Source organism: Candidatus Chlorobium masyuteum, from assembly GCF_011601315.1.
GTDB classification, from domain to species: Bacteria; Bacteroidota; Chlorobiia; order Chlorobiales; family Chlorobiaceae; genus Chlorobium; species Chlorobium masyuteum.
In genome coordinates this window covers 1-115,343 of record NZ_JAAORA010000002.1, presented here as the reverse complement: position 1 = coordinate 115,343, position 115,343 = coordinate 1, and the positions used below count along the sequence as shown (strand labels likewise).

At 50.2% G+C, this 115,343-nt stretch carries 108 protein-coding genes (1 of these 108 running past the window's edge); 36 read left to right on the top strand and 72 right to left on the bottom strand.

Going from position 1 to position 115,343, the window contains the following annotated elements; translation table 11 throughout:
• From G9409_RS04115 to G9409_RS04100, 4 genes are all read right to left on the bottom strand, one after another.
• Positions 1 to 406, bottom strand: the 5' portion of a protein-coding gene (locus G9409_RS04115; protein WP_166807567.1) for a CBS domain-containing protein. The gene continues 41 nt to the left of window position 1, outside the view; the window shows 406 of its 447 coding nt (coding positions 1-406); it begins with the start codon at positions 404 to 406; its stop codon lies beyond the left edge, outside the window.
• A 203-nt stretch (positions 407 to 609) separates the two neighbouring features.
• A complete protein-coding gene (locus tag G9409_RS04110) occupies positions 610 to 1,251 on the bottom strand; it encodes a hydroxyacylglutathione hydrolase family protein (RefSeq protein WP_166807566.1) in 642 nt (213 codons plus the stop codon).
• A 209-nt stretch (positions 1,252 to 1,460) separates the two neighbouring features.
• On the bottom strand, positions 1,461 to 2,084 hold the full coding sequence (locus G9409_RS04105; RefSeq protein WP_166807565.1) for a DUF1997 domain-containing protein: 624 nt from the start codon (positions 2,082 to 2,084) through the stop codon (positions 1,461 to 1,463).
• Between the two features lie 243 nt (positions 2,085 to 2,327).
• Positions 2,328 to 2,672 carry a hypothetical protein gene (locus G9409_RS04100; protein WP_166807564.1) on the bottom strand — a complete coding sequence of 115 codons (345 nt, stop codon included), beginning with the start codon at positions 2,670 to 2,672 and terminating at the stop codon, positions 2,328 to 2,330.
• A 412-nt stretch (positions 2,673 to 3,084) separates the two neighbouring features.
• Between G9409_RS04100 and G9409_RS12090 the strand changes: the two genes are divergently transcribed.
• Entirely contained in the window at positions 3,085 to 3,210 is a 126-nt protein-coding gene (locus G9409_RS12090; protein ID WP_006365786.1) for a hypothetical protein, read from the top strand.
• 30 nt (positions 3,211 to 3,240) lie between these two features.
• On the opposite strand, the gene G9409_RS04095 is transcribed toward G9409_RS12090, so the two are convergent.
• Complete coding sequence (locus tag G9409_RS04095) at positions 3,241 to 3,870, bottom strand: flavodoxin domain-containing protein (protein ID WP_166807563.1); 630 nt, start codon at positions 3,868 to 3,870, stop codon at positions 3,241 to 3,243.
• 428 nt (positions 3,871 to 4,298) lie between these two features.
• Here G9409_RS04095 and G9409_RS04090 point away from each other — a divergent pair, with 428 nt between their 5' ends.
• From G9409_RS04090 to G9409_RS04060, 7 genes are all read left to right on the top strand, one after another.
• Positions 4,299 to 4,523, top strand: a complete 225-nt coding sequence (locus G9409_RS04090) for a hypothetical protein (protein ID WP_006365671.1) — start codon at positions 4,299 to 4,301, stop codon at positions 4,521 to 4,523.
• A gap of 111 nt (positions 4,524 to 4,634) precedes the next feature.
• Positions 4,635 to 5,639, top strand: coding sequence for an aminoglycoside phosphotransferase family protein (locus G9409_RS04085; protein WP_166807562.1), 1,005 nt, complete (start codon positions 4,635 to 4,637; stop codon positions 5,637 to 5,639).
• Positions 5,636 to 6,577, top strand: a complete 942-nt coding sequence (locus tag G9409_RS04080) for a sugar phosphate nucleotidyltransferase (protein ID WP_166807561.1) — start codon at positions 5,636 to 5,638, stop codon at positions 6,575 to 6,577. The genes G9409_RS04085 and G9409_RS04080 overlap by 4 nt, the downstream gene beginning before the upstream one ends.
• Positions 6,578 to 6,590: 13 nt before the next feature.
• Positions 6,591 to 7,754 (top strand): exo-beta-N-acetylmuramidase NamZ family protein, encoded by a 1,164-nt coding sequence (locus tag G9409_RS04075; protein ID WP_166807560.1) that lies wholly within the window; start codon positions 6,591 to 6,593, stop codon positions 7,752 to 7,754.
• Positions 7,755 to 7,832: 78 nt separating this feature from the next.
• Positions 7,833 to 9,242, top strand: a complete 1,410-nt coding sequence (locus G9409_RS04070; protein WP_166807559.1) for a sodium:solute symporter — start codon at positions 7,833 to 7,835, stop codon at positions 9,240 to 9,242.
• A gap of 249 nt (positions 9,243 to 9,491) precedes the next feature.
• A complete protein-coding gene (locus G9409_RS04065) occupies positions 9,492 to 13,319 on the top strand; it encodes a PAS domain S-box protein (RefSeq protein WP_166807558.1) in 3,828 nt (1,275 codons plus the stop codon).
• A 5-nt stretch (positions 13,320 to 13,324) separates the two neighbouring features.
• Positions 13,325 to 13,684 carry a response regulator gene (locus G9409_RS04060; RefSeq protein WP_166807557.1) on the top strand — a complete coding sequence of 120 codons (360 nt, stop codon included), beginning with the start codon at positions 13,325 to 13,327 and terminating at the stop codon, positions 13,682 to 13,684.
• Between the two features lie 88 nt (positions 13,685 to 13,772).
• Here the strand turns inward: G9409_RS04060 and G9409_RS04055 are convergent, their stop codons facing one another.
• Complete coding sequence (locus G9409_RS04055; RefSeq protein ID WP_166807556.1) at positions 13,773 to 14,474, bottom strand: SDR family oxidoreductase; 702 nt, start codon at positions 14,472 to 14,474, stop codon at positions 13,773 to 13,775.
• Between the two features lie 193 nt (positions 14,475 to 14,667).
• Here G9409_RS04055 and G9409_RS04050 point away from each other — a divergent pair, with 193 nt between their 5' ends.
• On the top strand, positions 14,668 to 16,011 hold the full coding sequence (locus G9409_RS04050) for a pentapeptide repeat-containing protein (protein WP_166807555.1): 1,344 nt from the start codon (positions 14,668 to 14,670) through the stop codon (positions 16,009 to 16,011).
• Between the two features lie 81 nt (positions 16,012 to 16,092).
• A complete protein-coding gene (locus G9409_RS04045; RefSeq protein ID WP_040432977.1) occupies positions 16,093 to 16,323 on the top strand; it encodes a hypothetical protein in 231 nt (76 codons plus the stop codon).
• Positions 16,324 to 16,366: 43 nt separating this feature from the next.
• On the opposite strand, the gene G9409_RS04040 is transcribed toward G9409_RS04045, so the two are convergent.
• From G9409_RS04040 to G9409_RS04025, 4 genes are all read right to left on the bottom strand, one after another.
• A complete protein-coding gene (locus tag G9409_RS04040; RefSeq protein WP_166807554.1) occupies positions 16,367 to 16,660 on the bottom strand; it encodes a hypothetical protein in 294 nt (97 codons plus the stop codon).
• A 244-nt stretch (positions 16,661 to 16,904) separates the two neighbouring features.
• Complete coding sequence (locus G9409_RS04035) at positions 16,905 to 17,420, bottom strand: PAS domain-containing protein (RefSeq protein ID WP_235923230.1); 516 nt, start codon at positions 17,418 to 17,420, stop codon at positions 16,905 to 16,907.
• A gap of 370 nt (positions 17,421 to 17,790) precedes the next feature.
• Positions 17,791 to 18,555: a TerC family protein gene (locus G9409_RS04030; RefSeq protein ID WP_166807552.1), complete on the bottom strand. Its 765-nt coding sequence runs from the start codon at positions 18,553 to 18,555 to the stop codon at positions 17,791 to 17,793.
• A gap of 240 nt (positions 18,556 to 18,795) precedes the next feature.
• A complete protein-coding gene (locus G9409_RS04025; protein ID WP_166807551.1) occupies positions 18,796 to 20,709 on the bottom strand; it encodes a potassium transporter Kup in 1,914 nt (637 codons plus the stop codon).
• 615 nt (positions 20,710 to 21,324) lie between these two features.
• Here G9409_RS04025 and G9409_RS04020 point away from each other — a divergent pair.
• A complete protein-coding gene (locus tag G9409_RS04020) occupies positions 21,325 to 21,828 on the top strand; it encodes a septal ring lytic transglycosylase RlpA family protein (protein WP_166807550.1) in 504 nt (167 codons plus the stop codon).
• Positions 21,829 to 22,006: 178 nt separating this feature from the next.
• Positions 22,007 to 22,480: a septal ring lytic transglycosylase RlpA family protein gene (locus G9409_RS04015; protein ID WP_166807549.1), complete on the top strand. Its 474-nt coding sequence runs from the start codon at positions 22,007 to 22,009 to the stop codon at positions 22,478 to 22,480.
• A gap of 28 nt (positions 22,481 to 22,508) precedes the next feature.
• Here the strand turns inward: G9409_RS04015 and G9409_RS04010 are convergent, their stop codons facing one another.
• From G9409_RS04010 to G9409_RS03995, 4 genes are all read right to left on the bottom strand, one after another.
• The gene (locus G9409_RS04010; protein WP_166807548.1) at positions 22,509 to 23,219 is read right to left on the bottom strand and encodes a class I SAM-dependent methyltransferase; all 711 of its coding nucleotides are present in this window, start codon (positions 23,217 to 23,219) and stop codon (positions 22,509 to 22,511) included.
• Between the two features lie 223 nt (positions 23,220 to 23,442).
• The gene (gene dsbD, locus G9409_RS04005; protein WP_166807547.1) at positions 23,443 to 25,305 is read right to left on the bottom strand and encodes a protein-disulfide reductase DsbD; all 1,863 of its coding nucleotides are present in this window, start codon (positions 25,303 to 25,305) and stop codon (positions 23,443 to 23,445) included.
• Positions 25,306 to 25,353: 48 nt separating this feature from the next.
• A complete protein-coding gene (locus G9409_RS04000) occupies positions 25,354 to 26,241 on the bottom strand; it encodes an FAD:protein FMN transferase (protein ID WP_166807546.1) in 888 nt (295 codons plus the stop codon).
• Between the two features lie 101 nt (positions 26,242 to 26,342).
• Positions 26,343 to 27,551: a DUF3570 domain-containing protein gene (locus G9409_RS03995; RefSeq protein ID WP_166808022.1), complete on the bottom strand. Its 1,209-nt coding sequence runs from the start codon at positions 27,549 to 27,551 to the stop codon at positions 26,343 to 26,345.
• A 73-nt stretch (positions 27,552 to 27,624) separates the two neighbouring features.
• Between G9409_RS03995 and G9409_RS03990 the strand changes: the two genes are divergently transcribed.
• On the top strand, positions 27,625 to 27,894 hold the full coding sequence (locus tag G9409_RS03990) for a hypothetical protein (RefSeq protein WP_166807545.1): 270 nt from the start codon (positions 27,625 to 27,627) through the stop codon (positions 27,892 to 27,894).
• A gap of 104 nt (positions 27,895 to 27,998) precedes the next feature.
• On the opposite strand, the gene mazG is transcribed toward G9409_RS03990, so the two are convergent.
• On the bottom strand, positions 27,999 to 28,808 hold the full coding sequence (gene mazG / locus G9409_RS03985) for a nucleoside triphosphate pyrophosphohydrolase (protein ID WP_166807544.1): 810 nt from the start codon (positions 28,806 to 28,808) through the stop codon (positions 27,999 to 28,001).
• Positions 28,809 to 28,963: 155 nt separating this feature from the next.
• Here mazG and mnmE point away from each other — a divergent pair, with 155 nt between their 5' ends.
• Positions 28,964 to 30,388, top strand: coding sequence for a tRNA uridine-5-carboxymethylaminomethyl(34) synthesis GTPase MnmE (gene mnmE, locus G9409_RS03980; RefSeq protein WP_166807543.1), 1,425 nt, complete (start codon positions 28,964 to 28,966; stop codon positions 30,386 to 30,388).
• A 39-nt stretch (positions 30,389 to 30,427) separates the two neighbouring features.
• On the opposite strand, the gene G9409_RS03975 is transcribed toward mnmE, so the two are convergent.
• The 13 genes from G9409_RS03975 to G9409_RS03915 all read right to left on the bottom strand — a co-directional run bounded on the left by G9409_RS03975 (position 30,428) and on the right by G9409_RS03915 (position 46,159).
• The gene (locus G9409_RS03975) at positions 30,428 to 30,727 is read right to left on the bottom strand and encodes a type II toxin-antitoxin system RelE/ParE family toxin (RefSeq protein WP_166807542.1); all 300 of its coding nucleotides are present in this window, start codon (positions 30,725 to 30,727) and stop codon (positions 30,428 to 30,430) included.
• Positions 30,724 to 30,945 (bottom strand): addiction module protein, encoded by a 222-nt coding sequence (locus G9409_RS03970; RefSeq protein WP_166807541.1) that lies wholly within the window; start codon positions 30,943 to 30,945, stop codon positions 30,724 to 30,726. Before G9409_RS03970 ends, G9409_RS03975 begins: the two co-directional genes overlap by 4 nt.
• A gap of 222 nt (positions 30,946 to 31,167) precedes the next feature.
• A complete protein-coding gene (locus tag G9409_RS03965; protein ID WP_166807540.1) occupies positions 31,168 to 31,644 on the bottom strand; it encodes a DUF1566 domain-containing protein in 477 nt (158 codons plus the stop codon).
• 185 nt (positions 31,645 to 31,829) lie between these two features.
• A complete protein-coding gene (locus tag G9409_RS03960; RefSeq protein ID WP_166807539.1) occupies positions 31,830 to 34,511 on the bottom strand; it encodes a carboxypeptidase-like regulatory domain-containing protein in 2,682 nt (893 codons plus the stop codon).
• A 54-nt stretch (positions 34,512 to 34,565) separates the two neighbouring features.
• Entirely contained in the window at positions 34,566 to 35,390 is an 825-nt protein-coding gene (locus G9409_RS03955; RefSeq protein ID WP_166807538.1) for a fimbrial biogenesis chaperone, read from the bottom strand.
• On the bottom strand, positions 35,387 to 36,037 hold the full coding sequence (locus G9409_RS03950; protein WP_166807537.1) for a hypothetical protein: 651 nt from the start codon (positions 36,035 to 36,037) through the stop codon (positions 35,387 to 35,389). Before G9409_RS03950 ends, G9409_RS03955 begins: the two co-directional genes overlap by 4 nt.
• A gap of 27 nt (positions 36,038 to 36,064) precedes the next feature.
• Positions 36,065 to 36,694, bottom strand: a complete 630-nt coding sequence (locus G9409_RS03945) for a hypothetical protein (RefSeq protein WP_166807536.1) — start codon at positions 36,692 to 36,694, stop codon at positions 36,065 to 36,067.
• A gap of 540 nt (positions 36,695 to 37,234) precedes the next feature.
• Positions 37,235 to 37,489 (bottom strand): hypothetical protein, encoded by a 255-nt coding sequence (locus G9409_RS03940; protein WP_166807535.1) that lies wholly within the window; start codon positions 37,487 to 37,489, stop codon positions 37,235 to 37,237.
• 235 nt (positions 37,490 to 37,724) lie between these two features.
• A complete protein-coding gene (locus G9409_RS03935; RefSeq protein ID WP_166807534.1) occupies positions 37,725 to 38,522 on the bottom strand; it encodes a cytochrome c biogenesis protein in 798 nt (265 codons plus the stop codon).
• A complete protein-coding gene (locus G9409_RS03930) occupies positions 38,522 to 39,757 on the bottom strand; it encodes a cytochrome c biogenesis protein ResB (protein WP_166807533.1) in 1,236 nt (411 codons plus the stop codon). Before G9409_RS03930 ends, G9409_RS03935 begins: the two co-directional genes overlap by 1 nt.
• Positions 39,758 to 40,066: 309 nt before the next feature.
• Positions 40,067 to 40,705: an alpha/beta hydrolase gene (locus G9409_RS03925; RefSeq protein ID WP_166807532.1), complete on the bottom strand. Its 639-nt coding sequence runs from the start codon at positions 40,703 to 40,705 to the stop codon at positions 40,067 to 40,069.
• Positions 40,706 to 40,780: 75 nt separating this feature from the next.
• Positions 40,781 to 44,083: a maltose alpha-D-glucosyltransferase gene (gene treS / locus G9409_RS03920; protein WP_166807531.1), complete on the bottom strand. Its 3,303-nt coding sequence runs from the start codon at positions 44,081 to 44,083 to the stop codon at positions 40,781 to 40,783.
• 63 nt (positions 44,084 to 44,146) lie between these two features.
• Positions 44,147 to 46,159: an alpha-1,4-glucan--maltose-1-phosphate maltosyltransferase gene (locus tag G9409_RS03915; protein ID WP_166807530.1), complete on the bottom strand. Its 2,013-nt coding sequence runs from the start codon at positions 46,157 to 46,159 to the stop codon at positions 44,147 to 44,149.
• A gap of 386 nt (positions 46,160 to 46,545) precedes the next feature.
• On the opposite strand from G9409_RS03915, the gene prfB reads away from it, so the two are divergent.
• From prfB to G9409_RS03900, 3 genes are all read left to right on the top strand, one after another.
• Positions 46,546 to 47,641 (top strand): peptide chain release factor 2 gene (gene prfB, locus G9409_RS03910; protein ID WP_208019662.1). Its coding sequence is split into 2 segments (ribosomal slippage): positions 46,546 to 46,614 and positions 46,616 to 47,641, totalling 1,095 coding nucleotides; the frame shifts between segments, so codons are not numbered across the junction.
• The gene (locus G9409_RS03905; RefSeq protein WP_166807528.1) at positions 47,641 to 48,483 is read left to right on the top strand and encodes a metallophosphoesterase; all 843 of its coding nucleotides are present in this window, start codon (positions 47,641 to 47,643) and stop codon (positions 48,481 to 48,483) included. The genes prfB and G9409_RS03905 overlap by 1 nt, the downstream gene beginning before the upstream one ends.
• A gap of 23 nt (positions 48,484 to 48,506) precedes the next feature.
• Positions 48,507 to 49,352, top strand: a complete 846-nt coding sequence (locus G9409_RS03900; protein ID WP_166807527.1) for a M23 family metallopeptidase — start codon at positions 48,507 to 48,509, stop codon at positions 49,350 to 49,352.
• A gap of 32 nt (positions 49,353 to 49,384) precedes the next feature.
• Here the strand turns inward: G9409_RS03900 and G9409_RS03895 are convergent, their stop codons facing one another.
• Positions 49,385 to 50,209, bottom strand: a complete 825-nt coding sequence (locus G9409_RS03895) for an FkbM family methyltransferase (protein ID WP_166807526.1) — start codon at positions 50,207 to 50,209, stop codon at positions 49,385 to 49,387.
• Positions 50,210 to 50,866: 657 nt separating this feature from the next.
• On the opposite strand from G9409_RS03895, the gene G9409_RS03890 reads away from it, so the two are divergent.
• The 3 genes from G9409_RS03890 to G9409_RS03880 all read left to right on the top strand — a co-directional run bounded on the left by G9409_RS03890 (position 50,867) and on the right by G9409_RS03880 (position 53,319).
• A complete protein-coding gene (locus G9409_RS03890) occupies positions 50,867 to 51,163 on the top strand; it encodes a hypothetical protein (protein ID WP_166807525.1) in 297 nt (98 codons plus the stop codon).
• 203 nt (positions 51,164 to 51,366) lie between these two features.
• Positions 51,367 to 52,410 carry a radical SAM/SPASM domain-containing protein gene (locus G9409_RS03885; protein WP_166807524.1) on the top strand — a complete coding sequence of 348 codons (1,044 nt, stop codon included), beginning with the start codon at positions 51,367 to 51,369 and terminating at the stop codon, positions 52,408 to 52,410.
• 60 nt (positions 52,411 to 52,470) lie between these two features.
• Positions 52,471 to 53,319, top strand: coding sequence for a nucleoside deaminase (locus G9409_RS03880; protein ID WP_166807523.1), 849 nt, complete (start codon positions 52,471 to 52,473; stop codon positions 53,317 to 53,319).
• Positions 53,320 to 53,777: 458 nt separating this feature from the next.
• Here the strand turns inward: G9409_RS03880 and G9409_RS03875 are convergent, their stop codons facing one another.
• The 5 genes from G9409_RS03875 to G9409_RS03855 form a co-directional block, all read right to left on the bottom strand.
• The gene (locus G9409_RS03875; RefSeq protein WP_166807522.1) at positions 53,778 to 54,707 is read right to left on the bottom strand and encodes a hypothetical protein; all 930 of its coding nucleotides are present in this window, start codon (positions 54,705 to 54,707) and stop codon (positions 53,778 to 53,780) included.
• Between the two features lie 334 nt (positions 54,708 to 55,041).
• Entirely contained in the window at positions 55,042 to 57,651 is a 2,610-nt protein-coding gene (locus tag G9409_RS03870; RefSeq protein ID WP_166807521.1) for a DEAD/DEAH box helicase, read from the bottom strand.
• Complete coding sequence (locus G9409_RS03865) at positions 57,648 to 59,363, bottom strand: site-specific DNA-methyltransferase (RefSeq protein ID WP_166807520.1); 1,716 nt, start codon at positions 59,361 to 59,363, stop codon at positions 57,648 to 57,650. The genes G9409_RS03870 and G9409_RS03865 overlap by 4 nt, the downstream gene beginning before the upstream one ends.
• A gap of 187 nt (positions 59,364 to 59,550) precedes the next feature.
• The gene (locus G9409_RS03860) at positions 59,551 to 60,645 is read right to left on the bottom strand and encodes a DUF3800 domain-containing protein (RefSeq protein WP_166807519.1); all 1,095 of its coding nucleotides are present in this window, start codon (positions 60,643 to 60,645) and stop codon (positions 59,551 to 59,553) included.
• 356 nt (positions 60,646 to 61,001) lie between these two features.
• Positions 61,002 to 62,111 carry a UDP-N-acetyl glucosamine 2-epimerase gene (locus G9409_RS03855; RefSeq protein ID WP_166807518.1) on the bottom strand — a complete coding sequence of 370 codons (1,110 nt, stop codon included), beginning with the start codon at positions 62,109 to 62,111 and terminating at the stop codon, positions 61,002 to 61,004.
• A gap of 59 nt (positions 62,112 to 62,170) precedes the next feature.
• On the opposite strand from G9409_RS03855, the gene G9409_RS03850 reads away from it, so the two are divergent.
• A complete protein-coding gene (locus tag G9409_RS03850) occupies positions 62,171 to 63,124 on the top strand; it encodes an OstA-like protein (protein ID WP_166807517.1) in 954 nt (317 codons plus the stop codon).
• 33 nt (positions 63,125 to 63,157) lie between these two features.
• Here G9409_RS03850 and G9409_RS03845 read toward each other — a convergent pair whose 3' ends face one another.
• The gene (locus G9409_RS03845) at positions 63,158 to 63,415 is read right to left on the bottom strand and encodes an FmdB family zinc ribbon protein (protein WP_006365709.1); all 258 of its coding nucleotides are present in this window, start codon (positions 63,413 to 63,415) and stop codon (positions 63,158 to 63,160) included.
• Between the two features lie 158 nt (positions 63,416 to 63,573).
• On the opposite strand from G9409_RS03845, the gene recO reads away from it, so the two are divergent.
• Together recO and hemL are read left to right on the top strand one after the other, a co-directional pair.
• Entirely contained in the window at positions 63,574 to 64,359 is a 786-nt protein-coding gene (recO, locus tag G9409_RS03840) for a DNA repair protein RecO (RefSeq protein ID WP_166807516.1), read from the top strand.
• 119 nt (positions 64,360 to 64,478) lie between these two features.
• A complete protein-coding gene (gene hemL, locus G9409_RS03835; protein WP_166807515.1) occupies positions 64,479 to 65,774 on the top strand; it encodes a glutamate-1-semialdehyde 2,1-aminomutase in 1,296 nt (431 codons plus the stop codon).
• 98 nt (positions 65,775 to 65,872) lie between these two features.
• Here hemL and G9409_RS03830 read toward each other — a convergent pair whose 3' ends face one another.
• From G9409_RS03830 to G9409_RS03815, 4 genes are all read right to left on the bottom strand, one after another.
• Positions 65,873 to 66,208 (bottom strand): DUF190 domain-containing protein, encoded by a 336-nt coding sequence (locus tag G9409_RS03830; RefSeq protein WP_006365712.1) that lies wholly within the window; start codon positions 66,206 to 66,208, stop codon positions 65,873 to 65,875.
• 11 nt (positions 66,209 to 66,219) lie between these two features.
• Positions 66,220 to 66,603, bottom strand: a complete 384-nt coding sequence (gene crcB, locus G9409_RS03825; protein WP_166807514.1) for a fluoride efflux transporter CrcB — start codon at positions 66,601 to 66,603, stop codon at positions 66,220 to 66,222.
• Between the two features lie 12 nt (positions 66,604 to 66,615).
• The gene (locus tag G9409_RS03820) at positions 66,616 to 66,843 is read right to left on the bottom strand and encodes a hypothetical protein (RefSeq protein WP_006365714.1); all 228 of its coding nucleotides are present in this window, start codon (positions 66,841 to 66,843) and stop codon (positions 66,616 to 66,618) included.
• A gap of 83 nt (positions 66,844 to 66,926) precedes the next feature.
• Positions 66,927 to 67,547 carry an SOUL family heme-binding protein gene (locus G9409_RS03815; protein WP_166807513.1) on the bottom strand — a complete coding sequence of 207 codons (621 nt, stop codon included), beginning with the start codon at positions 67,545 to 67,547 and terminating at the stop codon, positions 66,927 to 66,929.
• A 189-nt stretch (positions 67,548 to 67,736) separates the two neighbouring features.
• Between G9409_RS03815 and ruvX the strand changes: the two genes are divergently transcribed.
• The 5 genes from ruvX (at position 67,737) to G9409_RS03790 (ending at position 72,249) form a co-directional block, all read left to right on the top strand.
• Positions 67,737 to 68,168: a Holliday junction resolvase RuvX gene (gene ruvX / locus G9409_RS03810; protein WP_166807512.1), complete on the top strand. Its 432-nt coding sequence runs from the start codon at positions 67,737 to 67,739 to the stop codon at positions 68,166 to 68,168.
• Between the two features lie 123 nt (positions 68,169 to 68,291).
• Positions 68,292 to 68,873: an orotate phosphoribosyltransferase gene (gene pyrE / locus G9409_RS03805; RefSeq protein WP_166807511.1), complete on the top strand. Its 582-nt coding sequence runs from the start codon at positions 68,292 to 68,294 to the stop codon at positions 68,871 to 68,873.
• Between the two features lie 4 nt (positions 68,874 to 68,877).
• A complete protein-coding gene (locus G9409_RS03800; RefSeq protein ID WP_166807510.1) occupies positions 68,878 to 69,747 on the top strand; it encodes a prephenate dehydrogenase in 870 nt (289 codons plus the stop codon).
• A complete protein-coding gene (locus G9409_RS03795; RefSeq protein WP_166807509.1) occupies positions 69,744 to 70,601 on the top strand; it encodes an NAD(+)/NADH kinase in 858 nt (285 codons plus the stop codon). Before G9409_RS03800 ends, G9409_RS03795 begins: the two co-directional genes overlap by 4 nt.
• A gap of 190 nt (positions 70,602 to 70,791) precedes the next feature.
• A complete protein-coding gene (locus G9409_RS03790; RefSeq protein ID WP_166807508.1) occupies positions 70,792 to 72,249 on the top strand; it encodes a hypothetical protein in 1,458 nt (485 codons plus the stop codon).
• A 207-nt stretch (positions 72,250 to 72,456) separates the two neighbouring features.
• On the opposite strand, the gene G9409_RS03785 is transcribed toward G9409_RS03790, so the two are convergent.
• Positions 72,457 to 73,020, bottom strand: a complete 564-nt coding sequence (locus G9409_RS03785) for a KdsC family phosphatase (RefSeq protein WP_166808021.1) — start codon at positions 73,018 to 73,020, stop codon at positions 72,457 to 72,459.
• A 36-nt stretch (positions 73,021 to 73,056) separates the two neighbouring features.
• Complete coding sequence (gene kdsA, locus G9409_RS03780) at positions 73,057 to 73,887, bottom strand: 3-deoxy-8-phosphooctulonate synthase (RefSeq protein WP_166807507.1); 831 nt, start codon at positions 73,885 to 73,887, stop codon at positions 73,057 to 73,059.
• A 121-nt stretch (positions 73,888 to 74,008) separates the two neighbouring features.
• On the opposite strand from kdsA, the gene G9409_RS03775 reads away from it, so the two are divergent.
• The 3 genes from G9409_RS03775 (at position 74,009) to G9409_RS03765 (ending at position 77,052) form a co-directional block, all read left to right on the top strand.
• Positions 74,009 to 75,334, top strand: a complete 1,326-nt coding sequence (locus G9409_RS03775) for an AAA family ATPase (protein ID WP_166807506.1) — start codon at positions 74,009 to 74,011, stop codon at positions 75,332 to 75,334.
• Positions 75,335 to 75,433: 99 nt separating this feature from the next.
• A complete protein-coding gene (locus tag G9409_RS03770; RefSeq protein ID WP_166807505.1) occupies positions 75,434 to 76,558 on the top strand; it encodes a glycoside hydrolase family 3 N-terminal domain-containing protein in 1,125 nt (374 codons plus the stop codon).
• Positions 76,555 to 77,052, top strand: coding sequence for a SixA phosphatase family protein (locus G9409_RS03765; protein WP_166807504.1), 498 nt, complete (start codon positions 76,555 to 76,557; stop codon positions 77,050 to 77,052). The genes G9409_RS03770 and G9409_RS03765 overlap by 4 nt, the downstream gene beginning before the upstream one ends.
• On the opposite strand, the gene G9409_RS03760 is transcribed toward G9409_RS03765, so the two are convergent.
• The 4 genes from G9409_RS03760 to lysC are packed head-to-tail and all read right to left on the bottom strand — an operon-like array spanning position 77,049 to position 81,272.
• Positions 77,049 to 78,050 carry an NAD(P)H-dependent glycerol-3-phosphate dehydrogenase gene (locus G9409_RS03760; protein WP_166807503.1) on the bottom strand — a complete coding sequence of 334 codons (1,002 nt, stop codon included), beginning with the start codon at positions 78,048 to 78,050 and terminating at the stop codon, positions 77,049 to 77,051. The genes G9409_RS03765 and G9409_RS03760 overlap by 4 nt on opposite strands.
• 15 nt (positions 78,051 to 78,065) lie before the next feature.
• The gene (plsY, locus tag G9409_RS03755; protein WP_006365731.1) at positions 78,066 to 78,773 is read right to left on the bottom strand and encodes a glycerol-3-phosphate 1-O-acyltransferase PlsY; all 708 of its coding nucleotides are present in this window, start codon (positions 78,771 to 78,773) and stop codon (positions 78,066 to 78,068) included.
• 50 nt (positions 78,774 to 78,823) lie between these two features.
• A complete protein-coding gene (gene purM / locus G9409_RS03750) occupies positions 78,824 to 79,813 on the bottom strand; it encodes a phosphoribosylformylglycinamidine cyclo-ligase (protein WP_166807502.1) in 990 nt (329 codons plus the stop codon).
• Positions 79,814 to 79,856: 43 nt separating this feature from the next.
• Positions 79,857 to 81,272, bottom strand: coding sequence for a lysine-sensitive aspartokinase 3 (lysC, locus tag G9409_RS03745; protein ID WP_166807501.1), 1,416 nt, complete (start codon positions 81,270 to 81,272; stop codon positions 79,857 to 79,859).
• 285 nt (positions 81,273 to 81,557) lie between these two features.
• Between lysC and G9409_RS03740 the strand changes: the two genes are divergently transcribed.
• From G9409_RS03740 to G9409_RS03730, 3 genes are all read left to right on the top strand, one after another.
• Positions 81,558 to 81,989 (top strand): C40 family peptidase, encoded by a 432-nt coding sequence (locus G9409_RS03740; protein WP_235923229.1) that lies wholly within the window; start codon positions 81,558 to 81,560, stop codon positions 81,987 to 81,989.
• A gap of 99 nt (positions 81,990 to 82,088) precedes the next feature.
• Entirely contained in the window at positions 82,089 to 82,970 is an 882-nt protein-coding gene (gene prmA, locus G9409_RS03735; protein ID WP_166807499.1) for a 50S ribosomal protein L11 methyltransferase, read from the top strand.
• A gap of 15 nt (positions 82,971 to 82,985) precedes the next feature.
• Positions 82,986 to 83,921: a Ppx/GppA phosphatase family protein gene (locus tag G9409_RS03730; protein WP_166807498.1), complete on the top strand. Its 936-nt coding sequence runs from the start codon at positions 82,986 to 82,988 to the stop codon at positions 83,919 to 83,921.
• Here G9409_RS03730 and G9409_RS03725 read toward each other — a convergent pair.
• The 12 genes from G9409_RS03725 to G9409_RS03670 all read right to left on the bottom strand — a co-directional run bounded on the left by G9409_RS03725 (position 83,854) and on the right by G9409_RS03670 (position 97,652).
• Positions 83,854 to 85,110 carry a class I SAM-dependent methyltransferase gene (locus tag G9409_RS03725; protein WP_166807497.1) on the bottom strand — a complete coding sequence of 419 codons (1,257 nt, stop codon included), beginning with the start codon at positions 85,108 to 85,110 and terminating at the stop codon, positions 83,854 to 83,856. The two genes, G9409_RS03730 and G9409_RS03725, sit on opposite strands and share 68 nt — an antisense overlap.
• A gap of 68 nt (positions 85,111 to 85,178) precedes the next feature.
• The gene (locus G9409_RS03720; protein ID WP_166807496.1) at positions 85,179 to 86,072 is read right to left on the bottom strand and encodes a DUF2971 domain-containing protein; all 894 of its coding nucleotides are present in this window, start codon (positions 86,070 to 86,072) and stop codon (positions 85,179 to 85,181) included.
• Between the two features lie 19 nt (positions 86,073 to 86,091).
• Positions 86,092 to 87,237 (bottom strand): Fic family protein, encoded by a 1,146-nt coding sequence (locus tag G9409_RS03715; protein WP_166807495.1) that lies wholly within the window; start codon positions 87,235 to 87,237, stop codon positions 86,092 to 86,094.
• A 111-nt stretch (positions 87,238 to 87,348) separates the two neighbouring features.
• Positions 87,349 to 89,034 (bottom strand): AMP-binding protein, encoded by a 1,686-nt coding sequence (locus G9409_RS03710; protein WP_166807494.1) that lies wholly within the window; start codon positions 89,032 to 89,034, stop codon positions 87,349 to 87,351.
• A gap of 77 nt (positions 89,035 to 89,111) precedes the next feature.
• Positions 89,112 to 90,404, bottom strand: coding sequence for an adenosylmethionine--8-amino-7-oxononanoate transaminase (bioA, locus tag G9409_RS03705; protein ID WP_166807493.1), 1,293 nt, complete (start codon positions 90,402 to 90,404; stop codon positions 89,112 to 89,114).
• Positions 90,405 to 90,445: 41 nt separating this feature from the next.
• Complete coding sequence (bioD, locus tag G9409_RS03700; RefSeq protein ID WP_166807492.1) at positions 90,446 to 91,120, bottom strand: dethiobiotin synthase; 675 nt, start codon at positions 91,118 to 91,120, stop codon at positions 90,446 to 90,448.
• On the bottom strand, positions 91,117 to 91,899 hold the full coding sequence (gene bioC, locus G9409_RS03695) for a malonyl-ACP O-methyltransferase BioC (protein ID WP_166807491.1): 783 nt from the start codon (positions 91,897 to 91,899) through the stop codon (positions 91,117 to 91,119). The genes bioD and bioC overlap by 4 nt, the downstream gene beginning before the upstream one ends.
• Positions 91,884 to 92,588 (bottom strand): DUF452 family protein, encoded by a 705-nt coding sequence (locus tag G9409_RS03690; RefSeq protein ID WP_166807490.1) that lies wholly within the window; start codon positions 92,586 to 92,588, stop codon positions 91,884 to 91,886. The genes bioC and G9409_RS03690 overlap by 16 nt, the downstream gene beginning before the upstream one ends.
• Positions 92,578 to 93,750, bottom strand: a complete 1,173-nt coding sequence (locus tag G9409_RS03685; RefSeq protein WP_166807489.1) for an aminotransferase class I/II-fold pyridoxal phosphate-dependent enzyme — start codon at positions 93,748 to 93,750, stop codon at positions 92,578 to 92,580. Before G9409_RS03685 ends, G9409_RS03690 begins: the two co-directional genes overlap by 11 nt.
• An 11-nt stretch (positions 93,751 to 93,761) precedes the next feature.
• Positions 93,762 to 94,766 carry a biotin synthase BioB gene (bioB, locus tag G9409_RS03680; protein ID WP_166807488.1) on the bottom strand — a complete coding sequence of 335 codons (1,005 nt, stop codon included), beginning with the start codon at positions 94,764 to 94,766 and terminating at the stop codon, positions 93,762 to 93,764.
• A gap of 21 nt (positions 94,767 to 94,787) precedes the next feature.
• Positions 94,788 to 95,771 carry a biotin--[acetyl-CoA-carboxylase] ligase gene (locus G9409_RS03675; protein WP_166807487.1) on the bottom strand — a complete coding sequence of 328 codons (984 nt, stop codon included), beginning with the start codon at positions 95,769 to 95,771 and terminating at the stop codon, positions 94,788 to 94,790.
• Between the two features lie 150 nt (positions 95,772 to 95,921).
• Positions 95,922 to 97,652: an N-acetylmuramoyl-L-alanine amidase family protein gene (locus G9409_RS03670; protein WP_166807486.1), complete on the bottom strand. Its 1,731-nt coding sequence runs from the start codon at positions 97,650 to 97,652 to the stop codon at positions 95,922 to 95,924.
• 228 nt (positions 97,653 to 97,880) lie between these two features.
• Here G9409_RS03670 and topA point away from each other — a divergent pair, with 228 nt between their 5' ends.
• Positions 97,881 to 100,277, top strand: a complete 2,397-nt coding sequence (topA, locus tag G9409_RS03665) for a type I DNA topoisomerase (RefSeq protein ID WP_166807485.1) — start codon at positions 97,881 to 97,883, stop codon at positions 100,275 to 100,277.
• Here the strand turns inward: topA and feoB are convergent.
• The 11 genes from feoB to G9409_RS03610 form a co-directional block, all read right to left on the bottom strand.
• Complete coding sequence (gene feoB / locus G9409_RS03660; protein WP_166807484.1) at positions 100,267 to 102,405, bottom strand: ferrous iron transport protein B; 2,139 nt, start codon at positions 102,403 to 102,405, stop codon at positions 100,267 to 100,269. The two genes, topA and feoB, sit on opposite strands and share 11 nt — an antisense overlap.
• The gene (locus tag G9409_RS03655) at positions 102,402 to 102,695 is read right to left on the bottom strand and encodes a FeoA family protein (RefSeq protein WP_166807483.1); all 294 of its coding nucleotides are present in this window, start codon (positions 102,693 to 102,695) and stop codon (positions 102,402 to 102,404) included. Before G9409_RS03655 ends, feoB begins: the two co-directional genes overlap by 4 nt.
• Before the next feature lie 112 nt (positions 102,696 to 102,807).
• On the bottom strand, positions 102,808 to 103,188 hold the full coding sequence (locus tag G9409_RS03650) for a histidine triad nucleotide-binding protein (RefSeq protein WP_166807482.1): 381 nt from the start codon (positions 103,186 to 103,188) through the stop codon (positions 102,808 to 102,810).
• Between the two features lie 5 nt (positions 103,189 to 103,193).
• Positions 103,194 to 104,549: a hemolysin family protein gene (locus G9409_RS03645; RefSeq protein ID WP_166807481.1), complete on the bottom strand. Its 1,356-nt coding sequence runs from the start codon at positions 104,547 to 104,549 to the stop codon at positions 103,194 to 103,196.
• A gap of 447 nt (positions 104,550 to 104,996) precedes the next feature.
• The gene (locus G9409_RS03640; RefSeq protein ID WP_166807480.1) at positions 104,997 to 105,404 is read right to left on the bottom strand and encodes a hypothetical protein; all 408 of its coding nucleotides are present in this window, start codon (positions 105,402 to 105,404) and stop codon (positions 104,997 to 104,999) included.
• Positions 105,405 to 105,510: 106 nt separating this feature from the next.
• Complete coding sequence (locus G9409_RS03635; RefSeq protein ID WP_166807479.1) at positions 105,511 to 106,284, bottom strand: succinate dehydrogenase/fumarate reductase iron-sulfur subunit; 774 nt, start codon at positions 106,282 to 106,284, stop codon at positions 105,511 to 105,513.
• An 8-nt stretch (positions 106,285 to 106,292) separates the two neighbouring features.
• Positions 106,293 to 108,227 (bottom strand): fumarate reductase/succinate dehydrogenase flavoprotein subunit, encoded by a 1,935-nt coding sequence (locus G9409_RS03630; RefSeq protein ID WP_166807478.1) that lies wholly within the window; start codon positions 108,225 to 108,227, stop codon positions 106,293 to 106,295.
• 54 nt (positions 108,228 to 108,281) lie between these two features.
• Positions 108,282 to 108,935: a succinate dehydrogenase cytochrome b subunit gene (locus tag G9409_RS03625; RefSeq protein ID WP_166807477.1), complete on the bottom strand. Its 654-nt coding sequence runs from the start codon at positions 108,933 to 108,935 to the stop codon at positions 108,282 to 108,284.
• Between the two features lie 124 nt (positions 108,936 to 109,059).
• A complete protein-coding gene (locus tag G9409_RS03620) occupies positions 109,060 to 109,698 on the bottom strand; it encodes a cyclase family protein (RefSeq protein WP_166807476.1) in 639 nt (212 codons plus the stop codon).
• A gap of 53 nt (positions 109,699 to 109,751) precedes the next feature.
• Positions 109,752 to 110,375: an acyloxyacyl hydrolase gene (locus G9409_RS03615; RefSeq protein ID WP_166807475.1), complete on the bottom strand. Its 624-nt coding sequence runs from the start codon at positions 110,373 to 110,375 to the stop codon at positions 109,752 to 109,754.
• Between the two features lie 113 nt (positions 110,376 to 110,488).
• Positions 110,489 to 111,256, bottom strand: a complete 768-nt coding sequence (locus tag G9409_RS03610) for an alpha/beta hydrolase (protein WP_166807474.1) — start codon at positions 111,254 to 111,256, stop codon at positions 110,489 to 110,491.
• 143 nt (positions 111,257 to 111,399) lie between these two features.
• Between G9409_RS03610 and G9409_RS03605 the strand changes: the two genes are divergently transcribed.
• Positions 111,400 to 111,906: a septal ring lytic transglycosylase RlpA family protein gene (locus tag G9409_RS03605; RefSeq protein ID WP_166807473.1), complete on the top strand. Its 507-nt coding sequence runs from the start codon at positions 111,400 to 111,402 to the stop codon at positions 111,904 to 111,906.
• A gap of 43 nt (positions 111,907 to 111,949) precedes the next feature.
• On the opposite strand, the gene G9409_RS03600 is transcribed toward G9409_RS03605, so the two are convergent.
• The 4 genes from G9409_RS03600 to G9409_RS03585 form a co-directional block, all read right to left on the bottom strand.
• A complete protein-coding gene (locus G9409_RS03600) occupies positions 111,950 to 113,257 on the bottom strand; it encodes a type II toxin-antitoxin system HipA family toxin (RefSeq protein WP_166807472.1) in 1,308 nt (435 codons plus the stop codon).
• A complete protein-coding gene (locus G9409_RS03595; RefSeq protein WP_166808020.1) occupies positions 113,254 to 113,601 on the bottom strand; it encodes a helix-turn-helix transcriptional regulator in 348 nt (115 codons plus the stop codon). The genes G9409_RS03600 and G9409_RS03595 overlap by 4 nt, the downstream gene beginning before the upstream one ends.
• A 198-nt stretch (positions 113,602 to 113,799) precedes the next feature.
• On the bottom strand, positions 113,800 to 114,171 hold the full coding sequence (locus tag G9409_RS03590) for a pyridoxamine 5'-phosphate oxidase family protein (RefSeq protein WP_166807471.1): 372 nt from the start codon (positions 114,169 to 114,171) through the stop codon (positions 113,800 to 113,802).
• 111 nt (positions 114,172 to 114,282) lie between these two features.
• The gene (locus G9409_RS03585; protein ID WP_166807470.1) at positions 114,283 to 115,056 is read right to left on the bottom strand and encodes a sulfite exporter TauE/SafE family protein; all 774 of its coding nucleotides are present in this window, start codon (positions 115,054 to 115,056) and stop codon (positions 114,283 to 114,285) included.
• Positions 115,057 to 115,343: the final 287 nt, after the last annotated feature.

The following is a 115,343-nucleotide window of genomic DNA, read 5'->3' as shown; positions in this document are numbered from 1 at the left end:
CTGCGTGAAGCACATCGGCCATATTGAGCACACCGACAACCTTGTTGCCTTCCATGACGGTAAGACGTCTGATATTGGTTCTTTTCATCAGACGGAGGGCATACTTTATTCTGAGGCCGGGATTAACACTGATCAGAGGCTTGCTCATGATCTGAAATACAGGGGTGTTCCAGGGGTCGCGATGGACATCTTCACCCGGATCGATCACTTTTTCAAGGATATCCTTTTCGGTAACGATACCATAACAGTCATCTTCGTTACGGGGCTCGACAAGCAGGCCGCTCTCGGAGCTTTTTTTCATAATCTGAAGCGCCTCGGCAACCGTACAGCTTCCTTTGATTTTATGAAATTCTTTCTGCATAAGGGCGGATACCGGCAGCGTACGCAAGGTTATAAGCTGATCCATAGTTATCAGGTTACTTATGATTAATAAAACACCTCAATACCCTCTTATTATCTATCAGACAGCATAACAGGGCACCAATTTCATGACCGAAAGCTAAAAAAGGCGGGAACGCCACAATATCACCCGTAAGGTTGGCGCAAGAACTTTCAATTTATAAAAAAAATCCACACAATTGCAAAAACAGCCCCGGGCAAAAGAGGGAATTATGCAATACCGTGCATTTTTTTATACTCCGCCCAGTTATGTTTCAGGGCAAGAAATGCATTGAAATCGGGCTGAAGAAGAAAGGGATTGGAGCGGCGTTCAATGCCGATGGAAGAGTGCGGTGCGTTCCCGTAATCGTGACCGGGCCAGACTTTTGTGGTATCCGGCAGGCACAGGAGCTTCTCATGCAGGGAGTTGTACTCTTCAAGAGCCTGGGCACGGGTGACCGTGCCTCCGACCTTTCCGGTGAAGAGCGTGTCACCGGTAAAAAGGGCATCACCGACAAGAATGCAGATGGAATCCGGAGTATGACCGGGAGTATAAAGAATTCGGGCTTCAAGGGTGCCGAGAGAAAAACAGGCCGCATCCTCAACCCTGACTCCTGTCCGGGGGCAGGTATCGCCGTAAAGCAGCGGAACAATACCGGTAAGGCGCCTGATCGCCCCGTTGCCATTGGTATGATCGTCATGGCCATGGGTTGAAAATACATACCGGATGACAAAACCATGCTCTTCGGCAAACCGGACAATCGAGGAGGTATCAAATGATGCATCAATCACCAGCGCTTCACCCGAAACTTCATCGGCAACAAGATAACCGAAGTTCCTGTCACCGCCCGTACGGAACTGTTCTGCAATCATAGGCTCTCTGGCAATCAGACCATTTTTTCACTCTGCATAAGAAAATCCCCGGTAACGACGACCGGGTTCAGTTCGGGCTCACGGCACCCCTCTCAATCCATTCAGCCGGTCGCAACCCTTTTTCAGGTCTGAAGAGAGTGCCGGAGTGATCGTCACCCGTCAGAAAAAACGAGGCGCACGTCGACACAGGAGAGAGGAGAAGCCGGAAGTTATTTTCCGGCCCCCGCCACTACTGACTCCGCAGAGGTGCAGCAGATATCCGACTGCACCTGACAGAGCATGCTTTCGGTCGCCTGCTGCATGATTTGTGACATGATCGCATCACTCATGAACTTGAGTATTCCTTCCGGCATAAGGTTCAAGGGAAAGGAGATCTCAAAATCAAGTGCTATATCGGTATCAAAAAAAACTGATGTCCGGTTATCCTTGTGATGCAGCAGACAAATCTCGGAACTTGCCTTGCCGATAAAGGTATTAGGGCCCACCGCATCAAATTCGGGATAGTCATGAACCGCCTCCCAGCGGATTCTTTTGCCTTTTCCGTCGAGATGTATTCCGGGTTTCAGTCTCGATACAAATTTCTGCCCATAGCTGTCGTCAACCGTGATGCTCTCTTCATGCTGACGGACAAAAAAGACCGCTGTAATCGGATTGTTCCGGGGATCATTAACCTGAAAAACCCACTGAAAAATATCGAGATCAACGTGATATTTCACATTACTGCAATACGGATTACACTTGAGCAGTTTTTCGTGATCCGAAAAATATATGGTTGATTCATGCAGGCATGAATCAAGGACGATATGCACAGTACTTTTACCTACTACTTCCATGATAAAACCAAAATAATTGAGAAACTCATCAGACAACACTTGTGGAATTTTTTAACGCCCTTACCCCATAGAGAGTTCCTGAATGCATGCGTGCGATTTCAGAAAAAACAGCTCTGCAGGCAGATCCGTTCTCTTCAATTGATTGCGCATTTTTAAAGAGAGAAAAGGCTCATCTCCCTGCCATACAGAAGTCACATTGACCACTGACCGTGACCGCTATGGAGCTGCAATCCAAAACTGAATTCATGATTTAGGCTTCAGCGCATCCGCAATAGTGTTGATTGAGCCTGCAAGTGTCGTCAGAGCCAGATCAACCATTTTGAGCTGTGAACGGTTGATATCAACCAGCGCCTGGCAAAGAAGTGTAAATGAGGCAATGGTGTCAACACCCCCCTCTTCTGATTGCACATTTGCCGCAGCAGGCTTCGGGACCACCGCCGGTTTCGGCTGTTCCGTACGCACTGACGGGACGGAACTTTGTGTCCGGGTTGTTTGCGCCTCTGCCGCTGCAGGAGCTGCTGCAGGCTCAGGGGTGAGTGCGCGTTTTTTAAAAAAGGAAAAAAATCCGCCTTTTTTTTCTTGTGCCATAGGAGTAATACCGTTTAGGGTTGAGAATAGCGTTCTTGATGAAGGTGGCCGGATAATCGTCATACACCCGGATAACTTCAATATCGATCAATACGAGCTCCGAACCTCAGCCAGGAGTCTCTCTCCTCAAAAATACGCAGAAGCTGACAGCTGTAGAATCAGATAACGAATCAACCGCTTTTTCGGGCATGACCGGCAAGGGAGATATCGTCACCTGATGCTGCCCGCCAGTGAGCGGGAAAACATCATGAACTGAAAAATATCGCCTTGAGCGTAACTGAAAATTCCGATAAATTCCTTAATGTTGCAAACAGGCCGTTTGTATCACAAGAGAGTCTGCGAAAAAATCTCCCTGCGAACGCAATAAAAGCAAAAGAACATCACTACGACATAAACAAACGCTCAAACAACCATGGAAGAAACAGTCAAGTACACAACACTGTATGCACCGGTACTCTTTTTTGTTTCGGGTGTGTTTATTGTCATGCTTCTCAACAAGTTTATCGGGAAGCAGCAATCGGATAAAAAAACAAAATAATCCGGCCTCCAGGGGATGAAAATTGTTGCGTCATCCCTGCATCTCATCTTTGGCCGCCATCAGGACGGCAACAGTAATTTCCCGACACCCCGTCTCCGCTGCATACTCCTCTGCTACCGCCTTGATCTTGCCCTGCATGAATGATGGAATGGAGTGCAGCAACCCAAGGGCATCATCACTCCATTCAACAGGGTGCGATGCGCGCCCCTCTTTCAGCGTTTTCTCATACTCGTAAAGAAGGTCATCAACAAACTCTTCAATAGTCTCACTCTCTGAAAGTGCTCCCGGCGGAATGATTTTTTCCGCAAGTATCCGGTTCCGCACCAGATGAATTTTCAATTGCGGTAAATAGAGTACTGCAGCCAGGGTGTCAGGGCTGCCGCAGGTGAGAAAGAGTGCGATTTTTTTTCGCCTCAGATTCTTTTTAAGATTTCCCTGTATCAGTGCCGCAAGAAGCTGGGAAGAGACAAGAAAATAGTAGACCGGTGCGCCGAGTATGACAATATCAAACTCCCTGACGAAACTGTAATCGGCCATCGCCTTGCATTTCGCTTTTTCAACATAGGCACCGGACTCTGCAAGCTGCTGACCGATTGAGTCGATAATTGCCTCTGTAGAACCTCCGGCAGTTTTGCTATCATATAAAATAACAGCTCTCATCAACAAAAAGGATAAATGTTGCTCTATGAAACAGCGAAAACACTCCGCATCCGCTTAACGCTGTTTATGTTTTTTTGTGTGGTGTGGTAATATATCACATAAAACAGTTCAACAAGCAGTGCAGCACCCAAAAATAGCCGAAGCAAACCGGCACAAACCCGGAATGTGCAACTAATAAAGCATCTCAAGCATTGATTCTTTTTATACGGTTAAACACTATTGAAGGACGACAGAGCAAAAAGAGGATCCCCGAACAACCCGTAAGGCGGAGGGTTGATGTTCGGCAGGAAAAGGGCAAGAAGCTGTTCTGACCTTTTTTCTATTTGCTCTACAAAGTAAAATGTTTTAACTTGATTAAAATCCGTAAGTAAATAGCGGAATCAGTTTTTAAACCATACCTCTTTCAATAAACCTAAACAATAACAGCCATGTCAAACGGATCAAACGATGTATCAGGCGCAATCAGCAACCTGCTCGATACCGTCGGTAAACTTGGACAGCAGCAGATTGAAATCCTGAACAACGGCATCAAAACTGCAACCCAGCTGATCGAGCCTCTTGGTAAAACAGCTACCGACCTTGTTGGAAACCTCCTGAACACCTTCAACCAGGTTTTGCAGAACATTTCAGCAGCTATTGCTCCTAAAAAGTAAGCGCTTGAATTTCCTGAAAAAGCACCTTATGCATACCGCATAGGGTGCTTTTTTTTTGCATTCCTCAATTGATTTCTGACTGTTATAACGACACCCCGAGACCGTTGCCGCATGACCATAACGGATAATATCGCTTCACTCTTCGCATCCGGATCCCGCAAGAGCCTCTCAATCACAAAAATTCAGGGCGATGCATCAAGTCGTCAATATTTCAGAGTTACAGAACCGGGCAATACCGTAATTGCCTGCTACGATCCTGCATTTGAACAGACGGCAAAAGAGGAGTATGCTTTTCTTGTAATGCACGCACTGTTCAGCAGAAACGCTATTCCTGTTCCGGAAGTCATTGCTGTTGATGAAAAAAAAGGGCTGCTCCTTCTTGAAGACTGCGGAGACCAGCTGCTTCAGAATCTTTTCGGTTCACCGGCTGCAGAAACAATTCCCGGCCGGTACCGGGAGATTATCAGGACGCTCATCCGGCTCCAGTCAATCCGTGGTGATCAGAAGAAGATTCCGTTCAACATCAGTTTTGACCGCGAAAAACTCATGTTTGAATTTGATTTCTTTATCACCCACTGCCTGCTTGACTATTTTGCTCCACAAATGGACTCGAATCTGATTGGCAGCTTGCGCAGTGAATTTGAAACCATTGCAGCGATACTCGTCAAACCAGAGCACTTTGTGCTGAACCATCGGGATTTTCACAGCCGAAACATACTGATTCACCAGGGCAAACCGGTGATTATTGATTTTCAGGATGCCCGTATGGGGCTTCCGCAATATGATGCCGTCTCGCTGCTGCGAGACTCCTACGTCACACTTCAGCCGGATCTCACCGAAGAGCTGAAAGCCCTCCACTATAATGAACTCCGGCTTGGCGGCGTGACATCAATGAGCTTTGACGAATACCTTTATTATTTTGATATCATGGCTTTTCAGCGCAATATCAAGGCAATAGGCACCTTCTGCTACCAGACCAGGGTCAAAAAAAACAGTACGTTTGAGCACTCCATAGCACCAACACTGCGTTACCTCCCTGATTATATCGACGCAAGAGCCGAGCTGAAAAAGGCGGGAAAACTCCTGCATGCAATTATTGAAGAAAACAGGCAATGAAAGCATTTGTCCTTGCTGCGGGTTTCGGGACCAGGCTGAAACCACTGACCGATCATATCCCGAAACCTCTGATTCCGGTTCTCAACATTCCATGCCTGTTCTATACCTTTTATCTGTTGAAGCAGGCGGGGATCAGGGAGATTATCTGCAACACACACCACCATGCCGATACGATCAGGCGTTTTATCGATTCAAGCAAGCTGAGTGATCTTGAGATATCTTTTTCAGAAGAACCGGTAATTCTGGGAACCGGAGGTGGGCTGAAAAAGTGCGAAAAGCTGCTTGGCGACAGTGAATTTATTCTCGTCAACAGTGATATTATCACCGATATAGATTTCACCGCTCTTATAGCACATCACCGGCAATCAAAACGAGCCGGAACCCTTACCCTTTTTGAAACACCCGAAGCCGCATCCATAGGGTATATAGGCATTGAAGATGGGCTGGTAAAGGATTTTCGGAACCTTCGCAATTCCGGCCTCGTCTCCTCTTTTATCTATACCGGAACAGCGGTACTGACTCCGGAAATATTCAGCTATCTGCAAAACGGCTTCTCGGGAATTGTCGATACCGGATTTACCGGGCTTGTCGATAACGGTGGGCTGAGCTACTATCAGCATGAAGGGGTATGGATGGATATCGGTACCATGGCGAACTACTGGAAAGCCAATCTTGACCGGGAGTCGATTATTTCCCGGATGGCCGCCCCCATGAAACGAGCGATCGGCATGGAGCCGCACAGGATTTCACCCTCAGCTGAAATCAGCCCGGATGCCCTGATTTCAGGCTCGGTCATTGGACGAGGATGCAAAATCGGTCCGGGGTGTACCATAACCGATTCGGTGCTGCTGCCTGAAACCGAAGTCAGGACGGGAACAACCATCATCAACTCCGTGGTCGACCCCTTTCATACCACTATAATGGGCAATCCCAACTAAAACAGGACAGAACATGGTAGCAACAGGACTGGATATGCTGCTCAGAGAGATTGCAAGGTTTCGAAACCGGAGAGTCGGCCTGATTGTCAATCAGAGCTCCGTTACACCTGATCTGCAATACTCATGGAACCGCCTGAAGGAAAACGGGATCAGGATAGAGCGAATTTTTTCGCCGGAACACGGGCTCTTTGCTACCGAACAGGACCAGATTGCTGTCGATTACCAGCCGGAGCTTGGCTGTGAAGTGGTCAGCCTCTATGGCGACTCGACCGAAACGCTGCTTCCCGACCGCTCACTCCTCGACGATCTCGACCTGATACTCTTCGATATTCAGGATGTCGGCTCCCGGTACTACACCTACGTCAACACCCTTGCACTCTTCATGGAGGTTCTTTCCGGAAAAGAGACCGAGATCATGGTGCTTGACCGCCCGAACCCCCTCGGGGGCACGATTGTAGAAGGCCCGATGCTCGATATGGAATTTAAATCATTTGTGGGCATTTTCCCCGTTCCGGTCCGGCACGCCATGACCGCCGGAGAGCTGGCGCTGCTCTACCGGGATTTCAAAAAGCTTGATCTGAACCTCACCGTCATGAAAATGGAGGGGTGGCAGCGCTCCATGCTTTTTCCTGAAACCGGCCTGCCCTGGATTCCGCCATCCCCGAACATGCCGACATTTGCAACTGCCGAGGTCTACCCCGGTATGTGCCTCTTTGAGGGGCTGAACATCTCGGAAGGCAGAGGAACCACCACTCCGTTTCAGCTTTCCGGCGCGCCATTCATCAACCCTGAAGAGCTTGCCCGGCAGTGCCGGAAATACGGGCTCGAAGGAGTTCTTTTCCGCCCGACATGGTACAAGCCGACATTTCACAAGTTCTCGGGTGAAGTGTGCGGCGGAATCTGGCTGCAGGTAACCGATCATGCCCGGTTCAGGTCATTCGCAACCGCGGTGGCCATGACCGCAGCCCTTCAGACGCACTATGGCGAGCAGCTCCGGTTTTTAAGAGGCGTATACGAGTTCAACGACACCATTCCGGCATTTGATCTTCTGGCAGGAAACAGCACCATTCGCACCTCCATACAGAGCGGAGTGGAACCTGTCAGCTTGCCTGCATCATGGCAGGATGATGAAAAGAGCTTTCAACAGGATAAGCAGCAGTTCCATCTTTATGATTAATATGCGGGAAGATGCCCTGATTTGTTAACCTTCCATCAACGAACCCTTTTTTACTAACCTCCCCGGAATATTCAGACCATGCAGCCAATCGATCTTGCAATCATCGTCCTCTTTCTGGCAGGCAATACACTCTTCGGTCTCTGGCATGGAAAAAGCAATAAAAGCAGTAAAGACTATTTTCTCGGCAACCATAATCTGCCCTGGATAGTCTCAATGCTCTCCATTGTAGCATCCGAGACCTCGGTTCTGACCTTTGTCAGTGTTCCCGGCCTTGCCTACCGGGGTGACTGGACCTTCCTTCAGCTTGCCATGGGCTACATTGTCGGCAGAGTCCTTGTCAGCCTTATTCTTCTGCCCATGTACTTCAAGCATGGGGTCAGCTCCATTTATGAGATTATCGGCTTACGCTACGGCCCGGGCATGCAGAAAGTGGCCGCCATCGTTTTTCTTGTTACCAGGACTCTCGGCGATGCCATCAGGTTTCTTGCGGCAGGTGTTGTCGTACAGGTTGTCACCGGATGGTCACTTCCGCTTGCGGTCATGATTATCGGTGTTGTCACGCTTGTCTATACCCTTTCCGGCGGAATCAAGGCCGTTGTCTGGCTTGAAAGCTTCCAGTTCAGCCTCTATCTCCTCGGCGGCATTCTTTCAATTGTATTCCTTCTCCAAAGCATAGACCAGGGACTCCCGTCAATAATAAGCTCACTCCTGGCAGCCGGAAAACTGAACATCATCAACACCGATCCCCATATTTTAACCAATCCGCTCACCTTTATCAGTGCCTTTATCGGCGGCATTCTCCTCTCACTTTCGTCTCACGGAGTTGATTACATGATGGTACAGCGTGTGCTCGGCTGCAAGGATCTGCGATCGGCAAGAAAAGCGATGATCGGCAGCGGGTTTTTCGTTTTTTTCCAGTTCTCTGTTTTTCTGTTTGCAGGCTCCCTCATCTCGGTTTTCATGCACGACGCGCCAATGGAAAAAGACCGGGAATTCGCCTTTTTTATTGTTCACCATCTTCCGGCCGGACTGAAAGGGCTGCTGATCGCCGGAGTATTATCTGCCGCAATGTCAACGCACAGCTCGGCAATCAACTCTCTGGCCTCTTCAACAGTCAACGATATCCTCGGAGGAAAGGGTTCGCTTGGCTTTTCAAGGGTAATCTCACTCTTCTGGGCGGTGCTGCTGATCATCATAGCGTTACTGTTTGATACCGGCAGCAATGCTATTGTTATGGTCGGGCTGGAAATAGCATCGTTTACCTATGGCGGTCTGCTGGGACTCTTTCTCCTGTCAAAAAGCAAACGCAACTTTCATGCAGCAAGTCTGGGCGCCGGATTGATTGCGAGCATGGGCATCGTCTTTGTACTCAAATTTATGGGACTTGCATGGACATGGTATATCTCTGTTTCAGTTCTGGTAAATTTGCTGGTAACAATAGGCGTGGATCTGATCTTCTTCAGCAAAAAAGATCAGGCATCTCAATAATACCTTATATTCAAAGAAACAACTATCTTTGACAAGATGCGCCACATAACGGTTTCATGAAGTGAACCGGCGCAAACAGAAAAGCCATCAAGCACAGAATTGTGACCTCAAGCGCCTCCATCCCTGCATGCCAGAATTTCCGGTATGTACGACATACTTTCACTCTTTTCCATTTTGGACCGGGCAACTGAACCGTTCAGAACTGGATTGCCGGGAGTTGCCATTGCACAGTTGAAACCGTTACTGCTCATGAATAAAGAAAAAGCGGAGTTGTTCAGCGAACAGGAACGGCTTCATAGGGAGAATGAGGCGCTCAGAAAAAATCTGACCGAGCTTGAAAAGAGAGCCTCAACTCTTGAAAAATCAGAAAGAAACCTCAAGAGGGTGCTGGACGCAACTCATGCGGGCTCCTGGGACTGGGAGATCAAAACCGGAAAACTGGCCGTGAATGAAGAGTGGGCCGCCATGATCGGTTTCACCCTTGGGGAGCTTGAACCGATAACGATCAATACCTGGGTGGATCGATGTCATCCGGAAGACCTTTCGATCTCCAACCAGCTCCTTGAAGATCATTTCAGCGGTAAAACCGAATATTATGAAATGAAAGCCCGGATGCGTCACAAACTCGGCAACTGGGTCTGGGTGCTTGACCGGGGAAAGGTGTTCGAGCGTGATGCGAAAGGCAATCCGGTACGGATGATCGGCTCCCATCAGAACATCACACAAAAAAAGGAGTCCGAGAGGGCTGTTGAAGAGAGCCGGCATTTCGAGCAGCTTGTATCAGAACTCTCAAATCAGTTCATCACGTTGCACTATGAGAAAATTGATGAACTGATCAACAGCACACTCCGACTCATCGGTGAATTTGTTCTGGCTGACCGAAGCTACATTTTCCAGTTCCGGAACGAGCTGACGCTGATGGACAACTCCTACGAATGGTGCGCTGAAGGCATTGAACCGCAGATCGATCAGTTGCAGGAGATTCCGACCGATATGGCTCCCTGGTGGATGGATCATATCAAAACCAACAGGGTCATCCATATTCCGCGTATCTCGGAGATGCCGCCGGAGGCATCGGCAGAAAAAGAGATTCTGGAGGCACAGGATATCAAATCGCTGATCGTCATTCCCCTCATCGCAGGATCATCACCATTCGGTTATATCGGTTTTGATGCCGTATCACAGGAGCGGGAGTGGCTGCCCGAAATCATTTCGGTGCTGAAACTTGCCGGAGGCATCATTGCCAGTGCACTCCAGCGCAAGCAGATAGAGCAGTTTATCCAGAAAGAGCTTGACCTTGCCATCAGGCTGAACCAAAGCTCATCCTTCCTGGAAACCCTGCAGATCTGCCTTCAGGCGGCCATTTCAGCTTCCGGGATGGATTGCGGCGGCATTTATCTGGTCAACAAACAGGAAGGGACACTATCCCTCGCCTTTCATCAGGGATTGCAGCAATCATTTATAGAACAGGCCTCATCCTATCCCCTTGATTCAGCAAATGTTCAACTGATACTGAAAGGGGATCCAATCTATCAGCCTTTCTGCACCCTCATCTATAATAAGCATGCGGCCATTTGCGAAGAAAAGCTTCAGGCTATTGCTGTCGTCCCGATCTCTTTCAAGGCTGAGGTCATTGCCTGCCTTAATATTGCCTCCCACACGCATACCGAAATTCCTGAATTTTCCCGGATAGCGCTTGAAACCCTTGCCTCCCATATCGGATCGGCCATCATGCAGGCCCATCATGAAAAAGAGATTGAGGCAGCAAAAATAAATCTTGAATCGCTCTTCAACACGGTTGAAGATTTCCTCTTCATTGTAAACATGGAGGGCAAAGTCATCCACACCAATGACTATGTGCGCAATCGGCTTGGCTACACCGCCGAAGAGCTGCACAACCTGCATGTTCTCTCTTTTCACCCCCAGGATCAACAGGCTGAAGCAAAAGCGAACATTGAAGGGATGCTTGCCGGAACTGAGGTTTCATGCCTGGTTCCGCTGATAACCAAGAGTGGCACTCGCATTCCTGTCGAGACCAAAGTCACACCGGGGATCTGGAACAGTCAGCCGGTACTGTTCGGTATGAGCCGCGATGTTTCCGAGCGAATGCGATCCGAGCTGGCATTGAAGGAGAGTGAAAAACGGTTCAGGGAGCTGACCGAGCTCCTTCCACTTCCTCTGTTTGAAACTGACAAAAGCGGGCGTATCACCTATTCAAACCAGAAAGGATTTGAAATTTTCGGATCCAGCGAAAACGAGCTTGATCTCGGGCTCTCCTTCTTTCAATTCTGTCCTCCGGGAGATCATGAGAAATGGCTGATTGATTTTGAATCAGTCATAAACGGGACTACACACACGATAACCAAAGAGTACAATGCAATCAAAAAGGATGGAAACACGTTTCCCGTCCTGCTTTATGCTTCATCAATCATGCAAAACGGCATAGTAACCGGCGCCCGGGGGATCGGCGTCGACCTCACAGAGCTGAAAGCGGCTGAAGAAGCGGTAAGAACCAGTTTACTGCGGCAACGTATCGTCAATGAGTTCCAGAGCCTGATCGACAATATTCCGGGAACCGTCTATCGAACCAATGAGCAGGGGAAAACGACACTGCTCTCAATGAGCGGTGATTTTGAAGCTCACTATACCATTGCTGATCTTGAAAAGGATCTGTTTGAAACCGGCACAATGATCCATCCCGAGGATCACAATGCGGTATCACTTTCCAACATGGCTCTTAGATCAACCAAAACATCACAGGCCCTGATCTACCGCATCGTCATGAAAAACGGTGAATTGAGATGGATAGAGGAGCGCAAAACCTCCGTTTTCTCCTCCGACGGTCAGTACAGCGGCGTTGACGGGATTCTGTTTGACATCACCGACCGCATTACGGCGCAGGAGGAGAAGCTTCAGCTGGAATCCAGGCTCCGCAAAACCCAGCGGCTTGAAACCATCGGTACGCTTGCCGGAGGAATTGCTCATGATTTCAATAATATTCTCACCCCTATCCTCGGTTATGCCGAAATGGGGGAGCTCTGCAGCGGCCGAGAGGATTCGATGCATGAGTATTTCACGGAGATCACAAAGGCTGCAGAAAGAGCAAAAAATCTTGTCGCACAAATCCTTACCTTCAGCAGAACAAGTGAATCCTCTCCCGATATTGTATCGGTACAATCCGTCATCGAAGAAGCACTGAAACTGCTCCGGCCATCGATTCCATCGACAATCAGCATCGAGCAGGATATAGATCAATCCTGCCGGAATATTTTTGCCGATTCATCGCAAATTCATCAGATCATTGTCAATCTGTGCACCAATTCCTTCCATGCAATGGAAGAGAGAGGCGGGGTGCTTACCATTGAACTCAGGGAGATCAAACCTGATTCCGATATGCATAAAATGCTCCCGAATCTTCAGGCTGAAAGCTATATGCAGCTGCGGATATCCGATACCGGCACAGGAATGGATGAGGCAACAATGGAGCGAATCTTTGAACCATTCTTTACCACAAAATCCGTCGGAAAGGGCACCGGACTGGGACTCTCGGTTGTCCACGGTATTATCAAAAGCTTTCATGGGGAGATCACCGTCGAAAGCCAGCCCGGTGTCGGCTCGACATTTATCATCTATCTCCCGGTGGTCAATGAAAAAACCGAAAACACCATAAGCCACAAACTTCCTCCTGAAGGGAAAGGGAACATCCTCTTTGTTGACGATGAACCGGCAACGCTAAGGATGATGACGCTTATGATGACCAGGCTTGGATTCCGCATCGAAGCAAGAAACTCACCGCTTGAGGCGCTTGAACTGTTCCGGAAAAAATGGCAGCAGTTCAATCTTGTCATTACCGACCTGACCATGCCCGAAATGACCGGTATTGATTTTGCTGATCAGCTCCATAAAATCAACAGCGAGACACCGGTAATCCTGATGACCGGCTACGGAAAAGATATCGAACCCACAAATGCACTGAGTAACTACGGTATCAGGCGGATACTGAAAAAACCGATCAATCTGACTCAAATTGCATCAATCATCAACGAAGTACTGTCAAACACACCACACATTAACTAATCATTATGAAAATTCTGGTTATTGACGATGACGGCGACGTCAGAAAGTTTATTGTCACCACACTCACAAGGGAAAACCATACCGTTTTTGAAGCCGGAGACGGCAACCAGGGTCTTCAGCTGCTTCAGGAACACAAGGATATCTCTGTGGTGATAACCGACCTCATCATGCCTGAAAAAGAGGGTCTGGAAACGATCATTGAAATCCGCTCGCTTTTGCCGGCAATAAAAATCATGGCCATCTCGGGCGGAGGAAAAGTCGGCCCGGATAACTATCTGGTTCTGGCCGATACGCTCGGAGCAGACTCCACCCTGAAAAAACCATTCACAGGCAAGGAGCTGCTTGATGCCCTGAGTAACCTGTAACGACCGTCATCGGGAGTGTTGCCGGCAAAGAGAGCAGTCAAGGCTCGAAATATCAGCATGCCGCACCGGCAAAAGTTTCTGAACCACTTTATTCTGGAATCATGGAATAAAAGGGCTCCAGACTCTGCTGATTTTCTTCACTCTCGTTGATCACCTCAAAGGTTTTGTTTTTAGCCTTTTCAACCCAGAGCGAGAGAACCAGAAGCTCCGCAACATCAGAGCGGTTGATCCAGCCGCTCCACAACCGGTCACCGGTATCAACATGGAGCCGGTGTAGCAGGGGCTCACCATCTTTCAGACCTCCCGGCCGTACTATGGTGAAGGAGCGGTCAGCGCCGGAGAATACCTTTCTCACATGCTCTTCGGCATCCCATTTTTTAAGCAGAACACCGGCAAACAGATTGAGCGGATGATACCACCTGGTCACAGCCAGAGAGCTGACAAGGGCAAAATGCTTTACCCCTGCTTTGGAGGCCTCATCGACAAGCCTCATTACACCATCACGATCCACCTCTGCGGGGGAGGACTCCCCTGAATAGGAGCCGGAACCAAGAGCTGAAATAACCGCACTGCACCCCTTTACCGCAAGAGCAATATCAGCGGCACTCTGGATCACCCCGCTGACAGACTCTACGCTCTCGCCAAAAAGGCTCACGGCTTTATCCCGGTCACGGCAAAAGACTCTGACTGGAACACCATAATGCAACAGCCGCTTCACCACCCATTGACCGGTTCGTCCCGTTGCCCCGGCCACAAGAACTTTCCCGCTGTATCTATTTTCAGCATTCATAATATCCCCTTAAAGAGTTAAAATCAAATTATTATGGCATAACGTATTAATAGAGAGAACCCTTTCTCCGGCATTTAAGTTTCTCTACTCTCTTGTAATTTCATTACTTTTTACATTCGCTACTGCCCAACGCTCATGATAGAGAGGTTGAGAGCTGTAGTACGAGCCTACCCAATCAACTAATCAGGCAGCTATGAATCGCAAAGGCACTCTGATCGCAACGATCTGCTTTGGTCTGGTCGTTTCAGCAGGCAATAGTGCTGCGGCATACGATACGGTGACGCTGAACGCACTGAAAAAAAGCGTTGTCGAATGGAACAGCTGGCGCCTTGCCTCACCGGCAGCAAACATCGACCTCTACAAGGCTGTACTTGAAGATGCCAATCTGAGTGAAGCAAATCTGGGTGGAGCCCTCCTTGTTCGCTCTGACCTCAGCGGTTCAAAACTCAACAGGGCAAACCTGAAGGGCGCAAACCTCATGATGGCCTTTATTAAAAAAGCTGACATGAAAGGCACCGATCTTTCCGGCGCATGCCTGATAAAGGCAAATATGAAGGGTTCATTCATGAAAGAAGCCATATTCAGAGGGGCAAATCTTCAGGGTGCAAACCTGAGATGGGTCATGCTTGAAGAGGCCGATATGGGGGATGCGAACCTGGCAAACACGGTTCTCTTTGAAGCCAATCTCGAAAACGCGAACCTCAAGGGGGCAAACCTGAAAGATGCGGTATTCCTTGAACAGGCCCGTCTTGAGCGTGCCGTCCTGTCAAACAATACCATCCTCCCTTCGGGAGATAGAGCCACATTACGCTGGAGTCTGCTCCATAATGCTAAATTTGTCCGTGAACCGGAGCGCTCCCCCTTAGCCTATACGACACCGGTGTTCACCCCTTCTGAAAAAAAGGAGAGTCACGGTTCACTCACAGCACCCTCTTCGCTCATATCGGGTTCGAAAAGTAATGAACAGCCTGCACTTGTCATCGAGGATGTTGAGTCATGGAATCGTATGCGCAGGACAAAAAAAGATCTCGAGGTAACCATGAAAGAGGAAAAGCTCGACGAGTCAAGCCTGAAAGGAGTGAATCTGCAAGGGGCCACTCTTTCCGGATCAAGCTTCAAGAGCGCATCGCTGGATGAGGCTAACCTGGCCGGTGCAAATCTCAGCAATGTCAACTTCCATAAAGCCGATATGAAAGGGGCTCATCTGCAGGGTGCAAATCTGCAGGGTGCAAATCTTGACCGCGCATTTCTCAAAGAGGCAGACCTGAGCAATACCAACCTCTCAAACGCAGTTCTTTTCGGAACAATACTCACCGGAGCGAATCTGCAGAATGCAAATCTTGAACATGCATCACTTTTTGAAGCCGATCTCGAAGGCGCAAATCTTGAAGGCGCAAATCTGAAAGGTGCAAACATTACCGATGCCAATTTCAAAAATGCATCACTATCTCCTCTCACAACACTTCCGTCAGGAAAACCCGCAACAGCGGAGTGGGCAACGCTGAACGGTGCAAAATTTATACTAAACAGGAAATAAGCGAACACCCGGAATAGCAGTGAATCCGGCTGACAGTTATATGTTGAGGTTTACAATCCTGTAAAAGAGGGGGACAAAACCATGGCAAACATTCTTGTAGCAAGTTACTACAGCAGATGGGACCTGCATAAACATACCGGCAGAATTGCGATCTATGACTCAAGTAGTCAATTGATTGAAAACCACTCATTCTCCGACCCGGCTGAATTTCATGCGGTAGTGAGTATGCTCCGCAATGAAAAGCCCCTTTGGTATGAAACAGAGGCCCACTATCTGCGAACGGGCAATGAACCTGCAGGGGAAAACGAATAACACAATCACCCGCTGGTTTTATTGTATGAAAAGAAAAGTGGAATCAGAGCTGTTCGCTGATCTGGGGAAAACGCTTCCGATAAAGAAGATGCTGGAGAATCCTGGCTTTACTGATATTGGGGTCACCGGCATTCAGCCTGTGCTGTTTTCCTGTTCGGGTAACAACATCAAGGGTTCCATCATTATTGACGCTGACAACCTTCCAGAACTTGTCAACGACATAATGATATTCCTCCCCGTGTTCCAGCGGATAAATCTGCTTGGCACGAGGTCCCGGTGAAAATGAGCATTTCGGTTTATGGTAAACTATATAATCGCCAACCTTGAACTGAATCATCCGGACCTCCTTTCCTGCTTAATAAGCGAACATTACTTTATATATAAAACATATAATTTATAGAAATAAAATCGGGAGAAAAAACCGTATCACTGTAATAGCTTCATAGACTTGAAACAATACGATTTATTTCAGAATAAAAGAGCCGATTGATCACCATAACACAAAAGCGGGTTCTTCATGGAAAACAACGGCTTGAAGCGTAACTGCAGAAAAGAACTGGAAAGCAGCCAATAATGAGCGGCTAACTCTCTCGACGCTTTAAAATCATAGCATATTCAGCCTGTTCTGACATTGGTATCTTTTTTATATACAGGCATAGCTCAACTGGAATAAAACTGCCATCACTTGTTTTGAATCTCGAAGCAAACGAGACAATATCATCATCAAGCCTCTGCTGCTGCAAAACACTCTGCACCGTGACATAATCATCAGGATGGATCAATCGGGATAATTCAGCTCCGGACAAAGCCCCTTTTTCATATCCCAAAAACTTTTCAATCGATCCTGTCAAATCAACGATACGTTCATCCTGATCAACAATTGCATAGGCATCTATCTCCGGCTTGCTTACATCAGCACTTCCGGCAATCTGCAGCCGGACCTTCCTGAAAAGATTTTCAATATCCATACGGTACCGGGACAACGCCAGCGTATTACTCAGCGAAGAGGGGGCTGTGCTGTGAACATGGCCGGAGAGTAACCACTCTATATCTGCACCATCTTTTTCAAGCCGCGCAATCATTTTTTTCCCGGGCATACATTTGCCCGAAAGATAGGGAGTCATCTGAGCCGGATATTTAATGCCGGCAGCTCGGCAGAACGCATTGACTGAACCGTGTTTTTTCAGAACGTACTCTCTGAGTCTTTGATTGAACCCCGTAGATGAAACCATAACATCAAAAAAAGGAGTGCATTGAAAAGTGCTTGCTCTACATGAACATCTCTATACAGCATCGAGTATAGAGAAACCAATGGTAACAGGCAAATAAAGCATCCGGAAGGCGGAAAATATCGCCACTTTTCAGGAGTAAACGACTGCGTATACCTTCCGATGTCAAATATACATCTTATCAAAAAAGATATACTAAAGAAAACCGTGATCGCACTCTTCAGCAGGCGCTTATACCTTAACGATCTTTTGCCGGATAATTGAACAACTGACTGGTCAGCAGGGGAACAACAAAGACAGCAACGGTGACCCCGGAAGTGATCATATCACCGGCATGGCCTTCAAGAAATCGAACAAAAACCGTTTCCGGATAAAAATGCTCCACGGCAGAGAGGGTAAGCTTGAGACCAAGCAGGCCAATAACGACAAAAGCTGAGGTCTCAAGAAAGGGATACCTCTCCATCAACCGGACAAAACCCTGTGCAACAAACCGCATGGCGAGAATACCGATAAACACGCCGGTCCAGATAAGAACGATGTTGTCAGTAAAGGCAACAGCGGCAAAAATATTATCGATGGAAAACGCCAGATCCATCATCTCGATAAGCAGCACCGTAGACCAGAATGTCCCAAGCGATCCGGATGTCCATTTATACAGCCAGTTATCCTCTTTCTGAAAATAGTCATCGCTTTTTTGCGGAGTTGATCGCCCTTTCATCCAATCCCAGAAAAGATAGAGCAGGTAGATTCCTCCCAATGGCTTCAGCCACCATATCTGAACCAGAACCGCTGCAAAAAAAAGGCAGAGCCCTCTGAAGGCATAAGCTCCGAGGATGCCGTATCGAAGAGCAATCGCACGTTTTTTTTCCGGAAGGTCCATAACCATTGTCGCAAGTACTGCTGCATTATCGACCGAGAGCAGACTTTCAATGATGATCAGATTGCCGATAACAAGCAGTGATGACAGTGGATTATCAAAAATATTCCGGACAACATCCATCATAATTCAATCAGTATGTACGATTCCCTCATAATAACGCTCATGCCACTCTCTTCCATAATAAAAACACCGTCACAACTACCGTTCAACGATCTTCTCTTGTGTCTGTACTCCCCGGTCTATTGTGTTGTGAGGAGTTTGATGGGGCAAGACGGATGGAGCACAAAACCGGAGTCACGACAGAGAGGGATCAGGATGTCGGGTAACACCCGATCCCGGTCTGCCGGAAGACAACAACAATATTCAGATCTGCACCAGAAGACCTATCTCAATAACCTGACCGGATGGCAGATCATAGTAGGCTGTAGCACTGAGTGCATTTCGCGCCATCAGGGCAAAAAGCTTTTTCCGCCATAAAATCATCTTCGTCTTCAGTCCGGCAACAATTTTCTCACGACTGAGAAAAAAGCTGATGGCTGCCGGTTTGAAATGCAGCCCCTGATGATTGGCCAGAGCTATAACCTGGCGAATATTGGGATACTCAAGAAAACCGAAGCGGGCAACAACCTTGAAAAAACCATCGCCCAGCTTGACAACCTCAACCTTGCGGCTGTTCGGCACCCTCGGTACCCGCTCTGTACTGAAATGAAAAAGTGCCACCTCCGAATGCAGTACCTTGTTATGACGAAGATTGTGGAGCATGGCGATTGGTATGACATCCGGATTGGCCGTAAGATAGACCGCCTGACCGGTTACCCGCTGAGGCTGCTGCAGCGAAAGACTCTGCATGAACTCTTCAACCGTCAGGGTGCGATCCTGCAACTGCTGTAAAAGCAGAGTGCGACCCTGTTTCCATGTCAGCATAATGGTAAAGACAACCAGGCCGATCACAAGGGGAAACCAGGCTCCATGGAAAAGCTTGGTCATACTTGCCCCGAAAAAGGAGATATCGATCACAGCAAAACAGCTGATCATAATCGTGAGCGCCACATTGTTCCACTTCCAGAGATCACGGGCAACATAGTAAAAGAGGATGGTGGAGATCAGCATGGTTGCAGTAACGGCAACGCCATATGCCGCAGCAAGCTTGCTGGATGATCCGAAACCGGCAACCAGACTGATGGTTGCAATCATAAGCGACCAGTTTGCCGCCGGAACATAAATTTGTCCCATATGCTTGGCAGAGGTATGCGTCACCGTCAGGCGGGGAAGATAACCAAGCTGGATCGCCTGCTGGGTCAAGGAGAAGACTCCGGTGATCAGGGCCTGCGAGGCAATAATCGTTGCGGATGTTGCAAGAATCACCATAGGAATCATTGCCCACTCCGGTACAAGCCCGTAAAAGGGATGATGAGACTCCTGCGGAAATTCCAGGAGCAGCGCTCCCTGGCCGAAATAGTTAAGCAGTAAAGCCGGAAGCACAAGCACTACCCAGGTCATCCGGATGGGGCGCCGTCCAAAATGACCCATATCAGCATAGAGTGCCTCGGCACCCGTAACCGAGAGGAAAACCGCACCGAGCACCATAAAACCCTGGAGCTGATTGCCTAAAATGAAAGAGATACCATACCAGGGCAGAATTGCCTGCAGAATCTGCGGATAACGAATAATTTCCACAAGTCCGAGCACTCCGATAACCGCAAACCAGACAAAGATAATCGGACCGAAAAGGGCTCCGACCCTTGCTGTGCCGTGATGCTGGAAGAAAAAAAGGAGAGCAAGCACCGCTATGGTGACAGGAATAACCAGATCCTTGAATGCCGGTGCAATAATCTGAACACCTTCAACGGCACTGAGAACCGATATGGCCGGCGTAATCATACCGTCACCATAGAGCAGCGCCGCACCGAAAAGACCAATCGCCACCAGAAACCAGCGTTCACGACCGATTTTCTTGCTCTGGGTAATGATCAGTGCTGTAAGGGCCAGAATACCGCCCTCACCGTCATTATCCGCCTTCATAATAAATGTCAGGTATTTCAGACTGACAATCAGCAAGAGCGACCAGACAAGCAGGGAGAGCACTCCGAGAACATTGCCTTCTGTAACAGGGATACCATAATCGCCATGGAAACACTCACGAACAGCATAGAGGGGACTGGTTCCGATATCACCGAATACCACACCGAGAGCAGCAAGAGAGAGGCCGGCAAGCCGTTTAAAGCCGGAAGGTTCTGAATGGGAACCCGAACCTGGCTCTTCAGACATTATTGACATGATTATCTTCTCAAAAAAAAATAATATAACTCAGGCCTCATGCCTGATAAAAACAACAATAAAGCCAATTAATCCTAAAATACAAAGGATTGCAACTGCCACCACACCCATGAAAGAGGAGAACAGACCGTTCTATTGCACACCGTTACCATACCGTTACAGAACAAAATATCGAGTGCTCAATATAGACAATAGTTGCGCAATCGAACAATACGGCTGACCGGACAGCGATCTGCAGCAGAGCATTGATCACCATCCTTTCAGAATCCAGAAACAACCCCCGGAGAGTGTGCGTAAAAAAACATAACAGCAGCCGACTCACCCGGGATGAATATTATCCACAATAAAGAATAAAATGAGGATTTACTGCCGGGTATCGCGAAAACAGCAAGAGCTCATTCGAAGGATGAATTATAGCCATTAACATGCGAATTATCCCTCAAAATGGCTCGAAACCCCTGTATTTAAAAGGCTTTGCGTAATAATTGCTTATTATGATTTTATTTCTGTATATTAAGAGGTGCCGGGGAACTGAATGGATTATCGATTTTTATTCATTTCGAATCATCACTCCCTGGATTCCGTCACGATGACGGGCAACCAAACCCCGAGTTTATGAAGCATGAAAAACAAGTTATCAACCTATCATTTGTAATAGCTCTGATGTTGGCCACTCTTTCGGTCAATACGAGCGGTTCGATTTTCTCCGGAATAACCGAACGATATAATCCTTTCTACAGCTCTGCAGAAGCAGCGCAGCAGAGCATCTCACCACTGAATAAAGAATCACGCGCAAACACTCTCGTCGGTGAAGGGAAAGCCTCCTTCTACGCCAATCAGTTTCATGGCCGTACAACGGCAAATGGCGAGACCTTCAATATGAACAAACTGACCGCAGCCCATCCTTCACTGCCTTTCGGCACATGGGTAAGAGTAACCAATATGCGAACAGGCAAAGATGTTGTCGTTCGGATCAATGATCGTGGACCATTTGTAAAAGGCAGGATTATCGACCTCTCTATCGGTGCAGCAAAGGAGCTTGGCATACTGAAAACAGGAACCGCCCAGGTTAAACTGGAAACTATTGGTTCCGCCAACCGCAGATCATCAGCTTCCTGACAGACGCCTCCTCATCCCTGTTTAAACAGGATGCACTCGGACGTTAGTGAAGGGTTTTGTATATTAAACATGAAAAGGCCGTCCGGCCTTTTCATGTTTACAAGCGGAAGAAGCCTGCGCTGAATGAATTGAGGCGAAAGAGAAAACGTTTAAACGAACGCTCAAACCTTTTGGCATTATGACGAAAACCAGACGATCTATGCGCCGGCTCCCTTTTCTCCTGATTATTACCTTTATCTGCTGCCCTGCATTGAATACCGCACCACTCTATGCAGCAGAAGTATCTGAACTTCCCCTTGAAAACAGCTCTTCGTTCCCGCAGGATAACCGAGGTGTAACCACCCTTATTCCTGAGCGCGCTTTGGCTGCCGAAGGGACCGCCTCCTACTACAGCCGAAAGTTTCAGGGAAGAAAAACAGCAAGCGGTGAATCCTTTAACTGTAACCACTTCACGGCTGCTCACCGCTCACTTCCTTTTGGAACCAGCGTCAGGGTGATCAATCTTGATAACGGAAAACAGGTTGTTGTCCGCATCAACGACCGGGGACCTCATTTAAAGGGGCGAATTATTGATGTTTCTCCTGCCGCCGCCAGAGAGATCGGGCTTTTCGGCAATGGAACCGCCAATGTGCGCATTGAAGCCTGGAACTGAGGAGTCTCCTCCCGGCATCCGTGTGCCATTACTTTCTGCAAACCATGACAAGAGCTGAGCTCCGGCTCTTTATAAACGGCTGACGATCATAACCGCCATACACCCCCTCAACCGAAAACCCCGCTGCAGTAAGCCGGCTTAAAAAGGCCTCCTCGCAAAGCGGATAGAGCGGGGACTCTTCATGAAAAATCGTTTTCCCCCCGGAGATCATCTTCACCTCAAAAGTTACCTGTTCCGGCGAGATGTGGCTATATCGGCGATGAAACTCCATCGAGCCGGTTGCGATGCTTTTTACCGGAAAGGTATACTCCTGCAACGTCAGAAAATAGTCCCAGTTCACGACCTGAAAAACCCAGAAGCCTCCCGCCGCAAGTTTCTCATACAAAGCAGCAAAAAAAAGCGAGAGCTGCCCTCCGGAGAGATGAGCCAGCACATTACCGATTGAGTAGATCATCTGAAAGGATGAGGGAAAGCGCTCTATGGCGGTCATATCCATGCAGTGGAATGCAGCAAGCGGAAAACGCTCCTTTGCTGCAGCAATCATCCCTGCATCAAGATCAACCCCCGCAACATGGTAACCATCAAGAGCAAACCTGCCGCAATAGAAACCGGGACCGCAACCGGCATCAAGCAGTTTGCTTCCGGTTGCGCCTGCATACTCCTGAAGGAAGCGATAAACCTCCTCTCTGAAAGGGAAAATTTGAGGGTAAAACGGTGCAAATTCCGTATAAAAAGACATGCCGCTGCATTTAGATTGCCTGTCACCGCAGGAAGTAACGGACCCATGACCAGAAAAGATAAGCAGAACTGTTCAAACAACCAGCCAGATGAATGGGTTGTGTGACTGAAAACAGCTCGCCCTGTTTCCGTCTTGGGGCGGAAGCAGGGCGAAAAGAGGATAGAGCAGAGCGGAGCATGACCGTTTGGCGCTGGAATCCAGTAATCTGTTCAGCCGGAAGCGATCAGCTGCCTGTCACAAACTTGCTGAGATGAGTGGAAAAAGCAGGTGCTTCAAGAAAACCGATAACTCTGCTGTCCGGAATCTCCTTGCCTGATGCATCAAAAAAGATCATGCCGGGAGGGCCGAACAACCCGAAGCGTTTCATCAATTCACGGTCATCAGCACTGTTGGCGGTAACATCAACCTGAAGCAGTGTCATATTGTTGAACTGCGAAATGACGTCAGGGTTATGAAAGGTGAACTTATCCATCTCCTTGCAGGCAACACACCAGTCAGCATAAAAATCGAGCATGACCGGCTTTTTTGCCGACTGGAGGGCCTGATCAAGCTCTGCTGCAGAGCGGATCTGTGTGAAAGTAACCCGCTTCTCATCACCTGAAGCAGAAACCGCAGAGGCGTGAAAACCTGAGAGCGGTTTCAGGACATCGGTTCCGCCTGAAGTCGCACCAACAAGCTCCAGTACGCCAATAATAAAGAGTACAAGACCAAAGGCTTTGCCGAACTTCTGGGCAATTGTAGATTTTTCGGCATGTTTATCGAAAACTCCAAGAAAGACCGCACAAAGAATAGTAAACGCACCCCATGCAATCATGACCGCCTGAGCCGGAATCACCGGAGAGACCATCCAGATGGCAACAGCAATCAGCAGAAGACCGAAAACATATTTCACGCCGATCATCCATGCTCCGGCGCGGGGAAGAAGACTGCCTGCTGACAATCCGACCAGCAGAAGCGGAACACTCATACCCATGGCCATTGAAAAAAGAGCCAGTCCGCCAATAACAACATCTTTCGTCTGGCTGATATAGACAAGCGTTCCTGCAAGCGGCGCAGCAACGCACGGCCCGACAATCAGTGCCGAAAGGGAGCCCATCAAAAACACACCGACAAATCGACCGCCCTTGAGGTTTCCTGAAGTTTTGTTGAGCTTGTTCTGTATGGAAGCAGGCATCTGAAGCTGATAGACATCAAACATCGAGAGCGAGAGCGTCACAAGCAGAAGCGCAAAAACCATCAGTACCCATGGCTTCTGCAAAGCCCCGGCAAGTCCCTCACCGGCAAGTCCGGCGGCAACACCAAGAGAGGTATAAACCAGCGCCATTCCCAGACAGTAGGCAAGCGCCATTAAAAAACTGCGACGACGGGTAACATCTCCCTCACCGACAATAATCGACGAGAGAATGGGGATCATGGGCAGTACACAGGGAGTAAAGGAGAGCAGCAGCCCGAACGCAAGGAATGCAAGGGCTATTTTCCAGAGACTTCCTCCGGCAAGGGTTGATTTCGCCAGATTCAGATCGTTATCGGCCTGCTTTACCTCCGTCGGTGCAACTGATGATGGCGCTGCTGCACTGTCTGCAGGAGGAGTAACTGATCCGGCATCGGCAACCGGCTGTTCACCTGCCACAGCCAGTACTCCGGGCTTTGAAGGATCAACTGTGAAGCTTTTGGTTATAGGCGGATAGCAGAGACCGTCTTCGGCGCACCCCTGATACTCGACATTGAGCGTAAATATGCCGTCCGTTTTTGCAACAGGCGCTGTAACCGACAGCTTGTCATGATAGATAGCAAGCTTTTCGTTTGTTGTCGGGTCAGTATACAATATTGCCTTCGGCATAACGGGATTCTGAAGCTTCGCACCGCCTCCATCAACCGTCGCCTTCACCTTGTCCTGATAAAGCTTGTACCCTTTTGCTATCTCCCAATTCAGCAAAATCGTTTTGGAGCTGCTCAGCTCGGCCCTGAGCTTGAAAGCCTGGTCAGGATCAAGAAACTCAGCCGCATAAGCAGCACGTACAGTACCGCAGAGTACCAGAAAAAAAGTAAAAAGAGCGGCCGCGCGCCTGAAATAATAATGCGTCATAATGTTATCGCGTCAAGGTCGTTAGTGAATATTATAAAATCTGCTCTGTTAATTATTGTGATAAATCCTGCCGAACTTGTCCACTGCCAGATAGTCCATTCCCGAATCCTTGAGGAAAGCCAATCCATCATCCTCCTTGAGCATTGCGATGGTCGAGTAACTCCCCGCCGTTATGGCTAACGGAGCAACAACCGTTACCGAACGCCAATAGGTGACCGGATATCCCGTACGGGGATGGATGATATGGCAGTATCGTTTTCCATCCGCTTCAAAAAAGCGCTCGTAATCACCGCTCGTGGCAAGTGCGCCGGAAAAAAGCGGGATAGAGGCAATCGTTTTTTCGCGGTGACGCGGATCCTGAATACCGATAACCCAGGCCGTACCGTCAGGCTTTGGACCTATAACCCGTATATCACCGGCAAGATTGACGTATCCGGACCTTACCCCTTTTCCGTGAATAACCGCCGCAGCTCTGTCAGCGGCATACTCTTTGCCGAAGCCGCCGAAATCAAGCTCCATTCCCGCAACCGGCAGTTGCACCCGGTCATCCTTCTGCTCCACTCGCTTCCAGTCGATAAGGGGAAGCAGCGATGTAAGTGTTTCCGGCGAAGGCAGTGCAGCCTCACTGAAATTCCAGGCCTTGCGCAAAACCCCTGACGTGATATCAAATAACCCTGAACTGGTTTCATAGAGCTTATCCGCATACTGCAAAAGCGTTATGGTCTCGCTGTCACAGGAAACGGAATCCTTGCCGGCGGCAGCATTGATGCGCGAAACAATGCTCTCCGGCCGGTATCTGGAGTAGATACGCTCAATTCGTGAAACCTCCGCGATTGCATGTGCGGCTATTGCCTGTCCTTTATTCTTGCTTTCGGCAACAAGGACGACTTCACAATTGCTCTTCATTGCCTGAAAGCGAAAACGAAAAATATTCATAACTGCTTTTTTTGTAGAACGACCGGGAGTCAAGCGCCCCTGCAGGGCAGGTTCACAACTGCCATGTACATCTGAAATTCATACTCTTTGCTGCATTTTACTCAGAACTGCCGTGAAACTCCGGCCTGAACACTTCTGGCATGGAAAGCCGTCACTCCCGGATCGCCGTTACCAAAAAGAGCCCACTGTTGACGCTGTTCATACTTTTCGAACTTCAAATCAACCAGCCAGTCACGGCTCAATTGCTTGCTTATCTTCACCCCGGCCGTAACAGCGCCAAAAGCCGAAAGCCGCTGATCTTCCGTATAAAAGAGTGCACCGGCAGGAGGTGGTGTGGCTGTTGATGGATTTGCCTGCTCTGCCGGGCCGGCTGCCACATAAAAATCAGCCCCGGACTGTGTATAGAGTCGAAGCAACGGTGTTATTGTCCAGCCATGATGCAACGGCTGTACATATTCACCCCCAAGCGTATGCGCCCGAATACCGAAAGAGTCGGTGTAATAACGCCAGGAGAGCCTTATGGTACCGTCGCTGCCATCGAAATGGTGGTTCCACCGGGTCAAAAGGGTCATGTTATTGCGATCCCTCGGTCTCTGGTCCGGATCCTTGTAGGGGTCGGTGTAATAGCCGTTTCCGTTTGAGTAGCCAAGGTTGAGCTGCACAATATCACGCTTCGATAACACTCTTGTAACGCCCAACAGGCCCGCTAAAATCTGCTTCCCTTCATTCCGGTCCTGCTTTTTCACCGCCACAACATTCGGAGCATTGAGCTTTATGGTGTCGTCGGTAAAACTTCCGCCGAGAGTAAACGTTGTATTTTTGTCCTCTGTCGACCAGCTCCCCTGCAAAGAGGCGCTGCGGGAGATGTAATCAGACTCTTTCGAATAACTGAGAGCAGCACCAAGCGTTCCCTGTGAAAAGTACCGGGTGAGATTGAGATCACCGGCATAACGAATCTCCCCGGATGCTCCCGATACCGCGTTATTGGCCGGAAAACCCGAGGAGTGGTAGGCCGGAGATGCCCCCGTAACCGAATCCTCCATGAACGATGTTCCGATTGACCATTTACCGGCAATGGGAGCTGTTGCCATCACAGTAAAAGCATTAACCGCAATCCGATCCCTCTGCATCCCTGTTGTAAGCGCTGAATCTCCGGACTGACTATCCTGATAATTCAGATATTTCATGCTGACCACTCCCCGTTCCGGCGGAGCATCAGCATAGAGCATCTGCCCTGAGGGCAATGCCAGCGCAGCACCTAAAAGCACACTGCTCAAACGGGCGGATTTTACCTTTGCATGCAACCTCATCACATAGAGAGCAGTTACTGTTATTGCTAAATTGATAACCTCCGCAGCAGCAAAAAACTGGCTACCTGTTTACATGCAAGATCTCTTGCCGGAGAATATTACTGAAGGCATGAACCACCTTTTTTTCCTGCTTGTACAGAAAAAAAAGGCGATGAGATACAACAACAGAATACATAATTACTGCTTTCCGGAAAAAAACTGCCAACGCAAGGTGAAAACAAAATCAATGCCGGTACATCAAGAGAGGAGTATCTGGTTGTTATCATCAGGTCATCAAGGCAACAGCAGTCATCGACGCATCTGTATCATCACCAGCCAAAATCAATATCATCAAGGTGCTTAAGGTACCGGCAGGATCAGCAGCTCATCAGCTAACCCTTTTTAATTGTAGTGAATAAACAATTAAAGAAGCCTTAACGATAACTTAATTTATGCTTAAAAAACACCCTAACACCGTTTTGCCTCCTGCCACAAGGCATCAAGCTCTTCGGGGCTGAACTCCTTCCAGTCGCGCTCCGAAGAGTGCACCTTCTCTTCAACTGCGCGAAACCTGGCCATAAACTTGTTGGTGGCTTTTCTCAGCGCATCTTCAGGATTGGCGCCAAGAAAACGGCTGTAGTTGACAATAGTGAAGAGCAGGTCGCCAAACTCCTCCTCCTGCTCAGCCTTGCCTGCCGCATGTTTCAGTTCACTGATCTCTTCAGCAAGCTTGTCGAGCACCCCGTCATCACTTGGCCAGTCGAAACCGACTCCGGAGACCTTTTTCTGCACCCGGTATGCCCGCAGCAGTTCCGACATGGTGTTCGGCACACCCTCAAGCAGACTTTGACGACCCTCCTGCATTTTAAGGCTTTCCCAGTTTTTCACAACCTCCCGTTCGCTCTCGGCTACAACGTCACCAAACACATGCGGATGACGGCTTATGAGCTTGTGAGAGAGCGCATCAAAAACATCTCCAAACGAGAAGGTTCCGCGCTCACCGGCGAGTTCCACCTGAAAACAGAGGTGGAGAAAGAGGTCGCCTATCTCTTTTTTAAGTTCACTCTCATCCCCCTCGTCGATAGCATGTACCAGCTCATAGCTCTCCTCAAGCAGCAGATGGGCAAGAGAGTGTGATGTCTGTTTTCTGTCCCATGGGCACTCCTGGCGAAGCACCTTTACCAGGCTGACCACCCGTTCAAACTGCTCCTGAAGCGTACGCTCTCTCTTTGCGGTAATAGCAGCTTTCAACTGCTCAATCGGTCTGTTTTCCTGCATGGTCTCTTTTGATTTTGTTTCCCTTCAAACTGCCAAGGGCATCGCTATACAGTATCGGATCGAAACAGCGTTACAACGATGCCCTAAAGTTACAATTTCTTGCCTCTAATCCTTATACTTCCAGAACGTACAGTCAACCTCAAAAACCAGCAGCCATGACCACCCGCTCCGCCTCTCTTCCTGAACCGGGCATGCCGATAGCCGCAGTTGCAACGCCGGTTGGTGTCGGAGCACTGGCGGTTGTGCGTATAAGCGGCAGGGGGGTTTTCGGGATCGCCGGGTGTATTTTTAAAAAAAAGCAGAACCCCGCATTCCGATTTTCTGAAGCAAAGGGCTATACGGCCCATTTCGGCTCCGTGCATGACTCTGAGGGGCTGATTGATGAAGTGGTAGCACTCGTCCTGCGGGCCCCGAACTCCTTTACCATGGAGGATATGGTGGAGTTTACCTGCCACGGAGGGCCGGTTGTTGTGCAACACCTTCTGAAGGTGCTGCTTGATAAGGGGTGCCGCCTGGCTGAACCCGGAGAGTTTACCCGCCGCGCCTTCCTCAACGGCCGCATTGATCTCCTCCAGGCTGAAGCCATCGGCGAGATGATCCATGCCCGCTCTGAGTCAGCCTTCCGCACGGCGGTGACCCAGATGCAGGGGACACTTTCACTCCGTCTTGAGGCCATGCGCGAGCAGCTTCTTCGCTCCTGCGCACTGCTTGAGCTTGAGCTTGACTTCAGCGAAGAGGATGTGGAGTTCCAGAGCCGGAGTGAGCTGCAGCAGCAGCTTGGCGTGTTGCAGGAGGAGCTGCGTCGTCTGGTCGACTCCTACCAGCATGGCCGGATAATGAAGGAGGGTGTTGCAACCGTCATTGCCGGCCGGCCGAATGCAGGGAAATCAACCCTGCTCAACACGCTTCTCGGCGAAGAGCGCTCAATTGTCAGCCACATGCCCGGCACTACCCGTGACTACATTGAGGAGTGCTTTCTCTACAACAAAACCATGTTCCGTCTCACCGATACAGCGGGTCTGCGCGAAGCCGAAGAGGAGATTGAGCATGAAGGGGTAAAGCGGAGCTACCGCAAAATAGCCGAAGCCGACCTCATTGTGTACATCCTTGACCTCACGCTTGATGACTATAAGGATGAGGTTGCCCGGATCCTTGAATTCATAAGCGAGTACCGAAATGCAAGGATGATTGTTGCGGCCAACAAAATTGACCTGGCATCGGAAAGTCCGGAGAGGATTCAAGAGCTGCGTGAAGCAACCGGTTGTGCGGTATGCGGAATTTCGGCGGCAAAGGGGGAGGGGCTTGATGCACTTAAAGAGCTGATGAACACTATGGTTGCGGGGCTTGACAAGCTGCATGAAGCAAGCGTGCTGGTCACCAGCCTTCGCCACTACGAAGCCCTCCGCAACGCCTCCGATGCCCTCGAAAATGCCCGGATGTTGATCAACAGCAACTCCGAAACCGAACTCATCGCCTTTGAACTCCGTTCTGCCCTCGACTACGTCGGCGAGATCACCGGCAAGGTTATCAACGAGGAGATACTCAACACGATCTTTGACCAGTTCTGTATAGGTAAATAGGCCTTTGAACTTAAATCAGCCTGCGAATCTTGCTGGATCTTATATTTCTTCGATTCTTTGCTTTTGTCTCTCCGGATCCATCCGCAAACTCATCACACCCGAAACAACAATCTCGTTGCCGTCATGGTAGTAAAGTACCGCGTAGGGAAACCGACGAAAAAGCGCTCTGCGATGGTTATGGCTCACTACTCGCCATGCCTCAGGGCACTGGCAAATCCTGTTCATTGATGCTTCGAATTCATCAAGAAAGTCTGCTCCAAGACCGGAGCATTGACTTTCATAATATTTCACTGCTCCGGTCAAATCCTCGACAGCGAGCGAAATGATGCGATAGTTCATCCCAAACCTTTCCGCAGGGAATCAACGACTGATTTTCCGTCAAACGCTTCAATTTCACCGCTGAGAAACAAGCCAAGACGCCGTTCCGCTTCATCGGCCCAGGCCTTCATGACCCTGTCATCTTCACCCCCGAGCGTCTGCAAAAGATGGTCAGCAAGCAGAGCCCTTTCCTGGAGAGTAAGTTTCAATGCTTCTTTTTCAATTAATACAGCATCCATTGATTATTGCAATTGAATTGTTCCATTCCGCAAGCACCCTTTGGCGGGTTGCTCATACAGAATCCGGAATTATACTGTCAAAGTGCAGAGATGTACGTTCTGCAATGGACGCAGCAGGAAGAGATGTTTCTGGGCCCCTGCGCACTACTACCAATAAAGTACGTAAGGCGATTGATAACAAGAAATCCGAAAACAAAAACGCACAGTACTAAGGCACTGGTTTCAAAACACCCGGATGGCGCGGACACGGTTGTAGGAGTCCTTTGGTTCGGCGCTCTGGCAACCAAAAGAGCTGAAATCTTTTATCCAGATTCCGGCTTTTATCCAGCCCCCTCCGTCAAGGCTCTCCGAGGAGCTCCAGTAGGTGGCTGATTCATGCACAAAACCGCCTACAACCCGCTTATGAAGATAGAGCTGGTTCAACTGCTCCTTGTCTGGCAGAATCCAGTCGCGGAATCCGCCGGTTTCCGATTTTCTGCATGCCTCCACAGCGTCCGGCCAGTTAAACAACCCTTCAGACAACCCTTTCATGGCTGCGATGCACGGAGAGGACCCCTCCATATCGGATTTTGCCGCTATCAAACCGTGCACTCCTGTCTGGTCGATAAAAAAGATAATCCCGCCGCCATATTGCGCGCCGATTTTGATGTCGGGTGAAGGGTATGATTTCTCTCCGAAAAGTTTGTTGAACAAAGACATAAGTGAGGCTTGAAACGTTAACTAAAAGGCACTTCCATTAATTTATTCCGCAATTCGATTGCTTCTTTTTTCCGACAGGATTCATCCCGTTTACTGCGCTCCGCCAGCCTCTCACGCAAACTGCTCACGACAAGTAATAGCTGTTGCCCTACAGAGTATAATACTTGTTACCCGTTCCACCGCGCTCAGGGTGCAGGTTCCGCGACGGGAACCTCTACCGGCGGAAGGGGAGGAACAACAATAGTCATATTGACATCAAAAAGGAAATCATCCTTGATCGTTATATCAACCGGGCGGGGATTTGCAATCGGGCGGTTTCCGACCGATACCGGAGTGATGCGGTATGTTCCGCTGCGAAGGGTATCGGCACGATAGTAACCGAACTCGTTGGTCAAGGACTTGACAGAAGATATGCCCTCCTTGCCGGATACTTCGAGCAGGACATTGGCAATACCGTTGCCGGAGGAGTCACCGACAAATCCTGCAACACCGAACTCCGCATAAACCGGAATGGTGAGCGCCGTAACCGCTCCGCTTTTAACTTCCACTTTCCTCTCTTTCTGATCAACCGCCAGCTCAATAGGCAGTTTTTCGGGATCAACGGCAACATTATAGATACCGGGCTTCAGACTTCCGATAAAAAATGATCCATCAATCTGTTGCTGCTGCATCTGACGGCCATTGAGCAGAATGCTGATATTATTGATGTCGGAAGCGGAGAGTTTTGTCTCATTGCCAATATCAAGGGATCCTGCAATAGCTCCTCTTGTAAGGGTAACAGCATTTCGATTGATGGGAAAGAGCCCCCGGTTCGACCATCCAAGATCCCATGATAAAGAGAGTGCAACATTTTTCAGTGTCTCGGGCATAATCATGTTGGCATTCACATCACCCATGGTAATATTGGCGACGGTTTTCATCTGATAGCTATACTGCAGGGCAACCCTGAGTCCGGTATTGATATAACGCGTCCATGATCCGGCAACACCGAACGATGATGCTGAACGGGAAATTGCTGTCTCAATAAGGTCATTGGTATTGTTTCTAGGGTACCAGTTGAGTAACAGATTGGTGATATTTGTTTTATAGATACGGTGATAATCGTTTAACAGGCGAACATTAAAGTGGTCACTGAAATTGCGCTGATAATCGAGAGAGATAATATCATTTTGATAAATGCTCCGCAGGGTATTGTAGTCACCTATCCGGATGCCGGCCTCATAACGGTAGTTCTCAAAATCATCAGGAGTCGCACTGAGTGTAAGCCGGGAAAAAGGATAGAGGCTGACAGCGGGCAGAACATAATGGGCAGGCCAGCGATCCCCCAGTTTTTCGTAGTGCGCAATAATCTGCACCCCCAACTGCCGGAAAGGAGATGCTCCCCAGCGGAACAGATGATTGATATCTCTTTCCTGAAAATCATAGGCGAAACGATCCTGGCGTATGGTTCCCCAGTATGCAGCCGTCCAGTTCGTATAGTGGCCTTCAAGCCGGAAATCGGCAGCTCCGCGTTCATTGGAACGGGCTCCGTAGAGTGCGGCATTCCAGTTTGCTCCGGGAGAGAGTATTGTTCCGAGAAGCAGATCCGAGGACTGAGCTGACGGGTTCAACTGCATTGCGGCTTCAAGGGTAATTCTGCTGTGCAGGCCATAGAGCACATTACCGAAAGCTGCATCTGCATTGTTAACCCGCTCCTGCTGGATGAGCAGGTTTCCGGTTTTTCCCAGACCGCCACGAATCAGCAGTTCTCCCTGTGGCAGAGCCCTTCCCGCAACTGACTGGCTGAAGTCAATGACCTTTACCGGTTTTTCATTGATGGAACGAAGATAGATATAGACCTCTGTTTTACGAAGGTCTGTCGACATCCGGACGTTCTCAAAAAAGAACTTGCCGTCCAGACCAATGCGCTGGCGCTGAAAAACCTCACCGTCAAAGCGCAGTTCAGCGATACTTGCGGGTGGGCCGTTGCCCTCAATAGTCCGTAACTGGTTTGCATCAATATTTAAAAACAGCTCGCTTGCATTATCCTGCCCGGCATCAAGCTGGCGCATAATCGAATGGTTATTCCAGCCAATCTGCACACCGGTCATGTTTGTCGAACCGATCAGAGAATAACTTCCGGTATACCCGGTACCGATACGAAGAGCAAGTTTATTGTTGAAGGTCGTCCAATGATAGCGTGAAGGGGTAAATGCCGATCCTCTTTCGGTCGCGGCAGTGACATTCCAGACACCGTTCAAGAGCCTTCCTCCGCTTGCGATCTGCAGATTACGATTGACATCCGAGTTAAAGTCATAGTCGGCTGAAGCTTCGATGCCGATAAATGAGATGGAGCGATCCGGAGCCAGGATATCGGCCGTTCTGATCGTCATTTTTCTCGGTGAACCGGCACTCCAGGGGATGGTGAGCATAACAGCAAAAAGTTGCTGGTTAAACTCCGGAGAGGCAAGAAAGGTGGTTTTAAGATCCGTAAAAGAGATGCATGGAACCGCATCAAACTCTTTCAGCCTGGCTGTGTTGAAACTGATAATGCCGATATTCGTCGGATAAAAGGCTGTTCCGGCACTCCGTCGCTCCTCTTTTAACCCCGTTTTGTCAAGAAAGAGTGAAAACGGAATCCAGTACTCCCTGTTTTCACGAAAAACAGTGTCCTCTTTTTCCAGGCGGTTATTAATATAAATACCGACAAGCAGCCGCTCCATACCCGAAGAAACCTGTGCAGTGGATGGCGACAGCTGAACGGAAGGAGTGGCTGTTGTAACTGACGGCGGGGCAGGCAAAGAGCCTGCTTCTTCCGCTATTGCCACAGAGGAAGAGAAGAGCGCAAAAAGTGCGATATGGAGAACAACAAAAAGATAGCGCTGCATAAACCTGAAAAAGAGAAAATAATCCTCTAAGGACTCTTCGTATTACAGCTTGCTCTACTGTAAAATCTTTTCAATCTTTTTACCATCAATCGTGCCGCTCACCGTTACAATGTAGCCGGTATTCTTGTCAGGAGGGTCAAATTTCGTGGTAATGGTGCGCCTCTGGCCTGCAAGTACCGGGGTGTTGTTCATACTGCCGGAACCAATAAACCAATCCGGCCTCTTTTTATCACGAGGCCAGTTCATATAGCTTCCTATGGATTTAAATCCGGGGAACCCGTCTTTTTTCCACAGGGCATACTCCCCTTTCAGACGGGTATGAACATTGCCGCTGTTCTGAATATCCACCTTCAGTGTGCCGGAAGCTCTGTCAAGAGTCACGCCCTGCAATGATGCAGAACGCTGTATCTTCTCCGCATAGCCGTAGACTCCTACTCCGAGTTTGAAGAGTATCTCAACACCACCGGGGTTTGTCGGCGAAAGCTGTTCAGCAAAATAGATAACCGCGCGATGCTCACCCGGATTTGGAAGCGTACGGGGGCGAATGGAGAATCTGATAACCTGTTCGTTGCCCGGATCAATGGTAAAGCTGACGGGATTGATAATCATCCACTGGTCAAGCGACTGGGAATCTGGCGGGAGTATCTTCAGTTTATTCTGTTCGTCAAGCGTCCAGTTGTAAACCTCGACCTTGAGGGTTACCGGATTTTTTTTCAGATTCTTGATTCGTATGGACTCATTGACCGGCTTTGAGCCAATGTTGATCTCAAACATGGCCGGAGAGACCGCAACCTGCCCCGGAGGCTCTTCAGCACAAAGAAGCCTCCATGACAGAGAGGAGAGCAGTAGCAGGATAGTGAGCGTTACAATGCGTTTCATTGAAAGTTCACCGAGGTTATGTTGGCTTTAACTGTACCGGAATAGATGCCGGAATTTTTTATTCCTCCAAAGTTAAAGGAAATATTGACAGAATCCGTCAATGTCCACCGATTACTTGAACGTTTTGTTGCTGTCACACCATTGGGAATCACCGTTACCGCAATGGTTGAAGTTGGATCAAGCGAGTTTGAAAACACTCCCGGCTGGCCATTTGCCCCCGTTACCGTGTAGGTAACGCTCACACTGGGAACCGTAGAATTGTTCAGTCGAAACGCCCACGTCCAGAGGGGATTTATGGTACGGATTTGGGGTTGCTGCGCGGCATAGGTGTTATCGGCAGAGAGTGTCGATTCAGTCGCCGGTGCTATCCAGTCGACCTGAACCTGTGCCGTGGCATAGGCGGTGGTACTCCCCAAACCAAGCTCTGTCGCCGGTTTTATATTCGACAGAACAATCGGCGCCGATGTCATGGTAAAAACAGAGCTGCCGGAGACGATGGTAGCCGGGGCGGCAACTGCCGGTGTAGCTATGACACTCTCCACCAGGAGAGGCATGATGAAGAGCACGAGGGTTTTCAGCAGATGAAGAACAGCAATACGCGCTTTTTTTAACCCCGGCGTTTCGTTTTTCTGCACTTTTGTAAGCATAACTGAACAGGGTTTACGACCTGACCGTTAAATGGTTTGTGCTGTAATCGTGAACGATCCGACATGGTCACCGGATTCCGTTGTATCCATAAAATTAAGATTCATCCTTACATCACCAACACTTGGAGTCTGTCCGGTAACTCCCCGCAACTTCATGGTGATGGTGCTGCCTGATACCGCTCCGCTTACCCCATTGGTTGAAGAGAGGGTGTATCCGGTTACAGCGATTTTTGAGGCTGAACCGGCTCTTGTTGCAGAAAAATCCGTTCCGGTAATCGATACCGTCGCCGTTCCGCTTTTTGAGAGTCCGGCAATTGCCCAGGCGTTCTTCAGCGTGACATTAACCGATAACGGGCCAACCTCTGTTGCTGATGCCGCAAGTGTCTGCGAGGTATCGCCGAGTGTGGTCCAGGTTGCCGATAACACAGAGCCTGACTGAGACACGCCTGACGATGTTGCCGAGAGGTTCAGGGCAACTGCGCTGTAGTAGTGCAGAACCAGATACTCCGGCATCCTGACCGTAACATTGGTTTTTCCGGATTTGGAAACCGAATCCGAATGATGGTCATCATCGGCTCGGGCTGACGAAGGCACTCCCCACACTCCGCAAAGTGCAGCTATAAGAGCCGTAATCCTGATTGCTTTGAGCTTTTTCATGATATTCAATCCTTCTTCCCTTGTTACAATATAGCCTATGATTTCTGTCGTATTCAGGGCTCTGCCCTTTTACTCATAATCATCAACTATCGGGCCAAAGAGATCAGAATCACTCTTTTCTCATCTATTCTTTCAAAGAACAACAGAATAAAAGCCTATAAAAAAAGGGTTTATGCTCATATCACGCATCCCGGATATTTTCTTGCCTTACAAACAATAAAAGAGCTCATGAGACAGTTCAGTGGCAACAATCCGTCTCATTTTTACGAAATCGTATCGTTTTATAAGACATATACTGATTATAGATACATAAATTTTTCCGGTTTTATTGCCACTTTTACCGCGAAAATAGCGATAAAAAAAGAGGGTAAACGGCTTTACAAGCCATAAACCTTCATCTATTGCGAGATCCATTTCGAGATTAAATATAACCTAATCCCGGAGCAGGCAATAGTTATGGAGTGTCTCAAATAGCGATGTATTGGCTATCAAACGGTATGGTGGGCTTATTCGGCAGAGCTGAAGCGCAATTACGGGTGGTTAAAGGAACGCCGGAAAGGGTGTACGTCGTCCGGACGATGTAGCGGAGGAGTCCTGGAGTGCGGGAAGAGCAGAGGGCATATCAGGCGCTGCTTTAACCGCCGCCATTCGCTGCTTTTTAAAATACTGAATCGCAGATTCCGAAATAGAGATCGTAACTTTTGTGCTTACTGCAACCTGTTGTTCTGCAAGCGCATTGCTGAACAGGGAGATGAAAAACAGGATAACAATCCCGAATTTTACAGTAAACAGCATCGCACTCTTATTTATAACAAGTCAAAACCGGCTATACCACATCTTCATCAGCAGAAAAAGACAGCCTGAACCGTACTACTGCTGTAAGCGTATGATAAATAATTTATTTGAGGATTAAAAGCACCTGACAAACAAGCTCATGGAGAAAAAAACCTGATCAGGGGAATCATCACTCCCTTTTTCAGCACTCACCTGCACCGCATCCGAAAAGTTGACGGCGCAGGTAACTCAAAAATCAGCTTTGCGTATAGGTATGAACGCTGTTCTGTGCCGAAGGCAGATAGTTTACGCCGAACCAGCAGACCAGCAGTACGATAAACGAGAGCGCAAGGTACCACTGGAGTTTTCCACGGTCAATCTTGTATCGGAATGCATGAAGATAACCGAGATAGGCAAGCCAGGAGAGAAACGCCCAGGTCTCTTTTGGATCCCATGTCCAGTAGTGGCCCCATGCCTCCTTGGCCCAGAGCGCACCGAATATCAGGCCGAAGGTCAGAAGCACAAAGCCAAGCAGAGCAAGATAGTGCGCAGCCGTTTCGCCGGCATCATTTTTTTTGGAGCGCAACTGAAGCGAGACATTATGCAGTGCGGCCACCGAAGATGCGGCAAGCAGCACATAACCGACAAGATAGACCACAACATGGGGAATAAACCAGGGGCTCTGGAGCGCAGGCATGAGCGTCTTGTCAAACACTTCGGGATGCAGCAGGTTAATGACAAGAAAAAATCCTGCAAGCGCCATACAGTAGTACTTCAGCCAGGAAATTTTCCAGCGGTACTCAACCAGAAATCCTGCAAGAGGAATCAGGGCGGCATACCAGAGCCTGGTTTCACCAAGTGTTCTGAGGGGGGGACGGCCGAGAAAACTCCAGTAGATGGCAATGTATGCCACCATGACCATCGTCCCGCCGAATGCAATCAGAAAAGCCGGAAGTTTCAGTGCTGCGGTTTTGCGCGAAAAGAGATCAAGCAGTGAGCCCAAAGCCCAGCAGACCATGGCCAGAATGGCCGCAGTGTTAAAATCAATAACCATTATGCAACCTCTGAATGTTTAATGCCATTCCAGAAAAACAGAATATTTCCCGCCATGATCATGAATAAACCAAGATAGACCGCCGGAAGCCAAGGGTCACGGATGACTTCGATCAGACTGAGCTGGGACCACTTGCCCATTTTCTCATCATAGCCCATCTGATAGAGCTTCCATCCATTAAACGATAACGGCTGGTTAACTCCGAGCGTTGCGGTTTTCTGCTCACCGTTTTCGCCCTGAATGGATACAGCAGAGTTGAAGGACTTCGGCGATCCGGGAACCATGATGAGCAGAATCCCGCCAAGATCAGCCGCATCAGGCTTCAGCATCGGACTACCGGTACTGATCCATGCATCAAAAGGAGCCCCGCCGGAGCTGATCCTCACTTTTGCAAAAGGCATGCCCGCCTTGCGGTCAGCCGCCTGAGGCTCGCCGTCACTGCCACGAAGTCCATAGGGCAGATAATCAACCACCTCAACCTCCACGCCCTTCCATGATGCCGTTACACCCTTGCGAACCTGAATAATCGCCTGAGAGCGTTCAACGAGAAGCTTGTCGTTTTGCGGATCATAGAGCAGAAGCTGGGGAGGATACTCTTCAAGGGAGAAGTTCTGAAGAAAGATGGAAAAAGGGAGCTGCTGCGGGGTATCGCTGTTCATCGAATAACCGAGGTTATTGGCTTTTCCTATCTCAATCGGCACAACAAAACGCTGAAGATCGGTACTGCCGAAAATACCGCAGGAGAGTGCCAGCCAGAAACCGGCATGAAAAAGAATAAACTGAAGATTCTTCATACTGAACGGAAAGAGCTTCCAGGAGAGACCGAGGCCGAGATTGGCAAGAAAAAAGAGCACCGTCAGAAGAAAAGGCCAGCTTGAAAAAATCTGGTTAATCCGCAGCATGGCTGTGAGTGAACCGGCAAGAGCCTCTCCCTGAGGTACAATGCCTCCGATCAGGGAGAGCACGGCAATTGCAAAAATAAGAGCAAGTCCGAGGGGGATACCGCCCAGCCACTGGACAACAGCGCTGTTCCTGAACGCCAGGCCAGCACCGAGTACCGTAAGAGCGAAAATAACAAGGGCTATGGCGTTAACCGGCAGATGGAGCAGCGGAATACCACCCCCTGCGCCCAGATACTCAACAAAAAAACCCGCAATAATGACCATTGCGGTAACAAGAAATGCCTCCCTGAACTCCCAGGGGGCCTGAAACCACCGACGCCGGACAACAACCATAAGGATACAGCTCTAAATCTTTTTAGGTAACTATCTTTTTTTTCTCAACACTGGAGGCAGAGAGTAAAAATATGCACGAATAAAACGGAAAAACTCAACATCTATCCTGGCGCAACGCTGAAACCGTTCAGTGCAGACGAGCTCTTTACCCCTCTCTTATCCGCAGTTACATGATCATTCAAGGGCAGGATGCAACCGGTTCCTTGCGGGAAAGTGGTGAATGCTGATTGATCGTACGCCAATATAGTATTGAAAACAGATGAGTTCAACAGTTCTCAGAATGGGTAACTGTTTTTTTTCCTCCGGCGTTCACTCCGCTGAAAGAAACTCCGATACCTCAGAAAAATACTCCTCCCCTGCTTTGTGACCTCCACTGAACAGCATTGCAGAAAAAGGGATCGAAGCATGCTGAAGCCTTGCCTTATCATGCTCAAACTGCTCCTGTGAGTAAATCCTGTCGCGGTTTCCTCTCGCCAGATGCACCCGAATCGTGCAGCCATGAAGGTCAAGCTCCGGGGGGATGTCGCCACCGAGCAGCAGAAGAGCTGACGCCCGGTGCCGGCCAAGCAGGGCCGCACGCCAGGCCATGCCGACCCCCTGGGAAAAGCCGTGAAAAACGAGCCGGTCCTGCAGAGCAAACCGCTCTTTTATACGGTCGATAACCCCGTCAACATAGTGAACATTCTCGGCAATACGCTCTTCACGGTTTCTGCCGGTCATCCAGCTTGCTCCCGCACTCCCGTCGGGGCGATAAAAGGAGTGAAGGGCTTCAACTGCGCAGCAGAGCCATCCGGCAGAGCCGGGAATGGAAGAGAGCAGCCCAAGCGCATCTTCGGCCCGCTCACCGTAGCCGTGAAACCCCACAAGAAGTGGAACCGGGCCTGATGCTGAGGGGGGGTGGAGAAGATATCTTGCGCTGATTGTTGTCTGATAGGAGTACTCCTGCATAGCACGCGCCTGAAAAAACAGTAAAACAGCCGGGAGAGCCGATATGGCACGCTCCCGGCCTTCATCGCAACGGGGTTAGAGCTCCAGAAGTTTCAAAATACCCTTGAGCGGGATAGCTGCCCATTCAGGGCGGTTGTTCAGCTCATAATTCAGCTCATAGACCGCCTTGTTCATCAGATAGGCTCGCATAAGATGCTCACGCTGTTTAGGCTCCTGCGGGACGATTTCGCTTCCTCTGGTTTTTTCGAAATAGGTGTCAATAAAGTGCTGCCCGACATAGAAGCTCCAGAGGTCAGCCCAGGGCTCAAGAGCCTGTCGGTCTTCGGGACGGATAGCCGAATGACTCTCCATCAGCACATTGCTTGCGGCATAATCGAAAGAGCGAAGCATGCCGGAAATATCGCGGAAAACCGAACGCTTGATTTTGCGTTCAGAAACCGGGCGGGCAGGCTCACCTTCAAAATCGATGATAACAAAGTCCTTGCCGGTAAAGAGCACCTGGCCGAGATGGTAGTCACCATGAATCCTGATTTTCAGGGTATCAATCTTCTCCAGGCGGACAGGATCGAACTGTCGGATAATCTCGTCCTGCTTCTGCACATAGAGTGTCGCCAGCTCCTGCTGTGGCTGAGGCAGGCGGTGCATGATCTCACGGATAAGAATCATGGAGCGTTTTACCTGCTCGCACATAGCCTGATAGATGGAGCGCTGGTAGAGTGTGGTAAAGGCTTCGGGAGCAAATGCCGGATCACTCTCAAGCGATGCCAGTGAGAGGTGCATCTCTGCTGTCCGTTCGGCAAGCTTTTCAATCATGCCGAGATATGCCTCTCCAATCAGCTCGTGCATGAGCGAGGGAATCTTTACCGGTTCACCGCTCAGAGCCGGAAGCGGGGGCAGAGCAACACCGGAGCTTCTTTTGGCAAGAACATCGTCATAATAGCGGTGGAGATGACCGAGCGACAACTGCCATGCATCCCCTTCATTCTGGACAAAGCACTGCAGAATGCCCAGTGAGTAGCGGCGGCTGCGGCTCTGCTCATAGTTCAGCGAACCGAGATACTGCGGAAGGTTGGCAAAGGCGGTCCTGTCACTGAGCGCACTGCACATTTCAACTTCCGGCGAGACCCCGTTTTCAATGCGGCGATAGAGTTTGAACGAGAGCTCATTATGAAACCTGATCGAGGTGTTCGTCTGCTCGACACCCATCAGAGTCGGCTCCGGCTCCTGACCGGATATTTTATCGAAAAAGGCATCCGCTTTTACCGCTTTTATTCCTGATACCCGGCCCGACTTTCCGGTCCAGCCCTCCCTGCCGGTCACCAGATGGAAAAGGCAGTTGAGAAAACGGTTATCGAAGGTGGCATCACACAGGTAGCCCTCGGCATCACCGACCACAACTCGTGCAATAACCCTTCTGTGGAAGTTGTCGTCAGAAAGATTGAGCGCAGAGAGTGGAGTAAAACAGACCGGAAGCTGATAGAGGTCGTTCTCTCCGCTGGAGTAGCGAACTTCTGTCATGAGCAGTTTGGCCTGCGCCATCCCTTCGACAGGAATGGTATCGACAATGCTGATGCGCATGACGTTGCGAGCTTTTCCTCCAAACCAGCGGCTTGCATTATAGAATTGCGGCAGCAGCTCGGTTTCAAGGAGTTCGCGGCTCTTTCCCGTAAAGAGAACCTGCCAGCGCGAAACGGAAGCAAAGGGTTTTTCAAGGAAAGGCCGCCCGGCAACTTTTTCGGTATCCTCAACAAGCTTCAGCCAGAAGTAGCCATAGGAGCCGAGTGCGACCATGTAGGGAGTCTTGCGGATTTTCGGAAAACGGTTCAGGCTGAATACCTCTTCGGGAATGTAGCCCTCAAACCGGGAGAGGTCGATCATGACCGCCTGGGCGTTGCGTGAAAGGTTGATGACCGACAACATGGTCTCATCCTCAAAACGGCGGATAAAGATCAATACCTTGGGGTTGTTGACCTGCAGAAACTCGATGCTGCCGCGGCTGAGCGACTTGTATCGGCGGGCAGTGGCAATAGCGTGACGCATCCACCAGAGCAGTGAGTTGACATTGCTCTCCTGCACCTCAACGTTTACCGCTTCGTAATGGTATTCCGGATCAATAATGACCGGAAGGAGAAGCTGCTGGGGATTGGCTCGCGAGAATCCTGCATTACGATCGGAGTTCCACTGCATGGGGGTTCTTACTCCGTCGCGGTCGCCAAGATAGAAGTTGTCGCCCATACCGATCTCATCACCATAGTAGAGCACAGGAGTACCGGGCAGAGAGAGGAGCATGATGTTCATCAGCTCGATCTTGCGGCGGTCGTTGGTCATCAGCGGGGCAAGACGGCGGCGAATGCCGAGATTGATGCGCGCCTTGGGATCATTGGCATAGACGCGGCGCATGTAGTCGCGCTCCTCGTCGGTCACCATCTCAAGGGTCAGTTCGTCATGGTTACGAAGGAAAGATGCCCACTGGCAGTTTTCCGGAATTTCCGGTGTCTGGTCGAGAATATCGATGATCGGAAAGCGATCCTCCGTAGCCAGAGACATATACATTCTCGGCATCAGGGGGAAGTGGAAGTTCATGTGACAGAGATCACCATCGCCCAGATAGGCTGCGGAGTCCTCCGGCCACTGGTTGGCTTCGGCAAGCAGCATGCGGTTCGGGTAGTGCTCATCAACATAGGTGCGAAGCTTGCGCAGGTAGTCGTAGGTGCGCGGAAGGTTTTCACAGTTGCTCCCCTCCTCTTCATAGAGATAGGGCACGGCATCGAGGCGGAGTCCGTCAACACCCATACCGAGCCAGAAATCAAGCACATCATAGAGCGCCTGATGCACTGCGGGGTTCTCGAAGTTCAGGTCCGGCTGATGGTGGAAGAAGCGGTGCCAGAAATACTGGCCGGCAACGGGATCCCAGGTCCAGTTGGAAGCCTCGAAATCCTGGAAAATAATGCGGGTCTCGGAGTACTTGTTCGGATCGTCGCTCCAGACATAGAACTCTCGCTCCGGAGAGCCTGCAGGTGCTTTTCTTGCACGCTGGAACCACGCATGCTGATCGGAGGTGTGGTTCACCACCAGCTCGGTAATAACCTTCAGGCCACGGCTGTGCGCTTCATCAAGAAACTCCCTGAAATCCTCCATCGTACCGTAGTCGGGATTGACCGACATGTAATCAGCAATATCATAACCATCATCGCGGAGCGGAGAGGGGTAAAACGGAAGCAGCCAGATGGCGGTTACGCCAAGGCTTTCCAGATAACCGAGCTTCTGTCGTAATCCCTGAAAATCTCCAATGCCGTCATTGTTGCTGTCAAAAAAGGTTTTGACATGCGCTTCATAGATAATTGCGTCCTTGTACCAGAGGAATTCGGGTTGATACATGATAATGGTGTGCTATACAGTGATAATTGATAAATACAATGTTCTGCTCTAAAAAAAACGGTATCAGCCGAGCGTTACCCTGAAAATATGCGCCGGCATGTTCCCGGGGTTCACCTCCACATAGTTCCATTCACCTTTCCAGTCGTAGCTCATGCCGCTCAACAGATCTTCGACCCTGAACGGGTGCTCGTGCGAGAGCGCAAAGCGCTCAAGCGGAAAGCGCAGCCATCCGCCTCGGGTATTTGAGTGATCGAGATTGACTACAACAAGAATGATATTGCTGTTGTCTTCCGTCCGTTTGACATAACCCATGAGATAGTCATCCTCGCGCCCTGCCGAAGCCTCTATCTGTACAAAGGTAATATCAGCGGTCTGCTGCAGGGCAGCATTATCCTTCCGGATCCGGTTGACGCGGGTGATCTCTGCACGGATATTGCCCGGACGGTCAAGATCCCACTGCTTGATCTCATACTTTTCCGAATCCAGATAATCCTCCTTGCCCTCGGCTACAGGCAGATGCTCACAAAGCTCGTAGGCCGGTCCGTACATTCCGTAGTTGGAGGAGAGGGTTGCGGCAAGCACCATCCGGATAATAAATTTTCTGCGATCTCCGCTCTGCAGCTCATCGGGCAGAATATCGGGCGTGTTCGGCCAGAAGTTCGGACGCATGAAATGCTCCAGCCCGGAGCTTGTCAGCTCATTGAGATAACCCTGAAGGTCATGCTTGGTATTGCGCCAGGTAAAGTAGCTGTAGGACTGGCTGTAGCCGGCTTTGGCAAGCCGGGCCATCAGTTTCGGACGGGTGAATGCCTCGGCAAGAAATACCGTATCGGGATGCTCCACCCTGATTGAGGCGATAGCCCACTCCCAGAACAGAAAAGCCTTGGTATGGGGATTATCGACACGGAAAATCTTTACACCCCGCTCTATCCAGAAGAGAAAGATGCTTTTCAGCTCAATCCAGAGGTTCTGCCAGTCAGCACTCTCAAAATCGATGGGGAGAATATCCTCATACTTTTTCGGGGGATTTTCGGCAAACTGCACCGTTCCGTCAGGACGCCACCGGAACCAGGTCGGGTGCTCCTTCACCCAGGGGTGATCAGGCGAGCACTGAAAGGCAATATCGAGAGCCACGGAAATACCGTGCGTTTCCGCTTCAGCTACAAACTCCGTAAACTCCTCAAGGGTGCCGAGCTCCGGATGGACAGCCTTGTGACCACCGTCACTGTTGCCGATTGCCCAGCAGCTTCCCGGCTCTCCTGGAGCGGCAACAAGGGCATTGTTCCTGCCTTTGCGCTTGGCGTAGCCTATCGGATGAATCGGGGGGAGATAGAGTACATCAAACCCCATTCCGGCGATCATAGGCAGCATCCGGCTGCACTCCCTGAAAGTACCGTGCCTGCCGGGCTCTGAAGCCCATGACCGGGGGAAGAGTTCGTACCAGGAGCTGAATCCGGCTTTTTTCTGCTCAACAGTGAGCAGGAGTACTTTTTCGTAGAGCGTTGCACAGCTCTTGTCGGGAGCGCGCGCCATAAGCTCTGCAAGCCGGGCGTCAAGCACCGCCTTGACGGACTCTGCGGGTTCACCGGAGCGAACGGCGGCTGCATAGCGCTTGAGCTCTTTTGCATCGGAAGCGGTCGATCTCGCCACCCCTGCATCAATCAGGAGTGCGCCGATCAGGAGGTCGAGAGAGACCTCCTGATTAGCCTCTGTTTTTTTAATCAATCCTTTTTGCCACGTAAGGAAATGGTCAACCCACGCCTCAATGGTATACTCATAACTGCCGGGGCTGCCGACGTCGAGGCTCCCTGACCATCGGTCATTGCCGATCGGGTGCATCGGTGATCGCTGCCAGTCAGAGGCTCCGGAAGGCCGTGCACAGAGCTCCGCAGCGATCGTATCGGCTCCATCGACAAAGATATCGGCCTCAACAACAATAAACCCTCCCTCAACAGCTTTTGCCGGGTATTTGCCCCCGTCAAGTTCGGGTGAGAGATTTTCTATGATCACCCTCTGGCGACCGTCAAACTCCAGCTTGACAGCGTTGAGTACAGTCCGGCGGAATGCTTTGCTCATCTTCAGAATTTCTGGTTGGAAACCGGGGGAATCCCGGCCATAAAGCAGTTCTTCAGGAAACTTGACCTTCTCAATAAACAGTACCAAGCGTTCCGATGCTGCCCCCTGTTCTTCAACAGAATGGAAAATAGGAAAACTCCCTTACTTTTTTGCGCAGATACTCTGCTAATTTCAAAGAGTATGGTAAATGATGAACCTTGAGGCTGCCTTTGATTTCTCAAAAAAAAAGTTGTTCCTTTAGGGTAGCCGCAGGATCAAAGGCCAAAAACAATCGTCATGATCGTTTTACCCTGAAGCTTACGGAACACTTCACAGCAACAGCCGGTAAGGTTTGACCGGTGTTCTGAGGGTGATTTAATTATACAATCCAACATTACAGAGCCATCATGTTTGAACCACAAAAAGAACGACTGCAGGAGATACACCGCCGCCTGGAACAGTTACGGGGGTATCTTTGACGTCGATCAGCGCAAAGAGAAAGTTGAGGATCTTGAAAAAATAACCGCTGACCCGGCCTTCTGGAATGACCAGAAAGAGGCCCACAAGATATTGAAGGAGCTGAACGAGCATAAAACCTGGACCGAAGGGTACGAGAAGCTCGCAGCAAAAGAGAAGGTGTGCCTCGATGAGCTGGAAATTGCATCCGAGCTTGAGGATGAATCATTCTCCGATGAGCTCTCCGCCGCCATTACGGAAATAGAGCTGGATATTGCTGCCATTGAATTTAAAAACATGCTTTCAGGCAAGGATGATGCGGGTAATGCTCTCATCACCATTCATGCCGGAGCCGGAGGCACCGAGGCCCAGGACTGGGCGGAAATGCTCTATCGTATGTATATGCGGTGGGCAGAACGCAAAGGGTTTAAAATCTATACCGACGACTACCAGGAGGGTGACGGAGCGGGCATCAAAACGGCTACGCTTGAAATCCAGGGCGCCTATGCCTACGGCTATCTGAAAGCTGAAAACGGTGTTCACCGGCTGGTTCGGGTTTCGCCCTACGACTCCAACGCCCGAAGGCACACCTCTTTTGCCAGTGTCTACACCTATCCTGAAGCACCTCCTGATGTTGAGATCGAGGTTCGCAAGGAGGATCTGGAGCTCTCGACCTTCCGCAGCGGCGGCAAGGGTGGCCAGAACGTCAACAAGGTTGAGACCGCCGTGCGCATCAAGCATCTCCCGACCGGAATTGTGGTCGGTTGCCAGGAGGAGCGTTCACAGTTCCAGAACAGGGAGCGCGCCATGAAAATGCTTATGGCACAGCTCTACCAGCGGCAGCGGGAGGAAGAGGATGCCAAAAAGCGGGAGATCGAGGGCAAAAAGAAAAAAATCGAGTGGGGAAGCCAGATCCGAAGCTATGTTCTCGACGACCGGCGCATCAAGGATCACCGTACCAACTATGAACGCTTTGACGTTGAAACCGTGCTTGATGGTGATCTTGATGAGTTTATGGAACACTACCTCTCCGAATTCAGCGACTGATGCCGTCCACCGGGAGTAATCAGCCTGTCCGGTTCGGAGTTGTAACCGACATGCACTACGCTGCCGGAAGCAATGCCGGAGAGGCCGAAGGGCTTCGAAAGTGGATCAAGCGCAGCAGAAATAATAATGTTGATTTTCTGCTGCAGCTCGGTGATAGCATCAGGGGAAGTGAAGAGCACTGTGAGGATGAGCTGCGGCAGGTTCTGGCCATCATGCAGGAGTTTCCGGGCACCATCCGCCATGTTATCGGCAACCACTGCCTTGCCATAGCTGAAAACAGGCTGCTTGCAGCACTCGGAATGAGCAGACCATACTACTCATTTACAACAAAAGGGTTCCGGTTTATCGTGCTTCATGGCATGGAGGTTTCGGCACTCAACACCCCTGAAACCCCGGAAGACCGGGAGACTCTCGATTTTTACCTTGACCGCCTTGACGATGATCCCTGGTTACATGACTACTGCGGAGCTATCGGCTCCCGGCAGAAAGCGTGGCTGAAAAACGAACTTGCTGCCGCTGAACTGGCCGCTGAGCGGGCCATCGCCCTCTGCCACTTTCCACTCTTTCGGGCGACAACCGACCTAAAGCACGGACTCCTCTGGAACCACAGCGAAATTGCCGCTTTGCTTGCCGCCTCGCCCGCTATTAAAGCCTGCATCAGCGGCCACTACCACTACGGAGGCTACCTGCAGGAGAACGGCAAACACTTTATTGTGCTTCCCGCCTTTGTAAACCGGAAGGAGCATCCCGAATTCAGCTTTGGTACCGTGGAGCTCTACCGCGAAAGGATGGTGATCTATAATCAGGATGGAAGTGCACTTTACGACCTTACCCTTCTCTAAACGCCGAGCTGAACCCGCATACCATGATGAAGCTTTTCACGCTCCTCATTCTCTTCGCAACCGTCACCATTCCTGCAACAGGAAACGGTGAAGAGCCATTGCAACTGGGTGTTGCCCAAACTGCAAGAGAGCAGGGGCAGTTTTTTGTGGTCACCGTAACCGGCACTCACACCGAACCTGAACTCCGCTTTATGGATCGCAGCTTCCGGATGTTCCACCAGCCGAACGGCTCCTGGAGAGCACTCCTTCCGGTCGAAAACCTTGCCCAGCCGGGCAGCTGGAAGCTTCTGGTTCGTCATGGGGTGTATGAAAAGAGCCTGACGCTGCGGGTAATACCGAATAACCTGCCTCTCCAGCAGATCACGCTTGACACCACAAAACGAGCACTCAAGGCAACGGAAACTGAATTAACAAAAGTCACGGCGGCACTGCATACCGAAACACCCGAACAGCTCTTTGCCGGAACGTTCATGCGCCCCGTAGCTGGAGCTACGAGCAGCCTTTTCGGACTTAAACGCTCCTACAACGGCGGACCGGTCGAGAGCTACCACAAGGGTATTGATATTTCAGCACCAAAGGGAACAGCGGTAAAAAGCACCGCAAAAGGAAGAGTCGTGCTCACCGGACGGGAGGAAGAGGGATTTCAGGTACACGGCAACACGGTCATCATCGACCACGGCCAGGGAGTTACCTCCATCTACATGCACCTCTCCGCCATTACCGTTTCCGAAGGGGAGCTTGTCGAAGCCGGAACCGTTATCGGCAAAGTCGGCCACACCGGCGTCTCAACCGCACCGCACCTGCACTGGGGCATCTACCTCTACGGCACCAGCGTTGACCCGGAGCTTTTTGAAGGAAAATCCCTGTAGGCAACTTTACTGAACAAAAGCAGGAGAGGTTGTCAATTACGGGAAAAAGGATGTTCGGCCGCATTGCTTATCGGCAAATCAGTTATCTGAATCCTTTGATTCCCGGGATGCATACAAAGCATGTTAACAGCAACCTGATCCGGATAGAGGTTCTCCTGTAACCCGAAATGATTGTCAGCATTGAAATAAGCCGCAATATGCCACCAGCAGCGATAACCAAATGACCAGAGAAGCTCGATAAGCTGCTGCGACTTTTCCGGGCGATCGTTCTCAACGTAGAGTACCGGTTTTACCGAATTGATCATCTCTGACATCCCCCGTAAAACCCCGGCCTCCATCCCCTCCACATCTATCTTCACAAAATCAGGCTTCGGAAGAAATCCGGAGAGATCATCCCCTCTTCGGCACTCAACACGTTCTCCACCGCCAGAAGAATCCATCAGACTGATCCCGCCGAAATTACCCGGACGATCATAAAAGACCCTGGGCAGGGTTACTATTCCGGGTTTCTCCCCAAGAGCAAACGGAAGCGCACGAGCCCATCCCAGGCAATTGAGGGCAAAATTTGCGGCAAGATTATTGAACACTTCCGGCTGAGGCTCAAAAGCGACAAGGCAGCCGGTGTTACCCACCATGCCGGCCAGCGGAACGGCAAGGGCTCCGATATTGGCTCCGACTTCCCATACAGTGTCACCCTTCTGTACGATTTTGCTGAATAACTGAACCTCATGCTCACAGTATTCACCATACAACTCCAGCGCACGACCGCAATAAAAGCAGTGGAGGTTATAGACAAACACCCCGTGTTTTCCGCTTACAAGGCGTTGATGTCCGGCCAACTGGGAGATGGTTTTCATAAAACGTAAAATTTTAGCTTCAACGCACAGAAAGAGAGCCCATGCTGTCAATATAATTCACGATCACATTCATTGCGCCACAGAAGCCCGTATCCTCTTGAAATGACAGGGCCTCCGCTGCATGTCTCCGTTGAAAACATCATGAATGTGTCAAACGACACGGCAGCAATCAAGCCATAATCCGATGCAGTCATCTGATCATTCAAATAACCTGACAACGACATACTTCGTGTAAACGGCTACAACACTCCTGCACACCCGGCGAACTGCGTCCCGAAGCATAAGTGTGACTGCTGCCAACCTGTTTGGCGAAAAGCTCAGGCGAACAGTAAACGGGTCAATTTTCAGGTTAGTCAATGAAATTGAAAGCATTCGGCTGCCCCTTACATGGCCCGAAATCAGGGTGAAGGAGCTGCATGCATGACCTGACATATCTCCTGTAGTGCAGAAATCCGTGCTCCATGAAATAAAAGAATTCTTTCCTCTTCGAGTGGCCGCCATTACTTTTTATTTTCTTTTATACGTCATAAAAACATTATTTTTACAACACAAGAACAACAACGAAAGCCGTACCGGCAATACCGGTAATTAAAAAAACGGCCTACCAAATAGTGTCGTAATCTGTTTTCTCAATAACCGTCAACAATGGAGCCAACTATGCCTGAACAAAAAACAGTAACAATCTACCTGACGAGCTGGCAAAAAAGAATGGTAGCTGATCATGTCAAAGGCCTTACTGCGATCACCAAGGCAGTTATCACCTCTAAAATTGACCCTGGATCATTGGTAAAGTACAGGGTTCCCAATGATCTTGTCTCGAAAAATAAATGGAATTTCTATCTGAGCGATGAACAGATTGCTCATCTATCAGAAATACATGGTATAAAGGCCAAATTTTCGGCTTTGAACGTTTCAAAGGAGTTGTTGGACTCCGGTGCTATTGCTTTCCATTAGCATCATACTGTGAGTTTGGAGGAGAGAATGCACATGATTCTCTCCTCCATGATTAAGCCTCTTTTTTGCCAAAGCAGATTAATCATGCAGATTATTCTCTCAGCTTAAAAAGCAGTTTAAACGCTACCTGAACTGGAGCCAAACACTATCTCGGCAGAGACACTCTCCTTGCATAAAAACATTCATCAGGAAAAATCATTGCAATGAAGGTAAACACAACACGCCAAGTCTACGAACTAAAGGGCTGTAACTGGGAGTTGACCCTTCGCTGCACACTGAATTGTATGCATTGCGGTTCTCGAGCCGGAAATGCAAGACCAAACGAGCTGAGTCTTGAGGAGTGCTTCACGGTAGCTGACGCGCTGCTCGCCCTCGGTTGCAAGGATCTGACCTTCATCGGTGGAGAGGTTTTTTTATTTAAAGGATGGGATCAGCTCTCTGAATACCTCACGAACAAAGGGATCAAAATCAATATTGTTACGAATGGCTACAGGATCGGGAAAGCTGAAATCGAACAGATAAAACGAGCCGGGTTGATCAATGTAGGCGTTTCCATAGACGGTATCGAACAAACGCATAATATGATAAGAGGCAGAGACGATGCGTTTCAGCGCATAGAGCAAACACTTGACCTTTTGAGTAAACATGGGATCAGCATTTGCGCAGTAACCAGCCTCATGCAACTGAACTGTAATGATCTCGAAGATCTCTACCTTTTCCTTCTTGAACATGACGTATCGCTCTGGCAACTGCAATTGATCAATGCCATGGGCAACATGGCTGATCGGCCTGATTTCGTTGTCACTCCTGCACAGGTGCGGCAGGTTATAGATTTCATACGTGACAAAAACCGTGATCAGCAGATGGTCGTGGTCGCGGCAGACAGTATCGGGTACTTCGATGACAATGAAACGTATATCCGGGGAACATCATCGCTGATTCCCTGCTGGGGAGGGTGTTCTGCCGGAATTACCGGACTGTTTATCGACAGCGTTGGCAATATAAAGGGTTGTGGTTCGCTCTACTCCGATCATTTCATCGAAGGCAATGTGCGCCAAAAACCTTTGGCAGATATCTGGAATAATGAAAATGCATTTGCCTACAACAGAAAATTCACTCCCGACATGCTCACCGGAATGTGTGAGGGGTGCGATGTCGGCAGTGAGTGCAAGGGTGGATGCCGCTCTTCAAACTTTTTTTCAAGCAACGCCCTCTACGCAAGTACCTACTGCTGCCGTAACCGATAAAGGAAGCTATACAGACTTTACACCTGGTAATCATCATCAATAATCAAAACTTCTGATGACATGAAAAAGAGCGGTTTTTATCTGCGATATCTCTTCAGTGCTGTGGTGATGATAACACTGGTCGGCGGACCGAAAGCTCAAGCAAGAGAACGCTCCGTAGAGAGTGGCAACACCAGTTCAAAGGCTGTATACTGGAAAACCGAAAGAGATTATATCGGTATGCTGGCAGCCTATTCGGTAGTCTACAAAGGCTGGCAGAAAGATAATGCCCGCGGGTATAATATCGGATCTGTTCTCCTGAGCAGCGACTCCCTGAACAGCCGTCTGGTGTTTTGGGCCCGGAATTGCAATGCAGTTACGCACAATGAAACACAGCACGGAGAGGTCCGTTTAATGATCGGGTATCTTGCAAAGCTGAATGCCGACCGGCAACACGGGGTTAAAGTTCCGGATATCAAAAACCTTGCTGGCTGCACCGTATACACAACACTGGAGCCATGTGCCCAGTGCTCCGGTATGATGACACTGCAAAAGGTTCGCAACACCCTCTATGGAGAGAGTGATCCCGGGTTCGGCAAAGCCCTTGAGCGACTGCAGCTGGATTCATCGTCCCTGCCGAACGGTTACCAGCCCTATCCTCGCCCGGTTATTTCCGAAAGGGCCAATATCATTTACTGCAACCTGTTAGAAGAGGGTTATGCCGCGTATCAGAAAAAATATGGTGCGGACGCTCATATAACCGATTTCCTCAAATCGGAAGTAGCCCGGCTTATTTTTGAAAGCGCCTACAGTGAGCTGAAAGCGTACAAGGCTAAAGTGCCGTCAATCAACGACAAGTTTTTGGATGAGGCCAAAAAGATGGTTGAATCCGTGCCAAAGGAGTTTGTCCCTCTTCATCCGGAGATATAGTATGTTTACTTAATCATCGTACGGACTATCGGCAACTTTTAAATCGCATGGTTGCATATCGCCAAAATCCGTTTACATGTTTATCTCTCGATGATTTAACCGTTAAATAATGTAGGGAAGCAGTCAATGACTTCATAGCAAGTAAGTCGTCAAAAACAACTTTAACAATGACGAATTTACCATTACAACTCGGGTCATTACATATTTAATCTCAGTTAGTTGTAAATGGCGTAAAAAAATTAATTCACCTCTATTAACTTTTGCATAAAACATTTCCCACACTCAATATGTCACTCATCTCAAAAAGTCTTGATAAACTCCGAACCGTGACCTTTACCATTTGACTCTCAACGTTTACCTCTGTCTCCCACGACTTATCGGGCAGATTCTTTGTAGCATAATTGCAATCAATAATCACCCGATTGTTCTGTCCGCCAATAAAGGCATCTTTCGGTTTTTTAATGTATTTTTTCAACATGCTCTTGTGTAATTTTTTCATTAAGAAACGTATTGTAATGCGAGAAAAGCGTAAATAAAGCATCAGCAAATGCACCGCCTAATTCAGGGCAATAATTCTCATCAAAGACACGCTTACTATTGCAATCAACACATAAGAAGCCCCAATAATTCCAGTGATCATCACGCTGCAAGGTGGTTTCTGGTGGCGCAAACGAAGAAATATATCTGATCGGTAAAACTAATGCACTTTTGTAGGGTAAATTCCACTTCACCACCGTCCTAAAAGAAAAAAAAGAAAAAACCTCGGGTTGATCTATCTCTTCAAACGATGAATTCACATATTTGTGTTGTAGCCATAATTTCGGAAGATCATTACTTAAGAAATAACGGGAGCGGCCATTCCTCGCATACCACAAATCACTAAAATCCGTATTGCCTTCTAAAAAATGTTTCTTTACTTTTTTCTTATTTGTCACTTTAGTAATGCCATCTCTTGCTGTAACTTTCAGTTCATAATCCGGCTTCAGCTCCACTAAACAAGCTCGACATCTCTCCCCAATAATCACAGAAAAACATGTTGCGATTGCATCTAGAAGACTTACTGTTAAAGGCATTATTTTCGTTACAGCAACCTCCTGTATCGCATCTCTTATCACATGGTTAACGTAATGAGTAAAAATTAAGCTTTGAGCATAACGATTGAGTCGTTTCCTCTTCAAATAGATCAATGAAGTCAATAAAATAAGAACAATTATGGTCAGAAATATTATGTATAAATATGACCGCGTTTTAGTATCGGAGAAGAGAAGTGGCGCCACGAGAGCTATTATAGAGGCTAAACCGGCAACGTAGTGGAATATCCTCTCGAAAGAGAAATGAGGTAACTTGGGAAGTTGTGCTTCGAACTTCGTCTGTAGTTCAGTAGGCATAAGAGCTCTTTGCTCCAAAAATTAAGCACAAAATAAATCAGGGCAGTGGGCTTGACTTACCCAGTAGGTGTGTGAGCACTTTTACTTGTAAAAAAAGTATTCCTTGATCTTAAAACATATCCACATCATTTCCAAAAAAAAGAGCAAAATAATCTTAACATTGCAATCTTAATGCCGTCAGCACGGACAATTTACGAATTAAAGCTTGGAAGGCATTTAAGTAAAGAGTTCCAGCCATAACAAACACCATATTCTATTATAAAACTGATATTTACTATTGCCAATGCACCAGTTAAAAAGTTTTTTTCATAGATAATATCAACGTGATGGCATTTCACTGTCGCACGCTGGCTTTGATAGCCTGAAGGTCTTTGCCTTTGGGCATTACGAAAAGACAGGTGCCGTTGCTGCGTTTTGCCCATAACTCTCCGAGTACACGTTTTTCTCTCGAATCGTCGTTACTCCATGACGTTTCTGATTTATACTCAACTACGAGAATACGGCCATCGTTCAACTTACAGACAAAATCCGGATAAAATTTGTCTGTAGAGGTTTGTAACCAGAACGAGTGAGTTGGTCTTTGCTCAAGGTTTCGTACCCAAAACTCAACTTCCGGCAAATGGTCAAGATATGCGGCACAACTCTCCTCTTCTCCATTCATTGATGCTATATCCCGGTAATAGTGCTTTTTAAAAACGAGACTACCCTGATATCTGGTATTGTATGGATAATCTGTCGGCTTAAAGGTAAAACACACGTCCGGCGAGACAACCAAAGGCGTTGCGCATTCAGGCAGGATAAACGTCTGATAGGATTTTTCCCACTGCTTCCTGCGAAGATCATCTATTTTCGCTGAGAGCCTTTGCCGCAAGGTGTACTTGTCATTGAACAGTTGAGAAAGCGTCAAGCCCCGTTCATTCATGAGGTAATGAATAACTCCAATAAGATACGGTCCACTTTCTGTTGGCAAAATATCCCGCCTGTTTGGAAGGTTCCGATCAATCCAGTAAACAAGCTGAGAAACCGTTTGGTTCTTGTCATCGTTCAGAAGGCTCAATTGCTGATGCAGGGAGTCCACAAATCGCACCGAAAGTTGGCCACGATTGGTAATGTCTATTTCGGCTAATTTGCCATCAAATCGTTTAGTCGAATACTCTGACTCACTCAGTTCCGGCGAACATTTGGAGAGCTTCCAAGGCGTTTCATGAAAGTGAGTCTCCTCAAATTGTTCGAAGAGGTTCCCTTGCCTTACTGAAAGCACTGGAACGGCAAATATCTCAAACCGCTCAGCGGGAGTTGATACGCTTTTTTTTAGATATCGCCGGGAGTTCTGGAACACTCTTTCGATACTCTCTTTTCCCTCAGGGGTGACAAAGCATTCGAGAAGTGCCTGTTTTTCGGCATCGTCCATTTCTCCGGTAAAAGTCAAGGCTTTCGACTCAATATCATAGGAAACCTTTTTCTGGATGGCTTCTGGTAAAAATCCGAAACAGGGTGTTTCTTCAATAGTTTCCTTTGTTTCCGCAAACAGATCCATAGCGCCTTGATGGTTTACAGGCAAATTCGTGATCAACTCTTTTGCTTCCAGTCTGTTAAACCCATTCAGAACAAGAGCGTTTTCAAGAGCTTTCGCGGCCTCGACAAAATTCCTCGAAGCCGAGAACGCATAAGCCATGTTGAGTTCATCGCTTTGCTTCCGCTTAGCTCCCGGCAGGCGCATAATCCGCCCAAGAATTTGTTCGACCGCAGTTGGTGAGCGCATTTCAGCTACAGAACAAAGCACATAGGCAAACGGACAATCCCAGCCCTCCCGCAATGCCTGTACGGTGATGATGTATCGGATAGTACAACCGGGATCTGCGAGATTAATACCGTCAATCTCTCTGTCTGATCCGGTGGCACGCCGGATTTGATCTATTGGAATGTTGAAATCATCGAGCAAACACTGTTCGACAACTTCGACAGTCAGGGTTTCATGTGTTTGACTTTTTGCCTGCGCCTGAATGAGCATAATTGGGCGAATGTGTTCGCCTGTTGCTACTTTCTCCTTGATGGCCTCCTGCTCAAGATGTTGGCGCAACGTTATGGCATCAGAAATCAGCTCTTTCCAGTTTGGTCGCGTTTCAAGACGAATCGGCATTTTGATCATCTGATCAGCCTTAAGCTCGGCAGCCGACACCGAATATAAAACGTTGCTTGGGTTGGATTCCGTTGCCGGGGTAGCAGTAAACTCGATAATGCACGAAGGATTGAACCTCGACAGTGTTTCAAACGAAAGCTGCGTTCTGGAATTATGTGCTTCATCAACGATGATGATCGGATGATGCAACTTCAAAAGATTGGCAAAGGATTGAACAGGTTGGCCATTGTCGTATCGGTCGAGCTGTTCCGTAAGTGAAGGATCAAGGGTACTAAAATGCTCCATCAATGCCCCCGATTGTTCGTAAACTTTACGACCTTCGGTTTCATCTACCCGAAACGCCTGCATGGTAGAAACAATGATGGTTGCGTTACCGGTAACCGTCGAACGATTTAAAGACAAGGCTTCCTGAATTGACAAAACCTCAACAGCGGGGAGAACCTCTTCAAGAGCTTTTCGGTAAGGATGCTTCCTGTCTTGAAGCGCAGTTATCGTCTGCTCTTTGATTGTATTGGACGGAACCAGCCAAAGGACGAAAGGGGTTTCGCTGTGCAGAAAATCTTTTGCGGCGATACCAGTAGCATAACTTGCAACAATAGTTTTACCCCCTCCAGTCGGAATTCGCAGACAGACATATGGTAATCCCGGCAATTCTGATACCTCTCTATATGGAATGCCGGTTCCGAACGATTGTCGGGTTATGCTGTAAAACGCGGTATCGGCACTGTCATACTGCTGGCAGGCAATAAAATAGTCTTTCAATGCCTGCAATACCCGACGTTGGTAATCCTTGAGAGTGATCATGACAGCTTTACTTCGTATGGGATTTGCCGGAAAATGATGTTTTCACTGTTCAAACGGGTCGGACCAAGAAGGCAACCGTTGCCGTACACAATTTTCAGTCCATCATGCTTTGGCAATTTTGCAAGCACGTCACGAGACAGCACATTACCGCCATCGTCTGATGAGTCCCCAAGAATACCATTGTAGAGGAGATATACAGCAGTATTGTTCGATGTACCAATAAGCGGAGTAGTCAAGTCGGAACCGGACGGCAAAGGCTCACCGATAGCCACAAAAAAAACATGATGGGCAAGTTCCTTGAATGTGACGGTTCTGTTGATGAACCCATCAGCATCGAACAACGTCTCGCCAAGTTCGCAAAACCTGAATCCTCCACCGAGTCCTTTCACCGATATATTCTTGGCGTTAACATATCCATTACTCACCCTCTTGAGACGCTCTGCGGTGATGTCCTTCGCAATTTTGTCTTTCATTTCAACCAAGACAAATCGCCTTTTCTGGCCATCAGCTTTGTTCAGTTTAAGGATGGCGTGCCCTGTTGTTCCTGATCCTGCAAAGGAGTCAAGTATGAGATCATCCTTTGATGTGGTAAAACTGAATAATTCTTCCAAAAGAGCGGTTGGCTTTGGAAAATCGAACGGGCGCCTGTCATGATGCAGAATCTCCTTGATCTCGTTAGTTCCAACACGTCCATCAAAAGTGAACAAGCTTGATAGTTTGGCTCTGTAATCGCTGACATACACTTTCAACTCAATCAGCTTGGCTTCATCCTTACCGAAAATAAGTCGTTGCTCTGCCCGTAATCTTTCCATGGTTTCAGGCGGGAACCTGTAACCCATCAATGGTTCTTTACATGGTCTGCCAGTAGTTGGATGCGGAACATCGTAACGATAACCCTCTTTACCAGGGTTGTGGACACTTTGGCTCCCAGTGTAAATCCCATCATCATCTATGAACTTATATCGATCAAATGGCCATAAATACTCTTTATTATCCCGAAACCATTTTGTGTAGGCCTCTTGACGTTGATTCTGATCCGGATATTTTTTTACATACTCATTGCCAATTTCAAGCAGTTTTTCTTTTACGGCAAGATTCTGAGACTTCCAAACAGAGGCAAGTTTACTTTTATTTTTAGCATAGCAGAGAATATACTCATGCTCAACAGCGATATTGGTCGGGTTGTTATCAGTCGCGTTATCCCAGATAATTGTCCCTACTCGATTCGAAATTCCGAAAATTTCATCAAAAAGTAATCGAAGGTTAGCAAATTCAACTTCATCAATGCTTGCAAAAACGACACCATCCTCTTTCAAAAACTGATAAAGGATCGAAAGTCGGGGGTACATCATGCATAACCACTTGTCATGACGAGAAAGATCTTCAGCTTCTGCACCGACAACTCTGAAAAGCCAATCCTTGATTTCAGGACTGCTCACATTGTCATTGTAAACCCAGCCACTTCTCTTGCCACTCTCATCTCTTTCATCAACACCGGTATTGTAAGGCGGATCAATGTAAATGCATTTGACCTCTCCGGCATAGTATGGGAGCAAGGCTTTCAAAGCAAGCAGATTGTCACCCTGAACAAGCAGATTTCCACTGCCGGGGTCCCCAAAAGACAACTCTTCGTTACCGCGCAGCAGGTGAAAAGGAACTTGTTTATGATGGTTGACAACCGCTTTTTTGCCTATCCAGTCAAGTGACGGCATTGATAACTCCAAGAGAATAGATTCATGCAATAAACTCTTTTAATGTACGAGCTTCAGAGGTTCAATGAAAACCCTCCTGTCTGATATTTGCAAAGTCTACTTCATAAGCGCGGTATTAAAATGAACCCCATACTTTTTTTGGTGAGCATCAATCAATAATGAGATGGTTGAGCCTCTCATTATCACGTCAGGCGTTTACTTCGTCAAGGATAGCACGCATCTCATCGCTTAACAATGAGTCTACATCCCTTAAAGTGGTTCTTGCAGAAACAAAAGTGAGTGCAAGCTTCAACCTCCTCAGCACTGGATGTGCAAGATTGACACTGAATTTTATATAGTCCCTGATGTCTTCTGAACTCACTGGTATCTTGATCCCCTTTCTGCTACCAACAATAATGAGCCCTTCATCCCGCAACGCAGCAGTTACATCTTTTCGAAATTGTTCCTCGCTGAGAATGATACCATATGTCTGGAGCCATTCAAGAATCTCTTGGGTGTATATGTATTCACTGGATCCGTCGATTGCTGAGTAGTAAAGATACTCAAGCGCCTTGACCTTTGGCTCATCCGAACTTGCGGCATGACACTCAAGGTATCGCTTAGCTTCTTCCATACATGCATTAAACATTTCACTTGCAGGTATGGCTGTCAAATAATGACCTTCACGGGGAAGATCTAAACGTCTAACCCAAGAAGGCTTTATAAGGGTGAGTAATTGATCACGCTCAGATTTATCAAAATCATCCTCCAAGGCTTTTCGGATAGAGCCAGCCAGAATATCACTTGCTTGTATAAACTCATTATCCTTGGCGGAATCAATTAATAGCTCGGGCTCGAACAGCTCCTCCTGCATCCTGCCGACAAGATACTTCGATAAGGAGCGTTGATAATCCGAACTCCCATACCTGTCAAGCGTTACATTTATGGAACCGAACAACTGGAAAAGTTCATGATTCAATAAACTCTGAATGTACTTGTAGAATGTGGAACGATAACGAAACCAATCTCCTTGAAGCGATTTCTTAACCACACGTATGGTAAGAATTCTGAACGTTGAGGCAAGTAGCTGCCGACAAATATCGTATCTCTGCTCAAAAGAACGTACTTGCTTTGACTTGAGCTCTTCCATTCCGTATGATGTCTTTATTTCCGAAATCACATGGGACAGCTCCAAAAGGCGATCTCGTTCAAGAACAATGGCGCACACGACAATTGTCTCTGATGCACCTTCCCCAAAATTCGGGTCACCGGATTCATCAATGTAAGCGACATATCTACTCATAGCATTTTAGACGGATGAGAATCATGATGCGATATGCTTGGAATGTTCGAATACCATAACGCCACATATGAAAAGTAAGCCGCAAACGATAAACGTGAGTTAATACTTGCGATTCAATCGGCTGTGATATTCACGCAATTAACTGAATTGCAATATTTTAGCCAAACATAATCGCACGTGATTTCGAAAAAATCACGGACCATTCTTACAACAAAAACATATTATGCCTGCCTTGTGAGGCATGCTGTCAGATTTCTCATCCGAAAAATCGGGTTCGAAATGACACGAAGTGGGTATAATTACTGCAGAAGCGATGAAGGTGCGGGCGAAATCCCGCACCTTCACAAAAAAGAAAATCAGAGCAGCCGGTCGAGGACGGCGACGATGCGGGGGGCGGAGGCTCCATCCCATTTTTCGGGAATTTTTGAGCGGCTGGTGATATGCTGGTGCGAACCGGGATGGAGAATGTCGTGGATGCGGCTTTTGATATCCTCCTCGTCGAGTCCGACAAGCACGTTGGTGCCGATCTCAATGGTGGATGGGCGCGCTGAAGTATCCATCATGGTAAGACAGGGCACATTCATCACCGTTGCTTCGGCCTGAAGCTCTTCAGTGTCGGTAAGCAGCAGCATCGAGTCGCGAAGCAGGGTAAGGAGCCCGGCATGAGACGGCGGCTCAATCAGCTTCAGATTCTCTATAGCGATGAATTCCGCATCAAGCAAATGCTCTTTAAGCAGGGCGTCAAATCCGGCAATGCGGGGCATGACTACCGTTATGTTGGAGGCAAGTTCCGTCAGTACCCGAAGCAGCATCCCGATATGCTCTTTCCCGGCGGAGAAAACGCCCTGTCCGAGGAGCATCAGTGCATATTTTTTCGGTTTTATCCCTTTAACCGGAACAGAGTTCTCCTTGTTTGCCTGCTCCATAAGACGGACAAGGGAGTCGATTGACAGGTTGCCGGAATAGAAGACCTTTTCATCGGCAACCCCCTCGTTGATCAGGTTGTACTCACCACTGTGCTCACTGACAAAGTGGAACTCGGCCATGGCGTCAATAACAACCCGGTTGACCTCTTCGGCATCAGAGCGTTCATAGCTTCGCAGCCCCGCATCGACTGCGGCTACCTGCATACCGAGCTTGGCTGCGGTCACCGCAGCACCAAGAGCAACATTATCGCTTCCGCAGACCAGCACGAGATCGGGTTTTTCACTGAGAAGAACGGCCTCCATGCCGGTCATAACGGAGGCAAGCTGATGAACCGCAGAACCTTCGGGAAGGTAAATGGTACGGACGTCGTCACCAATTCCAAAACATGCCGCCAGGTCACTGCTGAGCGGCTTGGCACCTTTTGCAGAAACAAGAAGGGCTACCGGCTGGTAGGCTCCGTTTTTTTTAAGGGCATCGTAGAGCGGGGCAAGCGAGAGTATGCCGGGCCTGCTTCCGGCGGCAAGGAGTAATTTTTTCACAGTAAAAACAAAGCTTTGTTACATTAGAGAGCAAGGCACAACATAACCATCAGATCTCCATGCGAAAATTTATTCCGGTCAGCATATTGTTCGCCAGCATCATGCTTGCGCAAACAGTCGTGCTTCCGGTTCTGCACCATAATACACTCAGGGCGGAAAAAAAGAAAATTATTCTCGAGCATGCCGATACCATTGAGGGCGGAGAGAGTGAAGGGGGCAGCTTCCGTTCGGTCATTGGCAATGTACAGTTCCTGCACGACAACATAACCCTCAAATGCGACCGGGCAACCAATTACGAAGCAGAAAACAGGATCGTTCTTACCGGCAACGTTTACATTACCGACAACGTTTACGAGATTTACAGCGACAGCGGTGTCTACTGGCCTGACAGGGAGACCGGCGAACTGAGCGGCAACGTCCGGAGCCGGATGCTCAACAGCTCACTTGCAGCCAAAGCCCGTAAAGCAGTGGTCAACAAAGGCACCAGCCAGATCTGGCTTTACGATGACGCCATAGCCTGGCATGATCGCAAGCAGATCAGTGGCGACATTATCCTATTGCATCTCAAGGAGGCAACTTCAACGGCAAAGCGTCGTCATATTGATGAGATGCAGGTGCAGGGAGGTGCTTTTTTTGCATCCCTTGACACCCTCTCCCTTTCTCCCCAGGTTTACGACCAGCTTGGAAGCAGAAAAATGGTGATCCGGCTGAACGACAACTCAAAAATAACCGGCATAACCGCCACCACCGAAGCCGAAAGTCTCTATCATCTCTATGACGAAAAGCGCAAACCCTACGGCATCCACTACTCAAGCGGCAATGTGATACGGATGCTCTTCACTGACGGCATACTGAAGCAGGTCCGGGTAATCGGCAATGTTGAAGGGAAGCAATACCCCGAGCGGTTCAGGGGAGACAAAAGCATCAACCTCTCAAAGTTTGTCTGGCGGGAGAGTGAAAATCCGTTTACTTCAGAAAAACAGAAAAGCCTTCCGGGGAAGGCTTTTCAATAATCTGATCTTCAGGGAATAAGGCTGCCATGAATGCTATTTTGCCAATGGGCAGGAGCCTGATGAACAGGAACCGGTAGAGCAGGGTGATGGAGCCGGAGCAGGCTTGCTGGCGTTATAGTCGGTTTTGTAAAAGCCGGAACCCTTGAGCACAAATCCGCCATCGGCGCTGATAACCCGCTCAAAAGTCTCCTTTTCGCATTTCGGACAGATGGTCAGCGAGGCATCACTCATTTTCTGGACTATTTCAAGTTCATTGCCGCAGCTTGAACAGCGATATTGATAGGTTGGCATAATGTAATTTCACTCCTTGATTTATTCGTGTTCTGACTATGGTGAGTAAGTAAGTTCCCGTTTTTTTCGGGATAGAACCGTGTAAAAAAGTTCTCACGCCCTTTTCAGGCGGGGCTAACGTATATACTGATAATTGCGAAAATAAAAAAGCTGAAGCCGTGATCGTCAAAACCAGAGCCGTAATACTTCGGGAGGTCAAATACCGCGACCAGTCGAAGATCTGCGCCCTCTATACCCGCGAATTCGGTAAAATTTCCGTCATCATCAAAGGGGCGCGCAATCCTAAAAACAGGCTCTCGGGACTCTTCAGTGCCGGAAATGTGGTTGACGTGGTGCTCTATAAAAAACAGAGCCGGGATATTCAGCTTGTCAGTGATGGTAACCTTGTTTTAAGTCCGATGGTTCCCGATCCGGATATGGAGCGCTTTGCCGTGCTCTACCAGATTATTGATCTTATCCGTACAGGCACGGAGAGCGACGAGAAAAACCTCCCCCTCTTCACCCTGCTTGCCGGAACTCTCCAGCAGCTCTACCGAAGCCGTGTCAATTTCCGGCAGCTCCATGCATGGTTCCTGCTCCGGCTTGTCTCTCTGATGGGATTTCAGCCCTTACTGAGTAACTGTGTCTTCAGCGGAGAGGATCTCACAACGGCAATCAGGAAGATGAAGCTGACGGAGCTCTATTTTGTCATGAACCCCGGCGGGCTTGCCCTGCCTGCAGCCGCCATCCAGAGCAGCATTAAAAAGCGGCTTATCCCGGTGCGCCTCGCCGAACAACTGGCGGCCCTTGCCTCCGCCCGCCATCCCGCAGGTGACACCTTCATCTCTTCACCGGAAGATATCGATACCCTCTGCTCGCTGCTGCAGGAGTATTGCGCGCTGCATATGGAACACTCCCGGTCGCGCAAAAACATCTCAATCGTTGAACAAATCCTGGTTAAATAGTGCATCCCGAGCCGGTATCCGTGGTTTTGTGGTTTTATATCTGCCGGACTATTTCTATCTTAAGAGTCATTTTATTACTCGCATAACCTCTTGTTCAATCCTAAACAGATCTGTCCAACATGCCTCAACTAACCAAATCAGCTGAACTCTTTGAAAAAGCAAAGAAGTTTATTCCCGGCGGCGTAAACTCTCCGGTACGGGCATTCAAATCCGTTGGCGGAACACCGATCTACATGGCTAAAGGCTCAGGCGCATACCTGACCGATGTTGACGGTAACACCTATCTTGACTATGTCGGATCGTGGGGCCCCTTCATTCTCGGCAGCATGCACCCGAGAATCACGGCTGCACTTGAATATACCCTGAAAAACATCGGCACCAGCTTCGGCACACCGATCGAGATGGAGATTGAAATTGCCGAGCTCCTCTGCAAGATTGTACCTTCACTTGAAATGGTCCGCATGGTCAACAGCGGAACCGAAGCCACCATGTCGGCCGTACGCCTTGCAAGAGGCTACACCGGCCGCGATAAAATCATCAAATTTGAAGGGTGTTACCACGGTCACGGCGACAGCTTCCTCATCAAGGCAGGTTCAGGAGCTCTTACGCTCGGCGCTCCCGACAGCCCGGGTGTCACCAGAGGCACGGCGCAGGATACGCTTAATGCAACCTACAACGATATCGAGTCGGTAAAACTGCTCGTTAACGAGAACAAGGGCAATATTGCCGCCATCATCATTGAGCCTGTGGCAGGCAATACCGGTGTTATTCCGGCAAAACCCGGCTTCCTTGCTGATCTTCGCACGCTCTGCGACCAGGAAGGAATCGTACTGATTTTCGACGAAGTGATGTGCGGTTTCCGTGTAGCACTCGGCGGTGCACAGAGCCTCTACGGCGTTACGCCTGATCTCACCACCATGGGCAAGATCATCGGCGGAGGCCTTCCTGTCGGCGCATTCGGTGGCAAGCGCAAGCTTATGGAGCGTATTGCTCCCCTCGGCGACGTCTATCAGGCAGGTACCCTTTCAGGCAACCCGCTGGCACTGACCGCAGGCCTTGAAACCCTGAAAATCCTTATGGAAGAGAATCCCTATCCGGAACTCGAAAGAAAGGCACAGATCATTGAAGCCGGCTTCAGCGACAACCTGAAGAAACTCGGTCTGAACTATGTGCAGAACCGTGTAGGATCGATGTCCTGCCTCTTCTTTACCGAAACGCCGGTCGTAAGCTATGCAAGTGCCATCACGGCCGACACCAAAAAGCACGGCAAGTACTTCCACTCCCTGCTTGATCAGGGCATCTACACCGCACCTTCACAGTTTGAGGCGATGTTCATCAGCTCGGTTCACACTGATGCCGATCTGGAAAAGACCATCAAGGCAAACTACAATGCGCTTGTCGAGTCCCAGAAGTAACCCGCTCCGTCAACAGAAAGAACAAAAAAAGGGAGGCCGCAAGGCTTCCCTTTTTTTGTTACAGGCAATTCGGTCTCTCCCGGCTGTTTTGCGCCTCGTTATTCAATAATCCCGGATTGCACCTGCTCGCGGGTAACCATGACCCTTCCGGAGGCATCGCGCACCATCTGTTCGACCTTCGGAAGAAAGCTCTCTATCTTTTCCGGAAAGTCAACAATTTCGATAACCATAGGCAGGTTGGTACCGAACTCCATGATTTTGGAGGTTTTAATCAGCATGTCGTGACCGTAGGAGAGCACACCTTTCAACGCCGTTGCTCCGGCAAGACCATGCAGACGGGCTTCGCGCACAATCTCTTCATAGAGCGGATTGTGACCGAAACGAACCTGTTCACCGACAAAGATGCGCAGCAGTTCTGAACTGTGAAATTCCATAATTGACTCCTTTATGACCAGATTTTTGCGAAAAGCATTCCCGAGTAAAGTGCAATGAGACCTCCGGCGATACTGCCGAAAAGGTAAAGCCCGGCGTAGAAGAGCTGACCATCCTTCATCAGCGATGCATGCTCATACATATAGGCGGAAAAGGTGGTAAAGCCTCCGCAGAAGCCGGTCACCATAAAGAGCCGTGCTTCAGGAGAGACCAGGGTGGTCGAAACCGCAAGCTCGCTCAACAATCCGATAAGAAAACTGCCGAGCATGTTAACCGCAAAGGTTGAAAAGGGAAAGCCCGGAGCAAGCGGAAGAAAGAGCAGCGCCACCCCGTAGCGGGCCACAGAGCCGAGAAACCCGCCAACACCCACCAGCGCAACTGCTCCAAAGTGCTTCATCACGCTTCTATGTTAGCGGTCGTCGCCTGTCTGCCTTCCCTCAATCCTCTTGTGCGCACAGCACATCTCATCAAGAATACCGAGCAGGGTGTTGAAAATACCGAGAGCGATGATCGTCGGTGCCCAGAGTCCGATAAATATAGCAATCAGCTCATGGTTAACCCCTGTGCCGAAAATAAAGATGTAGATCGAGAGCAGTATCGAAAGCGTTGCAGTTAAAAAATAGTAGAGCGGCTTCATACTGATGGTTTGATTAAGTGAGCGGTAGTTTGTAAAAGGTAATAATAATCAGACGAGGAAAAAACCTCATGACGGCTTCGGCCTTACTCAACATCAATCTGCACCTCGTTGCGGCGAAGGAACGGAATGGTCCATGGAGGATCGTAGCTTGCCGCCCTGGGAGCAGAGAGTGACCGGAACCCTCTCTTCCCAAGCCATACCGTCAGTTTCTCCGCATAGCTCCGGAGATTACTTTCGGAATGAAGTCCTGAATAACTGATTACCGCAACTTTTTTTGCTCCGACCTCACGAAAGGTTACGGACGGGTCAAGAGGCTCGGGAAGTGAAGCAAGGGTTGATCCTTCAGGCATCACAAACGACATCACCCAGGAGTTCCCCTGCTTCTGCTGCATCACCGGAGCGGTCATGGAGAGTTTCTCCGAAGCAGGCTCCTGCAGCACGGGAGCAGTCATGGAAAGTTTCTGTTTTGAGCGGTTCTTGCCGAAAATATAGCCTGCAAGGCGACTGAAGGCCTGACCGCTTGACTGGCCGTACCCTCCATCAACAACTGTTTCAGCCAGAACCATCCCGCCATACTGCCTGATTTCGATCTCCCCCTCTTTCTCCAGCACCGTAAACGGTGGCTCGGCTGATTCCCGCTTGCCCAGCACCGAACAGCCTGCAAGCAGCAGGCTGGTCATCAGCAATAGTGACCATGCACCCATAAGAGCCTCCCTTCTGTTGAATTGTTTAACAAAACGATCTTATGAATGGAACACCCGCAAGAGCAAAAAGGTTTAGCTGTCAGGAGTATGCCTGCTAATAAGCGGGTACGCCCGCTATGAAAAAATAGCCGGCATAGTTATATCTTTGATTGATACATCACCATTATTCAATCGTACTACACTCTGCTCATGAGCTTTACTCTTAAAAAAAGAGTGATCGCAATCGATTACGGCACCAAGCGAATCGGTGTGGCAAAAAGCGACCCGCTCCAGCTCTTCGCCCAGCCGGTCGGCACCGTCGATCGGGCTGGACTTTCCGGAATGCTTGAAGAGATGCTCCGCAGTGACGAGATCGGCAGGGTAATCATCGGTTATCCACTGGGCGAAAACGGCGAAACAAACGCCATGACCGGAGTTATTGACCGCTTTATAGAAGAGCTGCTCGTGGAGTTCCCCCAACTGATGATAGAACGGGTCGATGAACACCACTCATCGAAAGATGCCCGCAAGATCCTTGCGGCTTCCGGTAAATCAAGAAAAGTGCGGCAGGAAAAGGGGAGAATCGACAGCGCCGCCGCATGTGTAATGCTTACAGAGTATCTGGAGTCCCGCAACCGGTAGAGATTCTGCTCCAATCCTGACGAAAGGATCGGAAAAGCAGGAGTTTTTCATTTAGCTTTTCGGCACTGCTTCTTTATCTTTAGGGCATAGAACTCTTGTCGACACTCTTACCCATTACCATTCATGAGTACTTCTGCACTGCTTGACACCTTCAAATCAACCGGGGCTCTGCTTGACGGTCATTTCAGGCTGACTTCAGGACGGCACAGCAATACCTATTTTCAGTGCGCAAAGGTATTGCAGCACCCGCAACACCTCGAAGCGGTCTGCAGCCTGATCGCCGGGAATTTCAGCGGCAAGGGAGTCGAAACCGTCATATCCCCGGCTATTGGAGGAATCGTGGTCGGAACAGAGGTGGGGCGCCAGCTCGGAGTAAAAACCATTTTCGCTGAACGCAAGGATGGCGTGATGACAATCCGCCGCGGGTTCATGCTTGAACCGGATGAACGGGTGGTGGTGATTGAGGATGTTATCACCACAGGGGGATCGGTCGCCGAGGTTATTGCGCTTGTCAAAGCGGCCGGAGCAACGCTGGTCGGAGTCGGATCGGTTGTTGACCGCAGCAATGGCCGCGTAAGGCTTGCTGACGACCAGTTTTCAGTGCTTTCGATGGAAGTGATCAGCTACACCCCTGAGGAGTGCCCTCTCTGCAAACAGAATGTGCCGATTGATGCCCCCGGAAGCCGGGCAAACAAGCAAAACTAACGGCATGACCGAGCAGCCACCTATCAGAAATATCTCGTTTATCGGTCTCGGGTTGATCGGCATGTCGCTCTTGCGGGCAATAAAGTTTTCACCCCTTGCCCGGAAGAGCAACATCCTTTTTCAGGGGTTTGACCCGAATTTTTCCGAGACCGACCGCACCACGGTTGAAGCTCTCGGTCTTGACCGGTTTACCGCAGAGAAGTCGCTGCTCTACAGCGCCGACCTGATCATCCTCTCGGCTCCGGTCGAAATCAACATCGCCCTGCTTGAGGAGATCAAACAGCTTGCTCCACCCTCAACCCTGGTCAGCGATGTATCAAGTACAAAGTCGCTGATAGCCCGTAAAGCCAGGGAACTTGAGCTGAACTTTATCGGCATGCACCCGATGGCCGGCAAGGAGCAGCAGGGGTATCGTGAAAGCCATGAGACGCTGCTGCATGGCCGGCGCGTTATCCTGTGTGACGACAAGGGCGTACTCGAAGAGCCGAAAGGGCGATTCCTTATTGAACTGCTTGAGTCGGCAGGATGCACAACACTCTCGATGAACGCTGAAGAACATGATCTCGTGGTTGCAAAAACAAGCCATCTGCCCCAACTGCTCTCGACCCTCCTGATGAATCACTGCGGCGATTCGATCAGCAAAACCGGACCGGGCTTTGCGACTCTGGCCCGGCTTGCAGGAAGCCCATGGCAGATATGGCGTGACATCATTGCAACCAACAGTGAGAACATTGCCGCGGAGCTTGACCGGTTTGCCGTCGAACTTACGGCCCTGTCACAGGAAGTACGATCTCACAACCTTGAACAGCTTGAATCGCGCTTCGATGAAGCCAACCGGCTTTATCAAACCCTTAAAGAGATGAACCGGTCATGAAATTTGCGATTGTTGTCAATGTTTCAAGGGAGCACGCGCTCGATCTTGCCCGCGAACTGGCCCTGTGGCTTGATGAACGGGGAGTGGAGTATGTTTTCGAAACCCTCTCGGCAGAAAAGCTCCAGATCTCCCGCTCAGCGCCGATTGAGGAGCTGAACCGGCAGTGCGATGCATTCATCTCGCTGGGAGGGGATGGCACGCTGCTGTTCGCATCCCACTACGCCATGACCAAACCGGTTATCGGCATCAATGTCGGATATCTCGGGTTTTTAACGGAGTTCACCCAGGCTGAAATGTTTTCGGCTATAGAAAAGGTTCTGAACAACACCTATACGATCCATAACCGATCACAGCTTGAAGCCTCTCTTTCAATCGACGGGAATGTACAACAGTTACGGGCTTTGAATGATGTGGTGATTGAAAAAGGAGCCTATCCCCGCATTCCGACTTTTGTCATAAAGCTGGACGGTGAGCTGCTCAGTTCCTACCGCGCCGATGGCATCATCATTGCTACGTCAACCGGCTCAACGGCTTACTCCATGTCTGCCGGAGGACCGATCATCGCCCCGAAATCGAGTGTCTTTGTCATCACACCGATATGCCCGCACATGCTGACCGTCCGGCCGATTGTGATCAGTGACGAAAAGATAATCGAAGTCTCTGTTGATGCTCCTGACGGGGAGTTTCCGCTCAACTGCGACGGCCATCTGGTCAGAATGCTTGACCCCAACAAAGTGGTCACGATAAGAAAATCGCCGGAACCGGTCCATCTCGTCGCCAATGAAAAACGGGATTACTGCGAGATCCTGCGGACCAAACTGCTCTGGGGACGCGAGCATAATTTCGGCCTCTGAGCGGGCACTTCTCACCTTCAATCCATTCGGCGCAACCGATCTTTATGCGGGTACCTTTATTTATTGTCGTGAGCGGTTTGAGTGCGAGACGGACGGAGCGCAGAAACCGGAGTGTACACGCAGTCCATGAGGATTTCGAGCACCGCCCAACGAAGCAATCGAATCGCAGAACAAATAAATAGAGGCACCCATGGGAATCAATATCAGTTCCGGCACTCTCCACCATCTACTCGGCATTCCTGCTGAAACTCCGCTCAGCATTGAGGGGATGTGCCGTAAAATCAGGCCGGTCATCTACCCCGCACCTGTACTTACGGTTCGCCTCGAACAGTTCTGCCTTGCCCTGGTTTCGGCCATGAAGTCACTGGAGATTACCGTACTCTCTGAAGAGGAGGCCTCGGGCAGTGACGGCCGGTTTCTCCCCGGTACGGTTGTCTTTGCTCCGGGCTCTTTTGCCGACGATATGCTCGCCATCAACAGGGTTTCAACGCTCTACAACAATATCATTGTCGGGATCTACGACGAACCGCCGCCACTCACCACCGAGGCCCTCCCGCAGGAGCGACTTGACGCAATAGTCGGCAGGCTCGCCCGCGACATGGTGCATATCCTGATCTTTGTCACCGACCGTTCATGGACCATCTGCACCATGAACGGGGGTGTCGTCACCTTCAACACGCCGCTTCCTGCGGTGGAGGATGTCCGCTGCACACTGGTGCCGAAACTTACGGCACAGGTTGTTCCTCCAAGGCCGGAGGATCTTGATATGAAACCTGGTGCTCTCGAGACCGATACACCGCTGTTTCGGACGGTGGGCAAGGATTTTGCAGAGTGCAGCAGACTGTGGCGCGATAACCACTGCCTGCTCACCCACACCTCCACCGCCGGGCTTGAATACCGAAGCGATTTTTACAAGCGGATCGTTGCCCGCTATCTCGACCAGCGCAGCGGTATGAGCTACGGATTCTTTGCCCGGCAGCTCCCGGTCACGGTGCAACCGGCAACCCTCTGCAGTGATGGCATAGGGAGTGAGGAGTGTGAAATTGAGCACGAGGGTACGGTGCGGATCCTGGCCGCAGGTAAAACCTTCCTTGTACCTGTTCCGGAGGTGAGCGTTATCACAACCCGATCCGGATGCCGGAAGCATCATCTTGACCCTCAGCATGATCTGGTGGAAATCGGTATAAGCGGAGGCAGAGCATGGCTGAAGACCCCTGCTGGTGTTTCACCTTCGGGCGGGGCCAAGCCGTCGTTCGACACCCTGACTATTCTGGCCCACGCACTGGGAAATGCCATAACGGCAAGCATCCTCCTGAGACTCCGGCCGGATGCACTCTTCTCCGCTCATCTTGCCCGCTACGGGGCATCCATGACCCACTGGCATGACTACCCGGATATGGAGATGCTTCCGGAAGGGTACTATCTGCATGGTGCGGAGAATCCTCCTGTTTCCTGCTCTACGCCGCAATCAGCAGCCTACAGCCTGATGGGAAAGATAGATGCCCTTGAGCAGGCGCTTGAAAACAAAGCAGAGTACCGGGGAGATGTGCACATTGAACCAAATCACGGCACCAATATTGTCGGCCTGCTCACTCTGGCGGAAACCGCCGCTATCCTCAATCCTGAAGCCGTAGCCGAAATCAGGTAAGATCGCTCTCGCCGCCCGTTGTCATCTCGACCATCCAGCATTGTCATCCCGCCCCCCCATGGCATCTCGACTGAAAGGAGAGATCTCTTCTTCCGGATCTGTTCCAAAGAGATTCCTCTCTTCGTTCGGAATGACACAGAGAGAAGTTTGCAATGACACAAAACAGGTTTGGAATCACAACCGGGAACATATCCGGCAACCAGACCCTCAGCTCTCCGTTTCACTCTCCTCCTGAGGCTGCTCGGTGTATATCCACTTTCCCTGCTGGGCGAGAATGAGTTCGATAATCTCCCGCAAACACCCTTTGCCGCCTTCATAACCGGCAATGTAGCCGACACGGTTTCTGAGATAATCAGCCCCGTCAATCGGGGTAACCGGCAGACCGGCTTTTGCAAGTACGGCAATATCGCCGATATCGTCACCGATGTATGCACACTCCTCGTCAGTGAGCCCGTGAGCATCACGGAAACTCTCGTAGGCCTTCAGAAGATCCCCGGAATTGAGCGAGAGATCGATTACACCGAGATTTTCGAGCAGAGGCCGATAGGCTTCGGCATCCCGCCCGGAGATAACGGCAATCATCAACCCCTGTTTCAATCCCTCCCTGATAGCAACGGCATCTCTTACCGAAATCGAGCAGAGCTCACCTCCCCGGCTGTCAAAGGTGATCCTTCCGCCGTTGAGGACACCGTCAACCGGAAAAACAACTGCCCGGACAATTTTGAGTGCCTGCTCTATGCGTGTTGATGGATCGGCCTGTGAAGGCTGCATCCCGAAATATTGAAAACCAGCCACAGGTATAGTGGTTTAGAGTGAATGAAGCGACTGCACACACCGGTAAAGATGGAGCAGTTGTTTGACAATAGTTCCGAATTCATCAAGAGCAACCTGTGTGGCTGCATCCGACAGTGCATGCAATGGATCGGGATGAACCTCGAAGAAAAGACCGTTCACTCCCGCTGCGACCGCCGCCCGTGCAAGAGGCATCATATACTGGCGCTCTCCGCCCGAAACACCATTGCCCGCGCCTGGAAGCTGAAGGCTGTGCGTTGCGTCATAGATGACCGGGTATCCTGATTCAGCCATTTTGGCCAGACCACGGAAATCAACAACAAGATTGTGATATCCAAAACTTGAACCCCGTTCGGTCAGCATGACCCTCTGGTTACCCGTCCCGGTCACCTTGGCTGCGGCAAGCGCCATATCTTCCGGGGCCATAAACTGCCCCTTCTTGATGTTGACGGCAAGCCCGCTCTCTCCGGCAGCAACAAGAAGTTCGGTCTGGCGGCAGAGAAAGGCGGGTATCTGCAGTACATCAACATAGCGGGAGGCAAGCGCAACATCCCTGGTTTCATGCACATCGGTCACTACCGGCATCCGGTAGGTAGTGCGGATTTCGTCAAGTATTTCAAGCGCCTCAACATCACCGATACCGGAGAAAGAGGAGCCGGAAGTGCGGTTTGCCTTGCGGTAGGAGCCCTTGAAAATAAAACCTACCCCTTCCTCTCTGCTGATACGCTGAAGCTCTTCGGCTGTTTTTACCGCCATTGCCCTGTTTTCGATCAGGCATGGTCCGGCAATAATGAGCGGAGCTGAGGAATCAGGAATGGAGAGTGAACCGATCGAGAACTTTTGCACGTTGTTACCCGTTATACTTTTATGGCTTAAAGCTCTGTGCCTCTTGTGACTTTGATAATTTAAGCCTTAAATTTACAACAATATTTCTTATTCACAGTCCGTAATCAAATACCGGAAAACTATGGGCATCGCTGATACGAAACAACGGCTGGAGGAGATAGAAAAACAGCTTGCAAATCTCATTGAGGAGCAGACCGTCATCAAGGCCCGGTGGGATAGTGAAAAAGAGCTGATACAGTCCTCCCGCACCCTTAAATCGCAGATAGAAGAGCTCCGGGTTCAGGCCGAGGAGTTTGAGCGTCAGGGCGATTATGGCAAGGTTGCAGAGATACGCTATGGAAAAATCGCTCAAATTGAGCGCGACCTTGAAGAGAACCGCCTGAAGATTGAAGAGAAGAAGGCCGGAGGCGACCTGATCATGAAAGAGGAGATTGATGCCGAGGATATCGCCGATATTGTCTCCAAATGGACAGGGATACCGGTCAGCAAGATGCTGCAGGGCGAGCGCCAGAAGCTGCTCCTGATTGAACAGGAGCTGCATAAACGGGTGATCGGGCAGGAGGATGCCGTCACGGCTGTCAGTGAGGCGGTAAAACGCTCCAGGGCGGGGATGGGGGACGAGAAGCGCCCTATCGGCTCCTTTATCTTTCTCGGGCCGACCGGTGTCGGCAAAACCGAGCTTGCCCGTGCCCTTGCCGACTATCTCTTTGATGATGAGGACTCCATGATACGCATCGACATGAGCGAATATATGGAATCCCACACCGTAAGCCGGCTGGTCGGAGCGCCTCCAGGCTACGTGGGTTATGAGGAGGGGGGGCAGCTTACCGAAGCGGTACGGCGCAAACCCTTTTCCGTTGTACTGCTCGATGAGATCGAAAAAGCGCACCCGGACGTCTTCAACATCCTCCTGCAGATACTTGACGATGGCCGCCTGACCGACAGCAAGGGACATACGGTGAACTTCAAGAACACCATCATCATCATGACCAGCAATATCGGCGCACAGATGATTCAGGTCGAGATGGGAAAACTTGATGGAGTGAACCGTGACACTGTGCTTTCGGGCCTCCAGGAAAAGCTCTTCCAGCTGCTGAAACAGCAGGTGAAACCGGAGTTTCTCAACCGTATTGACGAGATCATTCTCTTTACGCCGCTCACACGTGAAGAGCTGAAAAAAATTGTTCTCATACAGTTTGACCGTATCAAAGAGACCGCAATGCGCCAGCGCATAAAACTCACGATTACCGATGGAGCTCTTGAATGGATTGCCAATGCGGGGTTTGACCCGGCATTTGGTGCCCGGCCTCTCAAACGGGTAATGCAGCGCAAGATCACCAACAAGGTATCAGAGCTGATCCTTTCGGGAGCGGTAGAGGAGGGGGATGTAGTTGCCGTTGACCTCTCCGGCGGAGAGCTGACTATCACGAAGTCAAAAGCCGAATAAAAAGATAAATTCATTTTACGGGGCCTGCCTTGCATTTTGACTCAGGCTCCGTAAAATGAACAATGACCCGTTAACTCCCTTGCTGCAACACCGACATCCATGAAAAAAACCTTTCTGACGGTTGCAGCGCTCTTCCTGCTCTGGACCTGCTCCCTTCCGGCGTTCGCTTCCGAGAGAACGGACAGCCTTACCATAAAAATCGGCCAGATGGTGATGATCGGCTTCAGGGGGCTCTCGGTGGCAGAATCTCCCGCCATTGCTGAAGATATCCTTGAACGCCGGATTGGCGGCGTTGTGCTCTTTGACTATGACGTTCCACTGCACTCACCATCCAGAAACATCAGCAGCCCTGAACAGCTCTCGCTCCTGACGCTTGAACTGCAAAAACTCTCGGCCATCCCCCTCCTGATCGGTATTGACCAGGAGGGAGGAAAGGTCAACCGCCTCAAGCCGAAGTTCGGCTTTCCCCCGAGCGTTTCGGCAGAGCATCTCGGAGGGCTCAACAATCCCGACAGCACAACCGCCGCTGCCGCCCTGACGGCCCGGACATTGCAGGCAATGCATATCGGACTGAATTTTGCCCCGGTAGCTGATCTGAATGTCAATCCGGACAATCCGGTTATCGGAAAGCTCGGGCGAAGCTTTTCGGGTGATCCTGAGATTGCTGTCCCGAATATCCTGCTGACGGTCAAAACCTTTAACCGCGAGGGTATCATTGCCACCCTGAAGCATTTTCCGGGGCACGGCAGTTCAACCACCGATACGCACAAGGATTTTACCGATATAACAAACAGCTGGTCCGCAAAAGAGCTTGAACCCTACCGTGCCCTGATTGCGTCAGGTTACCGCGATGCGATCATGACCGCACATGTCTTCAACGCAAAACTTGATCCGATCTATCCGGCAACGCTTTCAAAATCAACCATCACCGGTCTTCTCCGCAAAAGGCTCGGATTCAGGGGTGTGGTTATCAGCGATGATATGCAGATGAAGGCCATCGCTGACCGTTACGGGCTTGAAGAGGCCATCCGGCTGGCCATTGATGCCGGTGTGGATCTGCTGCTCTTCGGCAACAACACCTCATGGGACCCTGCAATTGCCACGAAGGCAACGGAAATTATCCGCTCCCTTGTAGAGAAAAAACTGGTAACACCCCGTCGCATCGACCTGTCGTACCGGAGAGTCATGGAGCTTAAAAAACAGTACCTCAAACCCCGCACATGAAAACCATCTGCCTTGTCCGTCATGCAAAATCAAACTGGGCGGATGCTCAGACAGGCGATTTTGACCGGTCTCTGAACAGTCGGGGAGAGCACACCGCTTCACTCATGGCCGCAATGCTGAAGGCAATGGGAGTAGCCGCCGATCTTGTCATCTCCAGTCCGGCAAACAGGGCTATCACTACGGCAGAGCTCTTCTGTGAAATCCTTGATTACCCGAAGGAGAAGATCGTCAGGCGAATGGAGATCTACGAGGGAAGGGCCGACCAGATTCTTGCCATCATACAGGAGATGGCCGAAAGTGTCAAAACAGCCGTGATCTTCGGGCACAATCCGACCATTACGGAGTTTGCAAACCTGCTTTCAGCTGCTCACATGGAGAGTATGGAGACCTGCGGCATGGTAAGGATTGATCTGGAGATCGCGATGTGGAAGGATGCGGCTTACGGCAAGGGGAAAAAGGTTTGGTATGAGTACCCGAAGCGTAAAACCGATTAATCCCGTTCAGATTTTGGATCACGGGTCATGAGCTCAAAAATCGCCTGCCGGGCAGGCTTGCGTTCAAAGAGCATCTCATAGACCGCCTGGGTAATAGGCATTTCAACTCCGAGTCTGCTGCTGAGATCATAAACCGCTTTTGAACTGAGCACACCCTCTGCTACCATATTCATCTGGCTGATGATATCATCAAGTGTGCGGCCCCGGCCTATCTCTTCGCCGACATAACGGTTTCTGCTGTGGCGTGAGAGGCAGGTAACAACGAGATCGCCGATTCCCGAAAGTCCGGAGAGGGTGACAGGATCCCCTCCAAGCCGTATGCAGAGCCTTGAGATTTCAGCAAGACCTCTCGTGATAATGGCCGCCTTTGCGTTATCTCCATACCCTATGCCATCGGAGATACCGGCAGCAATCGCAATGATGTTCTTGACCGAACCGGCGGTTTCAACCCCGATGATATCGTTATTGACATAGACGCGGAACATGTTGGTACGAAAGAGCTCCTGCACAATCTCAGCCGTCCGGAGCGACGGTGAGGAGGCAACCACGGTCGTGGGCTGCTCTTTTGCTACCTCTTCGGCATGGCTCGGTCCATAGAGCGCTGCAACCTGTGCGGGCTTGAGAGAGGGGAGCACTTCAAGCAGTACTTCCGACATCCTTTTACCCGTTCCAACCTCGATACCCTTGGCAACATTGACCAGAATTTTACCGTCGAGTGACGTAGTACAAAAACCGGTAACCGTCTCCCGCAAAGCCTGGGATGGCACGGCCGTAACGATCACCTCGGACCAGGAGATCAGTTCGGGAAGGAGATCGGCAACGTCAAGTGAGTCCGGAAAAGCCACGCCCTTCAGATAGCGTTGATTTTCACGCTCCGCCCTGAGCTTTGCCGAGAATTCCGGCCGGTGCGCCCAGAGACGGACAGGATAACCTTTCGAAGCAAGAAGTACGGCAAGTGTGGTGCCCCAGCTTCCGGCACCAAGTACAGCAATATTCATCGGATAATCAGGCCGTTATGCACGCCTGCCGAATGTCAGACGGTTCTCCGTACCGGAAAGCAGCCTTCTGATATTTGCCCTGTGCGTGTAAAGAATGGCAAGCGCGACAATAAGCCCGAAAATCATAAGGTGATAGTCGAGGCTGTCATGGAAGGAGAGTGGGGACCCGAAAAGCCTGATATAGTAGTCAAGGCCGCCGCCAAGCTCAAAAATATACTTGCGGATGGCAATGATAAGCGGAAAGGCAAGTGCAGCAAGAATGGAGGCTACCGAGACATACCTTGACACGTAGACGGTCAGCAGAAAAATAGCGACAACGATCAGCATGCTTACCGGTGCAATGCCGATCAGCATCCCTGCGGCAGTGCTGACACCCTTGCCACCCTTGAAACCGGCAAAAACCGTAAAGACATGGCCGATAACCGCGCACATCCCGGCCAGAAGCCTGAGAGCAACCTCATTCATATCGGGAAAATTACCGATCGGGTGCTCCCGGAAAAAAGCAACAACAGAAACCGCGGCAATAACGCCCTTGACAATATCAATAAGCGTAACCGTCAGACCGGCCTTCCAGCCGAGTACACGAAATGCATTGGTACCCCCGGCATTTCCGCTGCCGAAGTCCCTGACATCGATACCCTTGAGCATCTTTCCCGCCATAATGCTGGTAGGGATGGAACCGATGAGATAGCTCACCGCTAAAATGGCAAGTAAAGTCACCATAAACGTTACTGATTATTGCTGTGTGACAAAAAATAACGCAAAAAATCCCGTCAGGTTCTGGAGACCTGCCCTATAATGTACGAATTTTCCCCCTGAGATTGCAAGACGGCACGCACATCATCAACCGCATTTTTTTCAACAATCATGACCAGTCCGGCTCCAAGATTGAAGGTTCTGCGCATATCCTCCTCGGGAACACGCCCCTCTTTACGGATAATATCAAAAATCGCCGGTTCCGGCCATGCGCTCCATTCCACATCAAGTTTCAGGCCGTCAGGCACAATACGCATGGTATTACCCAGAAGACCTCCACCGGTGATATGTGACAGCCCCTTGAGTGCGGGTGAGCCGAAAAACGGCTCAATCGCCCGGAGATAGGAGCGGTGACCTTTCAGCAGCTCCTCCCCCGCAGAACCTTCAAGACCTGAAAATGTCTGGTGCATCCTTCCGTCAAGCACTTTGCGGGCAAGTGAATAGCCGTTGGTGTGCAGACCGGTGGATGGAAGGGCGAGAAGCACGTCACCGGCACTGATTGACGTGCCGTTGATGATTTTTTCATGATCAACAACTCCGACAATAGAGCCTGCAAGATCAAAATCCTCCTCACTGTAGACTCCCGGCATCTCGGCGGTTTCGCCGCCGATAAGTGCGCATCCATTCTCCCGGCAGGCCTTGACCATACCGGTAACGACGGCGGCGGCAAGTTCAGGCGTCAGCTTTCCGCAGGCATAGTAGTCGAGAAAAAAGAGCGGTTTTGCTCCACAGACCAGAATATCATTGACACAGTGATTGACAAGGCATGAGCCGACCGTGTCATAGATGCCGAGCTCAATGGCAATTTTCAGTTTTGTACCGACCCCGTCAATGCTGCTGACCAGCACCGGTTTTTTATAGAGGGAGAAATCGGGCTGAAAAAAACCTCCGAACGCGCCGATATCGGTAATGACCCCGGGAGTAAATGTCTGGCGTACCTGGGGTTTGATCAAACGGACGAACTCTTCACCCGCACTGATATCGACTCCGGCTTTTTTATAATCCATCTGCTACCTCTTTAAATTTTATACATTTAATATCGAGAACGCTTTACGGAGTTCCTGCCGGTGTTTCAAAAATACCGGCATCCTCAGGGCCGGAGAAAAACTCCCGGTGGAGGTTTCTGACCGCCGTAACCACCTCGGACTCCTGAACAACAAACCCGACATTGATCTCTGATGCGCCCTGGGAGATCATCCTGAGATTGACATCTTTCAGTGCATTGAATATCCTGCCGGCGACGCCGCGGGAGAGGCGAAGATTATCACCAACGACACTGACCGTGGCCACATTGTGCTCGATATCAACTTCGCCGAAGCTGTTCAGATGCTGGATCAGCTCCTCACTGAAACTTTTTTCATCAACGGTCAGCGATACGGAAACCTCACTGGTGGAGATCATCTCCACCGATACACCGAAACGGGCGAAAGCACCGAACAGTTCATTCATAAAGCCGTGACGACCGAACATCCGGTTTGAACGCATGTTGATGATGCACTGTCCCTTTTTAACCGCAATGGACTTGACAAGACCATCGTAGCTTTTGCCTGAAAGCCGTTCAGGATCATTGGTAATAAGCGTTCCCTTGGCATCCGGATGCCAGGAGTTGAGCACATAGACCGGAATATTTTTCTGCACAGCGGGCGCGATGGTATCGGGATGCAGCACCTTGGCGCCGAGATAGGCAAGCTCCGCCGCTTCGGAAAAGGTCATGACCCGGATGCTCCGTGCTTCGGGCACAAGGCGCGGATCGCAGGTCATGACACCGTCAACATCGGTCCAGATCTGAATGGCGTTGTCATTGAGCCAGGATCCGAGCAGGGCGGCTGAAAAGTCGGAACCGCCCCTGCCGAGTGTCGTTGTCCTGCCGTCTTTTGTCGATCCAATATAGCCCTGGGTAATGACCGTGGTGCCCTTTTCAAGGAGCGGTGCGATCATGAGCGAGACATTTGCTTCGCAGAGGTCATTGAGCGGGCGGGCAAAGCCAAAATTATCATCGGTAATCATCACCTTGCGGACATCGACCCATTCAGCGTTTAATCCCTGATCCTTCATTGCGGCGGCAAACACCGTGGTCGAAAAGAGTTCACCGAAAGAGCAGAACATGTCCCTGGAGCGCTCGGTCAGTTCACCGACTATATCTACACCCTTGACCAGCATTTCAAGGCGGGCTGAAAACTGTTCAACAGAGTCGGCCAACTCTTTTTTCAACTCATCACTCTTGATCAGCTCGTCAATCAGATTGAGGTGAAACCTGCGAACCTCTCCGGCAAGACGCATTGCCTCTTCGAGATCGCTGCGTCCGGCAGCATCGGCAATCTGCACCAGTTTATTGGTTATACCGCTGCATGCACTGAGCACAACAAGAGGCGCCCCCTTCCCTGCTTCCCTGGCAACCAGTGAAATTGCCTGCTGCATCGCACCGGCAGTTCCAACCGAGGTCCCTCCGAATTTCATCACCGCCATAACAATTCAAACAAATAGGTTAATCGTGAAAATTTCAATTACATTTCCTCTATGCTTCACGGGGAAGCATCCGCTGTTCCCGAAAAAGAACAACCTTGATAAACTCGACCGGTTACAATGGATTCACGCTCCACATGGCTCAAGTCGTGCCAAAGGCTGCTGCTCCTGGGAACCTTGTCCAGCCTGCTGTTCAGTGCTGTCGGTTGCCAGATCCTTCTGAGAGGGTCAGGAGAGAGTCGGGAGAGCAAATATAGTTTAAAAAAGAGAAAATCGTATATCTCGTGTATGGCGGAAGGAAGAGGCTCAGCCGAGATCTGCCGTCTGCCGTTAAAGGTGCCGGAACGATCCATCGACCGGCTCTTTTCATCCCTTGACGACGCCATGGGAACAGCTTATCGTTCAGGGGGATCGACTCCGGATGGATTCGACTGTTCCGGCCTGGTGAGCTATCTCTACAAACAGAACTTCAGGATGCTGCTCCCCAGAACTGCCGGAGAGCAGGCCTTGCTCGGCCCCCTGGTGGAGAAAAAAGCGCTTCGTCCGGGTGATCTTCTGTTTTTCAGTATCGGCGGAGGACGCATCGACCATGTAGGGATCAGTATAGGCAAAAACAGCTTTGCGCATGCGGCAAGGCGTGGCGTCATGATCAGCAGCCTCACCGAAAGCTACTACCTTCGTCACTATGTCTGTGCCGCCCGGATTATAACGCCGGACTGAGTCTCCCCCACACCTTCACGCGAATCTCTCTTTGCATGGTGAAAATCTCTTATATTGCTCCTCATCATTTCACTCTTTCAAACCACTCCGGCTCTCTTTATGCCCAACACAGGAATACAGAACTATATCGAACTGGCTTTTATAGTAAACCCCTCCCTGCATGAACTCTATATCGGCCTGCTTGCCGCTGAAGGCATAGCGTATTTTCAGGAGGAGGACGAACGGCTTCTGGCCTATCTGCCGGAAGCGGAGTGGACCGATGAGAAAGAGCAGACAATGATCGCTTTTCTGCAAGAGCGGCTGGGAACTATTCCTGCCTATACTGCCACCTTTATGGCTGACCGGAACTGGAATGCCGAATGGGAAGCCAACCTGCAACCTATCGAGATATCCGACCGCTTTCTGATTGTCCAGAAAAACAAGGATATCAGCCCTAAACCCGATCAGATTGTCATTGAGATCAATCCGAAAATGTCATTCGGGACCGGCTACCATGCCACAACCCGCCTGATGCTTCGCCAGATGGAGCAGCTTGATTTGCAGGACAAGAAAATGATGGATATCGGTACCGGCACCGGAGTACTTGCCATTGCAGCCCGCAAACTCGGCAACAATCTGCCGATCCTTGCCTTCGACAATAGCTCCTGGTCGGCGGAAAATGCCATCGAGAATGTTGAACAGAACAGTGCTGCGGATATTCAAATTGCACTCCTTGATGCAGAAGAGGATCTTATTGTGAATCTCAAAAAGGGATATGACCTGATTCTGGCGAATATCAATAAAAATGTAATCGACCGGATTCTGCCCGCCATAAGAAAGTACTCACCGGAAGCCATGGTACTGCTCTCCGGTATTCTGGTCTATGACGAACCGTGGCTGAAAAAGCTTCTGAAGCGGCTCGACTATGAAAATGTTCAAACCATCTACGAAGATGAATGGCTCTCAAGCCTTGTCCGCCCGCTATCCCGTCCAACTCGTTAGCCTCATCATTACACCATGAAACGGGTTTCATGCATTGATATCGGCACCAATACAGCCCTCCTGCTTATTGCCGACCTCGAACCGGAAAGCGGCAGCATCATTCCGGTCTGCCACCGACAAACCATTGTTCGGCTTGGCAAAAATGTAGATGCAGGAAAAGTCATCGACCGGGCGGCTCAAGAGCGCTTGATCACCTGCATGAAGGAGTACGCAGAACTAAGCCGCGAACACGGAAGCGAATGCGTCATTGCAGCAGGAACAAGCGCCCTGAGAGATGCCGCCAACCGCACGGAGGTGATCCGATCGGTTGAAGAAGAAACCGGAGTTGCACTGCGATGCATCTCGGGTGAGGAGGAGGCAAAACTCACCTTTTTCGGCGCAGTAGCCGGTATGAGCCGGATTCCGGAACCATTTTCGGTGATCGACATCGGAGGAGGCAGCACGGAGATTTCCATGGGCTCGCTTGAGGGTATAACGGAGAGCGTGAGCCTCGACATCGGATCGGTCAGGCTCACCGAGCGGTTTTTCACCATGCTCCCCCCTCCGGAAAGCGAGTTTGAAAAGGCAGAAGCAGAGATCAACAAGGTGTTCACAAAGCGTATCCTCCCCTTTTTTGCGTCACGGGAACAGGTTTTCGGAGTAGCCGGAACCGTAACGACCATAGCCCAGGTCGCTCAGGGAATGAACCACTTTGATGCATTGAAAGTACAAAACTACCAGCTCAGCTACTTCGAGGTTCATGAACTGCTCGAACAGCTCAAGCTGAAAACCAATGAAGAGATCATTGCGCTTGGCATTCCTGAAGGACGCTCTGACGTCATTACCATGGGCACCCTGATTCTGCATCAGTTCATGCGCCTGCTCGGCATCAGCGAAATAAGGGTCAGCATCCAGGGGTTGCGTTTCGGCCTTGCGCAGGAGGAGCTGATCCGGCTTCAGCAAAAAATCTGAGGGCGTAGATGACAACCGGCTCTCGCTCTGCGTTCCGGGTAAAAAAGAGGAATGCCCTCTCGCTCTCCCCGAGACAGTACCTCTTTCGCAGCTCCTCCACAGAGAGGGGGAAATCACGCCGCTGAATACTTGCTCCCGTTATATGGTGCCGATCAAGGAATGCTCTGAAGGTTTTCGGTTTCCAGGGGACACGCTCCAAAACCTGGAAGAGCCTGCCGGGAAAATCCGCAATCAGTTGTTCCCCTGTCAGATAATCGACCGATCCATTCAGAAACTCAAGACCGCAATTCCGGGCAAGCACCGCTGAAAGTCGCGCCTTGATGATTGCCGGGTCCGGCTCGTAGAGAAACTCCTTCAGCGAAGAGGCTACGGCCCGGTCGGCATCCGGATCTCCGCAAACCTCAACTACAGCATCCGACCCGGTTGAAAGAGCAACAGCCCTGATCGTCACAGGGCGATCTCTTGCCCCCCGGTCAAGCAGCAACAGCGACTCCTTGCATTCACGGTCAACCGAAACCACCACAATTTCCGAGAGTGCCGGAAGGAGAGTTTTCAAGTTACTCAACTCCAGTGCAGGAGAGGCCTTGATGCAGACCTTTGCCGCCTTCCGGAGAAGCAGGTCATGGTTGACGACAACGTCAGGACTTGCCGACTCAAGAGTGACAGAGCGCCGCCCCTCTTCGCGTCGCGCCGGATCGACATAGATGCACTCAAAGCTGTTATCAGGAAAACCTGCAAGCAAGCCGATGCTTTCGCCGTTCTTTATTTCAACATTAGCAACTCCACTCACTTTCAGGTTATGCTCAACCACCGCACAAAGCAGCGGATCACGCTCGCAGTATACCACCTCCTTGAAGGCCCGTGCCAGAAACATCGTATCAACACCAAGACCTCCGCTCAAATCTATTGCCTTCTTGCCCGTTAGTAAAGCGGCCTTGTACACCGCACTCCGCTCTCCCGAAGCCTGTTCAAGCGATAGCGGGGTGTAGAGCAGGTTGAAACCATACAGAGCGGGTAACTTTTTGGCCGCTTTCCGGAGACAGGCGATCTGCTCGGCCATCGCCCTGACCGGAAGCTCCTTTCGAGCATGAAACTGCATGGCAAACTGCGCAGGATCGTCACCCTGGTGAAGTGCAATCATCGCCTGAATTTCAGGCTCAAGCAGGCGATCGAGTTCTTCAAGGGTCATTCAGCTCTCTATCAAAATAATCCGAATCCAAGCCATACGGTTTTCTGAAATTAAAATTATCAATATCCTTATCGATACGGTGCTGCAGAACAGCTAACATGTACGTAACCAAATCCATTGCATCTTAAAAAATCTTCTACCACAGAAATCGGCGTGCGGTGTTTTGGGCCAAGAATAACCTCCTTGATAGCAGGAGTAACTTGAGCAAACTTTTTCAATTCATATTCCCTGAATGGTCTAAGGCTATCGGACTTTACGTCACAGCTTAAATTTATTATTTCTCCCCGATTAATTAATGCCAGCAACCGCCACTCAGCTTCTTCTTTAAATGCTTCAGATTTAAGAACGAAAGCTAATGCGTGTGTAGCCATTAACGAAGAAAAACCAATAGATGCCAGTATCGATTTTTTTCTCTGAGTTTCAGAGTCGTTACTCCCCGAACGAAGGAGCGAATGCTGTTTGGCTTCAAGTAAATGCCCTTCATCGATGGCTTGTTTAAACTGTTGGTACAGAGGCCGAACCTGGTCATCATGAACTTTGGGATCATAAATTACCTTTGCAATAGTAAATCCAAGAAACGGGAATTTTTGGCGACTATATTCTTCTCGAAGCAATTCAAGATACTCCTGTGAAAATCCAATGGCAACGCCAGTTGCATCGGCAGCATATCCTCTCCACTGGCTGAGCTCATCTCTCTGTTTGGACAGGCAAAAACCAAATCCATCAACTTCTTTGAGGTATACTTCAAACTGTTTCTGCAAAAGCGAAATTGTACCTTGATCACGCTTATCGCATTCGGCGAGACGGGAAAGTGCTTCAGCTACCATTTTCCCTTCCATCGAGTCGTTCGACAACGACAGGGATGAAAGACGAATCGAGTGTGTTGTCACAATGGAATGAAATGCCTCAGTTGAGCAGTAGTGATAGAGAATATCCTTTGGGTTGAACTTTAAAGTCGCCATTGTCTATTTCGTTTTCCAATCACTTGAACTTGTCGAGGTACTCGCTGAACACAAAAATCCGGTAACGGGTTTGACCGCTGATCTCCTTGAGAATGCCTTCGGATTGAAAAAGTTCAACAAGATCATTGGCTGATTTTATGCTCAAATCACAAACCGATTTCACCTGTTTGACCGTCACAACCGGGCTTATGAACAAATGGCCAAGCAATGCCAACGCCGACTTTGCGCGTCGACCACTCTTCTCGGTTATGAGCTGCTCTTTTGTCTGCTTCAAGGCAAGCACTTCTGATAATGTCTGTGATGCATTTCGTGCAGTTTCATCAACACCGACAAGAAAATATTTCAGCCAGTGCAACAAATCATTTTTTTCTCTGGCTCTGGTCAGGTTATCGTAGTAGAGTGATTTATCCTTTTCAAAAAAAGAGGATAAGTACAGAAGTGGTTTGTGCAATATTTTTTCACTGACGAGGTAGAGGGTTATCAGTAAACGACCTATACGACCATTGCCATCAAGAAAAGGGTGGATGGTTTCAAACTGGTAGTGGGCAATACCGATCCGGATCAGGGCGGGCACGAATATCTCTTGGTTGTGAAGAAAATTCTCAAGATCTCCCATCAATTCACCGATGTAATGATGAGCAGGTGGAATAAACACTGCATCCTGCAATGATGCTCCGCCTATCCAGTTCTGGCTCCTGCGGAATTCGCCCGGTTGTTTGTGCTCTCCTCGTACTCCGGATAAAAGAATCTGATGGGCATTGCGTAACATTCTCGACGAAACAGGCAACGTATCAAGTTGAGCAATAGCTCTGTTCAACGCTTGCGTATAATTTCTAACTTCAAGCCAGTCATTCCTTCTCTCCGGCAACACTTCCTCTTCCGGCATAAAAGCTTCATCAAGCTGCGTCCTGGTTCCTTCAATCCTGCTTGACACCACGGCTTCCTTGGTAACATGCAACTGAATAAACAGTTCCGTATTTGGTACCAACCGAGCATATGCATTCAGTTCACCGACACTGATCGAAGCTTTTTCAAGTAATGCCCCAAGCTGCGCGTCTTTCCACTGCCACTGAACATTAACCGATTCCGGGACAAAGTACTTATACCCGACACCTTTTTCTGTCCTTCCAGCACGATATAACTCGATATCATGGATAACGTTCATGACATAAAAGTAAAATTACTACAAAGCTAAGTTTACTTTGGTAATTAAAAGTAAACTTAGCTATTTTTAAGTTTACTTTTAGAGGCTTTTTTTACAAAAAAAAGAAATCTGCTATCCTTTCTCTTTGTGTGATTCCACAAGCTTGCGCCGAAGAACCTTGCCTACCGTGGATTTCGGGAGGGCTGCGATGAATTCGATATGCTTGGGGATTTTGTATGCGGCAAGCTCCTTGCGGCAGTGGTCGCGGAGCTCTTCGACTGAAAGCCTGGTGTCGCTGCGCAGTACAACCCATGCCTTGACAGCCTCTCCCTGATAGGGGTCGGGCACTCCTGCAACGCCGACTTCAAGTACCGCCGGATGGACGGCAATGACCTCTTCAACATCGCGCGGCCAGACCTGGAAACCTCCTGGTTTGATGACATCTTTCTTGCGGTCGACAATGAAGAGATAACCGTCCTCATCGAGATAGCCGATATCACCGGTAAAAAGCCAGCCGTCACGCAAAACAAGATCGGTTTCCAGCGGGTTCTGCCAGTACTCTTTCATGAGCTGGGGAGCACGCATGATAATTTCACCGATTTCATTCTCGCCAAGCACTTCATTACCATGATCCTGCTCAACGATCCGCACGTCAACATCCGTGACAGGAATACCTACCGAGCCCTGCTTGTAGGTGCCGAGAATCGGGGTAAAAACCGATGCAAGGGCCGATTCAGTAAGACTGTAGGCATCAATAATCCGTCCGCCGGTCAGCTCTTCAAACCGTTTTTTTGTTTCGAGAAGAAGCGGTGCGGCTCCTGATACACTGAGCTTGACTGATTTCAGAATCGAATTGTCGCTCTTGACCCGGGGATGGTTGATCAGTGCGGTAAAAAGGGTTGGCACTCCGGGCAATACGGCCGGCTTGAGCCTCTTGATGGTATGCAGCAGATCATCAAGATCCCTTGGATTCGGCACGAGGGCGAGCGGGTAGCGGGCAACCAGAGCGGCTCCCATAATACCGACCTGGGCATAGACGTGAAAGAGTGGCATGTTCAGCAGAATAACATCCTTCCCGTGTTCAAGAATAACACTGAACCATGCGGCAATCTGCATGCCGGTCATCACCAGCCCCTGGTGGGTTATGACAACACATTTCGGATTACCGGTCGTACCACCGGAAAAGAGAAAAATCGCAGGATCATCATATCGTACCGGCGGCAGGACCGTGTTGAGCCCGGTCTGAGCAGCAATCAGCTCCTGCAACGAGTGGTCTCCACGGCGGAGCTGAACCCTGTGACCATCTTTTTTCTCTTTCAGAAGCGTAAAAAGAACCTTGTTGAGCGGTGAAAGATACTCCTTGATATTGGTGACAATCACCCTTTTCAGGCGTGAAGAGGGTTGCACCTCCTTGATTTTTTCATAAAAAGGGGAGAGGACAATAGCGGTCTCTGCACCGCACTCGTTAAGGGTGTGCTCAAACTCATGAACGGTATAGAGCGGATTCATGGGCACTGCAACCGCACCCGCTTTCCATATTCCGAGTTCGGAGATCACCATCTGCGGGGAGTTGGGCATGACCAGAGCCACCCGCTCGCCTTTTGCAATACCAAGCGCTCCCAGCGCTCCGGCAAGCATGTTGCTCTGACGCTCCAGCTCGCTGTAGGAGAGCGCTCTGCCCTTGAAATGCAGCGCGGGATGATCCGGAGACTCTTCAGCCGTCCTCCGGACGACATCAATCATGCTCTCTTCCGGGTAAGGATGAAGCGTACGGGGAACTCCCTTGTCGTAATGCCGGAGCCAGGGTTTGGAACTCATGGTATATAGGGTGTTGAACTTACAGATAACGGAAAAAAAACCGACCGTCTATCGATGAGAAAATGCAAAGCAATAAGTTACGCAATAGCTTCCACAACATCACAAACTGCGCGGCAAAGAAGTGCCAGCTCATCCTCGTGCATGATGAAGGGCGGCATAAGGTAGATCAGCCGGCCAAATGGACGAACCCAGACCCCCCGGTCGACCAGTTGCTGCTGGACAACCCTCATCTCTACCGGGCGATGCAGCTCGACAACTCCTATGGCGCCGAGCACACGCACCTCTGCAACACTCCTGAAGGTGCGACAGGGTTCGAGCCCTTTTCGCAGCCCGGACTCTATAGCAGTTACGGCAATCTGCCAGTCATAACTGCCGAGCAGACGGATACTTGCTGAAGCGACCGCACAGGCAAGAGGGTTTGCCATAAAGGTCGGACCGTGCATAAAAAGCCCCGGAGAGCCTGAGCATATTGCCTCCGAAATCCGGGCGGTTGTCACCGTTGCCGCCAGTGTCATGTAGCCGCCGGTCAGCGCCTTGCCCACACAGATGATATCAGGTACAACTCCTGCATGTTCAAGCGCAAACAGCTTTCCCGTACGTCCGAATCCTGTAGCTATTTCGTCGAAAATCAAAAGTACGTCATAACGGTCACACAATGCCCTGAGTCGCACGAGATAGTGGGGTGAATAAAATCGCATGCCTCCCGCACCCTGAACAACCGGTTCTAAAATTACTGCGGCAATCTCCCTGTGATGACCTTCAAGCAGGTTTGCCAAAGAGGCAATATCCTCTTCGCTGCATGACTCATGAAACCGGCATGGCGGCGCATCAGCAAAGAACTGCTGCATGATGACCCCCTGAAAGAGGGTGTGCATGCCGGTGTCCGGATCCGAGACCGACATGGCTGTAAAGGTGTCACCGTGATAGCCGCTTCGGACTGTCAGCAGACGGTTTTTCCCGCTTTGTCCCAGTGCCGTCCAGTACTGAATGGCCATCTTGATGGCAACTTCAACGGCAACCGATCCCGAATCACTGAAAAAGAGTTTCTGCAGGGGTGAAGGGAGCAGAGCGATCAGCTCCCTGGCCAGGGTCACGGCAGGTTCATGGGTGAGGCCGCCGAACATGACATGGCTCATCTGCTGCAGTTGAGCGGTAACCGCCTCATTGAGCACCGGATGATTATAGCCATGGATTGCCGACCACCAGGAGGACATGCCGTCAATGAGTCGGCGGCCGTCTTCAAGCTCCAAAAAGACCTCATAGGCACCTCTTACCGGATAGACCGGCAGGGGATCGGTTACCGAAGCATAGGGATGCCAGATATGACGGCGATCGAAATCAAGATCAATAATGTTCGAGTGTAGAGGCATTCCGGTATAGGTCTTACAGCTTATAAAAATACGACGGTTTGCTATAAACCAAGTTGAGTAACCCCGTCGGGATCAAGCACTCCGTCAAGAATGTTGATGACCGGAGCAAAAAAACCCTCTTTATGCAGCCAGTGGCGGATAAGTTCACGGGTATCGTCAATGATAAGCTGCTCACTCTCCTGAAAACAGTTGTAGATAACCCCCCTGATGACAATACCCCGTTTCACACATGCCTCGATGGAAAGAAGGGTGTGGTTGATGCTTCCCATACGGGGTGAGGTAACGAGAATGATCGGATAGCCTGCGTCCCGGATATAGTCGGCAAAAAGCAGATCGCGCGAAAGAGGAACAAGCAGCCCTCCGACCCCTTCAAGGAGTACCGGATCGTAACGCTTCTGCAAGGCAAACGTTGCCCTGCGGATCTGCAAAACATCAATTTCCCGCGATGCAAGCCGGGCCGAGAGATGCGGAGAGGCCGGATAAGGGAAAACATAGGGCGCGGTGAGGCCCTCATGATCTGCGTCCTGCAGCCCGATACCCATGAGACGGCGGTGCTCCAGGATATCTTCGGCAACGCCATCACATCCGGTCTGGACTATTTTCTGGGTAATGACCTCCCGCCCCTGCTGCTGAAGGGCTCTGGCGAGAAGACCGGTGACATAGGTTTTCCCGATCCCGGTATCAATGCCGGATATGGCAACAACAGCTCCCTTCATGACATGCTCTTTTTTAAACAGCAGTATACCGGATGATAGGTCAGATAGACACCGTTTTCGCTGGAAAAGGAGTGCCGGTAACGGTCAAGAAAATGCTGGTATCTGCTTTTGGTCCATGAACGGCGAAGAAGCCCGTTGACCCCTGTATGGCGCATATGGCGGAGTACCGCTTCAGGAGAGCAGAACTCCATGCGCACCTCCTCCTCTCTTGCGGTAATCACATCAAAATACCGTCCGGCAATCATTTCGAGCTCCCCGAGGGAGTAATAGCCCAGCCCGCCCCCCTCAATCGTCGATATTTCCCGCATATTCCGGGTACTGAAGGTCGTAAAGGCAAGCATCCCTCCCGGAAGGAGATGAGCTGCGATTCTGCTGAAAAAGAGGTCGAGATCAACAAGCCACTGCAGTGTGGCATTGGAAACCACAAGATCCAGCTCCATCGGCAGAGAGTCAAAACGCTCTATATCGCCCGCCAGAAAATGAAACGCTTCAACCGGAAAACCGGCAATCACACCGGCAACACAACCACGACTCTCCTCAACGAGATCATTGGCGTAGTACTCCCTGACGCTGGCCCGACCGAGCAGTTCAGCGGTGAATGACCCTGAACCGGAACCAACTTCAAGTACACGGTTGAAGGCGCATGAGTGGCTCTCCCGACAGACCATCTCCGCCAGCTCCCGAGCCATACGGTTCTGGACAACAGCATGGTTGGCATAACTGGAAAGGCTCCTCTGGAACCTGTCGCCTACAAGCTGTTTATCTATTTTCTGAAGCATGCGAGCAGCTCCTGCAGGGTACTGAAATGAAAAAAAGGAAAATGTGCCATATCTCCGATAATGGTTTGAGAAACGCCTCTCCATGCTGCGTACTGCTGCTCTGCCGGAAAAACAAGATCCCTGCCGCCTATGATGGCATGCGAGTATTGCCACTCCGGAGTGCAAGGCTGACTCCTCGACTGAACGTGACCGTTCAGTCGTTCAAGCTCTTCCTTCTGCTCAGCGGTATCGCGAGCGGATGCCATGGCTGAAAAGCATGCAAACGCTTCGCTGCTGCCGCACATCCTGCGGTTGAAACGGTTTCGGTTCTCTTCAGAGTAGGATGCGAGTGTTGCCTGAAAAACACCCGGAGGGATACCCTTCCTCTCATCTACCGGATAAAGCGTACCGTTAAGCGCAAGGGCACGCTTTATCGGGGGGAGCATAATCTGCTGCGCCGCCCAGACTCCGAAAGACCAGGCTATAACGGTGATCTCGGTATAGCGGCTTACATCGTCCATAAATCCCGCCTCCGGCTCCAGATTCCGATAATCGTAACAGACAAGCAGATCCGCATTAAAATCCTCGTCTACCCCCTCTCTAAGCGACAAACTCAGCAGGTGGCGGGCAATCCGGCCATCCATACCCCATCCGTTAAAAAAAAGCAGTAGTTCATCGGAGCCCTCTTTTCTGAGCCATTCAGTTTTCATGGAGAGCTGCACCTATAAGTTCAGGAAGCCGGGAAAGATCCCCCCACTCAAGAGTAGAACGGAGAGATATACGAATACGGGCGCTCTTTTCCGGAACGGTAGGCGGCCGGACCGGCAGAGCGAGGAACCCGGCATCCCTCAGCTTTGAAGCCAGAGCAATGGCCAGACTATTGCCTCCGGTAACAACCGGAACAATATGACTCTCACCGGGCACATCAAGACCGCGCCCGATCAGCTCCTGGCGAAGCTTTGCCGCAAGTTTGAGCAGCGCACGGCGCTCCGAAGCCATGGCGGACTGCCGTTCAAGCGTGAGCAGGCTCCAGCCGAGAACAACCGGAGGAAGCGCCGTGGTAAAAATAAACGAGCGCATGGTGTTGATGAGATACTCCCGGACAAGTGAACTCATCACCGCATAGGCTCCCGTAGAAGCCAGAGCCTTGCCGAAGGTACCGGTAATGATATCAATATCCTCCACCACTCCGGCAGTTTCACACAGACCGAGACCCCGCTCTCCGAAGACGCCAACACCGTGAGCTTCATCAATGACAAGCAGGGCTCCGTACCTCTTTTTGAGCTCAACAAGCCGCGATAGATCGGCAAGATCCCCGTCCATGCTGAAAACCGATTCGGAGACAATGACTATCTGCCGGTACCGGCCTTCTGCTCCTGCAAGCAGCTCCTCAAGATGATCGTAATCCCTGTGACGGTAGCGCTGGTATGGCGCTTCGGAAATCTTCAGTCCGTCAATGATACTTGCATGGTTGAGCCGGTCGCTCAACACAAGATCATGGCGGTTGGTGAGTGCAGGAATAATGCCGATGTTGGCATGGTAGCCGCTGTTGAAGACAAGTGCCGCCTCTCGCCGGTAAAGTGCTGCCAGAGCCCTCTCAAGGCGGTCATAGAGCGGATGGTTGCCCGTCAGGAGACGGGACGATGAGCTGGTCATGGCATAGCCGTTCCCGGCAAGAGTATCCCGGTACCCGGCAAGCAGCCGGGGATCATCGCCAAGACCGAGGTAGTCGTTTGAGGAGAGGTTCAAAAGGGTGCTGGCGTGCAAGGTAATCTCTTTGCCGCTGCGTGCCGTGACAGGAGGAAGCTCCCTGTATCGATCCTGCCGTCGGAGCTCATCGAGTTCGCGCCGGATCCGTTCCTGAAACTGCATCTTCAGATACCTCAGTTAAAACTTTCGATCTGGCCTGCAAATCTCTGGTCTTCAGCCGTATCGCGACCTCTGGTTGTAAGATAACCACCGGTCAGAAAACCGTTTGCACCTGAAAGCATAAGTAGACCCTGAAAATCCTTCATAACCGTCTCCCTGCCGGCAGCAAACTTGATAATTTTATCCGGATGCGCCAGGCGGCAGATAGCAAAGGTTTTCACGATATCGGCCACAGAGAGCGGCTCTTTTCCCTCAAGTGGAGTACCATCAATCGGCACCAGTACATTGAGCGGTATGACCGATACATCAAGCTCCTGAAGTGCAAAAATCATGGCAATACGCTCCTGCATGCTCTCTCCGACACCCATAATGCCACCGCAGCAGACCGAAATATTGTTCTTTCGCAGCCGTTTGATCGTCTCGATACGCTCTTCAACCGAGTGTGTATCGGCAATCAGATCATGGTAGCGGTCGGGTGCAACCTGGATATTGATATTGTAGTGGGAGATTCCATGAGCGGCAAGGGCAGCGGCAGGCTCTTCACCGAGAATGCCAAGCGAGGCACAGATGTTCAGGGAGGGAAGTTCGGCATGCAGCCGGTCGATCATAGCAAGCACCCGCTGAAACTCGCCGTTTATCTTTTTATACCCGTAGCCGCTGGTGACAATACCGAAATGGGAAACACCCGAGGAATAACAGTTGCGAGCCTCAAGCAGGACCGACTCTTCATCAACCAGATCATAAACCTCAATATCGGCCCGGTTATGGCGCGACTGGGCGCAGAACTTGCAGTTTTCACCACACACTCCCGATTTGGCATTCATGATAGAGCACGAATACAGAGACTCCTCCTTTGAGGCATAGCGGTTTTTCACCTTGTTTGCCAGCGAGGCGAGATCAAGGGAGAGTTCTCCCGGCACCGTCGCAAGCCGGAGCGCATCAGCTTGTGAAATCGGCTCTCCGGTTTCAAGCACACGGTAAGCAGCAATAATATGAGGATGAAGTGCCTTCTGGTCCATAACGTTATTCTTTTTTATAAGTTAATTGCTTTTTGAAAGATGGGCTTCGCCCGATGACACCAGAACCGTGCCGCCATCATCACCCTCAAGCATCAGCTCGCCACCCTTTGCGATACCCGAAACGGTTCCGCTTATTGTCCGGTTAAACTGCTCAACCAGGACAACTCTTGACTGAAGAAGTGAATGTCCTTCGATATAGGAGAGCACAAAACCAAGATCCTCTTCAATCAGCCAGCGATCATAAAGGGGCTCAAACTGGTTCAGAAAAGCGGCAAGCAGCTCCGGCTTTGAAAAGGATCGACCGCTCTCCAGAAAGAGCGAGGTAGCGCGTCCCTCAAGTTCGGCCGGAAACTCTGACTGATTGACATTGATACCGAGCCCGACAACAACGAAGTGTGTACAATCAGGTTCCGACTGCATTTCACACAGCACACCGCAAATCTTCTTTTCATTGACGAGAATGTCGTTCGGCCACTTGATCTTCGGCTGAAGATCGGGAACAAAGCGGACCAATGCCCGGTGAAGAGCAACAGCGACAAGCAGCGTAAGCTGGGGAACACGCAGGGATGGTACTTCCGGGCGCAGAATCAGGGTGAAGTAGAGATTTTTTCCTGCAGGAGAGTTCCAGCTCCGGCCCATTCTTCCCCTTCCCCCTGTCTGGGAATCGGCAGCAACAACGGTGCCTTCCACAGAACCCCTGACGGCGAGCGCTTTAGCCTGGAGATTGGTGGAATCGGTAGTTTCGTGATAGAAGAGGTTCCTCCCGAAACATCGTGTCGAAAGAAACGGTTCCACTTCAGCCGAAACAGCTCTGCCGGTCAGAGCGGTCAGCCGGTATCCCCGGCCTGTTACGGCATCAAGCTGATAACCTTCGCTGCGAAGCAGTCGAATGTGCTTCCATACGGCACTTCTGGTTACCCCGAATTCCCGGCAAAGCTCTTCACCTGATAAAAAATCTCCTGTAGTTGCAAGGCGACAGAGAATCTGTGCGGAGAGATTGTTCATACGATCAGCGGGTCGAATCTGTAATAACGGGGTTACCGTCCGTGTGCTCCGGAGCAAATGTGAACCTGAATTTAGTGCGGGGTTGACAACTTTGCAAGTGAATAAAAAAGGCGCCCTGCCGGACACCTTTTTTATTCACGCAATGGCGGTTCACTTCCCCATGGAAGCCATGGTAGTGGTTTCGTAATTCTTCCGATAGCTCTCCAGCCCTTTGAAAATACCATAGGCTATTTTGGCCTGCTCCTGGCGATCCCGAAGAACGCGCTCTTCGTCGTAATTCGAGAGGTAGCCAACTTCGACAAGAGCACTCGGCATGGAGGGTGTCCATAAAACCATAAATCCTGCCTGACGAACACCTCGACCATTATTGCCCGGAATTTTTTCGACCGGCTTGAGAATATCCTGGGCAAGCGAAGTAGACTGCCGGGCAAAGGCGTTCTGCGCCATACTGCTCATAATGAGATGTTCCTCTGAAAACCCTTTATACTGCAACTGATAGTCATCCTCCTTGCGGATAACCGAGTTTTCAAACAGAGCCACATCAAGCGCTGCCTGCGTTTTGTGCAGACCGAGAATATAGACCTCGGAGCCCCGGGCTGATCGATTCGGACTTGCATTGCAGTGGACGCTGATGAAGAGTTTTCCTCCTGCTCTGTTAGCTATTTTCCCCCGTTCATGCAGAGGGATGAAGGTGTCATCCTTTCTGGTGTAGATCACGTTCACATCCGGCCAATTCTGCTCTATAAAGTTTCCGAGATCATGGACAATGTTCAGGACAACATCCTTCTCCCTGGTACCATTGCCTCCAATAGCTCCGGGATCCTTGCCTCCATGACCGGCGTCAAGAACTACCGTATTGAGTTTCCACTTTTCAACATCCCGATTGATAACCCTGGCGATCTGCTCCTCCTTTTCCCTTTTGCGGATCTCCTGCACATCAGCTTTACTGCGGATATAGAGCTGATAACGGTTTTTTTTGGCGTCCCGCTGAAATTCGACGGAATTAATAATAAATGCCTTGTTGTCGAGCGTGATAGCAAACTGTAATCCGCCACCTTCAAACTGTTTCGGCGTAATGACCCTGACAACCCCGCTGCCATAAATTTTCGAAAGCGCATCACCGTCACACTGCCCATTCTGGAGTGAAAAATAGGCCGTTCCCTCGGCATCAGGCTTGAGAAGCGAAGCCTGGGCTGGAGCGCCGGTAGCGGCAAAGGTTATGATTGCTCCATTTGCACGATTCTCAACTTCAATGCCCGTTATCACTGTTTTTGCTTCTTCAGCTGACGCCGTTTTGCGGGTCAGATCATTTTGATCATCACTTTTTACTACGCCTATTGACGCGACTGATTCAGCAAACCGCTTTCCTTTTAGCCAGGCGGTGATCCTTCCTGAGGAATAGCTGTAGACAATCTCCCTGTCAAGCCAGACGGTAAAAAGCCGGCACGCCTGGGTAACCGGAAGATAGCTCCTTGACTCTATCCGTAGCGGTGCGGCGTTAAGTTGAATAATTCGTTGCCGACCTTCAGGATCCTTGGAAACAACACTGGCAAAATGGTTGCCGGGCTCAACCCTGCAGCGCGAACCCGGACTATCCAGCGACTCCTCGATATCATAGGTGCCGCCCTCACTATGAAAGCTCATACGCAACGCCCTGGCCATGGAGCCAATATCAACCATCAGCGTATTGCCGCTTCTCATGGCAAGAATCTTGATGGTATAGCGCTGGTCAACACCCATATTTACCTGTACGGGAACCGTTGTCGGGCCGTAGGTAAGTGGTGGTGATGCTGCAAAAAGCGATAGGGAGAAGAGCTGCAGCACCGTCACCAGCAGAACCAGAGCGATTCGATAGATACTATGACGGATGACGTCAGGCATGGTTGTTATAAAAAGTTTGTTCGAGTAAACATTGCCGCATTACCACAATAGTAATAAAATATTTTTTGTTGACCTGCACTCCCTGTTTTAGCATCAGGAAATAATCAGTTACAACCCGCTCTTAGCGGAACAGTATACGGTGTTAATAGTGGTAAAATTTGTTTTTTGCTCATCAACACCTATCTTTTTCAAAATTTAATTGTAACGCTCTTACCTCGGGACTGATCAATGGCTTCAAAAGCTGCAACACCATCTGCCAGAAACAGGACCCTGATTGTAGTCGAATCCCCCTCAAAGGCAAAAACAATCAATAAATATCTTGGCGACAAGTATACCGTCTTTGCGTCAGTCGGCCATATCAAGGATCTGCCGAAAAAAGAGATCGGTCTTGACTTTGAGCATCACTACGAACCGCGGTATGAGATCATTGCAGGAAAGGAAAAAGTTGTCCGGCAGTTAAAAAAACTTGCCGCAGAAGCTGATGAAATCCTCATCGCCACTGACCCTGACCGCGAAGGCGAAGCAATTGCATGGCATATTTCAAACGAGATCGGAGCAACAAAAAAACCGGTCTTCCGGGTGCTCTTTAATGAGATCACCAAAAATGCGATCATTGCAGCTATCCAGGAGCCCCGCCAGATTGACTACCGGCTTGTCCGCTCCCAGCAGACCCGTCAGGGGCTTGACAAAATAGTAGGCTACAAGATCAGTCCGTTTTTATGGAATGTTGTCCTGCGCGGTCTCTCGGCAGGCAGAGTCCAGTCTGTTGCGCTCAGACTGATCTGTGAGCGTGAAGCTGAAATCAATCGCTTCGAAATTCAGGAGTACTGGACAATCGGCGCGGAGTTCATGACTCCGGGAAAAGAGTCGTTCAGAACAAAACTTGTCCGCTTCGACGGTGACAAACCGGAGATAACCAATCAGACTCAGGCCGAAGCGATAGCTGCACTCGTCAGGGAGGGGAACTACTCGGTATCGGAGATCGCGCCCAGGATACAGCAGCGAAAACCGCCACTGCCATTCACCACGTCACTGCTTCAGCAGGCAGCTTCAAACCAGCTTGGTTTCGGTTCACAGAAAACCATGCGTATTGCCCAGCAGCTCTATGAGGGAATCGATCTCGGTGCGGAAGGGGCTGCGGGTCTCATTACCTATATGAGAACAGACTCGACACGCATAGGCACGGAAGCCGTTGCCCAGGCAAGAGCCTATATCGACAACCAGTTCGGCAAGGAGTATATCGGATTTGGCGGTGCGGCAAAGTCCGGAAAGAATGCCCAGGACGCCCATGAAGCCATACGACCGACCTCTATTGCAAAAAAGCCTGAACAGGTCCGCCAGTTCCTCTCTGCAGAGCAGTTCAAACTCTATGAACTGATCTGGAAACGGTTTCTGGCTGCAATGATGGCCCCTGCAAAAATTGAGCAGACCAGAGTTGACGTAGAAGATCAATCCGCAAGATTTCTCTTTCGTGCAACCGGAAACAGGATCCTATTCCCCGGCTTCATGCGGGTCTATGACGACCAGAGAGAGCTGGATTACGAAGCACAGCGATCCACAAAGGAGGATGTAGAAAAGGAGCCGACCGTTCAGCTCCCGGAACGCATTGCCGTAAAAGAGTCTCTCGCGCTCGAAGATGTTGACCGCAAGCAGAGCTTCACCCGTCCTCCGGCACGATACAGCGAGGCGACACTCGTCAAGGATCTTGATAATTACGGTATAGGCCGGCCGTCAACCTATGCATCCATTTTCTCAACTCTGCAGGATCGACGCTATGTCGAGCTTGAGAAGAAAAAGATCATTCCTACCGAACTCGGCAAGGATGTTTCGCTGATTCTCGTTGCCAACTTTCCCGACCTCTTCAATGTCGGCTTTACGGCATTCATGGAGGATGAGCTGGACAAGGTGGCAAGCGGAGAGGATGAGTATGAACAGGTGCTGGACAACTTCTACAAACCGCTTGAAACCGTCCTGAGCCTTCGCAAAAGCGATCCGCTTATCCCGCAGAACAGCGAAACCACTACCTGTGAAAAATGTGGTGTGGGTCAGATGGTTGTCAAATGGACGGCGAGCGGAAAATTTCTCGGCTGTTCACACTATCCCAAGTGCAAAAACATCAAGACGATCGCCACCAACAAGGAGAAGCCGAAAGACAGCGGAATTGTCTGCCCTTCATGCAAGGAGGGACATATGCTGCTCCGCAAGGGGCGGCTGGGCGCATTTCTTGCCTGTTCGAACTATCCGAAGTGTAACACACTGCTGAATCTCAATAAACAGCGCCACATTGAACCGTTGAAGACCCCGCCGGTGCTGACTGATATTCTCTGCGCAAAGTGCGGCGCTCCGCTCTACCTCAGAAGCGGGAAAAGAGGTCTCTGGCTCGGCTGTTCAAAATTCCCGAAATGCCGCGGGCGTCTTGCCTGGAGCACACTCGACGAAACCGCCCGGAACCGCTGGGAAGCGGTAATGGCTGAACATCAGAAAGCTCACCCAGCCGTAACGCTCACCATGACGGATGGCAAGCCGGTTCCGATGACCATTCCCGTTGATGACATTATTTCGAGGGCTGAAGAGTCCGGACTTCTCACAGCTCCGGCAGAAGCTGTGGCCGAAGTCACTGCATAAACAGAGCTATGCGGTAGACCGCAAAAGAGAGTACCCAGGCTACCGAGAGCGAGTAGGCGGAATAGAGTACTACCGGCTTCCAGCGTCCAACCTCTTTTTTCATGACCCCGAGTGTGGCAACACAGGGCAGATAGAGCAGCACAAAGACCATAAGACTGAGTGCTGTTGCCCTGCTGAATGCCGGATCGCTCTTGATGATGGATTTCAGATCAACCGACTCTCCATCACTCTTCCCTATTGAGTAGATGGTTCCCATCGTTGAGACCACAACCTCTTTTGTTGCAAGCCCGGTAACAAGCGCAATACCTATCCTCCAGTCAAAGCCAAGCGGTCTGATGACCGGCTCAATCACCCTGCCCGCACGACCGGCAAGTGAGTAGGCAAGCTGGGCCGAGTTGACCTGATACTCAAGCTTCTTCTGCTCTGCCTGTTTGTCGGCTTCACCGGCAGTGCTTGATGCAATGCGGGCGGTTTCAGCCAGAAGCTGTGCATCAAGCGCTTCATTACGGGGATAGTTGCTTACCGCCCAGATAATGATGACCGCGCCTAAAATCAGGGTTCCGGCTTTTTTCAGGTACATCAGCGCTTTCATTTTTGCCTGGAAGAGAACTGAGCTGAGTGTCGGCCATCGGTATGGAGGCAGCTCCATCACAAAAGGCTCGGAATCGCTTTTCAGAATGGTTGACTTCAGTATCCAGGCTGTCCAGAGTCCGACAGCAATACCGAGAAAATAGATGCCGAACATGACGTTGGCCGCAACCTCCGGAGCAAAAAATGCCCCGGTCAGGAGTACATAGACCGGTAGTTTTGCGCCGCAGCTCATGAAGGGGATGATCATGATCGTCGCAAGCCTGTCCGTTGGACTTTTGAGCGTTCGGGTAGCCATAATTGCCGGGATGGAGCATCCGAACCCCGTTATCATGGGGATAAAGGACTTTCCATGAAGTCCGAAACGGTGCATCAGCCGGTCAATCACAAATGCAGCGCGAGCCATGTAGCCCGATGCCTCAAGAAAAGAGAGTCCGATAAAGAGCAGCACAATATTGGGAAGAAAAACCAGTACACCTCCGACACCGGCAATAACACCGTCAATAGCTATCGAACGGAGCATCTCATTGGGCAAAAGCGGTCTGAGATGTGAGGCAAGCGTGCCGAAAAACAGATTGAGCGCGCCCATGATCGGCGCACCAAGCGTGAAGGTAAGCTGAAAAATTGACCAGACCACAAATAAAAAAACGGGCAGCCCGAGCACGCGGTTGAGTACTACCATATCAATATAATCGGTTACCGTAGCCTTCACCTCACCAGGCTGGCGGACACACTCTTTCATGGCTCCCCTTATGAACGCATGACGGTCTTCGGTAATAAGCATCTCCGGCTCTGAATCATGCTGACGTTCAGCATCCCTGAGTGCTTCCTGGAGGGCAAGCTCAACTTTAACCCAGACAGGATAGTGCTGAACCTCCTGATAAACCTCCCGGTCGTTTTCAAGCAGCTTGATGGCAAGCCAGCGGGAATTATAGAGGCCCAGCTCCTTCTGATTGCCGAGAAGTGCCGTGATTTTATCAACTGAAGCTTCAAGGGATGGCGTGAAAAAGAGCTTGTTCTTTTTGATTTTGATCTCCTTCTGTGAGACCCGGATGATATGATCAAGAAGTGCGTCAAGACCACTCTTCTTTTTGGCTGAAACCGGTATGATATGGCATCCGAGAAGCTGCTGAAGCTGTTTGATGTCAATAACAATACCCTTCTCTTCAACTTCATCCATCATGTTGAGCGCAACGAGGAAATCAACCTCAAGCTCCATGAGCTGGGTTGTCAGAAGAAGGTTGCGCTCAAGGTTCGGGCCCTCAAGAACATTGACCACCACATCAGGACGCTCCCTGACAAGATAGGCCCTTGTTACCAGCTCTTCGGGAGAGTAGGGGGTAAGTGAGTAGGTTCCGGGAAGATCAACCACGGTGATCCGGTACCCTTTGTAGTCGATATACCCTTCATGCTTTTCAACGGTTACGCCCGAAAAATTTCCGACTTTCTGCTGCGCCCCGGTAAGCGCATTGAAGAGAGAGGATTTTCCGCAGTTCGGATTGCCGGCAAGCGCAATGGTGATCTCCTTGCCGCCACTCATACCCTCCCTCCAAACTTCAGGAGCGGTTCGTCAAGCTCCTGATGGTCAACAAGCTCCGAAGGCTCTCCGACTTTACGAACGAGAACTCCCTCTGCCTCGTTTTTTCTCAGGGCAAGATAGAGCCCCTTGAAGAATATCTCTATGGGGTCGCCAAGGGGCGCAACCCTGAGCACCTTGAAGCTGGTCCCTTTTATCAATCCCATATCCATAATCCGTCGCCGGACAGCACTTTCAGATTTCAATGCCGTCACTTCAGCGCGGTCACCAACCTGCAACTCCGATAATCTCATACAACTGACTCCTTGAAACAATAATACAATACAGGACAATATATATCCTATATAACAATTTCAACCGGATAAAATTCCATGATTGTTCTCCCGGCACCAACTCGCTCCACGCCTATCCGTGCAGCGTCGACGATCCGGCAAAGGGAGGCCATCCCATCTCTTTTCCGCCGACAAGATGACCATGAATATGAAAGACACTCTGAAGGGCATCGGGTCCCGTATTGAACACAAACCGGTAACCGGACTCCCTGATACCCAGAATACCGGCAACCGTTCCGGCAGCAAGCATAAGGCTTCCTGCTGTCGCTTCATCTTCGGGCTCCAGATCGTTCAGGGAGGCAATATGGCGCACCGGAATAATCAACACATGTTGAGGTGCAACAGGCGTGATATCCCTGAATGCCACAACATGCTCATTTCGGTAGATAATCTTCGCCGGGATCTCGCCGTTTACGATTCGGCAGAAAAGGCACTCCGGATGATGATTGGTCATTACGTTCAGTTTTTATGTAAGGGGTCACTTTTCGCTTCGGCTGACGGCACTTCCGATCGCCCGTTTTCCGGTATAACCTCCTCGGGACGTTTTGAGGCAAGCACTTTGTCGATCCGCTGGCCATCAAGATCAACAATCTCAAGCGTCCACTCTTCCCATATCATGACATCTCCGGTCTGAGGCATTCGACCGAGCTGCCACATCATAAGACCGCTCAAGGTGTGATAAAGTCCTTTATCCTCATCCGGAACCGATCTGAGTTCAAGCGTATCCTTCAGCTCAGGCACAGGAATAAGACCATCCAGCAGCCATGAACCATCCTGGCGCTCAACCGCCCATGAATCCTCGCTGTTGCGCGGTACAAACTCTCCTGTCACCGCTTCAAGCATATCCTGAAGGGTAACGAGCCCCTGAATCTCCCCGTACTCATCAACAACAAAAACCATCTGGGTGCCTGAAGTCCTGAAATGGTCCAGCAGCTCCATACCGGTAAGGGTTTCCGGAACATAGACACAGGGCTGCAACTGTGAAGTAAACTCGGTCAACCCCCCCTTCAGGGTTTTCGACAGAAGCTGTTTGGCGTTGACCACGCCAAGCAGGGATTGCAGACCCCCGTTACAGACCGGAAAGCGGGAGTGCTCGGACTCTGTCACCCGCAGAATATTCTCTTCCAGCGGTTTTGAAACGTCAAGAAAGACAATATCAGCTCTCGGCACCATAAGGGTTCCAAGCTGACGATCATCAAGACGGAACACATTGCGGACCATCTCATGCTCGTGCTGTTCGATAACTCCCGCTTCAGAGCCCTCCTCAAGCATAGCATGAATCTCCTCTTCGGTAACGCTGGGATAGGCCTGGGGGCTTTGCCCCATAAGGCGGAGGATAGCATCAGTTGACGCGGAAAGAAGCCTTCCGAACGGACGGGTTATTGTCGAGAGGGTAAACATGGGACGGGAAACCAGACATGCGATTCCTTCCGGATCGAACTGGCCAAGCCTTTTGGGAACAAGCTCTCCAACAACAATCGTGATATAGGTGATCGACAGGACAACGATAGCGGTCGAAATGATATGGCTGATTTCCGGATCCATCCCGAATGCCTGAAACCTGACCGCCAGTGGTCCGGCAAGAGCACCCTCTCCGACAATACCATTAAGAATACCGATTGAGGTAATGCCTATCTGTATGGTCGAAAGAAAACGGGTCGGCTCCTGACCAAGCTTGATGGCGACCGCTGCCGATTTATCCCCATCCTCGGCAAGTTTTGCAAGACGAGAGCGTTTAGCCGTCACCAGGGCTATTTCCGACATGGCAAAAAGGCCGTTAACAACAATCAGTGACAAAAGAAAGAGTATTTCCATAAATTCATTTTTGAACATTCCGGGAAGAGAAAAAAATTCAGCTAAAGCACCCGTCCACCAACAGACGGAATCGCCCCGGAGAGTTCTGTTCTTGCAATAGAGGCATTACATCAAGCTTATCATCTACACGTTTAAACTGCAATTTCCAAACAGGAGCCAGCAACATGCAAAATTCCCCTGAATAAAATCCGTTTCCACAGTGTACCTCCATGAATTATAAGTATTAACCGGAAAATACGGTAAAAGATTCTTGCATTCGCACCGCTGAAGCCTGAGCATGAGATAATCATCAGGAAATTCGCGGATGTTGTTGATCTCCGGAGTCACTCAACCGTGTGTCGAAAAAAAAGAGATTGCCGGAAAAGCGGAGAGAAGCAGCGATTCAACAGGGAGAATAATGGACCGGCAGCCTTAACCAGGGCTGCCGGCAAGCAGGCAGATACGGATTCAGATAACAAAAAACGATTTGACTTTTGCTATAAACTGCTTCTCGGTCATACGGTCACAGGCTTCAACCGCCTTGACTTTTTCATGCAGTGAGCCGACCTTGCTGATCGCCTTGGCAAGCTCAATCTTTGCTTCACCGGGACCGAAAAGAGCAATACCCGAAGAATCACCGAGCAGAGCCATCACTTTTTTATAAAATGCCTGATACTGGTGTTTTCGGCTCTCGTCAGCGGTCTGCTCTTTTGAAATTGACTGCGCAACCGACGTTCCGCTCGATTTCCAGCCCCCTGAAGGCCGGAAATGACTTTCCGCTTCGGACGGAACACGCTGAACAACCAAACTCTCGCCTTCTATTGAAACCAGAAGCGCCTCTTTGTGATCAATCCATAAACCGGTGTGTTTTTTCATGGCAACTGAGCTCCTTCGTTGAGAGGTTCCCTGAATGGAAGCACAAGATCATTGAAAACAACATCCTGCAGAACAAAAACATTCCCTCTCAAAACAACTCGCGCCCTTACATGGAATCGCGAATTTCCTTCTCCTTGTCCGACATGAGTTTCGCCTTGAGAAACCCCCGGTTCATGCGGGCAATATTGACTACGGAAATTCCTTTCGGGCACTCCGCTTCACAGGCATAGGTGTTGCTGCAGTTGCCGAAACCAAGCTGATCCATACAGGCTACCATCTTCTGCACCCGCTTTTCAGTCTCTATACGCCCCTGCGGCAAAAGAGCGAGATGAGAGACCTTTGCGCCGATAAAGAGCATGGCGGCAGCGTTGGAACAGGCGGCCACACAGGCCCCGCAGCCGATGCAGGCGGCGGCATCAAAGGCCGCATCGGATTTCGATTTCTCGACAGGAATGGTATTGGCGTCAGGCACACCTCCGCTATTAACCGATACATAACCGCCAGCCTGGATCACTTTATCAAACGCACTTCTGTCAACAATGAGATCGCGGATGACCGGAAAAGCCTTTGCCCGCCATGGTTCGATATGGATAGTCTCCCCGTCCCTGAAAGAGCGCATATGAAGCTGGCAGGTGGTTACCCCCTTGACCGGCCCGTGAGGCCTCCCGTTTATATAGAGGCTGCATGTACCGCATATACCCTCCCGGCAGTCGTGGTCAAAGGAGACCGGATCACCACCGCTCTCAATAAGCTGCTGGTTGAGGATATCAAGCATTTCAAAAAATGAGCTGTCGGAAGAGATCCCTGATACCTCGTAGGAAACCATACCGCCTTTGGCCTCCGCATTTTTCTGGCGCCAGATCTTCAGCGTAAAATTCATATTATCCTCTATTTATAGCTCCGCTGGGAGAGCTTGATCTCGTTGAATTGAAGTTCCTCCCTGTGCAGCACTGCATCACGGCCGGTGTATTGCCATGCGCCGACAAATGCGAACTTCTCATCGTCGCGCAAAGCTTCACCATCACTGGTCTGGTACTCTTCCCTGAAATGACCCCCGCAAGACTCTTTTCGCTGCAGGGCGTCGCGTACCATGAGTTCGCCGAGTTCGATAAAGTCAGCAACCCGGCAGGCCTTCTCAAGTTCAGGATTATATTCATCCAGACCTCCCGACACCTTTACTCCCCGGGCATACTCCCTCTTCAGCTCGGTAATGAGATAGAGGGCTTCGGTAAGACCCGCCTCATTTCTGGCCATCCCGCAATACTCCCACATGATCTTGCCGAGGCGGCGATGGAAGTGATCAACCGACTCCTTGCCCTTGTTGTTATGGAGTTGCTTCAGGCGGTCAGCAACCCCCTCTGCGGCGGCAGTGAATTCGGAAGCGGCAGGATCAAACCGCGGTGTATGAATCTCAGATGCAAGATAGTTGCCTATCGTATAGGGCAGCACAAAGTACCCGTCGGCAAGCCCCTGCATAAGCGCAGATGCCCCGAGACGGTTGGCTCCATGGTCGGAAAAATTGCACTCCCCGGCAGCAAAGAGTCCCGGAATGGTCGTCATCAGCTCGTAATCAACCCATAGACCTCCCATGGTATAGTGCACCGCCGGATAGATCATCATCGCGGTTTCATAGGGTGATTCAGCAACAATCTGCTCGTACATCTGGAAGAGGTTGCCGTATAAAGCATCAATGGTATCATGCCCCTTGCGCTTGATGGCATCGGCAAAGTCCAGATATACCGCCATTCCTGTAGAGCCGACACCATATCCGGCGTCACACCGCTCTTTGGCCGCCCTTGATGCGACATCCCTCGGAACAAGATTTCCGAAAGCAGGGTAACGGCGCTCAAGATAGTAGTCCCGATCCTCCTCGGCGATATCGGATGGTTTGATATCCTTATGGCGCAGCCGCTCCACATCCTTTAATTTTTTCGGCACCCAGATCCTTCCATCGTTGCGCAGGCTTTCACTCATCAGGGTCAGCTTTGACTGAAAGTCGCCGTGCACCGGAATACAGGTGGGATGAATCTGTGTAAAGGCCGGGTTGGCCATAAAAGCCCCCCGCTTGTAGGCACACCATGCCGGAGTCACATTGGAACCCATGGCATTGGTGGAGAGGTAAAAAACATTGCCATACCCGCCGCTTGCCAGCACAACCGCATGTGCGGCGTGACGCTCAATCTCGCCGGTAACCAGATTCCGGGTAATGATTCCCCGCGCCTTTCCGTCAACAAGCACCAGGTCAAGCATATCGCGCCGATTGTAGAGCGTAACGGTACCTGCGGCGATCTGACGGCTTAAGGCACCATAGGCCCCGAGCAGCAACTGCTGGCCTGTCTGGCCCCTCGCAAAGAAGGTTCTTGATACCTGTGCACCCCCGAAAGAGCGGTTTGTCAGAAGCCCGCCATACTCCCTGGCAAATGGGACCCCCTGGGCAACACAGAGGTCGATAATCTGGTTGCTGACTTCAGCAAGACGGTACACATTGGCTTCACGTGCCCGGTAATCGCCGCCTTTGATGGTGTCATAAAAAAGCCGGTAGGCACTGTCACCGTCGTTGGCATAGTTCTTTGCGGCATTGATTCCACCCTGTGCAGCGATGCTGTGAGCACGGCGCGGTGTATCCTGATAGCAGAATGCCTTGACATTGTAGCCAAGCTCTCCGAGAGAGGCGGCTGCAGAGGCCCCGGCAAGACCGGTACCAACCACGATGATGTCAAGTTTGCGTTTATTGTTGGGGTTTACCAGCTTGCATCCCGATTTGTAGGCGGTCCATTTGTCTGCCACCGGCCCTTCAGGGATTCTGGCGTTGAGGCGTGTCATTGAAACGTGTAGTGAGTGTTGTTTTCGGTAAATAACACAGTTAGCTGCTCTTGTTTACTTGATTAACAGGAGGTAGACCGGAACAAGGCTGAATCCTGCTGCAATGCATACCGAGTAGATCGTACTTGCAAGCTTGACTGCTCCCATATAGCGGCTGTGGTTCCATCCAAGGGTCTGAAATGCCGACTGTATTGCATGGTTGAGATGGATGCCGAGAGAAACAAAACCGGCAATATAGATCAGGGAGTACCAGGGCGATGAGAAGAGCAGCAGTGCGCGATGATAGAAGTCGTGCCGTTCGATGCCGGGAGGCGGGGCGACAAGACCTGTCTTGATAAAGTAGAAATCTATAAAGTGAAGAAGCAGGAAGATGAGTACAATAATGCCGGTGTGGAACATGTACTTTGAAAAAAAGGAGGTGTCCGAAGCGTTGGCACACTCATAGCGGGTCGTGCGTGCAGCGCGGTTCTGGCCGGAGACCAGCATACCGAAGAAGATGTGAAGCAGAAAGCCTGCAAAAAGAACAATTTCAAATACCTTTATGATCGGATTGGTAGCCATAAAGGTTGCCGCTTCAGTAAACGAAGCGCCTCCATCGGATTTCAGCAGCAAAAGATTGATACCGAGATGCACGAGGAGGAAGGTAACCAGAAAAAGCCCCGCAAGCGCCATAAGCACTTTTCTGGTAATCGAAGAGTACATGAGCATAGTAGTGGTACGAATTACGAACCGTAGTTATTGCGATGATAAAGAACAGTGGATTAAATCCTGTGTACTCAAAGGTAACGCCCTCTCAATTAACTTCCAATTAAATAATCTTTGCTGACCCCTTTTATCCAACAAGGGCAACCGCACGGATCGGTGAAGCCTCAGCTCCGGCTATTTTCAGCGGAAAAGCGCAAAAAGTGAAGGGAGAATCGGGAAGTGACGACAGTGCAGTCAGATTCTCGATGAGCACAATCCCTTTCCCGAGCACTCTTCTGTGAACAGGGAGATCAACTGAATCCGGAAGATCCACAGAGATCATATCCACCCCGATCCCTTTCAGATCAAACTCTGTGAGCCAGTGTGCGGCTTCAACCGAGAGCGCCGGATATCCTTTAAAATAATCCGGCCGACCCCAGTTTTCGCTCCATCCGGAAGAGAGCAGGAGAAAGTCACACGAACCAATCAATGCAGAGAACGGTTTGAGCTGCTCTTTGCTGATAACCCCTCCGGCGGCATCGCGAACATCCATGACGACACCTTTTCCGGCAAATTGTTCAACCGCAAAAACATCGGGTCTTGTCATTTCGGAAAGAATATGGGAGGGGAGGTCGATATGGGTGCCGGTATGGGAGGAGAGTGTGATAAGCTGCTCGGAAAAGCCCTCTTTATCAAGCGTTGCAAGCGGCTGAAATTCCGGTTCGGGCGTCCCCGGATAAACCGGCATTCCGGGCTCTATGGTATGCGAGAGGTCAATAACCCGCATGATGCCGATCTTTTTTCATAGCAAACAAGTTGCGGAACATTAGGACACCTCTATTAATAGAGCCATGAAACCCCGGCGATAATGGCGTTGGAGTTTATGCCCATATTCGAGCGGTCAACAAGACCTGCGTGAGAGATGTGACGCCAGCGGTAGCCGCCAAAAAACGCCGTTTTGTCCGATACCCGGTATTGAAGGCCTGAACCGAAATGATCAAGAAAGTTAAACCCGGCTTTGCCCTGCTCTATCGAATCAACACTTAAAAACATGGGCGCAAAGCTTGCCTCAAAAAAAAGATCCACCGGAGAGGCGAGTTTGCGGAAATAGCGCAGACCGATACCGCAACCGGCTTCCACACCATCCTGCGGACCGGAAATCAGATTCACCTGCGGCTCAAGTGCCAGCTGCAGGGTGCTCTTTGCGCCCTCAATACCCAGCAATCGGTTCATATTGAATCCAACTCGTGCAATGAGCGGATACACGGTAAAGTTATCCGCTTTTCTGTTCAGCGAACCCCACACATACCCTGAAGCGAAGCCAAGTTCGTTGAGCACAACCGCCGGTTTTTTCCCGCTTTCCGGTGAGCCGTCAGGAGCACTCGCCTTCAGCGGCAGAGCGTGAAACAGCATTGAAAAGAGCAGGAGAGAGGTGGAAACCGCTCTGCAGATAAACGTATTCATTTCTGTTTGGTTTTAGGTGCAAGAGAATAATGAACGCTCCGTTCAGGAATATAAAACCGTAACCTGCATTCTTCAACATGACGCGCATGAATCGCAAAGAGCCGTTCAAAAGCTTACTCCTTTCGACCGGTTCTGTCTGCTATATACGTCATGATAGTGCGAACCGCTTTATCACGTTCACAATCACAGAAAATCTGGTGTCCGGAACGTTCAAACCAGACAATTGAGCGCTCCTCCGGAGACGTTGCCGCCCGATTGCAGAGCAGGGTTGCGCTATTTGGAAGCACGGTTGCCTCCTTTCTGTTATGCAGAATCATGAAAGGTACGTTGACTTGATCAAGCAGCCTCTCGGTAGTCCGGATCAGATCAAACAGGGAGAGAATAGCATTGGTCGGAACCCAGGCGTAATGGGGAGCCAGGCACTGAGGCCGCAACTCCTGCAAATCACTTTTCAGATCCCACTTTTTGATCATCATACTGACAAGCCGAGCTGCAAAATGAAGCGGTCTGCCAGGTGCAAGCAGAGAGACAAGCCTGAGTGCCGGTGTTGCAAGGATAAGAGAATCAACCTGTTTCGGGTAGCGTACCGCAAGATTAAGGGCAAGCAGTGCACCCATACTGTGCCCGATCACGATAACCCGCTCCACCTCCAGCGAGAAATCCTTAAACGCCAGCTCTGCATCCTTAAGCCATGCCTCCCATCCTACGCCATCAAGTGCATCGGGAGACGTGGCCCCATGCCCGGCAAGCAATGGCATGCAGAAAGGGATACCCATTTCCTGCAAGGGCTTGCGCAACGCCTCCACACTCTCAAGTGTTGCGGTAAAACCATGTATGATTAAAACGCCGAAAGGACTGCGGGCCTCAGGTTCTGCAACCATGTTCACACGGGGTAAAGTCTCTCTTTCCAACTGCAAAAACCTTTAAGGCTCAATACCGGAAAGTTAAAAATAGTGTCAATAGAGGAAGAATAAGCGTAAATTGACATTTATTAAAATAAAAGGCACCATAAAAGGCGACATCCATGAACGATTCAATGCGCAAATTATTTCTGGCCGGATGCCTGCTGCTGCCTCTGGCACTCAGTTCATGTACCTCTTCCCGATCCTCATATATAGGCGGGATTTCACCTGAAGAGGCCTACCGGACAGGAAAACTGAAAAACACCCCCTACGTCATCAACGGCAAGGTTTATGTCCCAATGAGCTATGAAGAGGCGAACTCCTACGAGGAGACAGGTTTGGCTTCATGGTATGGTCATGAAACCCTGAGGCAGCATAATGGACAGCCGACCGCATACGGCGAAATATTTGACCCTTCAAAACCAAGTGCCGCACACAAATATCTTCCCCTGCCTGCTCTGGTAAAGGTAACCAACCTTGAAACCAATGCTTCGATTGTAGTCAGGGTCAATGACCGCGGCCCGTTTGTCGGTGACCGGATTATCGATCTGAGTGCTGAAGCGGCCAAAAGGCTCGGTTTTTATGACAAGGGTACCGCCAAAGTAAAAATCGAGGTTGTCAACCGCTGATAAAGCCTTGCTTTAAAATACAAGGCAATTTTAATATCCGGGTTTATTTAAAGGGCTCCACTCTCAGGGCAGCCTCTATTTTATCACGTTGCGACGGACTCACGCGCGACTCCTCCGCATACTCCCTCCATCGGGAGACGACCTTCATCACCTCATCAATAATCGTTTCTGCTCGCCCGCGCTTCATGGAAGCACTCTTTGAACACGCTTTGAAATCCTCCAGGGTAAAGCCACTCCGCTTGCCTTGCATCGTCATCTGATGAGTTGATGTCCATTTACCGCCCGGCTGATAGCTGTAGGTCATGTCGAAAGCGGGAGAGAGCGACCACTTTCCACTCTTGTCCATCAGAAAGGCAATGTTCTTTACGTGGTCATCCTGATTACGGGCCACAATATTGAAAACCATCCGCCGGAACTGCTCCTCAATGGCCGCCATCGGCAACCCCAGTCGGCGGATTACCTGCAACGCCTGCTCGTAGCCGTATGCTCCCGCCTGATTGAAATCAAAATGCGCCATGCCGCAAAGTGACTGCATGTGCAGCTTGCCTCCGCCTTCCTGCCGGTCGAACCGTTTCGTCATGAAGTGGCGGCGTCCGTTCTCCTCGAAAAGGCGGCACGGAGTCATGGCAATTCCCGCATCCACCGCCATCCTGTAATAGGCATACTCGATTGCGCCGTAACCCTTCGGGTCGTCCAGCTCCTTATCCCTGTTTCCGCTGACACCGTCGAACTTCATCAGCCAGTACTCAAATCCACTGCCAGCCTGCACCTGACCTGAACGAACTTCGTTCGTTTCCGGATTCCAGGCAATCACCGCCTTGGCCCGCGCACCGCCAGCCGAAGTGCCGACCCGCAAAATATCCCGTAGAGCTGTTTGCCTTCCCTCCTCGTGGAACCAGACCTCCAGGTTGTCACGATGGGTCAAAACCTCTGACGCCAACGCTACCAGCTTGTCAACCTCAACACGGGAAGATGCGGGTGCACCCAATCGGATTGCCGGAGCATACTCCAGCGCACCCATGCCGCGCGAACCGATGTAACAAAGGCGCTCCACCGCATTGAACGACTCCGGCATACGTCCGGAACGGGCAAGCCAGGCATCAATCAACGCACTGCCAAACCGATCCGGCAGTGAATCCGCCAAAAGCCCCGGAAGAGCATGGAAGGTTTCCCGTTGCAGCGATGGGAAGGAGTATAGCCTGCCTGATAGCGGCATCATCAGCGGGGCCACCTCAATACCGCTGCTGATGAAAGCCGGATCATATTCAAAGGAGGCTGTCGCAGCATTGTCGTCCAGCGACACCGCACCGATCGTGCGTCCCCAAAGGTTTACCATTGCTGTCGTGCTCATGCTTCGTCACCCCACGTCCAGGGCTTTTCATCGGTTGGTTTTCTCCTGCCACTGGCTCGCTTTCGCGCCTTGCCTTTGAGCCTGAGCAGATCCATCGGACGCGCTCCGGACTCGGGCACCAATGCTTCCATCCGATCAAGCAGCCCCAATACCCGAAGAATCCGGATCATGGTCGACATCTGCGCCGTAGCTCCAGCCTCGACACGTTCCACGGTCCGCTTCGATACTCCCGCCTGCTCCGCAAGCATCTCCTGGGTAAGCTGAAGTTCCAGCCGCCGCTGAGCCAATCGCTTGCCCAGCTCTCCCAGAATCGCCTCATCACTCAACAAGCCTTCAATCTTCATCACGAATCTCCGCTTTTCCTTATATCATAAATCGCAATCAGTGGCGATATAAAGAACAAATATAGATATTTATATCAATTTTTGACGAATTAATAGATGCATTTATTGATAGATATTTCAATTAATTGTCGTGAGCGGTTAGGGTGCGAGGCGGACGGGGCTCCGTCCGCGCAGAGAGAAGAGATTTATTGCGGTGTCCTACAAGGTCTGTTCAATGGAGCTGGCCGTTACAGCCATGACGGCACGTGCCCATGCAAATTTAGCGTGGGTTGCATCAAAATCAGGCCCGGAGGTCTCTATGCTCGCCGTGCCTTTAATCAAAAATCCGGTGCCAGGCCCCATATTTCCTGCGACCTTGCGGCTGCCGAGTGTAATCAACACCTGATTGTTAAACGCAATGTTCGCTTCCGTATGTTGCATGTAGCCGACTGGAATCAGAATGCGCTCTGCTTCGGTAATTCGTACATAACTGTTCCAGGTATTGACCATATGAGGGCCATCCTGCCCCAGAGTTGCAATCGCAACCACTCCGTCATGCTTCAATACTTCCGTTAATTTCTCTGGAATCATCCCTATGCTCCCGATTGTGTTTGAATTAAATATGGGGAATCCTGCTGATTCGCCTCCATTATGGTAAAGCTTTTACAATAGATTGCCAACCGTAGAGATCTGCCGGATAATTCAGCGCTTGTAATTGACAACCTGGGCAGGGTTCAGGTTTTTCGGGGTCACAGCCCTTGCGTATTGAACCAGCGTGGTGATACCAATCAGAAAAATGAGCACCAGAACAAGCTTCCTGAATTTTTCCTGCGGAATTCTCTCAAGCAGCCATTTTCCGACCCATGAACCGGCAAAGGCAATTATAATCAGACCGGGAATGTAGAAAAAGTACTTCAGCTCAAGGGAGCTGTGGTTTAAATAGATTACCATCCGGCTGATATCCACCCCAAAGTCAATCGCCGCAGAGGTGGCAATGAAGATGCCTTTCTCAAGGTTGAATGCCGCCAGCACCAGTCCTCTTATGGCGCCACCCGTCCCGATAAGTCCTGCCAGAAACCCCGCTATGCCACCTCCTATCACGGCATTGGGCTTGCTGGGTGGCAAGGCGATATGAGGAAAAAGATAGAGCAGCAGGCTGAACGCGATAAGAAATATGCTCATGGCCAGCTCGACATATTGCACATCGAGCTGGGTACTGAGATAGGCGCCGACAATCACCAGCAGGATACTGGGAATACCCATAAGCAGAACCAGCCTGAAATCAATATGACGACGAAACAGCAGCAGCTTTGACGAGTTGCTGAACACATGCAGAATGCTTGTCAAAGCAAGCACGGTATGGATATTGAAAAAAAGTCCTGCAAGCGGAACAAAAAACACCGACGAGCCGAACCCGCCAATCGTTCCTGCTATTTCCGAAAGGAAAGCGGTAACAAAAAACAAAAACTCAAACATACTTGAACACCTTTATGGCAGGAGTGTAAAACAAGGATAAGAGGAATGGCGCACTATTTATTGCGCGTCTGAGGGGCAGAGCGCTTACTTAAAACCGATAAAAGATGCTGGTCCCGAGTCAATAGCTCCAGCCCAAAACAACGTGTGGTTGCGGCAATAAGAGTCTGTAAGATAAAGTGTGTAAACGGTCATAGTTTCCTATCATTACAAAAGGAGAAAAGCTATGGCCAAAAAGCAAGAACAGATTCCCGACAGCCAGAAGGCACTGATCGACCAGCTCATCCGTG

Bases quoted from the DNA above. Each gene is read 5' to 3' on its own strand.
- G9409_RS03675 (WP_166807487.1), bottom strand. From the start codon at position 95,771: ATGAACAATCTCTCCGCACAGATTCTCTGTCGCCTTGCAACTACAGGA.
- G9409_RS03590 (WP_166807471.1), bottom strand. From the start codon at position 114,171: ATGATTCCAGAGAAATTAACGGAAGTATTGAAGCATGACGGAGTGGTT.
- G9409_RS03585 (WP_166807470.1), bottom strand. From the start codon at position 115,056: ATGTTTGAGTTTTTGTTTTTTGTTACCGCTTTCCTTTCGGAAATAGCA.
- crcB (WP_166807514.1), bottom strand. From the start codon at position 66,603: ATGAAGCACTTTGGAGCAGTTGCGCTGGTGGGTGTTGGCGGGTTTCTC.
- G9409_RS04055 (WP_166807556.1), bottom strand. From the start codon at position 14,474: ATGAATGCTGAAAATAGATACAGCGGGAAAGTTCTTGTGGCCGGGGCA.
- G9409_RS03995 (WP_166808022.1), bottom strand. From the start codon at position 27,551: ATGAGGTTGCATGCAAAGGTAAAATCCGCCCGTTTGAGCAGTGTGCTT.
- G9409_RS03865 (WP_166807520.1), bottom strand. From the start codon at position 59,363: ATGCCGTCACTTGACTGGATAGGCAAAAAAGCGGTTGTCAACCATCAT.
- G9409_RS03820 (WP_006365714.1), bottom strand. From the start codon at position 66,843: ATGAAGCCGCTCTACTATTTTTTAACTGCAACGCTTTCGATACTGCTC.
- G9409_RS03615 (WP_166807475.1), bottom strand. From the start codon at position 110,375: ATGAATACGTTTATCTGCAGAGCGGTTTCCACCTCTCTCCTGCTCTTT.
- G9409_RS04075 (WP_166807560.1), top strand. From the start codon at position 6,591: ATGGTAGCAACAGGACTGGATATGCTGCTCAGAGAGATTGCAAGGTTT.
- G9409_RS03815 (WP_166807513.1), bottom strand. From the start codon at position 67,547: ATGGGTGCATGGTCACTATTGCTGATGACCAGCCTGCTGCTTGCAGGC.
- G9409_RS04045 (WP_040432977.1), top strand. From the start codon at position 16,093: ATGGCAAACATTCTTGTAGCAAGTTACTACAGCAGATGGGACCTGCAT.
- G9409_RS03610 (WP_166807474.1), bottom strand. From the start codon at position 111,256: ATGGTTGCAGAACCTGAGGCCCGCAGTCCTTTCGGCGTTTTAATCATA.
- G9409_RS03905 (WP_166807528.1), top strand. From the start codon at position 47,641: ATGCCGTCCACCGGGAGTAATCAGCCTGTCCGGTTCGGAGTTGTAACC.
- bioA (WP_166807493.1), bottom strand. From the start codon at position 90,404: ATGCCTCTACACTCGAACATTATTGATCTTGATTTCGATCGCCGTCAT.
- G9409_RS04110 (WP_166807566.1), bottom strand. From the start codon at position 1,251: ATGATTGCAGAACAGTTCCGTACGGGCGGTGACAGGAACTTCGGTTAT.
- G9409_RS03860 (WP_166807519.1), bottom strand. From the start codon at position 60,645: ATGAGTAGATATGTCGCTTACATTGATGAATCCGGTGACCCGAATTTT.
- G9409_RS03970 (WP_166807541.1), bottom strand. From the start codon at position 30,945: ATGGATGCTGTATTAATTGAAAAAGAAGCATTGAAACTTACTCTCCAG.
- G9409_RS03730 (WP_166807498.1), top strand. From the start codon at position 82,986: ATGAAACGGGTTTCATGCATTGATATCGGCACCAATACAGCCCTCCTG.
- G9409_RS03600 (WP_166807472.1), bottom strand. From the start codon at position 113,257: ATGAGCACGACAGCAATGGTAAACCTTTGGGGACGCACGATCGGTGCG.
- G9409_RS04090 (WP_006365671.1), top strand. From the start codon at position 4,299: ATGTCAAACGGATCAAACGATGTATCAGGCGCAATCAGCAACCTGCTC.
- G9409_RS03875 (WP_166807522.1), bottom strand. From the start codon at position 54,707: ATGCCTACTGAACTACAGACGAAGTTCGAAGCACAACTTCCCAAGTTA.
- G9409_RS03955 (WP_166807538.1), bottom strand. From the start codon at position 35,390: ATGAAACGCATTGTAACGCTCACTATCCTGCTACTGCTCTCCTCTCTG.
- G9409_RS03605 (WP_166807473.1), top strand. From the start codon at position 111,400: ATGAACGATTCAATGCGCAAATTATTTCTGGCCGGATGCCTGCTGCTG.
- G9409_RS03725 (WP_166807497.1), bottom strand. From the start codon at position 85,110: ATGACCCTTGAAGAACTCGATCGCCTGCTTGAGCCTGAAATTCAGGCG.
- G9409_RS04060 (WP_166807557.1), top strand. From the start codon at position 13,325: ATGAAAATTCTGGTTATTGACGATGACGGCGACGTCAGAAAGTTTATT.
- G9409_RS04100 (WP_166807564.1), bottom strand. From the start codon at position 2,672: ATGGCACAAGAAAAAAAAGGCGGATTTTTTTCCTTTTTTAAAAAACGC.
- plsY (WP_006365731.1), bottom strand. From the start codon at position 78,773: ATGGTGACTTTACTTGCCATTTTAGCGGTGAGCTATCTCATCGGTTCC.
- G9409_RS03895 (WP_166807526.1), bottom strand. From the start codon at position 50,209: ATGAAAACCATCTCCCAGTTGGCCGGACATCAACGCCTTGTAAGCGGA.
- G9409_RS03830 (WP_006365712.1), bottom strand. From the start codon at position 66,208: ATGGAATTTCACAGTTCAGAACTGCTGCGCATCTTTGTCGGTGAACAG.
- G9409_RS03915 (WP_166807530.1), bottom strand. From the start codon at position 46,159: ATGAGCAAAGCATTCCGCCGGACTGTACTCAACGCTGTCAAGCTGGAG.
- G9409_RS03890 (WP_166807525.1), top strand. From the start codon at position 50,867: ATGCCTGAACAAAAAACAGTAACAATCTACCTGACGAGCTGGCAAAAA.
- bioB (WP_166807488.1), bottom strand. From the start codon at position 94,766: ATGGACCAGAAGGCACTTCATCCTCATATTATTGCTGCTTACCGTGTG.
- G9409_RS04015 (WP_166807549.1), top strand. From the start codon at position 22,007: ATGACGAAAACCAGACGATCTATGCGCCGGCTCCCTTTTCTCCTGATT.
- G9409_RS04070 (WP_166807559.1), top strand. From the start codon at position 7,833: ATGCAGCCAATCGATCTTGCAATCATCGTCCTCTTTCTGGCAGGCAAT.
- mazG (WP_166807544.1), bottom strand. From the start codon at position 28,808: ATGCAGGAAAACAGACCGATTGAGCAGTTGAAAGCTGCTATTACCGCA.
- G9409_RS03965 (WP_166807540.1), bottom strand. From the start codon at position 31,644: ATGTCTTTGTTCAACAAACTTTTCGGAGAGAAATCATACCCTTCACCC.
- G9409_RS03620 (WP_166807476.1), bottom strand. From the start codon at position 109,698: ATGCGGGTTATTGACCTCTCGCATACCATAGAGCCCGGAATGCCGGTT.
- G9409_RS04080 (WP_166807561.1), top strand. From the start codon at position 5,636: ATGAAAGCATTTGTCCTTGCTGCGGGTTTCGGGACCAGGCTGAAACCA.
- G9409_RS03900 (WP_166807527.1), top strand. From the start codon at position 48,507: ATGATGAAGCTTTTCACGCTCCTCATTCTCTTCGCAACCGTCACCATT.
- G9409_RS04035 (WP_235923230.1), bottom strand. From the start codon at position 17,420: ATGCCCGGGAAAAAAATGATTGCGCGGCTTGAAAAAGATGGTGCAGAT.
- G9409_RS04040 (WP_166807554.1), bottom strand. From the start codon at position 16,660: ATGATTCAGTTCAAGGTTGGCGATTATATAGTTTACCATAAACCGAAA.
- hemL (WP_166807515.1), top strand. From the start codon at position 64,479: ATGCCTCAACTAACCAAATCAGCTGAACTCTTTGAAAAAGCAAAGAAG.
- G9409_RS03715 (WP_166807495.1), bottom strand. From the start codon at position 87,237: ATGAACGTTATCCATGATATCGAGTTATATCGTGCTGGAAGGACAGAA.
- purM (WP_166807502.1), bottom strand. From the start codon at position 79,813: ATGGATTATAAAAAAGCCGGAGTCGATATCAGTGCGGGTGAAGAGTTC.
- G9409_RS03625 (WP_166807477.1), bottom strand. From the start codon at position 108,935: ATGCTCATGTACTCTTCGATTACCAGAAAAGTGCTTATGGCGCTTGCG.
- G9409_RS03795 (WP_166807509.1), top strand. From the start codon at position 69,744: ATGAAATTTGCGATTGTTGTCAATGTTTCAAGGGAGCACGCGCTCGAT.
- G9409_RS03945 (WP_166807536.1), bottom strand. From the start codon at position 36,694: ATGAAAAAGCTCAAAGCAATCAGGATTACGGCTCTTATAGCTGCACTT.
- G9409_RS03950 (WP_166807537.1), bottom strand. From the start codon at position 36,037: ATGCTTACAAAAGTGCAGAAAAACGAAACGCCGGGGTTAAAAAAAGCG.
- G9409_RS03595 (WP_166808020.1), bottom strand. From the start codon at position 113,601: ATGAAGATTGAAGGCTTGTTGAGTGATGAGGCGATTCTGGGAGAGCTG.
- bioD (WP_166807492.1), bottom strand. From the start codon at position 91,120: ATGAAGGGAGCTGTTGTTGCCATATCCGGCATTGATACCGGGATCGGG.
- G9409_RS03690 (WP_166807490.1), bottom strand. From the start codon at position 92,588: ATGAAAACTGAATGGCTCAGAAAAGAGGGCTCCGATGAACTACTGCTT.
- G9409_RS03770 (WP_166807505.1), top strand. From the start codon at position 75,434: ATGAAAAAAACCTTTCTGACGGTTGCAGCGCTCTTCCTGCTCTGGACC.
- ruvX (WP_166807512.1), top strand. From the start codon at position 67,737: ATGAGCTTTACTCTTAAAAAAAGAGTGATCGCAATCGATTACGGCACC.
- G9409_RS03670 (WP_166807486.1), bottom strand. From the start codon at position 97,652: ATGCCTGACGTCATCCGTCATAGTATCTATCGAATCGCTCTGGTTCTG.
- G9409_RS03885 (WP_166807524.1), top strand. From the start codon at position 51,367: ATGAAGGTAAACACAACACGCCAAGTCTACGAACTAAAGGGCTGTAAC.
- G9409_RS04010 (WP_166807548.1), bottom strand. From the start codon at position 23,219: ATGTCTTTTTATACGGAATTTGCACCGTTTTACCCTCAAATTTTCCCT.
- G9409_RS03655 (WP_166807483.1), bottom strand. From the start codon at position 102,695: ATGAGATTATCGGAGTTGCAGGTTGGTGACCGCGCTGAAGTGACGGCA.
- topA (WP_166807485.1), top strand. From the start codon at position 97,881: ATGGCTTCAAAAGCTGCAACACCATCTGCCAGAAACAGGACCCTGATT.
- G9409_RS03960 (WP_166807539.1), bottom strand. From the start codon at position 34,511: ATGCAGCGCTATCTTTTTGTTGTTCTCCATATCGCACTTTTTGCGCTC.
- G9409_RS04105 (WP_166807565.1), bottom strand. From the start codon at position 2,084: ATGGAAGTAGTAGGTAAAAGTACTGTGCATATCGTCCTTGATTCATGC.
- prmA (WP_166807499.1), top strand. From the start codon at position 82,089: ATGCCCAACACAGGAATACAGAACTATATCGAACTGGCTTTTATAGTA.
- G9409_RS03645 (WP_166807481.1), bottom strand. From the start codon at position 104,549: ATGGAAATACTCTTTCTTTTGTCACTGATTGTTGTTAACGGCCTTTTT.
- G9409_RS04020 (WP_166807550.1), top strand. From the start codon at position 21,325: ATGAAGCATGAAAAACAAGTTATCAACCTATCATTTGTAATAGCTCTG.
- pyrE (WP_166807511.1), top strand. From the start codon at position 68,292: ATGAGTACTTCTGCACTGCTTGACACCTTCAAATCAACCGGGGCTCTG.
- G9409_RS04025 (WP_166807551.1), bottom strand. From the start codon at position 20,709: ATGTCAATAATGTCTGAAGAGCCAGGTTCGGGTTCCCATTCAGAACCT.
- G9409_RS04085 (WP_166807562.1), top strand. From the start codon at position 4,635: ATGACCATAACGGATAATATCGCTTCACTCTTCGCATCCGGATCCCGC.
- G9409_RS03845 (WP_006365709.1), bottom strand. From the start codon at position 63,415: ATGCCAACCTATCAATATCGCTGTTCAAGCTGCGGCAATGAACTTGAA.
- G9409_RS03630 (WP_166807478.1), bottom strand. From the start codon at position 108,227: ATGACACGCCTCAACGCCAGAATCCCTGAAGGGCCGGTGGCAGACAAA.
- G9409_RS03790 (WP_166807508.1), top strand. From the start codon at position 70,792: ATGGGAATCAATATCAGTTCCGGCACTCTCCACCATCTACTCGGCATT.
- G9409_RS03925 (WP_166807532.1), bottom strand. From the start codon at position 40,705: ATGCAGGAGTACTCCTATCAGACAACAATCAGCGCAAGATATCTTCTC.
- G9409_RS03935 (WP_166807534.1), bottom strand. From the start codon at position 38,522: ATGGTTATTGATTTTAACACTGCGGCCATTCTGGCCATGGTCTGCTGG.
- G9409_RS04095 (WP_166807563.1), bottom strand. From the start codon at position 3,870: ATGAGAGCTGTTATTTTATATGATAGCAAAACTGCCGGAGGTTCTACA.
- G9409_RS03740 (WP_235923229.1), top strand. From the start codon at position 81,558: ATGGCGGAAGGAAGAGGCTCAGCCGAGATCTGCCGTCTGCCGTTAAAG.
- G9409_RS03940 (WP_166807535.1), bottom strand. From the start codon at position 37,489: ATGCTGTTTACTGTAAAATTCGGGATTGTTATCCTGTTTTTCATCTCC.
- G9409_RS03640 (WP_166807480.1), bottom strand. From the start codon at position 105,404: ATGAAAAAACACACCGGTTTATGGATTGATCACAAAGAGGCGCTTCTG.
- G9409_RS03765 (WP_166807504.1), top strand. From the start codon at position 76,555: ATGAAAACCATCTGCCTTGTCCGTCATGCAAAATCAAACTGGGCGGAT.
- G9409_RS03930 (WP_166807533.1), bottom strand. From the start codon at position 39,757: ATGGTTGTTGTCCGGCGTCGGTGGTTTCAGGCCCCCTGGGAGTTCAGG.
- G9409_RS03785 (WP_166808021.1), bottom strand. From the start codon at position 73,020: ATGCAGCCTTCACAGGCCGATCCATCAACACGCATAGAGCAGGCACTC.
- G9409_RS03850 (WP_166807517.1), top strand. From the start codon at position 62,171: ATGCGAAAATTTATTCCGGTCAGCATATTGTTCGCCAGCATCATGCTT.
- G9409_RS03870 (WP_166807521.1), bottom strand. From the start codon at position 57,651: ATGATCACTCTCAAGGATTACCAACGTCGGGTATTGCAGGCATTGAAA.
- G9409_RS03635 (WP_166807479.1), bottom strand. From the start codon at position 106,284: ATGAATTTTACGCTGAAGATCTGGCGCCAGAAAAATGCGGAGGCCAAA.
- G9409_RS03650 (WP_166807482.1), bottom strand. From the start codon at position 103,188: ATGACCAATCATCATCCGGAGTGCCTTTTCTGCCGAATCGTAAACGGC.
- G9409_RS12090 (WP_006365786.1), top strand. From the start codon at position 3,085: ATGGAAGAAACAGTCAAGTACACAACACTGTATGCACCGGTACTCTTT.
- mnmE (WP_166807543.1), top strand. From the start codon at position 28,964: ATGACCACCCGCTCCGCCTCTCTTCCTGAACCGGGCATGCCGATAGCC.
- G9409_RS03760 (WP_166807503.1), bottom strand. From the start codon at position 78,050: ATGAATATTGCTGTACTTGGTGCCGGAAGCTGGGGCACCACACTTGCC.
- G9409_RS04030 (WP_166807552.1), bottom strand. From the start codon at position 18,555: ATGATGGATGTTGTCCGGAATATTTTTGATAATCCACTGTCATCACTG.
- feoB (WP_166807484.1), bottom strand. From the start codon at position 102,405: ATGAGTGGCGGCAAGGAGATCACCATTGCGCTTGCCGGCAATCCGAAC.
- G9409_RS04000 (WP_166807546.1), bottom strand. From the start codon at position 26,241: ATGAATATTTTTCGTTTTCGCTTTCAGGCAATGAAGAGCAATTGTGAA.
- G9409_RS03800 (WP_166807510.1), top strand. From the start codon at position 68,878: ATGACCGAGCAGCCACCTATCAGAAATATCTCGTTTATCGGTCTCGGG.
- G9409_RS03710 (WP_166807494.1), bottom strand. From the start codon at position 89,034: ATGAGTTCCAAACCCTGGCTCCGGCATTACGACAAGGGAGTTCCCCGT.
- G9409_RS03775 (WP_166807506.1), top strand. From the start codon at position 74,009: ATGGGCATCGCTGATACGAAACAACGGCTGGAGGAGATAGAAAAACAG.
- treS (WP_166807531.1), bottom strand. From the start codon at position 44,083: ATGTATCAACCCGAATTCCTCTGGTACAAGGACGCAATTATCTATGAA.
- G9409_RS03990 (WP_166807545.1), top strand. From the start codon at position 27,625: ATGCAAGATCTCTTGCCGGAGAATATTACTGAAGGCATGAACCACCTT.
- G9409_RS03720 (WP_166807496.1), bottom strand. From the start codon at position 86,072: ATGGCGACTTTAAAGTTCAACCCAAAGGATATTCTCTATCACTACTGC.
- G9409_RS04050 (WP_166807555.1), top strand. From the start codon at position 14,668: ATGAATCGCAAAGGCACTCTGATCGCAACGATCTGCTTTGGTCTGGTC.
- lysC (WP_166807501.1), bottom strand. From the start codon at position 81,272: ATGGCGGTGATGAAATTCGGAGGGACCTCGGTTGGAACTGCCGGTGCG.
- G9409_RS03685 (WP_166807489.1), bottom strand. From the start codon at position 93,750: ATGCAGTTTCAGGAACGGATCCGGCGCGAACTCGATGAGCTCCGACGG.
- dsbD (WP_166807547.1), bottom strand. From the start codon at position 25,305: ATGACGCATTATTATTTCAGGCGCGCGGCCGCTCTTTTTACTTTTTTT.
- bioC (WP_166807491.1), bottom strand. From the start codon at position 91,899: ATGCTTCAGAAAATAGATAAACAGCTTGTAGGCGACAGGTTCCAGAGG.
- G9409_RS03880 (WP_166807523.1), top strand. From the start codon at position 52,471: ATGAAAAAGAGCGGTTTTTATCTGCGATATCTCTTCAGTGCTGTGGTG.
- G9409_RS03975 (WP_166807542.1), bottom strand. From the start codon at position 30,727: ATGAACTATCGCATCATTTCGCTCGCTGTCGAGGATTTGACCGGAGCA.
- G9409_RS04065 (WP_166807558.1), top strand. From the start codon at position 9,492: ATGAATAAAGAAAAAGCGGAGTTGTTCAGCGAACAGGAACGGCTTCAT.